Annotated in this window: 98 protein-coding genes, 1 pseudogene and 1 other annotated feature; of the genes and pseudogenes, 85 read left to right on the top strand and 14 right to left on the bottom strand. The window is 39.6% G+C overall.

Annotated elements, in window-relative coordinates; all coding sequences use genetic code 11:
* Positions 1–496 (top strand): IS3 family transposase (locus ADH02_RS09010; RefSeq protein WP_048781588.1); only part of this gene is annotated, 496 nt, incomplete at its 5' end.
* Between the two features lie 54 nt (positions 497–550).
* On the opposite strand, the gene ADH02_RS09005 is transcribed toward ADH02_RS09010, so the two are convergent.
* The gene (locus ADH02_RS09005; RefSeq protein ID WP_048784325.1) at positions 551–1,210 is read right to left on the bottom strand and encodes a type 1 glutamine amidotransferase; all 660 of its coding nucleotides are present in this window, start codon (positions 1,208–1,210) and stop codon (positions 551–553) included.
* Positions 1,207–2,550, bottom strand: a complete 1,344-nt coding sequence (locus tag ADH02_RS09000) for a Mur ligase family protein (RefSeq protein ID WP_048784323.1) — start codon at positions 2,548–2,550, stop codon at positions 1,207–1,209. The genes ADH02_RS09005 and ADH02_RS09000 overlap by 4 nt, the downstream gene beginning before the upstream one ends.
* A 195-nt stretch (positions 2,551–2,745) precedes the next feature.
* On the opposite strand from ADH02_RS09000, the gene ADH02_RS08995 reads away from it, so the two are divergent.
* The 14 genes from ADH02_RS08995 (at position 2,746) to ADH02_RS08930 (ending at position 14,902) form a co-directional block, all read left to right on the top strand.
* Positions 2,746–3,324, top strand: a complete 579-nt coding sequence (locus ADH02_RS08995) for a thymidine kinase (protein WP_048711092.1) — start codon at positions 2,746–2,748, stop codon at positions 3,322–3,324.
* A 21-nt stretch (positions 3,325–3,345) separates the two neighbouring features.
* Positions 3,346–4,425 carry a peptide chain release factor 1 gene (prfA, locus tag ADH02_RS08990; RefSeq protein ID WP_005604871.1) on the top strand — a complete coding sequence of 360 codons (1,080 nt, stop codon included), beginning with the start codon at positions 3,346–3,348 and terminating at the stop codon, positions 4,423–4,425.
* Positions 4,412–5,287, top strand: coding sequence for a peptide chain release factor N(5)-glutamine methyltransferase (gene prmC / locus ADH02_RS08985; protein WP_048784319.1), 876 nt, complete (start codon positions 4,412–4,414; stop codon positions 5,285–5,287). Before prfA ends, prmC begins: the two co-directional genes overlap by 14 nt.
* The gene (locus ADH02_RS08980; protein WP_048784316.1) at positions 5,287–6,297 is read left to right on the top strand and encodes an L-threonylcarbamoyladenylate synthase; all 1,011 of its coding nucleotides are present in this window, start codon (positions 5,287–5,289) and stop codon (positions 6,295–6,297) included. The genes prmC and ADH02_RS08980 overlap by 1 nt, the downstream gene beginning before the upstream one ends.
* A 74-nt stretch (positions 6,298–6,371) precedes the next feature.
* Positions 6,372–7,604 carry a serine hydroxymethyltransferase gene (gene glyA, locus ADH02_RS08975; protein ID WP_048784314.1) on the top strand — a complete coding sequence of 411 codons (1,233 nt, stop codon included), beginning with the start codon at positions 6,372–6,374 and terminating at the stop codon, positions 7,602–7,604.
* Between the two features lie 130 nt (positions 7,605–7,734).
* A complete protein-coding gene (gene upp / locus ADH02_RS08970; RefSeq protein WP_048784310.1) occupies positions 7,735–8,370 on the top strand; it encodes a uracil phosphoribosyltransferase in 636 nt (211 codons plus the stop codon).
* Positions 8,371–8,507: 137 nt separating this feature from the next.
* Positions 8,508–9,221, top strand: coding sequence for a F0F1 ATP synthase subunit A (gene atpB, locus ADH02_RS08965; RefSeq protein WP_048784308.1), 714 nt, complete (start codon positions 8,508–8,510; stop codon positions 9,219–9,221).
* Positions 9,222–9,245: 24 nt separating this feature from the next.
* Complete coding sequence (gene atpE, locus ADH02_RS08960; RefSeq protein WP_048711085.1) at positions 9,246–9,461, top strand: F0F1 ATP synthase subunit C; 216 nt, start codon at positions 9,246–9,248, stop codon at positions 9,459–9,461.
* A gap of 40 nt (positions 9,462–9,501) precedes the next feature.
* Positions 9,502–10,008, top strand: a complete 507-nt coding sequence (gene atpF / locus ADH02_RS08955) for a F0F1 ATP synthase subunit B (protein ID WP_048784306.1) — start codon at positions 9,502–9,504, stop codon at positions 10,006–10,008.
* On the top strand, positions 10,008–10,550 hold the full coding sequence (gene atpH / locus ADH02_RS08950; protein ID WP_048784305.1) for an ATP synthase F1 subunit delta: 543 nt from the start codon (positions 10,008–10,010) through the stop codon (positions 10,548–10,550). The genes atpF and atpH overlap by 1 nt, the downstream gene beginning before the upstream one ends.
* Before the next feature lie 10 nt (positions 10,551–10,560).
* Positions 10,561–12,069 carry a F0F1 ATP synthase subunit alpha gene (atpA, locus tag ADH02_RS08945; protein ID WP_048784302.1) on the top strand — a complete coding sequence of 503 codons (1,509 nt, stop codon included), beginning with the start codon at positions 10,561–10,563 and terminating at the stop codon, positions 12,067–12,069.
* Positions 12,070–12,093: 24 nt separating this feature from the next.
* Positions 12,094–13,026 (top strand): F0F1 ATP synthase subunit gamma, encoded by a 933-nt coding sequence (locus tag ADH02_RS08940; protein ID WP_048784300.1) that lies wholly within the window; start codon positions 12,094–12,096, stop codon positions 13,024–13,026.
* Between the two features lie 23 nt (positions 13,027–13,049).
* Positions 13,050–14,474, top strand: a complete 1,425-nt coding sequence (gene atpD, locus ADH02_RS08935) for a F0F1 ATP synthase subunit beta (RefSeq protein ID WP_048784298.1) — start codon at positions 13,050–13,052, stop codon at positions 14,472–14,474.
* 2 nt (positions 14,475–14,476) lie between these two features.
* Complete coding sequence (locus ADH02_RS08930) at positions 14,477–14,902, top strand: F0F1 ATP synthase subunit epsilon (protein WP_048711079.1); 426 nt, start codon at positions 14,477–14,479, stop codon at positions 14,900–14,902.
* A gap of 77 nt (positions 14,903–14,979) precedes the next feature.
* On the opposite strand, the gene ADH02_RS08925 is transcribed toward ADH02_RS08930, so the two are convergent.
* Genes ADH02_RS08925 through ADH02_RS08910 form a run of 4 tightly spaced genes read right to left on the bottom strand, consistent with a single transcriptional unit; the run spans position 14,980 to position 17,222 of the window.
* The gene (locus ADH02_RS08925; protein ID WP_048784296.1) at positions 14,980–15,471 is read right to left on the bottom strand and encodes a TlpA family protein disulfide reductase; all 492 of its coding nucleotides are present in this window, start codon (positions 15,469–15,471) and stop codon (positions 14,980–14,982) included.
* Between the two features lie 18 nt (positions 15,472–15,489).
* Positions 15,490–15,915: a pyridoxamine 5'-phosphate oxidase family protein gene (locus tag ADH02_RS08920; protein ID WP_048711156.1), complete on the bottom strand. Its 426-nt coding sequence runs from the start codon at positions 15,913–15,915 to the stop codon at positions 15,490–15,492.
* Positions 15,916–15,961: 46 nt separating this feature from the next.
* On the bottom strand, positions 15,962–16,438 hold the full coding sequence (locus ADH02_RS08915) for a glutathione peroxidase (protein ID WP_048784293.1): 477 nt from the start codon (positions 16,436–16,438) through the stop codon (positions 15,962–15,964).
* Positions 16,439–16,454: 16 nt separating this feature from the next.
* Positions 16,455–17,222, bottom strand: coding sequence for a Cof-type HAD-IIB family hydrolase (locus ADH02_RS08910; RefSeq protein WP_048784290.1), 768 nt, complete (start codon positions 17,220–17,222; stop codon positions 16,455–16,457).
* Between the two features lie 153 nt (positions 17,223–17,375).
* On the opposite strand from ADH02_RS08910, the gene secG reads away from it, so the two are divergent.
* The 16 genes from secG to ADH02_RS08830 all read left to right on the top strand — a co-directional run bounded on the left by secG (position 17,376) and on the right by ADH02_RS08830 (position 33,925).
* The gene (gene secG / locus ADH02_RS08905; protein ID WP_048711153.1) at positions 17,376–17,606 is read left to right on the top strand and encodes a preprotein translocase subunit SecG; all 231 of its coding nucleotides are present in this window, start codon (positions 17,376–17,378) and stop codon (positions 17,604–17,606) included.
* Positions 17,607–17,679: 73 nt separating this feature from the next.
* On the top strand, positions 17,680–18,408 hold the full coding sequence (locus tag ADH02_RS08900) for an alpha/beta hydrolase (RefSeq protein WP_048784289.1): 729 nt from the start codon (positions 17,680–17,682) through the stop codon (positions 18,406–18,408).
* A 4-nt stretch (positions 18,409–18,412) separates the two neighbouring features.
* Positions 18,413–20,707 carry a ribonuclease R gene (gene rnr / locus ADH02_RS08895; protein WP_048784287.1) on the top strand — a complete coding sequence of 765 codons (2,295 nt, stop codon included), beginning with the start codon at positions 18,413–18,415 and terminating at the stop codon, positions 20,705–20,707.
* Positions 20,708–20,718: 11 nt separating this feature from the next.
* Entirely contained in the window at positions 20,719–21,183 is a 465-nt protein-coding gene (smpB, locus tag ADH02_RS08890; protein ID WP_048784285.1) for an SsrA-binding protein SmpB, read from the top strand.
* A gap of 162 nt (positions 21,184–21,345) precedes the next feature.
* Positions 21,346–22,629, top strand: a complete 1,284-nt coding sequence (locus ADH02_RS08885; RefSeq protein WP_048784283.1) for an ABC transporter permease — start codon at positions 21,346–21,348, stop codon at positions 22,627–22,629.
* 11 nt (positions 22,630–22,640) lie between these two features.
* On the top strand, positions 22,641–23,285 hold the full coding sequence (locus ADH02_RS08880; protein WP_048784282.1) for an ABC transporter ATP-binding protein: 645 nt from the start codon (positions 22,641–22,643) through the stop codon (positions 23,283–23,285).
* Positions 23,286–24,662: an ABC transporter permease gene (locus tag ADH02_RS08875; protein ID WP_048784280.1), complete on the top strand. Its 1,377-nt coding sequence runs from the start codon at positions 23,286–23,288 to the stop codon at positions 24,660–24,662.
* Between the two features lie 63 nt (positions 24,663–24,725).
* Positions 24,726–25,382, top strand: coding sequence for a response regulator transcription factor (locus ADH02_RS08870; protein ID WP_048784277.1), 657 nt, complete (start codon positions 24,726–24,728; stop codon positions 25,380–25,382).
* On the top strand, positions 25,379–26,710 hold the full coding sequence (locus tag ADH02_RS08865) for a sensor histidine kinase (RefSeq protein ID WP_048784276.1): 1,332 nt from the start codon (positions 25,379–25,381) through the stop codon (positions 26,708–26,710). Before ADH02_RS08870 ends, ADH02_RS08865 begins: the two co-directional genes overlap by 4 nt.
* Before the next feature lie 191 nt (positions 26,711–26,901).
* Positions 26,902–28,551 carry a phosphoenolpyruvate carboxykinase (ATP) gene (locus ADH02_RS08860; RefSeq protein ID WP_048784275.1) on the top strand — a complete coding sequence of 550 codons (1,650 nt, stop codon included), beginning with the start codon at positions 26,902–26,904 and terminating at the stop codon, positions 28,549–28,551.
* 18 nt (positions 28,552–28,569) lie between these two features.
* A complete protein-coding gene (locus ADH02_RS08855; RefSeq protein WP_048784274.1) occupies positions 28,570–29,961 on the top strand; it encodes an oxaloacetate decarboxylase subunit alpha in 1,392 nt (463 codons plus the stop codon).
* Positions 29,962–29,971: 10 nt separating this feature from the next.
* On the top strand, positions 29,972–30,289 hold the full coding sequence (locus ADH02_RS08850) for an OadG family protein (protein WP_048712918.1): 318 nt from the start codon (positions 29,972–29,974) through the stop codon (positions 30,287–30,289).
* Positions 30,290–30,664, top strand: a complete 375-nt coding sequence (locus tag ADH02_RS08845) for a biotin/lipoyl-containing protein (RefSeq protein ID WP_048784272.1) — start codon at positions 30,290–30,292, stop codon at positions 30,662–30,664.
* A 13-nt stretch (positions 30,665–30,677) separates the two neighbouring features.
* Entirely contained in the window at positions 30,678–31,805 is a 1,128-nt protein-coding gene (locus ADH02_RS08840; RefSeq protein WP_048784270.1) for a sodium ion-translocating decarboxylase subunit beta, read from the top strand.
* Positions 31,806–31,889: 84 nt separating this feature from the next.
* A complete protein-coding gene (locus ADH02_RS08835) occupies positions 31,890–33,248 on the top strand; it encodes a DEAD/DEAH box helicase family protein (protein ID WP_048784268.1) in 1,359 nt (452 codons plus the stop codon).
* Positions 33,249–33,397: 149 nt separating this feature from the next.
* Complete coding sequence (locus ADH02_RS08830; protein WP_204372761.1) at positions 33,398–33,925, top strand: ComF family protein; 528 nt, start codon at positions 33,398–33,400, stop codon at positions 33,923–33,925.
* Between the two features lie 103 nt (positions 33,926–34,028).
* On the opposite strand, the gene ADH02_RS08825 is transcribed toward ADH02_RS08830, so the two are convergent.
* Positions 34,029–35,123 carry a glycerol dehydrogenase gene (locus ADH02_RS08825; RefSeq protein ID WP_048784265.1) on the bottom strand — a complete coding sequence of 365 codons (1,095 nt, stop codon included), beginning with the start codon at positions 35,121–35,123 and terminating at the stop codon, positions 34,029–34,031.
* 410 nt (positions 35,124–35,533) lie between these two features.
* Here ADH02_RS08825 and hpf point away from each other — a divergent pair, with 410 nt between their 5' ends.
* The 12 genes from hpf (at position 35,534) to ADH02_RS08765 (ending at position 49,094) form a co-directional block, all read left to right on the top strand.
* Entirely contained in the window at positions 35,534–36,076 is a 543-nt protein-coding gene (hpf, locus tag ADH02_RS08820) for a ribosome hibernation-promoting factor, HPF/YfiA family (RefSeq protein ID WP_048784263.1), read from the top strand.
* Between the two features lie 315 nt (positions 36,077–36,391).
* Positions 36,392–38,824, top strand: a complete 2,433-nt coding sequence (gene secA / locus ADH02_RS08815) for a preprotein translocase subunit SecA (RefSeq protein WP_048784261.1) — start codon at positions 36,392–36,394, stop codon at positions 38,822–38,824.
* 66 nt (positions 38,825–38,890) lie between these two features.
* A protein-coding gene (gene prfB / locus ADH02_RS08810; protein WP_192831715.1) for a peptide chain release factor 2 occupies positions 38,891–40,013 on the top strand; the annotation gives its coding sequence in 2 pieces (ribosomal slippage) (positions 38,891–38,962 and positions 38,964–40,013; 1,122 coding nt in all).
* Positions 40,014–40,630: 617 nt separating this feature from the next.
* Complete coding sequence (gene ftsE, locus ADH02_RS08805; protein ID WP_048784257.1) at positions 40,631–41,317, top strand: cell division ATP-binding protein FtsE; 687 nt, start codon at positions 40,631–40,633, stop codon at positions 41,315–41,317.
* Complete coding sequence (gene ftsX / locus ADH02_RS08800; protein WP_048784255.1) at positions 41,307–42,194, top strand: permease-like cell division protein FtsX; 888 nt, start codon at positions 41,307–41,309, stop codon at positions 42,192–42,194. The genes ftsE and ftsX overlap by 11 nt, the downstream gene beginning before the upstream one ends.
* A 101-nt stretch (positions 42,195–42,295) precedes the next feature.
* Positions 42,296–42,637 (top strand): MazG nucleotide pyrophosphohydrolase domain-containing protein, encoded by a 342-nt coding sequence (locus ADH02_RS08795; RefSeq protein ID WP_048784254.1) that lies wholly within the window; start codon positions 42,296–42,298, stop codon positions 42,635–42,637.
* Positions 42,638–42,673: 36 nt separating this feature from the next.
* Positions 42,674–42,877 (top strand) — a binding site (T-box leader).
* 50 nt (positions 42,878–42,927) lie between these two features.
* Positions 42,928–44,376 carry a proline--tRNA ligase gene (gene proS, locus ADH02_RS08790; protein ID WP_048784252.1) on the top strand — a complete coding sequence of 483 codons (1,449 nt, stop codon included), beginning with the start codon at positions 42,928–42,930 and terminating at the stop codon, positions 44,374–44,376.
* 34 nt (positions 44,377–44,410) lie between these two features.
* The gene (locus tag ADH02_RS08785) at positions 44,411–45,895 is read left to right on the top strand and encodes a UDP-glucose--hexose-1-phosphate uridylyltransferase (protein ID WP_048784250.1); all 1,485 of its coding nucleotides are present in this window, start codon (positions 44,411–44,413) and stop codon (positions 45,893–45,895) included.
* Positions 45,896–45,913: 18 nt separating this feature from the next.
* A complete protein-coding gene (gene tsaB / locus ADH02_RS08780) occupies positions 45,914–46,645 on the top strand; it encodes a tRNA (adenosine(37)-N6)-threonylcarbamoyltransferase complex dimerization subunit type 1 TsaB (protein WP_048784248.1) in 732 nt (243 codons plus the stop codon).
* Positions 46,629–47,711, top strand: a complete 1,083-nt coding sequence (rimI, locus tag ADH02_RS08775) for a ribosomal protein S18-alanine N-acetyltransferase (protein WP_048784246.1) — start codon at positions 46,629–46,631, stop codon at positions 47,709–47,711. The genes tsaB and rimI overlap by 17 nt, the downstream gene beginning before the upstream one ends.
* 10 nt (positions 47,712–47,721) lie before the next feature.
* Entirely contained in the window at positions 47,722–48,741 is a 1,020-nt protein-coding gene (gene tsaD / locus ADH02_RS08770; RefSeq protein WP_048713519.1) for a tRNA (adenosine(37)-N6)-threonylcarbamoyltransferase complex transferase subunit TsaD, read from the top strand.
* A 107-nt stretch (positions 48,742–48,848) separates the two neighbouring features.
* Entirely contained in the window at positions 48,849–49,094 is a 246-nt protein-coding gene (locus ADH02_RS08765) for a type B 50S ribosomal protein L31 (protein ID WP_048713517.1), read from the top strand.
* Between the two features lie 546 nt (positions 49,095–49,640).
* Here the strand turns inward: ADH02_RS08765 and ADH02_RS08755 are convergent.
* Positions 49,641–50,498: a DUF368 domain-containing protein gene (locus tag ADH02_RS08755; RefSeq protein WP_048784242.1), complete on the bottom strand. Its 858-nt coding sequence runs from the start codon at positions 50,496–50,498 to the stop codon at positions 49,641–49,643.
* A gap of 192 nt (positions 50,499–50,690) precedes the next feature.
* Here ADH02_RS08755 and ADH02_RS08750 point away from each other — a divergent pair, with 192 nt between their 5' ends.
* From ADH02_RS08750 to ADH02_RS08710, 9 genes are all read left to right on the top strand, one after another.
* On the top strand, positions 50,691–51,566 hold the full coding sequence (locus ADH02_RS08750) for a DegV family protein (RefSeq protein ID WP_048784241.1): 876 nt from the start codon (positions 50,691–50,693) through the stop codon (positions 51,564–51,566).
* A 47-nt stretch (positions 51,567–51,613) separates the two neighbouring features.
* Positions 51,614–52,159 carry a TetR/AcrR family transcriptional regulator C-terminal domain-containing protein gene (locus ADH02_RS08745; protein ID WP_048784239.1) on the top strand — a complete coding sequence of 182 codons (546 nt, stop codon included), beginning with the start codon at positions 51,614–51,616 and terminating at the stop codon, positions 52,157–52,159.
* A 137-nt stretch (positions 52,160–52,296) separates the two neighbouring features.
* Positions 52,297–54,069 (top strand): oleate hydratase, encoded by a 1,773-nt coding sequence (locus ADH02_RS08740; protein ID WP_048784237.1) that lies wholly within the window; start codon positions 52,297–52,299, stop codon positions 54,067–54,069.
* Between the two features lie 63 nt (positions 54,070–54,132).
* Positions 54,133–55,230 (top strand): competence protein CoiA, encoded by a 1,098-nt coding sequence (locus ADH02_RS08735; RefSeq protein ID WP_048784235.1) that lies wholly within the window; start codon positions 54,133–54,135, stop codon positions 55,228–55,230.
* A gap of 206 nt (positions 55,231–55,436) precedes the next feature.
* Positions 55,437–56,210, top strand: a complete 774-nt coding sequence (gene udp / locus ADH02_RS08730; protein WP_048784234.1) for a uridine phosphorylase — start codon at positions 55,437–55,439, stop codon at positions 56,208–56,210.
* A 14-nt stretch (positions 56,211–56,224) separates the two neighbouring features.
* Positions 56,225–56,896: a deoxyribose-phosphate aldolase gene (gene deoC / locus ADH02_RS08725; protein WP_048784232.1), complete on the top strand. Its 672-nt coding sequence runs from the start codon at positions 56,225–56,227 to the stop codon at positions 56,894–56,896.
* Between the two features lie 300 nt (positions 56,897–57,196).
* A complete protein-coding gene (gene rpoB / locus ADH02_RS08720) occupies positions 57,197–60,847 on the top strand; it encodes a DNA-directed RNA polymerase subunit beta (protein ID WP_152903916.1) in 3,651 nt (1,216 codons plus the stop codon).
* A 51-nt stretch (positions 60,848–60,898) separates the two neighbouring features.
* A complete protein-coding gene (rpoC, locus tag ADH02_RS08715; RefSeq protein WP_239681755.1) occupies positions 60,899–64,543 on the top strand; it encodes a DNA-directed RNA polymerase subunit beta' in 3,645 nt (1,214 codons plus the stop codon).
* Between the two features lie 528 nt (positions 64,544–65,071).
* A complete protein-coding gene (locus tag ADH02_RS08710; protein WP_048784227.1) occupies positions 65,072–66,151 on the top strand; it encodes a hypothetical protein in 1,080 nt (359 codons plus the stop codon).
* 152 nt (positions 66,152–66,303) lie between these two features.
* On the opposite strand, the gene ADH02_RS08705 is transcribed toward ADH02_RS08710, so the two are convergent.
* Positions 66,304–66,939 carry a YigZ family protein gene (locus ADH02_RS08705; protein WP_048784225.1) on the bottom strand — a complete coding sequence of 212 codons (636 nt, stop codon included), beginning with the start codon at positions 66,937–66,939 and terminating at the stop codon, positions 66,304–66,306.
* Between the two features lie 113 nt (positions 66,940–67,052).
* On the opposite strand from ADH02_RS08705, the gene ADH02_RS08700 reads away from it, so the two are divergent.
* The 11 genes from ADH02_RS08700 (at position 67,053) to ADH02_RS08650 (ending at position 79,702) form a co-directional block, all read left to right on the top strand.
* Positions 67,053–67,283 carry a DUF1146 family protein gene (locus tag ADH02_RS08700; protein ID WP_048784223.1) on the top strand — a complete coding sequence of 77 codons (231 nt, stop codon included), beginning with the start codon at positions 67,053–67,055 and terminating at the stop codon, positions 67,281–67,283.
* Positions 67,284–67,312: 29 nt separating this feature from the next.
* Entirely contained in the window at positions 67,313–68,629 is a 1,317-nt protein-coding gene (gene murA / locus ADH02_RS08695) for a UDP-N-acetylglucosamine 1-carboxyvinyltransferase (RefSeq protein ID WP_048784222.1), read from the top strand.
* Between the two features lie 813 nt (positions 68,630–69,442).
* Complete coding sequence (locus ADH02_RS08690; RefSeq protein WP_053091415.1) at positions 69,443–71,605, top strand: transglycosylase domain-containing protein; 2,163 nt, start codon at positions 69,443–69,445, stop codon at positions 71,603–71,605.
* A 78-nt stretch (positions 71,606–71,683) separates the two neighbouring features.
* Positions 71,684–72,028: a YlbF family regulator gene (locus ADH02_RS08685; protein WP_048784220.1), complete on the top strand. Its 345-nt coding sequence runs from the start codon at positions 71,684–71,686 to the stop codon at positions 72,026–72,028.
* Positions 72,029–72,138: 110 nt separating this feature from the next.
* The gene (locus tag ADH02_RS08680; protein ID WP_048784218.1) at positions 72,139–73,308 is read left to right on the top strand and encodes a metallophosphoesterase family protein; all 1,170 of its coding nucleotides are present in this window, start codon (positions 72,139–72,141) and stop codon (positions 73,306–73,308) included.
* Positions 73,308–75,752, top strand: a complete 2,445-nt coding sequence (locus ADH02_RS08675) for an ATP-binding protein (protein WP_048784216.1) — start codon at positions 73,308–73,310, stop codon at positions 75,750–75,752. Before ADH02_RS08680 ends, ADH02_RS08675 begins: the two co-directional genes overlap by 1 nt.
* Positions 75,753–75,755: 3 nt before the next feature.
* Positions 75,756–76,712, top strand: coding sequence for a 3'-5' exoribonuclease YhaM family protein (locus tag ADH02_RS08670; protein WP_048784214.1), 957 nt, complete (start codon positions 75,756–75,758; stop codon positions 76,710–76,712).
* A 60-nt stretch (positions 76,713–76,772) separates the two neighbouring features.
* Positions 76,773–77,321 (top strand): GNAT family N-acetyltransferase, encoded by a 549-nt coding sequence (locus tag ADH02_RS08665; RefSeq protein WP_048784212.1) that lies wholly within the window; start codon positions 76,773–76,775, stop codon positions 77,319–77,321.
* Between the two features lie 11 nt (positions 77,322–77,332).
* Positions 77,333–77,779, top strand: a complete 447-nt coding sequence (locus ADH02_RS08660) for an HIT family protein (RefSeq protein WP_048784210.1) — start codon at positions 77,333–77,335, stop codon at positions 77,777–77,779.
* Between the two features lie 124 nt (positions 77,780–77,903).
* Positions 77,904–79,271: an FAD-dependent oxidoreductase gene (locus ADH02_RS08655; protein WP_048784208.1), complete on the top strand. Its 1,368-nt coding sequence runs from the start codon at positions 77,904–77,906 to the stop codon at positions 79,269–79,271.
* Between the two features lie 8 nt (positions 79,272–79,279).
* Positions 79,280–79,702 carry an RrF2 family transcriptional regulator gene (locus ADH02_RS08650; protein ID WP_048784206.1) on the top strand — a complete coding sequence of 141 codons (423 nt, stop codon included), beginning with the start codon at positions 79,280–79,282 and terminating at the stop codon, positions 79,700–79,702.
* Between the two features lie 477 nt (positions 79,703–80,179).
* Here ADH02_RS08650 and ADH02_RS08645 read toward each other — a convergent pair whose 3' ends face one another.
* From ADH02_RS08645 to ADH02_RS08625, 5 genes are all read right to left on the bottom strand, one after another.
* Positions 80,180–80,911 carry an amino acid ABC transporter ATP-binding protein gene (locus tag ADH02_RS08645; RefSeq protein WP_048784205.1) on the bottom strand — a complete coding sequence of 244 codons (732 nt, stop codon included), beginning with the start codon at positions 80,909–80,911 and terminating at the stop codon, positions 80,180–80,182.
* Entirely contained in the window at positions 80,911–82,347 is a 1,437-nt protein-coding gene (locus tag ADH02_RS08640) for an amino acid ABC transporter substrate-binding protein/permease (RefSeq protein ID WP_048784203.1), read from the bottom strand. The genes ADH02_RS08645 and ADH02_RS08640 overlap by 1 nt, the downstream gene beginning before the upstream one ends.
* Before the next feature lie 159 nt (positions 82,348–82,506).
* The gene (locus ADH02_RS08635) at positions 82,507–83,379 is read right to left on the bottom strand and encodes a Cof-type HAD-IIB family hydrolase (RefSeq protein WP_048784193.1); all 873 of its coding nucleotides are present in this window, start codon (positions 83,377–83,379) and stop codon (positions 82,507–82,509) included.
* Between the two features lie 12 nt (positions 83,380–83,391).
* Positions 83,392–83,724 carry a YtxH domain-containing protein gene (locus ADH02_RS08630; RefSeq protein WP_048784191.1) on the bottom strand — a complete coding sequence of 111 codons (333 nt, stop codon included), beginning with the start codon at positions 83,722–83,724 and terminating at the stop codon, positions 83,392–83,394.
* A 3-nt stretch (positions 83,725–83,727) separates the two neighbouring features.
* A complete protein-coding gene (locus ADH02_RS08625; RefSeq protein ID WP_048711312.1) occupies positions 83,728–84,150 on the bottom strand; it encodes an HIT family protein in 423 nt (140 codons plus the stop codon).
* 211 nt (positions 84,151–84,361) lie between these two features.
* Here ADH02_RS08625 and ADH02_RS08620 point away from each other — a divergent pair, with 211 nt between their 5' ends.
* From ADH02_RS08620 to pknB, 22 genes and pseudogenes are all read left to right on the top strand, one after another.
* A complete protein-coding gene (locus tag ADH02_RS08620; protein ID WP_048784185.1) occupies positions 84,362–85,102 on the top strand; it encodes an ABC transporter ATP-binding protein in 741 nt (246 codons plus the stop codon).
* Complete coding sequence (locus ADH02_RS08615) at positions 85,095–86,327, top strand: ABC transporter permease (RefSeq protein WP_048784183.1); 1,233 nt, start codon at positions 85,095–85,097, stop codon at positions 86,325–86,327. The genes ADH02_RS08620 and ADH02_RS08615 overlap by 8 nt, the downstream gene beginning before the upstream one ends.
* Before the next feature lie 110 nt (positions 86,328–86,437).
* Complete coding sequence (locus ADH02_RS08610; protein ID WP_048784182.1) at positions 86,438–87,241, top strand: phosphotransferase family protein; 804 nt, start codon at positions 86,438–86,440, stop codon at positions 87,239–87,241.
* 14 nt (positions 87,242–87,255) lie between these two features.
* Positions 87,256–87,924 carry a tRNA (guanosine(46)-N7)-methyltransferase TrmB gene (gene trmB, locus ADH02_RS08605; protein WP_048784181.1) on the top strand — a complete coding sequence of 223 codons (669 nt, stop codon included), beginning with the start codon at positions 87,256–87,258 and terminating at the stop codon, positions 87,922–87,924.
* A 22-nt stretch (positions 87,925–87,946) separates the two neighbouring features.
* Entirely contained in the window at positions 87,947–88,273 is a 327-nt protein-coding gene (locus ADH02_RS08600) for a PepSY domain-containing protein (RefSeq protein WP_048710056.1), read from the top strand.
* A gap of 77 nt (positions 88,274–88,350) precedes the next feature.
* Positions 88,351–89,436, top strand: a complete 1,086-nt coding sequence (gene pepA / locus ADH02_RS08595; protein ID WP_048784180.1) for a glutamyl aminopeptidase — start codon at positions 88,351–88,353, stop codon at positions 89,434–89,436.
* A 19-nt stretch (positions 89,437–89,455) separates the two neighbouring features.
* Positions 89,456–90,082 (top strand): YtpR family tRNA-binding protein, encoded by a 627-nt coding sequence (gene ytpR / locus ADH02_RS08590; protein WP_048784178.1) that lies wholly within the window; start codon positions 89,456–89,458, stop codon positions 90,080–90,082.
* A gap of 16 nt (positions 90,083–90,098) precedes the next feature.
* The gene (locus ADH02_RS08585) at positions 90,099–90,905 is read left to right on the top strand and encodes a hypothetical protein (RefSeq protein ID WP_048784177.1); all 807 of its coding nucleotides are present in this window, start codon (positions 90,099–90,101) and stop codon (positions 90,903–90,905) included.
* A 20-nt stretch (positions 90,906–90,925) separates the two neighbouring features.
* Positions 90,926–92,257, top strand: a complete 1,332-nt coding sequence (gene murC / locus ADH02_RS08580; RefSeq protein ID WP_048784175.1) for a UDP-N-acetylmuramate--L-alanine ligase — start codon at positions 90,926–90,928, stop codon at positions 92,255–92,257.
* A 140-nt stretch (positions 92,258–92,397) separates the two neighbouring features.
* A complete protein-coding gene (gene polA / locus ADH02_RS08575) occupies positions 92,398–95,052 on the top strand; it encodes a DNA polymerase I (RefSeq protein ID WP_048784172.1) in 2,655 nt (884 codons plus the stop codon).
* A gap of 187 nt (positions 95,053–95,239) precedes the next feature.
* Complete coding sequence (gene typA / locus ADH02_RS08570) at positions 95,240–97,087, top strand: translational GTPase TypA (protein WP_048784170.1); 1,848 nt, start codon at positions 95,240–95,242, stop codon at positions 97,085–97,087.
* Between the two features lie 208 nt (positions 97,088–97,295).
* A complete protein-coding gene (locus tag ADH02_RS08565; protein WP_048784168.1) occupies positions 97,296–98,027 on the top strand; it encodes an alpha/beta hydrolase in 732 nt (243 codons plus the stop codon).
* A gap of 93 nt (positions 98,028–98,120) precedes the next feature.
* Positions 98,121–99,104, top strand: coding sequence for a Gfo/Idh/MocA family protein (locus ADH02_RS08560; protein ID WP_048784166.1), 984 nt, complete (start codon positions 98,121–98,123; stop codon positions 99,102–99,104).
* A pseudogene (locus ADH02_RS08555) lies at positions 99,101–99,747 on the top strand (HD domain-containing protein). The gene ADH02_RS08560 and the pseudogene ADH02_RS08555 overlap by 4 nt, the downstream one beginning before the upstream one ends.
* A gap of 94 nt (positions 99,748–99,841) precedes the next feature.
* Entirely contained in the window at positions 99,842–101,209 is a 1,368-nt protein-coding gene (locus tag ADH02_RS08550; protein ID WP_048784164.1) for an MATE family efflux transporter, read from the top strand.
* 198 nt (positions 101,210–101,407) lie between these two features.
* Positions 101,408–102,043 (top strand): guanylate kinase, encoded by a 636-nt coding sequence (gene gmk / locus ADH02_RS08545; RefSeq protein WP_048784163.1) that lies wholly within the window; start codon positions 101,408–101,410, stop codon positions 102,041–102,043.
* A 17-nt stretch (positions 102,044–102,060) separates the two neighbouring features.
* Positions 102,061–102,276 (top strand): DNA-directed RNA polymerase subunit omega, encoded by a 216-nt coding sequence (gene rpoZ, locus ADH02_RS08540; RefSeq protein ID WP_048712313.1) that lies wholly within the window; start codon positions 102,061–102,063, stop codon positions 102,274–102,276.
* A gap of 129 nt (positions 102,277–102,405) precedes the next feature.
* Complete coding sequence (priA, locus tag ADH02_RS08535) at positions 102,406–104,811, top strand: primosomal protein N' (protein WP_048784162.1); 2,406 nt, start codon at positions 102,406–102,408, stop codon at positions 104,809–104,811.
* Positions 104,812–104,820: 9 nt separating this feature from the next.
* The gene (fmt, locus tag ADH02_RS08530; protein ID WP_048784160.1) at positions 104,821–105,777 is read left to right on the top strand and encodes a methionyl-tRNA formyltransferase; all 957 of its coding nucleotides are present in this window, start codon (positions 104,821–104,823) and stop codon (positions 105,775–105,777) included.
* Positions 105,770–107,092, top strand: coding sequence for a 16S rRNA (cytosine(967)-C(5))-methyltransferase RsmB (gene rsmB, locus ADH02_RS08525; RefSeq protein WP_048784159.1), 1,323 nt, complete (start codon positions 105,770–105,772; stop codon positions 107,090–107,092). Before fmt ends, rsmB begins: the two co-directional genes overlap by 8 nt.
* Positions 107,093–107,113: 21 nt before the next feature.
* Positions 107,114–107,863: a Stp1/IreP family PP2C-type Ser/Thr phosphatase gene (locus ADH02_RS08520; RefSeq protein ID WP_048711075.1), complete on the top strand. Its 750-nt coding sequence runs from the start codon at positions 107,114–107,116 to the stop codon at positions 107,861–107,863.
* Positions 107,860–109,839 (top strand): Stk1 family PASTA domain-containing Ser/Thr kinase, encoded by a 1,980-nt coding sequence (pknB, locus tag ADH02_RS08515; protein WP_048784156.1) that lies wholly within the window; start codon positions 107,860–107,862, stop codon positions 109,837–109,839. The genes ADH02_RS08520 and pknB overlap by 4 nt, the downstream gene beginning before the upstream one ends.
* Positions 109,840–110,112: the final 273 nt, after the last annotated feature.

Here is a 110,112-nt window from a genome sequence, read left to right as displayed (position 1 = left end):
AAAACCGATGGAAAAGTGCTATACAGACATTACAGAGTTTTCTATTCCAACAAGTAATCAAAAACTATATTTATCACCAATTTTAGATGGTTATAACAGCGAGATTATAGCGTATACTCTATCGTCTTCGCCAAATTTAAAACAAGTAAAGGATATGTTAGAACAAGCTTTTAGAGAAGAAGAATACAAGAATACTATTCTCCACAGTGATCAGGGGTGGCAATACCAGCATGAGTTTTATCATAGTTTTTTAGAAGATAAGGGCATTCAGCCATCTATGTCTCGCAAGGGTAATAGTACTGACAATGGCATGATGGAATCTTTCTTTGGCATTCTTAAATCAGAAATGTTTTATGGCTATGAGCAGACATTTAAGTCTATAAAGGAACTTGAGGGGGCAATCGTCGACTATATTGATTATTACAACAACAAACGAATCAAAGTAAAATTAAAAGGACTTAGTCCTGTACAATACAGAACTAAATCCTTTGCTTAAATTAATTGTCTAACTTTTTGGGGTCAGTACATTTTGTTACACGGGTCTTTTCGTTTATGCATTTTTTGAACGTTGACGCTCAGCCGCTGTTTCGATAATACGATCAGCTAAATGTTGGTTTCTCACTAAGATAGGGCCATGGAAGTATGAGCAGAATACATTTTTATAATGACATCCTTCGACATGATCTTCTTCGTTATTTCCATATCCTTTAACGACTTTTCCAAGTGGTTTCATGTTTTTACCCAGATACGTTCTACCAATATGGTTTTCGTATCCTAAATACGTTTCACCAAATTCTTCATTGACGATTTCAACATCACCGATTAAACGATTTGGGAATTGTCCGTTTGTACATACGTCAATGGCGCTAATACCGTTGAGACGTTCGCCGCTTGCATTCACGTAGTAGCGACCAAGTAATTGGAAGCCCCCACAAATCGCAACGACAACACCATTATCTTCGATATATTGGATAAGGGCATCTTTTTTCTTTTGAAGGTCTTTTGCAACGACTGTTTGCTCGTAGTCTTGACCACCGCCAAACATTACGATATCAAAGTCGTCTGGGTTAAAATCTTCTTCTAAACTAATTAAAGTTGTTTCTACTTCGTACCCTAATTTTTTCGCACGGTGTTGCAACATGAGTAAGTTCCCATTATCACCATACGTATTCATTAAGTTTCCATATAAATGACAGATTCTTAATTTCATCCGTTCATCCCTTCCTTAAGGTATCCTTCTTTAGCAAAGTCTTTACGTAAGTCGAGTAGAGCAGTATAAGTTGCTAGTACATTGACTTTATTCGTTGGAGCTTTGCGAATCCAATCGATTAATTCCGCATTTGTTTTAAAGACTTTGATATTTTCAAAACCGGCAACTTCCATACGAACGCCGAGGTCTTCAACACGGATACCACTAATGGCTGTATCGACAGCGTTCAAGGCATGTAGTCCTTCAAAATCGCCATCCCAAATCCAGCTGACATCTTGACCATCGGCAGGGTTATCGTTTAAGAGAACCCCTAAACTAAATGGTTCTTTTTCGTAGCTTAAGAGTTGAACGATTTGGTTAAATCCAACAGGGTTTTTGATTAAGTTTAACATCACGTCTTTATCTTCAACGGTGAATGTTTCTTGACGACCAAATACGCGTTGAGCTTTAGAGAAACCTTCTTGGATTTCTTCAGTAGAGAGGCCAAAGAATTTTGCTGCAGAGTAGGCTGCTAACGCATTGTAAATATTGTAAAGTCCAGCAATTGGAATTGAGAATGTTGTACCGTCAATGTCAAATGAAGAACCTGTTAAAGATAATTCATTTAATGCAGTGACTGCATATTTCAATTCAGGACGTTTGAAGTCGCATTTTGGACAATAGTATTTACCAAGGTTGCTGTAAGTAATGCTCTTATAATGCAAGATTGATTGGCAATGTGGGCAAAGAACACCATCAGTATTGTAGTGCGCCATCATTTCGCTATCTTCAGTATGGTTGAATCCGAAATACTCACGTGGATTTGGAGTATCAACACTATTAAAAATAGGAGCGTCGCCATTTGCTAAAATTGTAGCACTTGGTGCAAAAGCAGCACCTTCCAGCATTAATTGGTATGTTGTATAAATTTCACCAAAACGATCCATTTGATCACGGAAAATATTCGTGAATACAAAAAGTTTTGGTTCGATATATGGAGTAATGTGACGAATCGTTGCTTCATCCACTTCAAGAACGGCAATATTCTTTTCGCCAGCTTTTGCAGAGTGATTTAAAAACGTCGAAACAATCCCTTGAGTTAAGTTAGCTCCAGTAGGGTTTGTTAAAATGTTTGGATATTTTTGTTTTAATAATTGAACGATGAGGGAAGTCGTTAATGTTTTCCCATTTGTTCCGCTGACGATAATAACATCGTAGTTTTCAGCTAATGATTTTAAAATGTTTGGATCGATAGCATGTGCCACTTTCCCTGGCATGCTACTACCGCCTTTTGTAAAAGTCTTCAGAGCCCAGCGAGTAAATCTACCAGCTCCTAATGCAACTTGTGTTCTAAGATTCAATTTAGACGATCCTTTCCGTTAATATACTCCACTATTGTAGCATATTTTCATGAAAAGTGGTTTATAAAAACGTTTTTAAAATTTTATTAAAATAGTTTGTGAAAAATACCTTAAAATAACGGTTTTTCTTTGCACAAAGGTACCCGTTTATCGTAAGATATTAAAGGTATAGTTTAGCAATTTGGAGGGATAATTGTGGCACAATTGTTTTTTAAATATGGTGCAATGAATAGTGGTAAATCAATCGAAATTTTAAAGGTTGCACATAATTATGAAGAACAAGACAAACCGGTTTTATTATTTACGAGTGCAATTGATGATCGTGATCAAGTAGGGTATGTATCGAGTCGTATTGGTGTTAGACGAGAAGCTATTCCAATCTTTGATGATACTCCAATTTACGAAATCGTCGAAGGGCAAGCGGTGAAACCTTATTGTATTTTGATTGATGAATCTCAATTCTTATCAAAACAACACATTCTTGAACTCGCTCGAATTGTTGATGAATTAAATATTCCAGTAATGGCATTTGGATTGAAGAATGATTTCCAAAACGAATTATTCGAAGGCTCTAAATACTTATTACTCTATGCTGATAAAATCGAAGAAATTAAAACGATTTGTTGGTATTGTCATAAAAAAGCAAGTATGAATATGCGCGTAGTCGATGGTGTCCCAGTGTATACGGGAGAACAAATTCAAATTGGAGGCAATGATGCCTATTATCCAGTTTGCCGTTATCACTATAACCATCCTGGTGAAGAACGCTTATAAGAGAAGATAAAGGAGAAAAGTATGTTCGATCAATTAGATAGTTTTATTATTCGCTATGATGAACTTTCGGAGTTACTAAGTGACCCAGAAGTTATTGGCGATACAAAACGCTTCATGGAATTAACAAAAGAAGAAGCAAACTTACGACCAAAAGTAGAGACGTTCAAACGTTATCAACAAGTGGTAGAAGAAATTAGCGACACAGAGGAAATGCTTGGTGAAAGCTTAGATGCTGAAATGGCAGAAATGGCAAAAGAAGAATTAAGCTCCCTCAAAAAAGAAAAAGTAGAATTAGAAGATAAAATCAAATTCTTACTATTACCAGAAGATCCAAATGATGGCAAAAACATCATCATGGAAATCCGCGGGGCTGCAGGTGGAGATGAAGCGGCATTATTCGCTGGAGACTTACTAACAATGTATCAAAAATACGCAGAGTCACAAGGCTGGCGTGTAGAAGTGATGGATGCCAACGTAACAGGTATCGGTGGTTACAAAGAAGTTATTTTAATGATTACAGGGGATAATGTATTCTCTAAATTAAAATATGAATCTGGTGCGCACCGTGTACAACGTGTTCCATCAACTGAATCTCAAGGACGTGTGCATACTTCAACAGCTACAGTCGTAGTAATGCCTGAAGCCGAAGAAGTAGAAATTGAATTAGAAGATAAAGATATTCGTGTGGATATTTACCATGCATCAGGTGCCGGTGGACAGCACGTTAACAAGACTGCATCTGCCGTACGTTTAACTCACTTGCCAACAGGAATTGTTGTTGCTATGCAAGATGAACGTTCACAATTGAAAAACCGTGAGAAAGCGATGAAAGTATTGCGTGCGCGTGTATACGACAAGATTTCTCAAGAAGCGCAATCTGAATATGATGCAAACCGTAAGTCTGCAGTAGGTACAGGGGACCGTTCTGAACGTATTCGTACGTACAACTTCCCACAAAACCGTGTTACAGACCACCGTATTGGTTTAACACTTCAAAAGTTAGATCAAGTGTTAGCTGGAAAAATTGATGAAATTGTCGATGCTTTAATTCTTTATGATCACACAGAAAAATTGGAGCAATTAAATAATGGAAACAACTAATCCAACAAACCAAGAAGTCCTCGTTAGGGCTTCTTGGTTTTTAGAAGAAAAACAACCTAAATTAGGAAGCGAAGAATGCCAACATCTTGTAAGAGAATTAATGCTATTCAAGAATCAATGGACTCTGTCGCAATTTTTGTTAAATTTACGACAAGAGGCTACAGTGACTTTTGAAGACTTAGAACCTGAGTTACTACGCTTAAGTGAGTTTGAACCCTTGCAGCAAATTACAGGAGTTGCAGAATTTCTAGGGGAAGAATTTATGGTCACAAAGGACACTTTAATTCCTCGCCCAGAAACAGAAGAGTTAGTTTTAAAAGTACAGTCATTTCTTGAACAGTGCCCTGTTGGAAACGTACTAGAAATTGGCGTCGGAACAGGATGCATTATTTTAAGTTTGGAGAGACTAGTAGGCCGACATCAATATATGGGGTGCGATATTTCAGAAGAAGCACTCGTTGTCGCTCAAAAGAATCGAGAGAAGTTTAATCTTCAAATTGAATTGATTTATAGCGATGTGTACAGCAACGTACCACATGAAAAGTTTGAGTGTATTATTAGTAATCCACCGTATATTGCATTTTCAGAAGAAGCATTAATGGATGAATCGGTGCGACTTTATGAGCCAACTCAGGCATTGTTTGCAGAAAATGAGGGACTTGCGATTTACGAAAAGATTGCTAACCGATTAGAAGAGTTTTTAACAGACAGTGGACAAGCTTTTTTTGAAATTGGATTTAACCAAGGGTCTAGCGTGCAACGAATTTTTAGTTCAGCTTGTCCAAATCGAAAAGTAACGATTCATAAAGATATTGCAGGTATGGACCGAATGATTATTGTGAGTGGAAAGGAGGCGCAGTAATGGAAACACAAATTTTTACAAAAGAGAACTTAGATATTGCAGCTAAAGCTTTGCAACAAGGAGAAATTGTTTCTTTCCCAACGGAAACGGTGTATGGATTAGGAGCAATCGCAACAAGCCAAGAAGCGGTGTTAAAAGTCTTTGAAGCCAAAGGACGTCCAAGTGATAATCCACTGATTGTTCATATTAGTGACATCCAGCAGATGATTTCTACTGTAGAAGAAGTTCCTGAAATTGCGCTGACCTTAGCGAAGGCTTTTTGGCCAGGACCACTGACGATGATTCTAAAGGCAAAACCAGGAATTTATGCTCCAGCCTTATCCGCTGGACTGCCAACGGTGTCATTTCGTATGCCAAATCATCCATTAACACTAGAGTTAATCTCAAAAGTGGGAATTCCTCTTGTGGGACCGAGTGCGAACCTTTCGACGAAGCCAAGTCCAACGAAAGTAGAACATGTATTTGAAGATATGAATGGTCGTATTCGAGGAATCGTTGACGGTGGTTCATCTACTGTTGGTGTAGAGTCGACGGTGATTGATTTAACCAATGATGAAGGCCCAGTGATTTTAAGACCGGGTGTCATTACAAAAGAACAAATTGAAGCGGTCATTGGGCCTATTCAATCTACAGTCAAAACGACAGCAGGAGAGCGAGAAGTACCCAAATCTCCTGGTATGAAATATCGTCATTACGCACCAAAAACACCAGTGTTTGTTGTTGACGGAACGGTTGAAGCTTTTGAAGAGACTATCCATAAATACAAAGTACAAGGAAAAACAGTGGGTGTGATGGCTCAAAACGCTATTGTAGATGCCTTTGAGAATAAAGTTGAAGGTACTTACAAGATGGGGACGAGCGTGGACGATATGAACCGTGCGTTATTTGATGCACTGCGTACATTAGACCACTTAAAATTAGATGTTATTTTAGCTGAGTCTGCTCCAGAAGTAGGAGTAGGAATCGCTTATATGAACCGTTTGAAAAAGGCGGCATCCACCGCACTTTAAGAGAACTCATAGCTTTTCTACAAAACGTGATAATGTGATAAAATAGAGAGGTAAGAATAGAAAGGGGTAGTTGAATGAGTCAATTTACAGAAGATAAAATCATCTTTGAGACGATCGAAAAAGAACTTCATCGTCAGCAACAAGGGATTGAATTAATTGCATCAGAAAACTTCGTGTCTGAAGGAGTTTTGCGTGCACAAGGAAGTATTCTAACGAATAAATATGCAGAAGGGTATCCAGGTCGTCGTTATTATGGCGGATGTGAGTACGTGGATGTTATCGAACAATTAGCGATTGATCGCGTAAAAGAATTGTTTGGTGCTGAATATGCCAATGTGCAACCGCACTCAGGTTCTCAAGCAAACATGGCAGCATATCGTTCCTTAGTGAAGAAAGGCGATAAGATTTTAGGGATGGACTTAAACCATGGTGGTCACTTGACTCACGGTATGGGAGTCAACTTCTCTGGACAAGATTATCAGTTTGTTTCTTATGGAGTAAATCCAGAAACAGAAACAATCGATTACGATGAATTAGAACGTATCGCTAAAGAAGAAAAACCACAATTAATAGTGGCTGGTGCTTCAGCGTATCCACGTGAAATTGACTTCAAACGTATTAGTGAAATCGCTAAAGAAGTTGGAGCTTACTTTATGGTGGATATGGCTCATATCGCTGGTTTAGTCGCTAAAGGGGCTCATCAAAATCCAGTTCCTTATGCCGATGTTGTAACATCAACAACACATAAAACATTGCGTGGACCACGTGGCGGTTTAATCTTAGCAAAAGAAGAATTTGGCAAGAAATTAAACAGTGCAATCTTCCCTGGAATCCAAGGCGGACCACTAGAACACGTGATTGCGGGTAAAGCAGTTGCATTCCATGAAGCTCTTCAACCAGCATTTGGTGAGTATATCGAGCAAGTCGTGAAGAATGCTAAAGCAATGGCGGAGGTGTTCGAAGGAACAGCCATTCGTGCGATTTCAGGTGGTACAGATAACCATCTATTATTACTCGATATTAAAGAAACTGGATTAAACGGAAAAGAAGCGCAAGAATTACTCGACACTGTTGGAATTACAGTGAATAAAAACGCCATTCCATTTGATACATTACCACCTGTTAAAACAAGTGGAATTCGTGTCGGAACGGCTGCTATTACAACTCGTGGCTTTGATGAAGCAGCTGCGAAGAAAGTAGCAGAGTTAATCCTTACAACATTAACAAATCCTGAAAATGAAGAAGTATTAAATAGTGTCCGTCAAGAAGTGAAACAATTGACTGAGACTTTCAAACTATACGCGTAACGAAGTAAATGTAAAGGTTTGTTTCAGATTATGAAAATAATAATAAGTTTTCAAACTGAGACTAGATATTTACCTGATTTTTAGGTAAAATAATAGAAGTGACACTAATGTATTGGAAGGAGAATGACAAATGGGAAAATTTCACGTACTTGATCATCCGTTAATTCAACATAAATTAACAATGATTCGTCAAAAAGATTGTGGAACAAAGGTTTTCCGCGAAGTTGTAAACGAAATTTCAATGCTAATGGCTTATGAGGTTTCTAGAGATCTGCCTCTTGAAGATGTAGAAATCGAAACCCCACTTGTTAAAACAACATTGAAAACATTAGCTGGTAAAAAAGTTGCTATCATTCCGATTCTGCGTGCAGGACTAGGAATGGTTGATGGAATTCTCGAATTAATCCCAGCAGCCAAAATAGGGCATGTTGGTATGTATCGTGACCATGACACATTGCAACCTGTTGAGTATTTCGTGAAGTTGCCTTCAGATATTTCTGAAAGACAATTGTTTGTCGTTGATCCTATGTTAGCAACTGGGGGATCTGCAGTAGCTGCTATTGACGCACTATTGAAGCGCGGTGCACAACCAAGCTCGATTAAGTTTTGCTGTCTAGTAGCCGCTCCAGAGGGTGTAGAAGTTCTACGTAAAGCCCACCCAGATATCGACATCTACGCAGCTGCGTTAGATGAACGATTAAACGAACATGGATACATTCTTCCAGGATTAGGGGATGCTGGAGATCGTTTATTCGGAACCAAATAATAAATTTATATAGTCAACGCTTTTGCGATAGACTATTGCCACCAAATCTGACAATAATCACCGTACTGAGCGTAAGTCTCAAAGTATAGAATTATTGTCAGTTTTTTATTTGGTGTAAAGGAGGGGAAAAAAGAAACATGGAAGCAACGCCAAAAGTGGTTGAGATTTTTGGATTGTCGTTTTCAGTTCCGATTTTGATTTCATGTGGGGTTAGTGTTTTACTAATCGCATTATTTACAATTTTTGCCTCAAGGAAGGTTTCGATGAAGCCTGGAAAGTTGCAAAATGCACTAGAAGCCCTTATGGACTTCACAAAGGGTATTGTAAACAGTGCAGTTGATGAGAAAACAGCACAAACGTATTATTTATACATTTTCTCTCTGTTTTCTTTTGTACTAGTCGCTAATATGGTTGGGCTAATCATCTTTATTCACTATGAAGATCACAGCTATTTTGCTAGTCCAACAGCTAGCCCGATAGTATGTTTAGCCTTAGCGCTAATGACAACATTAATCGCGCATTATTCTGGTGTACAGAAGATGGGACTCAAAGGATATATTCAACATTCTTACTTAAGTCCGATGTCGATAATGCTCCCAATCAAATTGATTGAAGAGTTTACGAACACAATTACGTTGGCGTTCCGTCTTTACGGAAATATATATGCCGGCGAAGTGTTATTAGGATTGATTGTGATGTTCTCATCTGCAGCAGGACTAATAACATATATTCTTGCAATTCCGCTTGGAGTAGTATGGCAAGGATTTTCTGTGGTAATTGGAGCTATTCAAGCGTACGTATTCTGTACGTTGACAATGGTTTACATCTCACACAAAGTAATGAAACATTAATTTTTAAGAAATGAGGAATTTATAATGACAGAATTAGCAGCAGCAATCGCAGTAGCAGGAGCAGCTTTAGCAGCAGCATTTGGTAACCAAGCAGTTATCGTAAAAACAATTGAATCAATGACACGCCAACCAGAAATGAGCAATGAATTACGTTCAACAATGTTCATCGGGGTTGCCTTAATCGAAGCGATGCCAATCTTCGCCGTATTAATCGCTCTTATCCTTGTATTCGTTAAATAATCCAATAAGTGGAATTATTGTCGTAAAGGAGGGGTGAGAGATGTTTGAAGTAATGTTATCAGGTAATGTCAGTACAGTTTTAGGCGATACTTTAGTCGTATTAATTTCAATGACGTTGTTACTATTCTTGGTGAAATTCTTTGCTTGGGATAAAGTGAATGCCATGTTAGAAGCGCGTCGTGAAAAAATTGCTAAAGATTTAGATGAAGCCGCTGAGAAAAGAAAATCAGCTGAAGAAATCCAAGCCAATGCGAATGAAATTATTCATAACGCAGAGAAAAAAGGTGGAGAAATCTTAGATAACGCTCGTGAAGCAGCTTCAAAAACGCAAGATGAAATGATTAAAGAAGGTAAAGATGTGGTCTCTCGCATGAAAGCAGATGGGCAACGTGAAGTGGATTCTATGAAACAACGTGCCATCGCGCAAGTGCAAGATGATATTGTCGACCTATCAGTTCAACTTGCTAGTCAAATTCTTGAACAAGAAGTGACAAAAGAAAAACATCAAGAAGTCATTGAAGCCTTCATTAAGGGGTTGGAAAAATAATGGTTAAATATCATAAAGATATCGTTAAAGAAGCCAGCCATTTCTATGCAAAGGCAAAATTCGAAGGACACTTAGAACAAGTGACAAAAGAACTTCAAGCTATTTTAGATGGAATTCAAAATACTTCGACATTCAGACAGATGATGCATTTAGAGCATGTCTCTTATGATAAAAAATTATCTGTGTTAGAATCTGCATTTGGACATTTATCAAAAGAAACACAAGAGTACTTAGCAACATTCCCGTCTGAGGATGGTTCGATGAATATTGTAGAAGCACTCGAAGCGTTCTTAGATATTTACAATGCCAATAAATTAGAGATTGTTTCTGCGATTCCTTTAACGGAGGATCAGATTGATCGTATTGCAACAGCGTTCCAAAATAAAACACATAAAGAATTTGATTCTTGGGTGAATACCGTAGATCCTTCAGTGATTGGTGGCGTTCAGTTGAAGACAAAAGAATATTTGTTAGATGGAACGATTGCAAACAAACTAAAACAATTCAAAGAGAAAATTAGCCAAACAGGATTAAAGAGGTGAGATGGCATAAATGGAAATGAGTAATATTACAGCGAGAATTCGTGACCAAATCGCTTCTTTTGAAACGAAAGAACAAATTGAAGAAATCGGTGAGGTTTCCTTCATCGGGGACGGAATTGCTCGTGTCATCGGTCTTACAAATGTAATGGCTGGAGAATTAGTAGAATTTGAAAACGGCGCCTACGGGATGGCTCAAAACTTAGAAAAAAACGATGTCGGTGTCATCATCTTCGGAGGATATGAAAATATCCATGAAGGAGAACCTGTGAAACGTACAGGACGTATCCTTGATGTTCCAGTAGGAGATGCATTGATTGGTCGTGTTGTAGATGCGTTAGGTCGTCCAATTGACGGTCTTGGTGCCATCGAAACAACGAAAAAACGTCCAGTAGAAAATGAAGCACCTGGCGTTATGCAACGTCAAAGTGTAAAACAATCATTACCTACAGGATTAAAAGTAGTTGATGCCTTAGTTCCAATCGGTAAAGGACAACGTGAGTTAATTATCGGTGACCGTAAAACTGGTAAAACAAGTATTGCTGTCGATGCAATTTTGAACCAAAAAGGTAAAAATACATTATGTATTTATGTCGCTATTGGTCAAAAAGAATCTACGGTTAAAGCTCTTGTTGAAACATTAAAACGTTACGGAGCAATGGAATATACAACGGTTGTATCAGCGAGTGCTTCTCAACCAGCACCGATGCTTTATATTGCACCATATGCAGGTACTGCAATGGGTGAAGAGTGGATGTATCAAGGACGCGATGTCTTAATCGTGTACGATGATTTATCGAAACAAGCTGCGGCATATCGTGAAATTTCCCTATTACTTCGTCGTCCGCCAGGTCGTGAAGCTTATCCAGGGGATGTATTCTACTTGCACTCACGTTTACTAGAACGTGCAGCGAAACTAAGCGATGAATTAGGCGCAGGGTCATTAACAGCCTTACCAATCATCGAAACACAAGCCGGAGATATTTCTGCATATATCCCAACAAACGTAATCTCTATTACAGATGGACAAATCTTCTTAGAGAGTGACTTGTTCTACTCAGGGGTACGCCCTGGTTTATCTGCCGGATTATCTGTATCACGTGTTGGGGGTTCTGCCCAAATTAAAGCGATGAAGAAAGTTTCTGGTACATTACGTATCGACTTAGCAAGTTACCGTGAGTTAGAAGCCTTCACACAATTTGGTTCTGACTTAGATGCGGCAACTCAACAAAAATTAAATCGTGGTAAACGTACGGTTGAAGTCTTGAAACAAGATGTTCACCAACCATTACCAATCGAGTATCAAGTATCGATTTTATTTGCTTTAACACATGGTTTATTAGATGCGATTCCAATCGACCGTATTAAATCATTTGAAAAAGCGTTATATCAACATTTAGAAAGCGAACATAGAGATTTATTGAATGAAATCCGCGATCAACATGTGATTTCGGATGAGGAGAAATTCTACAAAGTGATTGAGAGTTTCAAACAAATTCATTTATTTGAACGTGTTCAATAAGCGTAGAAAGGAGAGGTGACCTGAATGACGGCTTCCTTAAATGATTTAAAGAAGAGAATTGTTTCAACAAAGAAAACAAGTCAAATCACTAGCGCCATGCAGATGGTCTCTGCAGCAAAATTAGCCAAATCAGAGCAAGCAGTGCGTCACTATCAAGACTACGCTCAAAAAATCCGTGAAGTTGTAACTCACTTACTATACGCAAATCACAATAAAGAAGAGATTGTCGATGAAACATCAGAGGATGGAGAAGTAGTAACTTCTTTTATCGACTATCACGACTTATTAATTGAACGTCCGGTTAAAAAGACTGGATACTTAGTGATTTCATCTGATCAAGGACTTGCTGGGAGTTACAACTCTTCCATTTTCCAATCAACAAGAGAAATGTTAGAGTTAGACCACCAATCTAAAGATGAATATGTCATCTTAACCATTGGGGATGCTGCAAGTCGCTTCTTCAAGAAGATGGGAGTGGATGTGCGTCTAGAAATTAACGACGTATCCGATATTCCAACCTTTGAAGAAGTAAGAAAGATTGTGTCAAGTGCGGTCCAAATGTTCCGTGACGGCGAATTTGATGAGTTTTACGTTTGCTATAATCACCATGTAAACGCGCTTTTATCAAACTACCGTGTTGAAAAAATGTTACCAATTATCGACTTGGATGCTGAAGAAGCAAAAGAGTACGAATTGGACTATATTTTCGAACCAAACAAGGAAATTATTATGGATATCTTGCTTCCACAATATGCGGAATCGCTTATTTACGGAGCCATTATCGATGCCAAATCTGCAGAACATGCCTCACGTATGACTGCCATGAGAAGTGCGACTGATAATGCTAAAGATTTAATTAGTAACTTAACACAAGATTTGAACCAGAGACGACAAGCACAAATTACACAAGAAATTACAGAAATTGTCGGTGGAGCAGCCGCTCTGGAAGAACATTAGGATTTTAGAAGGAGGAAAATGGATTGAGAACTGGAAAGATTTTACAAGTTGTAGGGCCAGTTGTAGACGTGGTATTTCCTTTAGAAGAAGGCGTTCCAGATATTCATAATGCATTACAAGTTATGAAAACAGCCAATGATGGTAGCGAAAAAACTGTTACTTTGGAAACTGCTGTAGAATTAGGGGACGGTGCGGTTCGTACAATCGCCATGGAATCTACAGATGGTTTGCAACGTGGTATGAAAGTGGTGGACTTAGGACGCACAATTAGCGTTCCGGTAGGGCCTGAAACATTAGGTCGTGTCTTCAACGTCCTTGGAGATACAATCGACTTGAAGGAACCATTCCCAGCAGATTTCACAAGACATGAAATCCATAAACCAGCACCAAAATTTGAAGAATTAAACAGTCAATACGAAATTCTACAAACAGGGATTAAAGTAATTGACCTTTTAGCACCATATCTTAAAGGTGGTAAAATTGGTTTGTTCGGTGGTGCCGGTGTAGGGAAAACCGTATTAATTCAAGAATTGATTCATAATATCGCTGAAGAACTTGGTGGTATTTCAGTATTTACAGGGGTAGGGGAACGTACTCGTGAAGGGAACGACCTTTACCATGAAATGCAAGAGTCTGGGGTATCTGCTAAAACAGCGATGGTGTTTGGACAAATGAACGAACCACCAGGAGCTCGTATGCGTGTAGCACTTACAGGTTTAACAATTGCGGAATACTTCCGTGATATGGAAAAACAAGACGTGCTTTTATTCATCGATAACATTTATCGTTTCACACAAGCAGGTTCAGAAGTATCAGCGTTACTTGGACGTATGCCTTCTGCCGTAGGGTATCAACCAACACTTGCAACTGAAATGGGTCAATTACAAGAACGTATCAGTTCAACTAAAGACGGATCTATTACATCTATTCAAGCGATTTACGTGCCAGCCGATGACTATACTGACCCGGCTCCAGCAACAACATTCGCCCACTTAGATGCAACTACAAACTTAGAGCGTCGTTTAACAGAACAAGGGATTTATCCAGCGGTGGATCCACTTGCTTCAACTTCAAGTGCCCTAACTCCAGAAATCGTTGGGGAAGAACACTATGAAGTAGCGATGAAAGTACAACAAATGCTTCAACGTTATCGTGAATTACAAGACATCATTGCCATCTTAGGGATTGATGAATTGTCAGATAGCGAAAAAGTTATTGTAAACCGTGCAAGAAGAATTCAATTCTTCTTATCACAAAACTTCCACGTTGCCGAAGCATTTACAGGACAACCTGGTTCATACGTTCCAATCAAAGATACAGTTCGTGGATTTAAAGGAATTATTGATGGTTTATATGATGATATTCCAGAAGATATGTTCCGTAACGTAGGACCAATCGAAGACGTGATTAAAAAAGCTAAAGCAGCAGGGTTTTATGGAGGAAACTAAAGATGGCTGAACATGAATTACTGGTCGTTGTCACAACACCAGAAGGAAAAGTGTATAACCATCGTTCCTATTCTGTGAGTGCCGATGCAGTCGATGGCGGAATCACCATACTACCGCATCATGCTCCAATCATGCTTCCTTTAAAAATCGGTGCACTTCGAGTGAAACGATTCTTAGAGGATTCACCAACTGATTATATTGCAATCGGTGGTGGAGTTATGGAAGTGCGGGATAATGTCGTAACGATTATTGCCAACGTGGCTGAGCGTGCAAGAGACATTGACGTGACTCGTGCAGAGCAAGCTAAAGATAAAGCGGAAAAAGTACTTAGTGACGAATCTCGTTCGAAGAGTGATGTTGAACGTGCGAAAATCGCTTTAAGCAAGGCAATCAACCGTATTGGTGTTTCTAAACATAGAAGAAAATAAATAAGAGAGGATGCAACGTCCTCTCTTTTATTGTTGTAACGAAAAAAACTAGCAGAGAATTCTGCTAGTTTTTTATTTTATAAGATTTCTTTGATGTAAGTTTCGAGTTCTTCTTGAGTCAGAACACCGGCCGTTTTTTTAACAATCTTTCCATCTTTATCGACAAAGATTAGGGTTGGAATTTCTGTAATCTCATGATACTTTTGGAAGCTTGAATCAACATCTGAGTAATAGTTGAGGGATAAAGAATGCTCTTTTAAGTATTTCTTTCCGTTCTCAATCGGTTCTTTCTGACTGATCATCGCTACACCAACAAATTCAACTTTGTCTGCATATTTTTCTTTTAATGTATTTAAAATTGGAAGCTCTTGTTGGCAATCTGGACACCAACTTGCCCATGCATAATAGACGGTTGGTTTTCCGTTAAAGTCTTTTTCTGTTAATTTCTTTCCGCTTGCGTCTTGGAATACGACGTTTGCATCAGCAGGTTTGTTACTTGATGGTAATAAATAAAATGTCGCTAAGCCAACAACAAAAAGAGCTGCAAGAGCCAATAAAAGTTTTTTCATAAAATCCTCTTTCTATTTTTATTCGTGAATATCAAACACGTATTTGTGGCCTTGTGTAAGGCTATGGTAGAATCCTTTACCGTCATATAAGTGGAATACTTGTACTCCAGCAATATCTTCTTCGTTAGGGTAAACATCTTTTACGAATGGGTTATCTTTAAGCACTTCTTCAAGACGTTCACGACCAATTTCTTTTACAACACCTTCGATACGAATTACTTGGATTAAGTAGTCTTCGCTTTTCATAGCAGTAATGGCAACTTTTTGGTTATTTTGTAGTTGTTTGTAGAAGTTTGTTTTTGGACTTGTCATAAAGAACACGCCTTTTTCGTTTGCAACACCAATATGGATATGACGTGCATGAGGTTGGTTGTTCTCATCAGCAGTCGCAATAACAGCTACATTCATTTCTTCTAAAATACGTAAAATTTCATTGACTTCCATGGTGATTTCTCCTAACTGTTTTCTTTTTATTTTATCACAGATTGTTTTATGAAAGAAGACTTGCGATTTCGTCTCGGATTTGTTCAGGCGTTGTAGTAGGGGCGAAACGTTTTAAAATTGTTCCATCTTTCGCTACGAGGAATTTTGTAAAGTTCCATTTAACTTTTTCGCCGAAAAGACCAGCCGTCTCCTTCTTTAATAAATCAAATAATGGATGAGTTTCAGGACCATTTACCTTAACCTTACCAAACATTGGGAAAGTTGTATTGTACGTCAATTGGCAGTGAGAGAGTGCTTGTTCAGCTGTGAGTGGCTCTTGTCCTGCAAATTGGTTACAAGGGAAACCAAGAACGGTGAATCCTTTGTCCTTGAACTCTAAATAGAGTTTTTCTAAACCTTCAAATTGTGGAGCTAGACCGCAACCACTGGCCGTATTCACGATCAGTAGTAATTGTCCTTTATAGTCCTCTAGAGTGGTAACCTCTCCACTGACTGTAGGGACTTCGATTTCATAAATTGACATCCGTTTTCCTTCTTTCTTAAATAAGGCCGTAGTGTTTTAGTCCATTAACAATGCCGTTATCTGTATTGTTGGTCGTAATAAATTCTGCAATCTCTTTAAGGACCGGAAGCGCGTTTCCCATTGCCACAGGATGCGTTACTGCTTGAAGCATCTCGATATCGTTTGGACCGTCTCCGAATGCGTAAGTTTCAGCATCTTCTTGGTTTAAGTGCTCTAAGAAGCGTTTGATCCCTTCTGCTTTTGAATTTCCTTTTGAAATCACATCGACTGAGTACGGCGTGTTTCGTAGGAAATCAAGATTTGGAAATGCAACTTTATATTTTTCTTCTGCTGGTGGAAGAGAAATAAAGAGCATCATGTTAATTGGATTTTCTTTATAAAAATCTGCGTTTAGAGCAGGGGGATTAGAGTGGATAAATCCGTAAGCATCTCTAGCACCTTCGGAGGATTCTACTAAGTAAAATTTTTTGTCGTTATAGGCCGTTAACCCATATCCATCTTCTTTTACCATTTGATGGAATCTTTCTACTGTTTCAGTTGGAATTTCTGAAGAATAAACACGCTCTCCTTGATAAAGAACGACTTGACCGTTCATAAAAATTCCTGAGTGGATATTGGCACTCTCCATAATATCGCGCGTCTCAGCAGGTGACCGTCCTGTTGCGATAAAGGGTTCATACCCATTGTCCTTTAATGTTTGAATAGCCTCTGCTGTAGCTTTATCGACTTTGGATTCGCCGTTTAAGAGAGTTCCATCCAAATCAAAAAATACAAAACCTTTCATTTTGTCACTCCATTCATTGTGTCTTTTTTTATTATACCATGTTTTCAATGTTTTTAATTGTAGTTCGAATTCATAGCATTTTGCGTGAAAGAGTAGCATTATCGTAGCTTTTATGTTAAAATTGAAAAGAATTTTAGTTAAGGAGGGAATCCTTTGTACAGTTTAATTTTATCACTGATGGTTGTGGTATGCGTATTATTAATTATTGTTGTTGCAATGCAACCTTCAAAAACAAATGCTGCGAATTTAACAGGTGGAGCAGAACAATTATTCGGTAAACAAAAGGCACGTGGTTTTGAGGCATTCTTAATTCGCGTAACAGTTGTTTTAGGAACAATCTTCATGTTATTAGCATTTGCATTAGCATACATTTCATCAAAATAATAAATTTAAGTACAATTGTTCGGACAGCCAACCAATTGTACTTTTTTATTTGTCAGATTAGAGGAGTAATATTATGGAAGCACTATGGTTAAGAAAAGAAAGCAATACAAGAGCGGTGATTTTATTTCATGCTTATACAGGAACGCCTGCCGATGTGAGAATGCTTGCGCAGTTTTTACATCGTCATGATTATGCAGTTTATGTTCCAGTATTTTCTGGCCATGGAACTCCAGATGTGGAAGATATTTTGGCAAGTTCTCCCGAGGCTTGGTATGAAGATGCAAAACGTGCTGTCGACTTTGTTCGAGGAGAAGGATTTCACACGGTGGCTGCATTCGGATTATCGATGGGAGGTATTATGGCGACAAAATTAGCAACCGAACATCTTGTTGAATATGCAGGGACTTTTTGTTCGCCAGTATCTTCTGGGAATCCTCAGTTGCCAGGACTGTTTCAAAGTTTTATGATGTATGCGAAGGCGTCATATAGAAATGTAGGACGACCATTTGATGAAGCTGAAATGAAGGAAAAAGCACAAAAACAATTAGCACACATTCAATCATTTTCAAGTGACGTTGCTTCACATTTAGATGAAGTAACAGGAAGTTTTTATATTGCACAAGGGGAACAAGATACACTTGTCGATCCAGAGTCTTCTCTTGAATTAAAAGAGGGCCTCATTAACGCACAAGTGGAGTTACATTGGTATGAAGAAGCAGGGCACGTGATTACAGTTAGTCCTGTTAGAAAGGAATTCCAAGAGACTGTTCTCTCTTTTCTAAATCAACAAGAATGGAGGTAAAGAAATGAGACAATCATTAGAAGAAATCTTAATGGCTTTCTTTATGGAACATGAATCCGAAAGTTTTTTTGTTCAAGAAATTAGTGAGCATTTCGGATTTACTGCTTCAAAGGACTTTAAGATTTTAGTGAAACAATTAGCTGACCTCGAAGATTCTGGGAAAATTGTATTAACACGACAAGGTAAATTTGGATTCAATCAAAAAAATCGTACGTTAGAAGGAACATTCCGATTAAACGATAAAGGATTTGGTTTTGTCACAGTTGAAGAAGGCAAACCAGATATTTTTATCCCAAGAACGGATGTCCATGGCGCTATGGATGGAGATACGGTTGCGATTCGTATCGTACAAGAAGAAAATCCTTATAACGATAAAGCCGCAAGCGGAACAATCGTGAAAATCATAGAACGCGCTGTGAAGCAAGTGGTGGGGATTTATACACGTTACCCATCGAAGATTATGATGCAAACAGGCTATTGTGGCGAAATTGCATTAAAAGATTCTAAATTAAAGAAAACGAAATGTTATGTGACTAGAAAGGGATTAAACCCAGTTGACGGAACCGTCGTGATTGCCGAAGTCGATAGTTATGAAACAGAGCGTCACGAACTCGTCTTGAAGGCGCATATCGTTAAAGAAATCGGCTATAAAGACGCTGTCGGCATGGATATTTTAATGATTTTACATCAATTAAAAATCCCAACAGTATTCCCAGACTCTGTTATAGAGGAAGCAAACCGTGTGAGTGAAACGATCTCACCGGAAGAAATCGAAGGGCGTGTTGATTTACGCCAAGAATTAACCGTGACAATTGACGGAGCAGACGCCAAAGATTTAGATGATGCGGTCGCTCTTGTGAAACGCGAAGATGGAACCTTTGTCTTAACGGTATCCATCGCCGACGTTTCTTATTATGTAACGGAAAATTCTGAAATGGATAAGGAAGCATTTGAACGCGGAACGAGTGTGTATTTAACAGACCGTGTGGTTCCAATGTTACCGCAACGATTATCAAACGGAATCTGCTCGCTACATCCATATGAAGAGCGATTAACGTTAACAGCACGCATGGAAATTGACCATAGCGGAACAATTTATCAGCACGAGATTTTCCCAAGTGTGATTCAATCGAACGAGCGATTAACTTATGATGAAGTGAATGTATTATTCAATACGAATGAAGCTTCTGAAAAAATCACTCCAGAGATTGCAGAAATGCTTTGGAATATGAAGGAATTACATACGATTCTTGAGCGTAGACGAATGGAACGTGGAGCGATTGACTTTGATACACAAGAAGCAAAAATTCTTGTGGATGAAAAAGGCGCACCAACAGAAATTGTACTACGTGAACGTGGCGTAGCAGAGCGACTCATTGAGTCCTTTATGCTTGCGGCTAATGAAACAGTGGCGCATCATTATGAACAATTGAAGGTGCCGTTCATTTACCGTGTCCACGAAAATCCAGATAGCGAAAAACTCCAACGTTTCTTAGAGTTTATTACCGCATTTGGAATTACGATTAAAGGGAAGAACGATTCGATAACACCGAAGAAATTGCAAAAGGCATTGAATGAAGTACGCGGTGAGCCGTATGAAGCAGTGGTATCGACGATGATGCTACGTTCGATGAAACAAGCTAAATACGATATCACGCCAACAGGACACTATGGACTGGCAGCCGAAGACTATACGCACTTCACTTCGCCAATTCGTCGTTATCCAGACTTAATCGTTCATCGTATGATCCGTCATTACGGAAAACGTCCAGGTCATTTATCGAAGAAAGAAGAAACACTTCTTGAAGATAAGTTGCAACAAATTGCAGATCAATCATCTCGTATGGAACGACTTGCAGTACAGGCGGAACGCGATGTGAACGCATTGAAGAAAGCTGAATATATGCAAGATAAGGTTGGCGAGGAATTCGATGGTATCGTAAGCTCTGTAACAAAATTCGGAATGTTTGTTGAGTTAGCAAATACCGTAGAAGGATTAATTCATATTTCTCACTTGAAACAAGACTACTTTAACTTTATTGAAAGCCACATGATTTTACTTGGCGAACGTACGGGAGTAAGTTACCGTATTGGCGACCGAGTTCGTGTGAAATGCGTGAAAGTAGATGTGGAAGCTAGAGAAGTCGATTTCCTACTCGTAGAAGATGCAAAATTGGCCAAAACTGAACGTCCAAGAAAAGGCGAACGCTTTGATGATAAGTCTTTTAAGAAGGGCAAAAAATCAAAAGGACGCCAACGCTTTAAAAAAGCCATTAAAACGAAAAAGAAAAGACGCTAGGAGGTTCGTGAATGCCTAAAGGAACGAACGATAAAGTGCTCGCACAAAATCGAAAAGCGAATCATGACTATACCATTCTTGAAACGATTGAAGCTGGGATGGTTTTAACCGGAACAGAAATCAAATCGGTTCGTCAAGCGCGTATTAATTTAAAAGATGGATATGTGAGCTTGAAGCAAGGAGAAGCTTTTCTTGTAGGAGTTCATATTAGTCCGTTTGAACAAGGGACGCTTTTCAATCATGATCCATTAAGAACGAGAAAATTATTGCTTCATAAAAAGCAAATTAACAATTTGTTGGAGCAAGTAAAGCAAGCCGGAAATACAGTAGTGCCGCTAAAGGTCTATATTAAAAATGGCGTTGCCAAGTTATTAATCGGAGTTGCGAAAGGGAAGAAAAATTACGATAAACGTGATGCCTTAAAGCAAAAGGATATGAAACGCGAAATCGATCGTGCAATGAAAGAAAGATATTAAAGAGGAAGGCTGGACAAATTGTCCAGCCTTTTTTGCATGCAAAAAATATTTCATTACCATATATGGTAATGAAATTTTTCAAAAAAGAAATTCGTTTCATATTTGTTTCATATTGGAAGTGCAAACTAACAGTACAGAATAGGAAAGGAAGTGGGAGAGCACATGGATTGGAAAAAGAGAGCGGGTGCGTATCTTGTTCGCAAGAAGATTCGTACAGGAATATTATTTTTCATCATGATGCTAATTACAGCAGCTGTCTTGGCGGTCCTCTCGATGCAAGAAAGTACAGGGAAGGTTCAAGAAAAACTTTTGGATTTATCGAATTCGGGATTTCAAATTGAGTCCCTCTTGCAAGACGGAAACATTGAACAAAAGAAGATGTCTCAAGTGAAACAAGTCGAAGGAGTAAAGGATGCGCAGTATGAAATGGACGGCATCGGACAACTCGAAGACGCAAAGGCTGTTGAGAGAGAACAAGCGGTCCAACTTGACCAAGGGAAAATGGGGGAGCTCGTGAGTTATCACGGCGTCACTTCAAGTAGTCAGGAGTTAAATTTTGCTAGCGGTGCGCTAAATCTCAAAGAAGGGCGTACGTTAACCAAAGACGATTCAGGAAAAGTACTCGTGCATGAAGAGCTTGCAAAAGAAAACAATTGGACAGTTGGAGACAAAATTAAATTGAAGAATTTCCAAAACGAGGGTACTACTGCAAGTGGTAAAGAAGTAACCGTCGAAATCGTTGGAATCTTCAACGGAAAGTTATCGGAGCAATCAACAGGATTGACGAGTGACTTAACAGAAAATCGTATCTATATGGATTATAAAACGAGTCAAATATTGATTGGAAAAGATGAATCGAATGCAATTCTTCATCGTGCGATTTTTACGGTAAAAGATCCATCAAAATTAGATGAAGTAATCGACAAAGTTAAAGAACTTCCTCTCAAGTGGGATGGGATGCAACTTTCTAAAAATGAACAAGTATTTGAGCAAGTAGCAGGGCCTATTCAAAATTTTAGATCGCTCATGACATTGTTGACGAGTTCTGTATTTGTATTAGCAGTTATTGTTTTATTTTTAATTTTATTATTTACATTAAGAGAAAGAATTCATGAGTTCGGGATTTTGATGTCGGTCGGAATTTCAAGAAAAGAAATTATCGCGCAAATCTTATTAGAACTCTACACGGTAGCGGCAACGAGCTCCATCTTCGCTCTTATGTTGGGCAGCTTTGTAGCCAAGCAATTTTACACGGGGCTCTTAACCTCGGATGAGATTCCCCCTCAAGTGAAATCATTATTTGAATCGAGCTTGCCGGAGTTCAGTCTAATGCAAGGACTGCTAACGATTGGAGTCGTACTGATTATTATTGCATTAGCCGTTCTATTTAGTACCGCAGTCATCTTAATGAAGAAACCGAAGAAAATTTTAAGTCAAATGAACTAAGGAGTGTTTTTATGTCAGTATTATCATTAGAAACTATTTATTATCGATACGAGGATTCTCAAAAATATGTGTTGAATGATTTGAATGCCACTTTTGAAGAAGGAAAATTCTATGCGGTTGTTGGAAAATCAGGAGCAGGGAAATCGACTTTCTTATCGCTGTTAGCTGGATTAGATAGTCCAACGAAAGGAAAAGTTTGTTTCAATGGGCAAGATATTGCGCAAGGGTCATACAGTGAACACCGCCGTGATCATATTTGCTTAGTATTCCAAAACTATAATTTAATCGATTATTTAACACCGCTTGAAAATGTAAGACTCGTAAATGGAAAAGCAACTAAAGATATCCTATTGAAATTAGGATTAGAGGAAGAATTAATTCATCGTAATGTATTGAAGCTATCAGGTGGGCAACAACAACGGGTTGCAATTGCTAGAGCACTTGTTTCAAAGGCGCCAATTATTTTAGCGGATGAACCAACCGGAAACCTTGATGAAGGAACAGCCGCAGAAATTATCGATATCTTAAAAATGGCAGCACATGAAAGTGGAAAATGTGTCATCGTAGTGACTCACAGCCCGCAAGTAGCCGCTGCGAGTGATGAAGTCTTGGAATTAGAAGATGGAAAACTAAAGAAAGTAAGAGGTGGAAAATAGATGAGTATCCTACAAAATGCTTGGGCATATGTCTCAAGAAAAAAGTTTAAAACCTTAATTATTTTCTTTATTTTATTCAGTATGGCAACAGTGGCTCTTAGTAGCTTAGCCGTAAAACACGCAACGGATACCGCTGCAAAAGAAACGTTTAAGTCGATTAATTCTTCGTTCTCGATGCAAATCGACCGCAGACATAATCAAGGGACTGCTCGTGGGGGCGGGAACTTGAAAGGAAAAGATATTCAAGCGATTGAAGGAATCGAAGGCGTTCAAAAGGCAGTGAAGCGAATGGAAGTCGTAGCGGACCTTGTGGATCAAGAATTGATTCCAGCAAAAGGAGTTCGTCTTGACGCCGCTCGTCAGCAACGTTTCGGGAAAGCTGCTCAGGTAACAGGGATTAATGATTCTAGCATGGATGAACGATTCGCGGCGCAGACTTTCACGCTAACAGAAGGGCGCCATATTAAGGATGACGATACAAATGTGGCGTTAGTACACGAAGACTTTGCTAAGAAAAATAATTTAAAAGTCGGCGACAAGTTCAAGTTAAAATCAAACATTTATGATGCAGATAACGAGAAGCACGCGAATAACCAAACCGAAGTGACAATTGTTGGTTTGTTCGGAGGTAAAAATAAAGGTGGAGTCACAGCGCCTCAAGAATTATATGAAAATACGATTTTAACGGACTTAAAGACAAGTGCATTAATGTATGGCTATACAGATACGAATGCCATTTACCTGGATGCTACGTTCCTTGTAGGTGGTCAATATGACATCGATAAGGTGATGGAACAAGCGAAGAAATTGGGAATTGACTGGAAGGCCTATACGCTCATTAAGAGCAGCCAAAACTACCCAACGCTTCAAAAATCAATTAACTTAGTATATGGCTTAACAGACAAACTATTCCTTGGAAGCCTAATCTTCTCAGCGATTATTTTAGTGCTCGTCCTATTCTTATGGACAAACAGCCGCCGAAGAGAAATCGGTGTCCGCTTGGCACTTGGAATGACGAACAAAACGATTATTGCGCAAATGCTGTGCGAAGTAGGAATGGTCAGCATTGCTAGCTTTATCGCTGCGATTCTTGCAGGGGGACCTGTCAGCGAATGGGTTGGAAAACTCATCTTAGGTCAAGTGAATAGTAGCCTTGGAACGCAACTGGCAAATGAAGCGAAATCAGCAAACCTTGGTGGTGGAGCTGCAGTGGACGGCTTCAATAAGACATTGACAGAATTATCGGTGACAGTATCCAATATGGATAAAGCAACAGTTGTAGGTCTTGGACTCGTCGTTGTTGTTATTGCAGTTCTCTTAGGCAGTGCGTTTATTTTACAAAAATCTCCGAAGAGTTTATTGCAAGATACGGAATAAAAATGCAAGGGTCTAGTCGCTAGACCGATTGATTGATATAATAGCAAAAAAGAGGTGATGTTTTTGAATTTATTAATCGTTGAAGACGAAGGAGCGATTCGCGAAGGCGTTCGTGAATATTTAACAGAGCAAGGCTTCCATGTGTTTGAAGCAGAAGATGGAGTAGAAGCGCTTGAAGTATTTGAAAAAGAGTCGATTGATTTAATCTTACTCGATATTATGATGCCTCGAAAAAATGGCTTTGAAGTGTTAGAAGAGGTGCGTAAAACTAGTAAAGTTCCTATTCTGATGCTAACGGCCCTTCATGACGAAGAAACACAAGTGAGAACGTTCGAGCTACTCGTCGATGGATTTATTCAAAAACCATTCTCCCTCGTCGTTTTGCATAAGCAGATTGAAGCCGTATTGAAGCGTCATTACGGAGAAATGGATGTGTGGAACTATGAGAATACGAGTGTGAATTTTACCAGTTTTGAAGCTAGAGTAAATGGGCAGATTGTGGAAGTAACTGCAAAAGAACTGGCAATTTTGAAACTACTCGTAGAACATCACGGACAAGTATTGAGTCGCGCTCAAATATTAGATCATGTGTGGGCAGAGCATGAAGATCCACCGTTTGACCGTGTTGTGGATGTTTATATCAAGCAATTGCGAAAAAAATTATTGTTGGATTGTATCGTGACGGTTAAAAATGTCGGATACAAGTTGGAGTTAAGATGAGAAAATTAAAACTGTTTCCTAAGATTTTTATTTATACATTGAGCATTCTAGGTACGCTAGTCGCCATCGCGCATCTGTTTTTATACTTTGCCTTTCCGCACTTTTATTTGCAGGAACGTCAGCAAGAATTAAGCCAAAAAGCAGATGTGTTAGTGGAAAGTTTATCCAAAGTCGATGAACAAGAGGCTGCGTCTGCCTTGCAACTGTATGCTAAAAACGAAGGGATTACAGCTTACTTAAGAAAAGAATCGAACGGGGAGAACTTACAGCTAGGAAGCGAGTTAGCCATTGATGAAAATAGTGATCAGAACTCGGTCATTATCGAGGATAGACAAGTCACTACAAAAGACGGCAAACAAATGCAACTGCAGGTCGTGACGACAACCGAATCGGTGAAACAGGCAACCAAGGTTACATTCCGTTATTTGCCATTATCGCTCGCCATTTCGATCTTTACAGCAGTCATTTTCTCGTATATTTATGCTAGAAAATTATCGAAACCTCTGATGCAAATGTCCAGGGTAACCAAGAAGATGATGGAATTAGATAGAGATGCCAAATTTGTAAATCCAAGAGCCGATGAAATTGGGCAGATGGAGATGCAAATTAATGAGTTATACGAGCATCTACTATCTGTCATCGATGAACTGGAAGAGAAGAATCAGAAGATGATTCAGTTGGAAAAAACAAAGGTGGATTTCTTGCGAAGCGCTTCTCACGAGTTGAAGACGCCATTAGCAGGCCTGCGTATTTTATTAGAGAATATGAGCCTCAATGTTGGTAAATATAAGGACCGTGATAAGTACTTGGAAGAGTCGATTGCCAAAGTCGACCAGATGTCTGTACTCGTTCAGGAAATTCTGGCGCTGTCTAAATTACAAGAAGAAACTCTAACAAAAGAAGAAATAGCATTAGACAAAGTTCTTCCAGAGTGGAATCGAGAATTCCAGTTATTATTACAAGAAAAAGGACTAGTGCTTGAAGAAAGCATCGAACCGTTTACGATTGAAGCGAGTCCAATCGCCTTTCGAAACGTATGGAATAACTTATTGATGAATGCCATTAAACACTCATCAAAAGAAGGCGTCATTCGAGTGGAATTAAAGGATCAAGATTTAACGATTGAAAATCCATGTGTTCCACTAACGAAAGAACAAATTGAAACGGCATTTTCACTCTTACCATCTTCAAAAGGAACGACTGGCGGAGGAAATGGAGTAGGACTCTATAGTGTTCATCAGTTGCTCGAACGTGAACAAATTGAACACCGCTTCTTTGCAACAGCAGAAGGAATGTGTTTTGAAATGAATTTTAAAGATAAAGCTTAAAAGAATGGGTTACCACATGCGGTAACCCGTTCTTTTTTTGTTTGGGAGCGATTCGCTACTTTTGGACGAGATTCCAACAATTAAAAGAAAAAAATGGAGAAATTAGCAAAAAAAATCACAAAAAACGCTTACATTTAAAGCGTTTTCGTGTATAATTAAGTTATCAATAAAAAGATAGGAAGGTTGATATTATGGCAACAATTGATCGTTTCGCTACAGACACTATACGCAAGAGCAATCCGCATCTTTCGCAATTGAAGGCAACTATTGAACCAGCTTTTTATTCGAACAATGCGACTGAAATTCCGACTCTGGCAGAGGCGTATGAATTAGCGTCACATGCACCTAATACAACAGTGTTAGATGCGTTCGTTGCAAACGCAAAGGATTTAGGGTTACCGGAGGATGCACATATTCTTACGGTTGTTGATGGGAGCGTTGTAGGACGTACTGCAAAAGCTCGTCGAATTTTGGGTAATAATCCAGCAGAAGATGCAAAGATTATTCCAATCATTCGTGAAGAGATTTATAACAGTTCGTTCAAACCGTTTATTAAGGGTACAGCCGTTGTAGGTCTTGATGAAGACTTTATGGTGAAGGCGCATATCACAATGCCTAAAGAACACATTAACAACTTGTACTCATGGTTATTGAACTTCCAAATTTTCAATGACCAATATAAGAGACGTTATGATGCGTCTAAACAATATGACGAAAATGATATTTTCATTTTCTTCGACCCAACTTGGAGACATCCTGATTACCCAGATGGATTAGCATTTTTTGATACAAAACATAACTGTGCTGCAATTTTAGGAATGAGTTATTTTGGGGAAATCAAGAAAGGAACGTTAACATTAGCATGGGCAACTGCCGCTCGTAACAACTACGTTTCTTGCCACGGTGGTTTGAAGATTTTCCGTAAAGAAGGCGATTCTTACGTTGCAAGCTTCTTCGGATTATCTGGATCAGGTAAGTCTACATTAACACACGCAAAACATGACGATAAATACGACATTGAAGTATTACACGACGATGCATTTGTGATTTCGGTAGAAGATGGTTCATCTGTAGCTTTGGAACCTTCTTACTTCGACAAAACAAATGACTATCCAGCAGGTCACAGAGAACAAGATTACTTTGTAACGGTTCAAAACTGTGGTGTGACTCTGGATGAAAACGGCCGTAAAGTATTAGTAACAGAAGATATTCGTAACGGTAACGGACGTACCATTAAATCTCGTTATTCAACACCAAACCGTGTTGATAAGATTCAAGAACCAATTCAATCTATTTTCTGGATCATGAAAGATGATGCACTACCACCATTAGTGAAAATCACAGATCCACGTTTAGCATCTATTTTAGGATGTACATTAATGACAAAACGTTCTACTGCTGAAAATACAGGAGCTGGGGCAAACTTAGATGCGCTCGTTATCGAACCATATGCAAATCCATTCCGTGTATATCCATTAGTAGAAGACTACGAAAAATTCAAAGCTTTATTTGATAAAGGAGTAGATTGCTACATTATCAATACAGGAGACTACCTAGGTAAGAAAGTGACAAAAGAAGTTTCTCTTGGCGTCATCGAAACTGTAGTCGATGGTAAAGCACACTTCGAATTATTCGGTGGACTTCCAGGAATGGAATACTTACCAGTAGAAGGATATGAAGTGCCTGACATGAATGGCGAATACGCTGAATTAATTCGTGATCGTATGCAATTCCGTCTAGACTACTTGAAAGCATTTAATGATGCAAATCCAGAACATCAAATTCCTCAAGATGCCCTTGAAAGCATCAAGACAATCGAACGCTTTATCGACGTATTATAGTGGAAGGAGTGTTCGGTGATGACTAGAAAAATAGGAATTACAGATACAATCTTACGGGATGCCCATCAATCTTTGATGGCAACCCGTATGCGAATTGAAGATATGCTCCCTGTTTTAGATCAATTAGACGAAGCAGGATTTGCCTCTTTGGAATGTTGGGGTGGAGCAACGTTTGATGCATGTATTCGTTTCTTAGACGAAGACCCATGGGACAGACTTCGCACCTTGAAAAAACATTTAAAGAAAACACCGCTTCAAATGTTGTTACGTGGACAAAATATTTTAGGATATCGTCACTATGCCGATGATGTTGTCGAAAAATTTGTCGAAAAATCAGCAGAAAACGGGATTGATATTTTCAGAATTTTCGATGCGTTAAATGACGTTCGTAACTTGGAAGCTTCACTAAATGCTGTGAAGAAGACAGGTAAAGAAGCACAAATGACAATTTGCTACACGATTAGTGATGCGCATACGATTGACTATTACAAAGAACTAGCAGCAAAAATGCAAGAAATGGGTGCCGATTCTATCTGTGTGAAAGACATGGCTGGAATTTTGACGCCAGCTCGTGGTATTGAGCTTGTTCGTGCATTAAAAGAAGTGATTACAGTTCCAATCGTCGTGCATACACACTGCACAAGCGGTATTGCGCAACTAACATACCAAGCAGTTATTGAAGCTGGTGCGGACCGCATCGACACAGCCCTTTCACCACTTAGTGAAGGGACAAGCCAACCACCTACGGAATCATTAGTCATCGCTCTTCGCGAACTAGGCTATGACATCTCCGTTGATTTGGCAAAATTAGAACCAGTTGCAGACCACTTCCGAGTAATTAAAGATAAATACATTAAAGATGGAACATTAAATCCAAAAATGTTAACACCAGACCCACGTGCGCTTTTATATCAAGTGCCTGGTGGAATGTTATCGAATATGTATTCTCAATTAACGCAAGCGGGTGCAACAGATAAATACGAAGAAGTATTAAAAGAAGTGCCTAAAGTAAGAGCAGACCTTGGATATCCACCACTCGTAACTCCAATGAGCCAAATGGTGGGAACACAAGCAACGATGAACGTTCTTACAGGCCAACGCTACAAAGTGGTTTCAAACGAAGTGAAATCTTACTTACTTGGTTCTTATGGACAATCACCAGTACCAATTCAAGAAAGCTTCAGAAGATCCATCATTGGTGACCAAGAAGTCATCAGCGATCGACCAGCAAACCACTTGCCACCAGAATTCGAAACACTCAAAGCAGAACTTGGAGATTTAGCAAGAAGTGACGAAGATGTTTTAACTTACGCACTCTTCCCTAAAGTCGGCAAAGAATTCTTGCTCAAGAAGAATGGGCAATGGCAAAAACCATCTGAAATCGTGAAGATTTTTGCGACTGTAAAGTGAGGAGAGAGTTATGCAACTAAGTTTATTAGAAATCCTATGGATCACAATCGTTTCAATGGGAATTGTATTTGTGATGTTGACGATTCTAATGTTCCTCATGCAAGGAAGCTCTAAAGTTATCCAAATCCTGGAAGCAAAGAGCCATCCAACAGCTGGAGTTGTAGGAAAACCAGTTGAGGTGAAACCTGAAGCTCCAACAAATGATGGAACACTATTTGAAACGAATAAACTTGCTCGAGTTGCCGCACTGGTCGCTTTAACACAAGCGAGTGCGGATGTTCCGGACAAGCACTTTGAAATTGTATCGATTGAAAAGAAGGTGGACTAAATGAAAAAATACGAAGTAGAAGTGAATGGCGAAACATTTATCGTCTCACTAAAAGAAATTTCAAATGAAGAAGCAGCACAAAAATTAGCAGCAGCTCCAACTCCAGCACCTAGCGCGCCAGTGGAAGAAAAGAAAGCTGCGCCAGCACCTGCTCCAACAGGGGACGGTGAAGTGGTGCCTGCTCCAATGGCAGGGATTGTATTATCGGTCAATAAAAATGTCGGTGATGCAGTGAAAAAAGGAGATGTACTTGTGATTTTAGAAGCCATGAAGATGGAAAATGAAATCCTTGCTCCGGCTGATGGTGTTGTGAAAGCAATTCATGTATCAAGTAATGAATCTGTCGAATCGAACCAACCACTCTTAACGATTTAGGAGGCGATGGTTTATGGAAGTCATTCAACAGTTGATTGAAACGAGTGGGCTCTATAACTTAACAATCCAAAATATCATTATGTTAATTATTGCCTGCGTGTTTCTATATCTAGGGATTAAACGAGGGTATGAGCCATATTTAATGGTTCCGATTGCGTTCGGGATGCTCCTTGTAAACTTACCATTAGCAGGGTTGATGGATGCTCCTACTGAAAATGGACCTGGTGGACTCTTGTATTACTTATATCAAGGAACAAACCTTGGTATTTATCCACCGATGATTTTCCTTTGCTTAGGGGCTTCAACAGACTTTGGACCGTTACTTGCAAATCCAAAGACCATCTTGCTTGGTGGGGCAGCTCAATTCGGTATTTTCGTCGCATTCTTCCTTTCAGTAATGTGGGGAATGACACCGCAAGAAGCTGCTTCAGTAGGGATTATCGGGGGTGCGGATGGACCAACCGCCTTGTTCTTAACGACAAGACTTGCACCGCACTTATTACCAGCAATCGCCCTAGCAGCGTACTCATACATGGCGCTTGTGCCAATTATTCAACCGCCAATTATTCGTGCGCTCACAACGAAGAAAGAACGTCTCGTGAAGATGACAGAAAACCGTAAAGTGAGTGAAACGGAAAAAATTCTTTTCCCAATCATCGTTACAATTTTTGTCAGCTTATTAGTACCAAGTGCAACACCGTTAGTAGGATGCTTAATGCTCGGTAACTTAATTAAAGAAATTAAGGTAGTTCCAAACATTACAAAAGTTCTACAAAATGCGATGATGTACGGAGTAACCATTATTTTAGGGTTAACAGTAGGGGCGAAAGCAACAGGGGAATTATTCTTATCTGTATCTACTCTTAAAATTACTTTATTAGGATTAATCGCGTTTGCTGGAGGAACAGCAGCTGGGGTTCTAATGGGTAAATTGATGTACAAATTATCAGGCGGTAAAATCAACCCAATGATCGGTGCTGCAGGGGTATCTGCTGTACCAATGGCCGCTCGTGTTGTACAAAAAGAAGGACAAAGAGAAGACCCAAGTAACTACTTATTAATGCACGCAATGGGACCAAACGTAGCCGGAGTTATCGGTAGTGCGATTGCTGCAGGGGTATTACTCGCATTCTTCTCATAATAGAAGCACTCCTTTCAAACAAAAATCAGAAGAAGAGAAATCTTCTTCTGATTTTTTTGCGTAGTTAGGGGTGAGGTGAGTGGGATGGAAGGAGCGGTTGGACGTATTCAAGCGGTCTATCAATCGATGCTAAAAGAGCATGAAGTTTCTACTAGAGCTGTGCTAGATGTTGGGATTACCGTGAAGAACGGGAAGAAAGAGTGCCAGTTTTGTGGGAATATGGATCCGTTGGAATTTGCAAAGGGACCTTGCCTAAATTGTGAAGGCGGTGAATGTTGGTATTGCTTGAAGTGTATAGGGATGGGAAAGGTGAAGGCTTGTAGCGTGGTGATTGCGACTCCTGAAGAAGAGCAGCCTTTTCCGAAAAGAACAGAAGCATTAGCGCATTATAAACATACTTTGAGTTCCAAACAGGCACAACTCTCTTTGGAGTGCCTGGATGTCGTAAAGCACACAGGATTCCGTGAGCACCTACTCTGGGCCGTGACAGGTTCTGGAAAAACGGAGATGATTTTTGCGAGCATCGAATGGATGTTACAACAAGGAAAACGAGTCGCCATTGCAGCACCAAGAATTGATGTTTGTGTGGAATTGGCACCGCGTTTGAAGGAAGCTTTCCCGACAGTTGAGCAAAACGTCCTTCACTCGCAATCCGAAGAAGGCTACAAGCGAGTGCCACTGACGATTGCGACGACGCACCAGATGCTAAGATTCTACCGCGCATTTGATTTGGTCGTGATTGATGAGACGGACTCATTTCCTTATCGGGATAATGAGTTACTGATTCGGGCGGTTCATCGTGCGGTGAAAGAGGACGGTTGCCTGATGTATTTAACGGCGACCCCGTCCCAGACGCTGGAAAAACGACTGAAGCGAAAAGAGTTGTCGGTATCCTTATTGCCAGAGCGATATCATAAGAAACCACTAGTGGTACCGATGATGAGTTTTATCGGGGATTTGGACAAAAGATTGAAAAAGAAGAAAGTGCCAAAACCTGTGCAGCGTTTTATAGAGGAACATGTTAGAGTAGGGAAACGATTTTTGCTATTCGTTCCACGAATTACACTTCTAGGTCCGATAGAAGCAGCACTAAGACGACAGTTCCCAAATGCGAAATTCGAGACGGTTAGTTCTAAAGAACTGTATCGGCAAGAAAGAATCGCGAAGATGAGAGTAGGAAAGCTCGATTTTCTAGTGACAACAACGATTCTTGAACGAGGAGTGACTTTTCCAGGCGTCGATGTTTGTGTCGTCAATGCGCACGAAGAGGAGTTCTCAAGAGAAGTACTTGTGCAGATTGCAGGACGCGTTGGCCGGACCGCAGAATGCCCAACAGGAGAAGTTGTATATTTTCATAATGGGAAAACAAAGGCGATGGTCCAGGCAATCACGGAAATCGAAGACTTAAATCGACAAGCGCTTCTTGGGAGGGAAGGTAAATGAAATGTTTATGGTGCGGGGAAGAAGTTGAAAGAGCGGAGCCGATACTATCGTTTTTACTAGGCGCAAACAGAAAGTGTATCTGCGTTAATTGTGAGCATCCGTTTATGGAATTAAAACAGCATCCAACTTGCCTAGAGTGCGGGAGGTTGATGACGAAAGTGGAAGTTTGCCCAGATTGTCAAAAATGGCATCAAGTAAAAGAAGCGGTATTCCTAAAGAATATAGCCTTATATGCTTATGACGAGGCGGGGCGGAAGTTTATGGAGTTATTCAAATTTGTGGGAGATACAAGAGTGATGACGTTGGTGATAAAGGAATTAAGACAAGAGTTGCTTAAGTATCAGAAGAGGGGCTTTGTTCTTTGTCCATTGCCGTCATCCAGTGCGAGTCTAAGAAAAAGAGAATTCGAGACGATTCCAACTTTACTGAAACAGTGTCGTGTTCCTACCGTTTCGCTTTTAGAACATATCGGCAGTGGGAAGAAGCAATCTGAGAAGACAAGACAGGAGCGTTTACAACTAAAACAACCTTTTAAGATAAGAGAGGGACTCGTGATTCCAAGGAAGGTTTTGCTAGTGGATGATGTTTATACGACAGGCGCAACTTTACATCTTGCCGCAAAAGCATTAACGGAAATGGGTGTTGAAGAAGTGGAGTCTATGACGTTATTTAGATAAAAAGTGTATCATGCATGATACGTATCATTTATGATACAAAACAAATCGATAAAAAAGCCCAAGCAGAAATCTGCTTGGGCTATTTGAATTGATTTAGTTATTTTTAAAATCTTGTAGTGACATATTGGTCAAGCGCGAGAAGGGCATTTGCCACATCTTCGGCAGTATAGTCAACAACCATTTGGTGGATGGTTTCGCCTTCTTGTGTTGCAAGGGCTCCAATCTTGAGTAAGTCTTCATATGGCACAGAATCCAATTTTACTTCTTTCAGCGTTGTTGGTAATCCAAGTGCTTTGTAGAAAGTAATGTATTTATCGAGTTCTTCTTTTGGACGATTTTCTAATAACAGTTGTGTCAATGTACCGTAAGCTACTTTTTCCCCATGAGTAAGAGTATGGATGTCTCCGTGAATCGCTGTGAATCCGTTATGGATGGCGTGAGCTGCAGCTAAACCAGCCGATTCAAACCCGATTCCACTGAGGAGCGTGTTTGCTTCTACCACAGCTTCTAAAGCAGGAGTAACTACTTTGGCGTTTGCTGCGGCTACGGCTTGTAGACCATTTTCGAATAAAGTACTTTCGCAGACACGAGCGATGGCTTCTGCAGCAATCGTTGGCACTTGACCGACCATTGTGCTTCCTTGTGCTTCAATGACTGCACGAGCCTCAACCCAAGTAGCTAGCGCATCGGCAATTCCTGAGATTAATAAACGAACAGGAGCATTGGCAATGACTTTTGTATCCACTAATACTAATTCTGGGTTTTTCTTATAGAAACGATAGCGTTCAAACACGCCTTCTGCTGAATAAATAACAGAGAGGGCAGAAGTTGGAGCATCAGTTGAAGCAATTGTTGGTAAAATCGCTACCGGACAATTAGAATCATCCGCAATCGCTTTGGCTGTATCGATTGATTTACCACCACCTAAGCCGATGACCACGTTTAGTTGATGTTCCTTCACGACTTCAGCAACGCGGCGAACTTCGTCATTGGTTGCTTCACCATGGAAGATTTCACGATGAACAAACGCACCGGCTTTCACGAGGTTTTCTTCAAGGTCTTTACCGACTAAATCATAAACGATAGGGTCGCAAAGAAGGAGAAGACGAACCCCAAGGGCCAACACGTGAGAAAGACCAGTTTTAAGAACATCTTTCCCCTGAACATAACGAGACGGACTAGCAAATACTTTTTCCATAATCATAACTCCTTTATAATTTGTTTACTATTTCACTATATCGTTGAAAACGATTTCTGTCAATGGAGATTCTGTGTTGTTTTAACTAGGAATCTAAGACTTTCTAGAAAAGGGACAATTATTACTGGGGATGAGGAGATTTTTGGGATAGGGGATTCTTGTTGGGAATGATTCTAATCTTCAATGGTGTATGATTTTTCATCTTATGAAAACAAAATATCTCCAAAGAAAAGTCCTCAAAAATACCGTTTTTCCTTAACAATTCTTAATGAAAGAATTCTTGAAAACGGTTGTAAAACCCCTGTGCATGCTTTATAATAAAACTATAGAAATCAAACGAAGCAATTCCTAAGAGTGGTCCTTAGGGTATTTCTTCAAATCTGGTTTTCCAGATGAAAGGGGAGAGTATTATGTTTAAATATAATATCCGTGGAGAAAATATTGAGGTCACAGAAGCGATTCGTCAATACGCTGAAAAGAAAATTAGCAAATTAGAAAAATACTTTACTGACGTTGCTAATGCGACTGTATATGTCAACTTGAAAGTCTACGCTGAAAAGACTGCAAAAGTTGAGGTTACGATCCCACTTCCTTATTTAGTTCTACGTGCCGAGGAAACTTCAATTGATTTATATGGAAGTATTGACTTGGTAGTCGATAAACTTGAAAGACAAGTTCGTAAACATAAAACAAAAATCAATCGTAAATCTCGCGAAAAAGGATTCGATGTTGTGTTACCACCACTTCCAGAAGCGCCTGAAGAGGAGGAAACAGGATTAGAAATCGTTCGTACAAAACGAATTGATTTGAAGCCAATGGATAGCGAAGAAGCTGTTCTTCAAATGAACATGTTAGGACATAACTTCTTTATCTACCAAGATGCTGAAACGAACGAAACAAACATTGTTTATCGTCGTAAAGATGGAAAATATGGTTTGATTGAAACAAATTAATAAAATTTTAGGTGGCTTGAAAAAGCCACCTTTTTTGTTGTGAACAGAAATGGTGCTGATTTTCGCGACAAAAAACGGAGTTAAAGCATAAATAACTTTCCGTTTGGATAGGAAATTGGGTTTCTTTGACGTAAAATTGTAAAAAAAACGGGTGACTTTGAAAAAAGTCGCCTTTTTTTGCTTTCCTAATTAGCTAAACAATGGTAAAATAAATAAGATGCAATAGGTGTGGCCACCTATTTGTAGTATTTTTATGAGATTTAAAATGTTCACCGATTTAAAAATAGTGGTGAAAAGAAAAAAGGAGTTAATTAAATGGCAAATTTTTTGAGACAGTTAGTTGAAAATGATAAGCGTGAATTACGTCGTTTAGGAAAACTAGCGGATAAAGTAATTGCGTTAGAATCTCAAATGGCTGCATTAGAAGATGCTGATTTTCCAGTAAAAACAGAAGAATATAAAGCAAGATATGCTCAAGGAGAGTCTCTGGATGCACTTCTTCCTGAAGCATTCGCGTTAGTACGTGAAGGGGCTAAACGTGTATTAGGCTTATTCCCATATAAAGTTCAAATCATGGGTGGGATTACACTTCATGATGGTAACATTGCGGAAATGCGTACTGGTGAAGGTAAAACTTTAACAGCGACAATGCCTGTATACTTAAACGCATTATCAGGTGACGGTGTTCACGTAGTTACCGTTAACGAATACTTAGCAACTCGTGACGCGCGCGAAATGGGTGAGTTATACAACTTCTTAGGACTAACTGTAGGGTTAAACTTAACAGGAATGTCTTCAGAAGAAAAACGTGCAGCATATGCAGCAGACATCACATATAGCACAAACAGTGAATTAGGATTTGACTACTTACGTGATAACATGGTGGTTTACAAATCACAAATGGTACAACGTCCATTGAACTACGCAGTTGTCGATGAAACAGACTCAATCTTAATCGACGAAGCGCGTACTCCGTTGATTATTTCAGGACAAGCTGAAAAATCAACAGTGTTATACCAACGTGCAGATATGTTTGTTAAAGGATTAAAAGAGGAAGAAGATTACACAATCGACTTAACTTCTAAAACAATCTCATTAACAGATGAAGGGATAAACAAAGCTGAACAAACATTCCGCTTACCAAACCTTTATGACGTGGATAACTCAGCGCTTGTTCACCATATCGACCAAGCGTTACGTGCGAACTACATTATGTTACGCGACATCGACTATGTGGTGGATGAAGGTAAAGTTAAAATCGTTGATGGATTTACTGGACGTATCATGGAAGGTCGTCGTTACTCAGATGGTCTTCACCAAGCGATTGAAGCTAAAGAAGGCGTTGAAGTTGAAAACGAGTCTAAGACAATGGCGACAATCACTTACCAAAACTACTTCCGTATGTATCGTAAATTGTCAGGGATGACAGGTACTGCGAAGACTGAAGAAGAAGAATTCAGAGAAATCTACAACATGAACGTTATTGCGATTCCAACAAACCGTCCTGTACAACGTATCGATGGTCACGATTTAATCTACCCATCATTACGTAGTAAATTCCGTGCGGTGGTTCAAGATATCAAACAACGTCATGAAGCAGGTCAACCAATCCTTGTCGGTACGGTTGCCGTTGAAACAAGTGAATTGCTATCTAACTTACTACGCGCAGAAGGGATTCCGCACGAAGTATTAAATGCGAAAAACCACTTTAAAGAAGCAGAAATTATCATGTCAGCAGGTCAACGTGGTGCTGTAACAATCGCGACAAACATGGCTGGACGTGGTACTGACATCAAGCTTGGTAAAGGCGTGAAAGAACTTGGTGGACTTTGCGTTATTGGTACAGAACGTCACGAAAGCCGTCGTATCGATAACCAATTACGTGGACGTAGTGGACGTCAAGGGGATCCAGGTGCAACGCAATTCTACCTATCATTAGAAGATGATTTGATGAAACGTTTCGGTGGAGAAAAAATGCAAGCAATCTGGGAACGTCTAAATATAACAGATGAGGGCGACGATAACTTCATCCAAAGCAAGATGTTAACAAGACAAGTAGAATCTTCACAAAAACGTGTTGAAGGGAACAACTACGATACTCGTAAAAGCGTCCTAGAGTACGATGAGGTTATGCGTGAACAACGTGAAATCATCTACTCACAACGTCTACAAATTATTAACGAAGAAAAATCACTTGAAAAAGTAACGAAAGGTATGATCCGTCGTACAATTCACCGCGTTGTGGAAAGTCATACATTGACAGATCAAAAAGATTGGAACTTAGAAGGAATTGTGGACTTTGCTCACAACTCAATCTGTGCTCCAGATGAACTTTCAATTAGCGATTTAGAAGGCAAAACAGCTGCTGAAATCGAAGGAATCTTAAACGAAAAAGCAATGGAAATCTACAAGGAAAAACAAGAGCAATTGAATGGCGACAATCAAATGCTTGAGTTCGAAAAAGTAGTTATCCTACGCGTGGTTGACCGTAAGTGGACAGATCACATCGATGATATGGACCAATTACGTCAAAGCGTTGGTTTACGTGGATACGCTCAAATCGATCCATTAACTGAGTACCAAACAGAAGGTTACGAACGATTCCAACAAATGATTGCTGCAATCGACTATGATGTAACACGTATCTTGATGAAATCTCAAATTCGTCAAAACTTACAACGTGAACAAGTACAAGGAGTTCGTAGTGTAGTGGCTACAGGTCATGACAGAATTTCTGAAGAAGATTGAGAAAAAGCTTAATAACAAAGGGAGACGGCGAAGCATTTCGCCGTTTTCTTTTAGAAAGAGGTCAGTATGGAAATTAGTGAAATTAGAAATGCGCTTGAAGCCATGAACGAACAAATCATCAGTTATAGGAGGTCTCTTTGACTTAGATCGCTTAGAAGAAGATATCGCAGCCTATGAGCAAGAGATGTCTGAACCATCATTTTGGGATGATAGCGAAAAAGCGAATCAAGTCATTCAAAAGAATAATGAATTAAAGGCTATCTATGATACTTTCCATAAAATGGAATTATCATTGGAAGAAACTAGTTTGTTATTTGAAATGTATAAAGAAGAGCCGGATGACGAAGTGCATGGAGAAATCGTTGAAGCGATTGGGGCTCTAGAGAAGGACTTGCAACAGTACGAATTAAGTATGTTACTAAACGGTCCTCATGATAAGAACAGTGCGATTTTAGAAATCCATCCAGGTGCTGGGGGTACGGAATCGCAAGACTGGGGAAGCATGCTACTGCGTATGTATATGCGTTGGGCTGAAAAACATGGCTACCGAGTTGAAACAGTGGACTATCAAGACGGGGACGAAGCAGGGATTAAATCTGTAACCTTGTCGATTGAAGGGTTAAATGCATACGGGTATTTACGTTCTGAAAAAGGCGTGCATCGTCTCGTTCGTATTTCTCCGTTTGACGCGGCTGGGAAACGTCATACGTCATTCTGTTCAGTGGATGTTGTTCCGCAAATGGACGGAGATATTGATATTGAAATTAACCCAGATGATTTGAAAATCGACGTGTACCGTGCAAGTGGTGCCGGTGGACAACATATTAATAAGACGTCTTCTGCGGTGCGTATTACTCATATTCCAACGGGAATTGTGACGCAGAGTCAGGCGCAACGTTCTCAATTTAAAAACAGAGACCAAGCGATGGCGATGTTGAAGGCAAAATTATTCCAATTAGAAGAAGAGAAGAAGGCGGCAGAATTGGCGGCAATCCGTGGTGAGCAAAAAGATATCGCCTGGGGTTCTCAAATTCGTAACTATGTGTTCCATCCATATTCAATGGTAAAAGATTTACGTTCTGGATATGAGACTGGAAACATTGGAGCAGTTATGGACGGAGATTTGGATCCGTTTATGGATGCGTACTTAAAATGGACGCTTGAGGGAGCGAAAACAACTGAAGAATAATAGTAGGAAACACCTAGTGAGAGCTAGGTGTTTTACTATTGCAAGGCAAATTGTTTTAAGTTCATTTTAATTATCTGTATTATTATGGGATGAAACTTCCGTTATAACGCAGGAGAAAAGCTTATTAATATAGGCACAGTGGTTTATTGACTTTCTTTTCATCACTCGTGATTCAAGAAAGTCTAATAAACTGTGTGGGGGAGAGACGACGAAGCGGAATAACCTCACACTGTGAGGTTATTCCTGGCTTCTGTCTCTCTCCCTCGTATCCTGAGTAGTTGAACTCGGAAAAGCAGAAACGGCGTCCACTTCCCGGAGTCGTCCGCAGAACGTTTCACGTTCTTTACGTCGCTCCGGTCCAGTGGTCCGTTTCTAACCGCTTTTCCTCGTATCCTGAAGTTGAACTCGGGCTCACAGGGCCAACGTCCATTTCAACAAACATCCGCACGACTTGTTCCAAGTCCCTTGCGGTGTTTGTTTCCAATGATTCGTCCCTGAGCGTTCGCCCTCGTATCCTGATTTTAATATTTCTGTAATCTTATGTGAAGGGGTTGTAATATTCGGGTGCTATAATAGGGAGGATTAAAATATCGAAGGATTAGAAAGCTGGTGAGTTTATGATTGAAATGATGAATGTAACTAAGAAATATAATAAAGGAATCACTGCTATTAATAATTTATCTATCCAAATTAATGATGGAGAGTTCGTTTATGTAGTAGGGCCTTCTGGTGCAGGTAAATCAACTTTCATTAAAATGATGTATCGCGAAGAAAAAGCGACAAAAGGTAGAATTCGTATAGGTAAATATGATTTGATGAAAATTAAAGATCGTCAAATTCCGTTCCTACGCCGTTATGTAGGAGTTGTCTTCCAAGACTTTAAACTTTTACAAAATAAAACAGTATACGAAAACGTAGCATATGCTATGGAGGTAATTGAAAAATCTCCTCGTGAAATCAAACGCCGTGTACAAGAGGTTTTAGAGTTAGTAAATCTAAAACACTGTGTCGATAATTTCCCAAATGAATTATCTGGTGGGGAACAACAACGTGTAGCGATTGCCCGTGCAATCGTAAATACACCGGGTATCCTTATTGCCGATGAGCCAACAGGGAACCTTGACCCAGATACTTCTATGGAAATCATGGATATCCTTGAGCGTATCAATGAACAAGGAACAACAATCGTAATGGCAACACACAATAGCCAAATCGTTAACGAGAAAAAGCATCGTGTAATTGCGATTGAGAATGGTCAAATTGTACGTGACCAAGAACAGGGGGAATACGGATATGAAGATTAGAACGATGGGTCGTCATATACGTGACGCCTTCAAGAGTCTTTTCAGAAATGGATTGATGACATTTGGTGCTATTTCTGCAGTTTCAATGATCTTATTAATCGTTGGGGTGTTCGTATCACTACTATTCAACGTTAATAAAATCGGTTCAGATATTGAAAATGACGTAAACGTACGTGTGTTTATTGATTTGGCAGCTGACCAAACAAAAACAGATGAATTAGAAGCAAAAATTAAAGCCTTAGATGGCGTTGAGTCTGTTACTTTCCGTTCTAACGACGAAGAGTTAGAAGACGTAATAAAGAACTTTGGGGAAGAGTTATCATTATTTAAAAATGATGAAAACCCACTTCGTAATGCGTTCGACGTAAAAGCAGTGGAACCACAAAAAACAAGTGCCATTGCAAAAGAAATCGAAGGTATGGATTACGTAGCACGTGTTCGTTACGGGGAAGCTCGTGCGGATAACTTATTCCGAATTGTTGCTACAGCGCGTAATATCGGTGCGGTTGTGATTTTAGGACTATTAGCATTAGCAATGTTCTTAATTTCAAATTCAATTCGTGCAACGATTTACGCACGTAGAACAGAAATTCAAATCATGCGCCTTGTAGGGGCGACAAAAGCTTACATTCGTTGGCCATTCTTCTTAGAAGGCGGTATGATTGGATTAATCGGTTCAATTATTCCAATTGGATTAGTATGGCCAGTATACCTATGGGTGTATAAAGGTGGTTCAGATTTCTTCTCTGGGTCAAGCTTTAGCCTACTCGATCCAAATCCATTCTTGATTTATGTATCAGCAGGAATGGTTGCCATCGGTGTTCTTATCGGTGCGTTTGGTTCAGTTCTTTCAATGAGAAAGTTCTTGAAAAAATAGATAATAAATATGGAAAAGGTGCTGTTTGGCGCCTTTTCTTTATGTCTATAAACAAATTATGTATAATAGCAATATTGGTTATTTTATTGGAGCGTGATTAGATGTCAGGATTAACCGTAAGACTATATGAAGAGTATTTAGCAGATGTTTATAAAAATCGAAAAGCCGACCAAGGGCTCTTTATTAAACTAGTAGAAGAAATTGGAGAAGTGGCAGAGCAAATTAGTATTCGAGATGGCCGAAAAGAAGGAGCTACAGAAGAAGTACATGCTGAACTTGGAAAAGAACTTGCAGATGTCATCCATTATACGGTTGCAATTGCTGCAGTAAATGGCATCGATTTAGAAAAAGTCATCTTGGAAAAAGACCTCAGTGCCGCGATTAAATATAACCATACAACGAACTTAACGGAGTTTCTGCAAAAGACAGCAAAATACGACTAGTTTACAGCAAGAAAACACTTGCTTTCCACCCTTGTTTAGAGTACGATAGGACATGGAAAAGTAAGTGAAATGATGGGTACAGAAAGTTCTGATTGCTGAGAAAGAACCCCCGCTCTTTAACTGAACCTACCAAATAGGTGATTATGAAAATAATCCGGTGAAATCATCGTTATCAATGTTAAAGAGACATTTACAACGTAAGTGTAATTAAGGTGGTACCGCGAGTCATTCGTCCTTTTTAGGGGAGTGGCTTTTTTTATTTCACAAAAAACGAAGAAGGAGTCAAGCAGATGGCAGAAAAAACAAACTTACAAAGAGAAGATTTCTCTAAATGGTATATTCAAACCATTCAAAAAGCAGATTTAATGGATTATTCACCAGTGCGTGGATGTATGATTTTTAAACCAGACGGATATGAAATCTGGGAACATATTCAAGAGGAATTCAACCGTCGTTTCAAAGAAGAAGGCATTCGTAATGCGTACTTCCCAATGTTAATTCCAGAAAGCTTCTTCACAAAAGAAGCAGACCATATTGAAGGGTTCGCTCCTGAATTACCATGGGTGACAGAAGCAGCTGGTGAAAAATTAGAAGAACGTTTAGCGCTTCGTCCAACAAGTGAAACAATGATTGGAACAGCTTTTTCAAACTGGATCAATTCATACCGTGATCTTCCATATGAAATCAACCAATGGGCAAACGTATTCCGTTGGGAAAAGAAAACTTTACCATTCTTACGTACTTCAGAGTTCTTATGGCAAGAAGGACATACAGCGCACGCAGATGAAGAAGATGCACGTCGCCGTACAATGAGAATGTTAGATATCTACAAAGAAGTTGTAGAAGGCGTATTAGCAGTGCCAGTTTACGAAGGACAAAAAACTCCTTCTGAACGTTTCGCAGGCGCGGTAGATACTTATTCAATCGAAGCGATGATGAAAGACGGTAAAGCCGTTCAAGCGGGAACTTCTCACTACATGGGAACAAAATTCGCTGAAGCGTTCGACATCAAGTATTTAACAAAAGAAAACGAACACGTACATGCGCATACAACTTCATGGGGAGTATCGACTCGTTTAATCGGTTCATTAATCATGACTCACGGTGACGAACAAGGATTAGTATTACCTCCAAAAGTAGCTCCAACACAAGTAGTCTTAATTCCAGTTGGACCATGGAAGAAAAATCCAGCTATCTTAGAAAAATTAGAAGAGCTTCAAAAAGAATTGAAAGCCGCTGGATTACGCGTGAAGATTGACGACACTGATAACTCACCAGGATTCAAATTCAATGAGTGGGAATTACGTGGCGTTCCAATGCGTATCGAATGCGGACCTCGCGATTTAGAAAACAATCAAGTGATGACAAAAATGCGTGATTTAGATGAAAAAGTAGCAGTTGGATTCGATGGATTAGTAGACACAATTTTAGCTGAATTAGATAAAATGCAAGTTCGTCTGTTAGAAACAGCTCGTGCAATGCGTGCTTCTAACGAATATACAAACATTGATACTTTAGATGAGTTGAAAGCTCATATCGAATCTAAACGTGAAGCTGGCGAAGTACCTGGTTGGGTATTAGTTGGTTGGGATGGAACAGAAGAAAGCGAAGCGAAAATCAAAGAAGAAACTGGCTTCACAACTCGTAACATTCCATTTAACGCTCCAGTGAAAAAAGAAAAATGTATCGTAACTGGTAAACCAGCCGTTCATACGGTTTGGATTGCTCGTGCATATTAATCGATTAGGAACTAGTTGGTAGGAGGACAAGATTATGAAAATCAATAAGGCCATTCAAGAATTTGTAGATAGTGCGATTGCTTCAGGGTATGTTTCAAAAGAAGATCGTTACTATTTATTAAATCGCGTGCTTTATTTAGTGGGAGAAGAATCTTTTGAAAGTTCGAAAGAGGTGGAGCAACCTTCTTTATTAGATGCGATGGCAAACTTAGTGGAAGCTGCCGTTGAAAGTGGGAAGATTGAAAACGACTCTGAAGAACGTGACTGGTTGGAGCAAGAGTTAATGAACCTTGTGATTCCAAAGCCTTCTGAATTGAACCGTTTATTCTGGGATAAATACGAAGAAGGTCCTAAAGTAGCGACCGATGCGTTTTACAAAATCGCACTCGATCTAAACTTAATCAAGGTGAAAGATATCGCTAAAAATATTTCCTTTAATGGGGAAACAGAGTATGGTGATTTAGAAATCACGATTAACTTATCGAAACCAGAAAAAACAAAAGATGAAATTATCAAAGCAGCGCAATCGAAGGATTTCAATTATCCTGCCAACCGTCTTTGCTTTGAAAACGTGGGCTACCATGGTCGTATCAACTGGCCAGGTCGCGCTAACCACCGTATTGTCGGAATGGAACTTGGCGGAGAGTCTTGGGGGTATCACTATTCTCCATATGCATATTATTCTGAGCATGCCATCTTTTTGTCTGAAATCTTAGAACCAATGAAAGTGGACGAGGGAGCGTTTAGCCGACTCCTTGAAATCGTGACACAATTCCCGCATTATTTTGTAGGGTCAAACGCAGGACTTCCAATTGTTGGAGGATCGATTTTAAGCCATAACCACTATCAAGGAGGACGTTACGTATTCCCGATGAACCGTGCTAAAGTCTTAGAAACTGGAATTTCTAAGAAGTTTGACACTGTTGAAATCGAACGTCTTTACTGGCCGCTTTCTGCGCTTCGTCTTCGTGGGAATAACCGTGAGGAAGTATTTGAAGTGGCAGTCGATGTCCTAAAAGCATGGGAAAACTACGAAAACAAAGATCTTGAAATCTTACGTGAATCAAACGGTGAACCGCATAATGCGATTACGCCAATCGTGCGCCGTCAAGGAGATGCGTATGAGTTTGATTTAGTATTACGTAACAACCGTACAACAGAGGAGTTCCCTGATGGAATTTTCCACCCACATGCGGATGTACAACATATAAAAAAAGAAAATATCGGTTTAATTGAAGTAATGGGGCTTGCGATTTTACCACCACGTCTAGAACGTGAACTTCGCGAAGTGAGAGACTATCTCGTTGGAGAAAGAAGTCTTGAAGCAGTTGCAGAAATTCACCAAGAATGGGCGAAAGAATTAAAAGCACAAGCACCAATCAAAGAAACTGTAGACGCATTTTTACAAAAAGCGGTTAGTGCAAAATTCTGCCGCGTGTTAGAATATGCAGGCGTCTTTAAACAAACAAAAGAAGGCCAAGAAGCATTCAGCGCCTTCATGCATGAATTTACGAAATAGTTAGAAAGGAAGTGCCGTATGACAATCCTCGCACTAGATACATCGAATAAGACATTATCGGTCGCTGTAGAACTGACAGACGGTACCATTATTGAACAAACGATTGAGAACACGTTGCAACATAGTGTTCTCCTCATGCCAACCATCGAAGCTGTTTTTAAAGAAGCCGGCATTACAGCAAAAGACTTAACAAAGGTCGTTGTTGCTGAAGGGCCTGGTTCTTATACAGGTCTTCGAATTGGCGTTACCGTTGCAAAAACACTTGCGAAGAGTCTGGGGATTCCACTTGTGGGAGTCTCCAGTCTCGACGTCTTTTTACCGAACCTTGCTTCTAAAGTGGAAGTGGGAGAAGTCGTTGTGCCGTTTTTTGATGCTAGACGTGGAAATATTTTCGCAGTAGGTTACAAAAAGACTGATGAAGGCTTTGAAAAGGTAATCGGGGAACAACATATTTCATGGGATGATTTCTTGAAAGTGTTACCGGAACATGCAGCGGGAGTGACTTTTGTAGGACAATTACAGTCGATTACAAAAGAAGCAATCGTAGAAAAAGGAGCGAGTGAGGCGAAGTGGCTTGAAGCAAGTGATGCTATCCCTCACGCAACATCGCTTATCGAATTAGGAAGAAATAAGGAAGCTGTTGACGCGGACGTCTTCGTCCCAATGTACTTGAAACTGGCAGAAGCAGAAGAAAATTGGCAAGCTGAGCATCCTTTAGAAAAGGGGTCAGTGTATGTGGAACGAGTTTAAAGAACGCTTCATGCAGTGGTTTGAAAAAATCAAAGCGGTGTTTTTAGAAGAAGCGCAACAGATGGATCCGATTCGCGACCAGTTTGAGAACTTTGAAAAAAGAGTGATTCTTGGAAATGGTGCGCAGGCTAAAATCAGAATCGGTCTTTCAGAAGATGCCACTCGCATTTTTGAAGTAGAAAAAGCGGCCTATGACGGAGAGTCTCCATGGGCAAAGGACGTTCTTGAAAAAGACGTCGCACATAATCCAGCTGCCATTTATATTGTGCTGGAAGTGGAAGAGGAAATCGTCGGTTTCATCGGAGCAAGAACGACAGAGGGAACGGATTTACATATTACGAATGTTGCTGTACTACACGATTATCGCTTCTTGAATGTCGCAACTTTATTATTGAAAGCATTAGAAAAAATCGCCCGCGCGCTCGACAAGAAAGAAATTACGCTCGAAGCCCGCGTGTCGAATACAAAAGCTATTAAGCTCTATCGCAAAAATGGTTACGAAGTTGTTGGTACAAAGGAAAATTACTACACTCCTGAAAATGAAGATGCTGTGGAAATGCTCTATGCATTACCGCCAAAAACGCCGTCTTCATTCCATTCGTCAGAGTATTCATTTACAAGATTACATCCAGCTGATTTAGCGATGGCAGAGGCATTAGTCGCATTAGTGCAAGAAAATTACGAGCATCCAAATAATTGGAGTGCCGAGAGTTTCCTTGCCGATTTAGAAAATCCAACAAACGCGTATTACGGAGTATGGATGCAACGCAAACTAGTTGGATTCCTTGGAGTCCAAAGCGTGTTGGACGAAGCAACCATTACGAATATCGTGATTGCGAAAGACTATCAAGGTAAAGGCCTCGCGCAACGTTTATGGCAAATGGCCTTATACGATTTGAAGCAAAAAGACGTGAAAGTTGTTTTCCTAGAAGTGCGTGAAAGCAACAAGCGCGCTCAATATTTATATGAAATTCTAGGGTTCGAAGCCTTCCACACGAGAAGTGATTATTACAGTGACCCAGTTGAAGATGCGATTGAATATCGCTTAGAAATTGAACAAAGATAGGAGGAGCAATATGAAAGAAACATTGATTCTAGCAATTGAAAGTAGTTGTGATGAGACAAGTGCAGCTGTGATTCAAAACGGGAACACCATCCTTTCCAATATTGTAGCCTCTCAAATTAAAAGTCATATGCGTTTTGGCGGGGTTGTGCCAGAGATTGCCAGCCGCCATCACGTAGAACAAATTACACAAGTCATCGACGAAGCACTTGCAAAAGCAGGAAAAACGTTGGATGACATGGACGCCATCGCGGTGACGTATGGTCCAGGACTTGTAGGAGCTCTTCTCATTGGGATTTCTGCAGCGAAAGCTTTAGCGCTTGCGAGTGGAAAACCACTGATTGCAGTGAACCACATGGCAGGGCACATTTACGCGAACCAACTTGTGGAACCTTTGCAATTTCCACTAATGGCGCTTGTCGTAAGTGGTGGACATACAGAACTTGTATATATGCCAGAAGATGGCGAGTTCCAAATCATCGGAGAAACAAGAGATGATGCAGCAGGGGAAGCGTACGATAAGATTGGTCGTATTCTGAACTTGCCATATCCTGGTGGAAAGAAGATGGATGAACTAGCTCATCTTGGAACGGATACTTATGACTTCCCACGCGCGATGATTCATGAAGACCATTTTGATTTCAGTTTTAGTGGATTGAAATCGGCGGTCATCAATCGTGTGCATAACGCGAAGCAAAAAGGCGAAGAGATTGTCCCTGAAGATTTAGCCGCAAGTTTCCAAGCCAGTGTCGTAGAAGTACTTGTCGAAAAAACAAGACGCGCGCTTGAAGCCTATCCTGTAAAACAATTCGTGTTAGCAGGAGGAGTGGCAGCTAATAAGGGTCTTCGTACAGCGATGACGCAGATGATGGAAGAACACTACCCAGCAGTCACATTTTCCATCCCGCCATTATCACTTTGCGGGGATAATGCGGCTATGATTGGTGCTGCAGCCTATACAAAATACATGCAAAAAGACTTTGCAAATATGGATTTAAACGCAATTCCCGGACTTGAATTAGGGGATGAATAAAACTATTGCAAATTCAATTTGAGCATGTTATTATATTCGTGTTGCATTATGCATGCGAAAATAAATAACTCTGGATTAGCAAATAATTCAGGGCAGGAGGAATAGAAATGAAACAAGGAATTCACCCAGAATATCGTCCAGTAGTTTTCATGGATACAACTACAGGATTCAAATTCTTATCAGGTTCAACAAAGACTTCAAGTGAAACAGTTGTATGGGAAGACGGAAACGAATACCCATTACTACGTGTGGAAATCACTTCTGATTCTCACCCATTCTACACAGGTCGTCAAAAATTCACTCAAGCAGACGGACGTGTGGATCGTTTCAACAAAAAATACGGTCTCAAATAAGAACTTTACAAACTCTCTCACTTCGAGAGAGTTTTTTTGTGCGTAAAATTCAGTAATAACCGCCAAGGGCGGCGATTATGGTATGAACAGGAGAAGTTTGAAAAAGAGAATTCTTATTATCAGCCATTGTTTATTGAAACAAAATAGCGGGATACCGGAGAAAGCCTTGGAGTCTTTCTCCTTCGAAGCCTCAAACAAGCCGTAATGGATAAAATCCATAACGGCTTTTAATTCGCATTCGATATGATTCTCCGCTATGGTTTCAATAAATGTCTGATAAGCGAATTCTCTTTTTAATGTTTTTGTGCAATACCATAATCGCCTTCTTGGCATAAAACTCTACTCGAGGGAGAGTTTATAAAATTCTATTTGGGGCAAAGGGCAAGGGAGAAGGGATGAAGTTCGTGCGGTTCATATGGGGAGTTGATGTAACAATTATGTTACGTAACAAAAATGTTACATCATGGAGTGAGAGTGGAAATTAACAAATATGTTAATTTTAGGCATAAAAAAACAGCCTTGCGAGAAGCAAAGCTGTTTGAAATGTTATTTATAAGTGTCTTCAAGTTTTGCCATGAATGCGCCGAGCCATGTACCGAATCCTAACATTACAACGCAAGCAAGGTATTGAACGATGTCAAATCCAGCGTAGTTTGTTGGGATAATCATTACAGTTGAAGCAAGCACGATTCCGAAAATGAAGTGGAATAATTGTGGGTAAGCTTTCTTAAAGATGTAGTGTACAAGTTTTGAGAAGAGCGCTAATGTTACTAATCCACCTAAAGCGATTGGAAGAATCACGCTCATGTCTAATGTTTTGAAACCATCTGACATTTGTTTGTACATTCCCATATATACGATGAAGTTTGATGGGCTAAGTCCAGGAACGATAATTCCTAAGGCAATTAATCCACCAGCAATCATCCAAGTGAAGAAGTTTGCTTCCACGCTACCGCCGATTGCATTTTCACCTAAGTAAAGGAGTAAGCATCCGCCGACAAATGAAGCAATCAGAATGATAATATCGCGTGTTGAGCGACCTTCTTTTCCGGCTTCTTTCCAAAGAGCAGGGATTGTTCCGACGATACATCCGATGAAGAACCAAAGGATGATTGTTTCAAAGTTACCAAGTAAGTAACTTACGCCAAATGATAAGATAACGATACCTGCAAGAGCACCGATTCCGACTGGTAAGAAGAATAATACGTTCTTCTTGAAGTCTTTTGTGACGTTTGCAAGGAAAGCAATCATGCGTTCATAAAGTCCGAAGATAGCAGCAAGTGCACCACCGCTGACACCTGGAAGGATAAATCCTGACCCGATGAACATTCCTTTAATGAATCGTAAGAACCAGTCATTTTTCTTTTGTTTATCTAATTGATGTTGAGTTGATCTTTGTTCCATAGTACCTCCAATAAATAATTCTGTCTTCTATTATACTGTAATTTGAAGGATGAGCAAGTAATGTTAAGTCTCTTAAGGAAAACTTTCCATTCATTGCGTGTTAAACGCTTTTTTGTTATACTTGAAGGGTGAAAGTTTATAGTTTTTATGACTTAAACAATCTAAATTTTCAAACTGAAAGGAGTTGAATGGATGAAAATTGCTGTAGTTACAGATAGCACGGCTTACTTAACAAAAGAAGAATATGCCGAATATGGTATTTACGTATTGCCGATGTCTGTTATTTTCGGACAAGAAACTTATCGAGAAGAGATTGATATTACTGCTGAAGAATTTTATGCAAAAGTAAAAAGTTCTCCAGTCTTTCCAACAAGTACACAACCAGCTGTAGGGGAAACATACGAATTATTCCACGAACTTGCAAAAGATTATGACGCTATTATTCCTATTACTATTTCTAGTGGAATTAGTGGAACTTACCAAACATGTGTGGCTGTTGCCGAAGATATGAAAGACGAAATAGCCATTTATCCAATCGATTCAGAGATTAGTTGTGCACCACAAGCGCGTGCAGTAAAACTAGCCGCTATCATGGCGAAGTCTGGAGAATATTCACCAGAAGAAATCGTTGAAACGGTTCAACGTTTAGTAGATCGTACGACAGCTTACTTTATCGTTGATGATTTAAGCAACTTGCAACGTGGTGGACGTTTATCAGCAGGGGCTGCTTTAGTCGGTTCTATGTTGAAAATTAAGCCAATCTTGACATTCGTTGATAAGAAAATCGTTCCTTTTGAAAAGATTCGTACACAACAAAAAGCGATGAAACGAATTGAACAATTATTCGCAGACGAAACAGGAACAACTGATGGTGAAGGCTATGAATTAGTCATCATCCATGCAAATGCTCCAGAAGCTGGTGAAGCTTGGAGACAAAAAATGCAAGAACAATATCCTAAATTACGTACTTCATTATCGTATTTTGGACCTGTAGTAGGAACTCATCTTGGTGAAGGTGCCTTAGGGTTCTCATGGGATATCGTACAAGAAAAGAATTTAGAAAAATAAAGAGTGGGGGAACCCGCTCTTTTTCTTCATGAAACAGAGGGATACAAATGACACTTGTTGTAAAAAAGATGTTAGCCAACACGCTTAAAGAACTAATGAATGAAAAACCGCTGACGAAGATTACTGTACAGGATTTAACGAAGAGATGCGGGATTAGTCGTCAAACGTTTTATAATCATTTCCATGATATTTATGAATTGGTCGAATGGATTTATTTAAATGAGGCGCATATCACGCTTGGTGAGAATATTTCTTATGAGAATTGGCAAGACGCCCTGGAGGCACTATTCCAATATATGGATGACAATCGCAACTTTGTCCTTAACACGTATCGTTCTGTCAGTAAAGAAAATGTCGAGCGACTCTTGCAACGGGAAGTGGAGCGTTTCTTGACGGATTTGATTTTCAATGAAATTGATGTCAGTGGCGCTGAAGCAGAGCAGGTACAATTCTCGATTGAGTTTTATACGTATGCACTCGTTGGTGTAGGGCTTGATTGGATTAGTCGTCAAATGCCTGGCACGGCTAAAGAACTCGTTGAAAAAATCGAACAAGTCATGATTGGAACGATTGTAGCTCGAATTTCTCAGTAAAAAACTTTACAATTCCATCCCAGTGTCCAAAGTTTGGACATTGGGATTTTTTTGTCTATGGTGCTTTTGGTGAAACGGGAGTAGAGTAATGCATGTAAAGAACAAAACCTGATTTTCAGGAACTAGGAGGAATTACTATGTATCATTCAAATGGGAATTACGAAGCATTTGCTCGCCCTAAAAAACCACAAGGCGTTGACCAAAAATCAGCTTACTTAGTTGGTTCAGGACTTGCATCCTTATCAGCAGCTGCTTTCTTAATTAGAGACGGTCAAATGAAAGGAGAAAACATTCATATTTTAGAAGAACTTCCACTTGCAGGAGGAAGCTTAGACGGAATCTTAAATCCAACACGCGGATTCATTATTCGTGGAGGACGTGAAATGGAAGATCACTTCGAATGTTTATGGGATTTATTCAGATCAATCCCTTCACTAGAAGTCGAAGATGCCTCTGTGTTAGATGAGTTCTACTGGCTTAATAAAGAAGACCCTAACTTCTCACATTGCCGTGTAATTGAAAACAAAGGACAACAAATCCCAGATGATGGCCAATTCACTTTAAGCGATAAATCAAGCGAAGAAATGGTGAAATTATATATGACATCTGAATCTGAATTACAAGGGCTAAAAATTACCGATGTATTCAGTGAAGAATTCTTCGAATCAAACTTCTGGACTTACTGGGCTAGTATGTTTGCTTTTGAAAAATGGCATTCAGCCATTGAAATGCGCCGTTACATCTTACGTTTCATTCACCATATCGATGGTCTACCTGACTTATCTGCATTGAAATTTACGAAATACAACCAATACGAATCACTCGTTTTACCACTCGTGAACTACTTGAAAAAACATAATGTTCAATTCGAATACGATACAGTCGTTAAAAATGTGATTGTTGAACATGTTGGAAGTGACATGATTGCCAAAGAACTTGTGTTAGAAGTAGGTGGTGTTTTAGAAACACGCAATTTAACAGAAAACGACTTAGTATTCGTGACAAACGGTAGTATTACTGCTGCAACAACATACGGGGATAACAATACTCCAGCTCCAATTTCAAAAGAATTAGGTGGATCTTGGAGCTTATGGAAAAACTTAGCCAAACAAGATGAACGCTTCGGACATCCAGAAGTATTCTGTGAAAACTTGCCAGACCAAAGCTGGTTCGTTTCAGCTACAACAACTGTAAAAGACAAACGAATCGCTGAGTACATTCAAAAAATCTCAAAACGTGATCCTTATGCTGGAAAAGTCGTGACAGGAGGAATCGTAACAGTTCGCGACTCAAACTGGATGATGAGCTATACATTAAACCGTCAACCACACTTTAAAGCACAAAGTAAAGATGAATTAGTCGTATGGATTTACGGATTATATTCAGGAATCAAAGGTAACTATGTGGAAAAACCAATCGAAGAATGTACAGGGATTGAAATCGCTGAAGAATGGTTATACCACATGGGTGTTCCAGAAGAATTGATTCATGAATTTGCTAGCGAAGGATGCAACACTGTTCCTTGCTACATGCCTTATATCACAAGCTACTTCATGGCTCGTAAAGATGGCGACCGTCCACTCGTTGTTCCAAATGGCTCTAAAAATATTGCCTTCATTGGTAACTTCGCTGAAACTCCTCGCGATACAGTGTTCACAACAGAATATTCTGTTCGTACAGCGATGGAAGCTGTATATACATTGCTTGATGTCGATCGTGGTGTGCCAGAAGTGTTCGCTTCAGCTTACGATTTACGCGTTCTTACAAAATCAACAAACCGCTTGATGGATGGTAAGAAATTAGCCGATGTGAAAGTTCCGTTCTTAGTGAAATTATTTGAAAAACGTGCTGCGAAGAAAATCAAAGGTACGATGATTGAAGAACTTCTCAAAGACGCAAACTTAATCTAATGAATGAAACCTCTCTAAGTCTATTAGAGAGGTTTTTTCGTATCTTTTGTTGAGGTGATAGATATGAATATCGTTAGAACGAAAACGGGAGAATTGATTCATGCCACACAAATTAAAGAAGATGAAGTTTATTTTTGCCCGGAATGTGGGGAAGAAGTAACGAAGAAGGTTTCCAGAAATGGAGTGGTGTTCTTTTCGCACATCCCAAAGAAACATAGGCTGGAAGAAACAATCGCTCATCAAGAAGGAAAGCATCTATTGCTAGAGAGTTTGAAAAGTCATGGCTTTCATGCAGAACTCGAGCCGTATGTGTCGTCTATTGAACAGATTCCAGATATTGTCGTGACAGAAGGAGAGCGTGCGTGGTGTATCGAATATCAATGCAGTGTCATTCCTACAGAAGAGATAGTGGAACGGACGAGACATCTGGGAGAGGCTGGCATGTCTGTCGATTGGATATTAGGGGAGAATTATGAGACTCAACATAAACTGACGGACACCTTTAGTTACTTAATGAAATATCATCCACAACTCGGCAATTTTCTTATTTTCTTTGTGAATGGAGAGATGATTTTTCATACGCAAATCAAGGTGAAACCTCGCTCGCAGCAGATGACGTTTCAAGTCGTACGAGTGTCGCTTTTACAGTTTTCATGGAAAAAGTGGAGAAAGATGGTCGAGGATTCTGTTCCAGTAAAAGCCCATCTAAAACCTGTTAATGCGATAGAATGGACGCCAAGAGATACGATGCTCTTTAAGAAATTAGCGTCGCCACTGACGAGGTCATTTCTGGTAAAGTTATATCGATGCAGACAGACGCTTGAAGACTTGCCGAGCCGCTTCTTGACCTTTCCGATTTACACAGAGACGTTTAAGGTGCCCAACCTTGTGTGGAAGGGGCATGCGTGGATTCTGTTGGAACAAATGGCCTTTAAGGGAGACGTTGAAATGATGGACTTTGTAAGGAGAGTAGAAGAAGTATGGCGACCACTGATGCGTCCTGTTCCAAATCCCCAAAGCCAGATTGAGGCGTGCCTCTGGGAGCTATTAGATGAGCTTTTGGCCGATAAAAAAATAAGGCTAGGGTATCCAAAATCAAAAATGAACCGTTTGCAAAGCAAGGGTGATTTTGGTAAAATATTAGTGAGTGTAGAGGGATGAATAGGCAAATAGAGATAATTATGGTAACTGTATATCCAATTATTTTAATCCTTTCAACTATACTTGCACAAGGCATTTATAGGCATAATTATTTGATGAAGATTTGTCATCATCCTCCTATCTGGGGCTGTGGAAAAACCATGGCCCCTTCCTAGTTTGCTAGGGCAATATCAGGGCACGTATTGTGCAAGGAAAGGAAGTTTTACATGAAATATTCAGAAGAAGGATTACAATATCATATCCACACACGTAAAGGCGATGTAGGTCGATATGTAATTTTACCAGGGGACCCAAAACGTTGCGCGAAAATTGCAGAACATTTTGAAGATGCAAAACTAGTGGCTGATAACCGCGAGTATGTGACATACACAGGATACTTAGATGGAGAAAAAGTTAGTGTGACATCAACAGGGATTGGTGGCCCGTCTGCTGCAATCGCGCTTGAAGAATTAGTGCGCAGTGGGGCAGATACTTTTGTCCGTGTTGGAACATGTGGCGGAATTGATATCGACGTTAAAGGTGGCGATATCGTCATTGCAACAGGTGCGATCCGTACAGAAGGAACAACACGTGAGTACGCGCCAATCGAATTCCCAGCGATTGCAAACTATGATGTAGTAACGGCACTTTTAAATGCTGGTAAGAGCTTAGGCTACACAACACATGCAGGGGTTGTTCAATGTAAAGATTCATTTTACGGACAACATGAGCCACAAGTGATGCCAGTAAGCTATGACTTACAAAATAAATGGGAAGCTTGGAAACGTCTTGGCGTGAAGGCTTCTGAAATGGAATCAGCAGCGTTATTCGTAGTGGCTAGCCATTTAGGAGTTCGCGTTGGATCTACTTTCCTAGTAGTAGGGAACCAAGAGCGTGAAGCAGCAGGGTTATCAAACCCAATCGTTCACGATACAGAAGCAGCGATTAAAGTGGCTGTTGAAGCACTTCGTAACTTAATTAAAGAAGACCGCGCTAAATAAGAAAGAGGGATTTTATGGAAATCAAAGAGATTTTAAAAACAGTAGACCATACTTTATTGTTACCAGCATCTACTTGGAGTGAAATTAAAGAGATTTTGGATGATGCGATGAAATACAAAACAGCGTCAGCATGTATCCCAGCTTCTTTTGTCAAACGTGCGAGCGAATACGTGAATGGTAAATTAGCTATCTGTACCGTTATCGGATTCCCGAACGGCTATAGCACAACAGCGACAAAAGTCTTCGAGACAAAAGATGCGATCCAAAATGGTGCAAGCGAAATCGATATGGTGATTAATATCGGTGATGTGAAAGATGGACGCTTCGATGTTGTGGAAGATGAAATTCGTCAAATCCATGAAGCTTGTGGCGGTCATATCTTAAAAGTAATTATCGAAACAGCGCTTCTTACAGAAGAAGAAATCATCAAGATGTGTGAAGTTGTGACTAAAGCAGGAGCTGAATTCATTAAGACATCAACAGGTTTCTCAACTGCAGGTGCAACATTTGAGCACGTAGCATTGATGAAGAAACACGTTGGCGAAGGCGTTCTTGTGAAAGCTGCCGGTGGAATTTCTAGCATTGAAGATGCCGAAAAATTCATCGAATTAGGAGCAAGTCGTCTTGGAACAAGTCGGATTGTGAAAATCGTGAAGAATCAATCCGTAGAAGAGGGCACATATTAACCTCGAAAAACCAGATAAAATCTAAATTTTCCAAGTGTTGTCGACCTTGACGGCACTTGGGATTTTGTGTATAATAATATAACGCAATAAGTGTGGATTTTAATCGGTGTGAGGGGTTGAAATATTGTCCAATTCCTTACAAATAAAGGCTTAAAACAAAAGAATTTGCATTTTTCACAAATGACAGCAAACAATTCTTTTGGTTTTTTTTGTTTAAAAATCGACCGAAATCTTCATTTGTTACGAACTTTTAATAAATGTCATTAAAATGTAACATTTATCAATACTAAATTTATAGGGGTGGAAGAGTTGGCACATCATGATGTGAAATACGGTAGACACCGTGTGCGTAGAAGCTATGCACGAATCAGTGAAGTATTAGAATTACCTAATCTGATTGAAATCCAAACAGATTCTTACCAATGGTTCCTAGATGAAGGTATCCGCGAAATGTTCAAGGATATTTCTCCAATCGAAGACCACACTGGTAACTTGTCATTGGAATTCTTAGATTACGAATTACATGCTCCAAAATATAACATACAAGAAGCTAGAAACCACGACGCAAATTACGCGGCTCCAATTTACGTGAAAATGCGTTTAGTGAACAAAGAAACTGGCGAAGTAAAAGACCAAGAAGTATTCTTCGGTGACTTCCCATTAATGACTGAAATGGGTACATTTATCATTAATGGTGCAGAACGTGTAATTGTATCTCAATTAGTTCGTTCTCCTGGTGCTTATTTCCATGACAGACCTGACAAAAACGGTAAACAATTATATGGTTCAACATTAATTCCAAACCGTGGTGCATGGTTAGAGTACGAAACAGACTCAAAAGACATTTCTTATGTACGTATCGACCGTACTCGTAAAATCCCATTAACGGTATTAGTTCGTGCGTTAGGTTTCGGTTCAGATGACCTTATCCAAGAAATCTTCGGGGATAGCGAAACATTACGTTTAACATTAGATAAAGATGTTCATAAACGTATGGATGAATCTCGTACAGAAGAAGCATTAAAAGATATTTATGACCGTCTACGTCCTGGTGAACCAAAAACAGCTGAAAGTTCACGTAACTTATTAACAGCTCGTTTCTTCGACCCACGCCGCTATGATTTAGCAGCAGTTGGACGCTACAAAGTCAACAAAAAATTAAATCTTAAAACTCGTTTATTACACCAAACAATTGCTGAGAACTTAGTAGATTCTGAAACAGGCGAAATCGTTGTTGAAAAAGGAACTGTTCTTGAACGCGACGTAATGGAAAAAGTAGTAGAAGTACTTGAAAAAGGTGCGAACTTATTTACTTTACATCCATCAGAAGACGGTGTAATCAAAGACCCTGTAACAATTCAAACAGTAGAAGTTTACTCACCAGTTGATCCAGAACGCGTGATTAAAGTGATCGGTAACGGAAACGTGCCAGAAGACGTGAAACACGTAACTGCAAGCGACATTATCGCAACAATCAGCTACTTCTTAAACCTTTACGAAGGAATCGGAACAACAGACGACATCGACCACTTAGGAAACCGTCGTATCCGTTCAGTAGGGGAATTATTACAAAACCAATTCCGTATCGGTTTATCTCGTATGGAACGTGTGGTTCGCGAACGTATGTCTATTCAAGACACTGCAACAGTGACACCACAACAATTAGTAAATATTCGTCCTGTTGTTGCGGCAATTAAAGAGTTCTTCGGATCTTCTCAATTATCACAATTCATGGACCAAACAAACCCATTAGGAGAGTTAACACACAAACGCCGTCTATCAGCGTTAGGACCTGGTGGTTTGACTCGTGACCGTGCCGGATATGAAGTTCGTGACGTTCACTATTCTCACTATGGCCGTATGTGTCCTATCGAAACTCCTGAGGGACCAAACATCGGGTTGATCAACAGCTTATCAACATATGCGAAGATCAACAAATATGGTTTCATCGAAACTCCATACCGTCGTGTAGACTGGAACACTCACAAAGTTACAGATAAAATCGACTACTTAACAGCTGACGAAGAAGATAGCTTCGTAGTAGCGCAAGCAAACTCTCCATTAAATGAAGACGGAAGCTTCGTGAACGATGTTGTTATGGCGCGTTACGTATCTGAAAACTTAGAAGTGCCAGTAGACCGCGTGGACTACATGGACGTTTCTCCAAAACAAGTAGTTGCAGTTGCGACAGCATGTATCCCATTCTTAGAAAACGACGACTCAAACCGTGCGTTGATGGGTGCGAACATGCAACGTCAAGCTGTTCCATTGTTAAATCCAAAAGCACCATTCATCGGTACAGGTATGGAATACGTATCTGCGCATGACTCAGGGGTTGCCTTGTTATGTAAACGTGATGGTGTTGTCGAATTCGTTGATGCTAAAGAAGTACGTGTACGTACAGCTGATGGCTCATTAGATACTTACCAAATCACTAAGTTCCACGGATCAAACGCGGGTATGTGTTACAACCAACGTCCAATCGTGGCACAAGGGGATAAAGTGGTTAAAGGCGAAATCCTAGCAGATGGACCTTCTATGGAAAAAGGTGAATTAGCATTAGGACAAAACGTTCTAGTAGCGTTCATGACTTGGGAAGGTTACAACTACGAGGATGCGGTTATCATGAGTGAACGTTTAGTGAAAGATGATGTGTATACATCAATTCACATCGACGACTACGATTCAGAAGCTCGTGATACAAAACTTGGACCTGAAGAAATTACTCGTGAAATTCCAAACGTTGGGGAAGACGCATTGAAGAACCTTGACGCTGACGGAATTATCCGTATCGGTGCCGAAGTTAAAGATGGCGACATCTTAGTCGGTAAAGTAACTCCTAAAGGGTTAACAGAACAATCACCAGAAGAACGTTTATTACACGCAATCTTCGGTGAAAAAGCTCGTGAAGTTCGTGACACGTCTCTACGTGTACCTCATGGCGGTGGCGGTATTGTCCGCGATGTACGTGTGTTCACACGTGCAGCAGGTGATGAATTAGCACCTGGCGTAAACAAATTAGTTCGTGTATATATTGTACAAAAACGTAAAATCAATGAAGGGGATAAGATGGCCGGACGTCACGGTAATAAAGGGGTTGTTTCCCGTATTATGCCGGAAGAAGATATGCCATTCTTACCAGATGGAACACCAGTTGACATCATGTTAAACCCATTAGGGGTACCTTCACGTATGAACATCGGACAAGTGTTAGAGTTACACTTAGGTATGGCTGCTCGTGAATTAGGTATTTACATCGCAACACCAGTATTCGATGGTGCGCAAGATGAAGACGTATGGGGAACTGTTGCAGAAGCGGGTATGGCTCGTGATGCGAAAACAATTCTATATGATGGACGTACAGGTGAACCATTCGATAACCGTGTGTCAGTAGGGGTTATGTACATGATCAAACTTGCCCACATGGTTGACGACAAACTTCACGCTCGTTCAATTGGACCATACTCACTCGTTACACAACAACCTCTTGGAGGTAAAGCGCAATTTGGTGGACAACGTTTTGGGGAAATGGAAGTATGGGCACTAGAAGCTTATGGTGCTGCTTATACATTACAAGAAATCCTAACGTACAAATCAGATGACGTTGTTGGTCGTGTGAAGACTTACGAATCAATCGTTAAAGGTCAACAAATTTCACGTCCAGGAGTTCCAGAATCATTCCGTGTATTAGTAAAAGAATTACAAGCTTTAGGTCTTGATATGAAAGTACTTGACGCACAAGATGAAGAAATCAAACTTGAAGATATGGACGAAGATGAAGGCATTCGTTTCAGTGACGTTGAAAGAACAAATGATAGACGTGCTCAATTAGATGAGTATTCTGATCGTGCAGCTGAATTATCAGCAGCAGAAGAAGCAGCTGACGCAGCTGAAGAAGATGCAGCCGATGTAGAAGACGTTGAAGACAATTTTGATACTGACGAAGAGTAATAGAACTATTGGAATCGTAGGGCAATTCCAAAAGAAAGGGAGGTAGGCCCCTTGATAGATGTAAATAATTTTGAAAGTATGCAGATTGGGTTAGCTTCTCCGGAGAAAATCCGTGAGTGGTCACATGGTGAAGTTACAAAACCAGAAACAATCAACTACCGTACTTTAAAACCAGAACGCGATGGTTTATTCTGCGAGAAAATCTTTGGTCCAACAAAAGACTTAGAATGTTCTTGTGGTAAATTAAAGAAAATCAACAACAAAGGGAAAGTCTGCGATCGTTGTGGCGTTGAAGTAACGCGCTCAAAAGTTCGTCGTGAACGTATGGGACACATCGAATTAGCAGCTCCAGTATCACACGTGTGGTACTTCAAAGGCATTCCAAGCCGCATGGGACTTGTGTTAGACATGAGTCCACGTGCGTTGGAAGAAGTCATTTATTTTGCAAGCTACGTTGTTATCGACGCTGGCGACACAACATTAATGCACAAACAATTATTAACTGAACGCGAATACCGTGAAAAACGTGCAGAGTTCGGAACTCGTTTCCACGCTGCAATGGGTGCGGAAGCCGTTCAAGAGTTATTAAACAACGTTGACTTAGACGCTGAAATCGCTGAATTAAAAGAAGAGTTGAAAACAGCTCAAGGTCAAAAACGTACTCGTGCAATCCGTCGTTTAGACATTTTAGATGCCTTCAAAGAATCAGGAAACAAACCTGGTTGGATGGTAATGGATGTTATTCCAGTTATCCCACCAGATTTACGTCCAATGGTTCAATTAGAAGGTGGACGTTTTGCAACAAGTGACTTGAACGATTTATATCGTCGTGTGATTAACCGTAATAACCGTCTAAAACGTTTATTAGAATTAAACGCACCTCGTATCATCGTTCAAAACGAAAAACGTATGTTACAAGAAGCAGTGGATGCTTTAATCGATAATGGTCGTCGTGGCCGTCCAGTTACTGGACCAGGTAACCGTCCATTGAAATCATTAAGCCACATGCTTAAAGGGAAACAAGGTCGTTTCCGTCAAAACCTACTTGGTAAACGTGTAGACTACTCTGGACGTTCTGTAATCGTAGTAGGACCAAACTTGAAGATGTACCAATGTGGTCTTCCTAAAGAAATGGCGATTGAATTATTCAAACCTTTCGTAATGAAAGAATTAGTTGAACGTGAAATCGCTGGAAACATCAAGAGCGCTAAACGTAAAATTGAACGTTTAGATGACGATATTTGGGGAATCCTTGAAGAAGTAATTCGTGAACACCCAGTTCTATTGAACCGTGCACCTACACTTCACAGATTGGGGATTCAAGCGTTCGAACCAACTCTAGTAGAAGGTCGTGCCATCCGTCTTCACCCATTAGTGTGTGAAGCCTACAATGCCGACTTCGACGGAGACCAAATGGCGGTTCACGTGCCACTATCTCAAGAAGCTCAAGCTGAAGCTCGCTTATTAATGTTAGCGGCTCAAAACATCCTAAACCCTAAAGATGGTAAACCAGTAGTAACACCATCTCAAGACATGGTTTTAGGGAACTATTACTTAACAATGGAACAAGAAGGCCGTGTTGGTGAAGGTATGTTCTTCAAAGACATGGACGAAGCAATCTTGGCTTACAACAATGGATACGTTCATTTACACAGCCGAATTGCGATTCCTGCAAGCTCACTTCCACATAAACCATTTACAGATTGGCAAAAAGAGAGAATGATGGTCACAACAGTTGGTAAATTATTATTCAACGAAATCATGCCAAACGAATTCCCTTACTTAAATGAGCCAACAATGGAAAACTTAGAAGTGGCTACACCAGATAAATACTTCTTAGAACCAGGAGCAAACATTAAAGAAGAAATCGCTAAACGCGAAATCGTTTCTCCATTCAAGAAGAAAAACTTAGGTCAAATCATCGCCGAAGTGTTCAAACGATTCCATATCACTGAAACTTCAATGATGTTAGACCGTATGAAAGACTTAGGATATAAATTCTCAACTCGTGCTGGTTTAACAGTAGGGATTGCAGATATTTCAGTTGCGGATAACAAGAAAGAAATTCTTGAAGAAGCACATAAACAAGTCGATAACATCTCTAAATTATTCCGTCGTGGTTTAATTACAGATGATGAACGTTATGAACGTGTTATCGAAACATGGAACAAAGCGAAAGATGATATTCAAAAAGCGTTAATTCGCACATTAGGTTCTCGTAACCCAATCTTCATGATGAGTGACTCAGGAGCCCGTGGTAACATCTCTAACTTTACTCAGCTTGCTGGTATGCGTGGTCTTATGGCCGCTCCTAACGGTAAGATCATGGAATTACCGGTAACATCAAATTTCCGTGAAGGGTTAACCGTTATGGAAATGTTCTTGTCTACTCACGGTGCTCGTAAAGGGATGACCGATACGGCCTTGAAGACAGCCGACTCAGGTTACTTAACTCGTCGTTTAGTAGACGTTGCGCAAGATGTGATCATTCGTGAAACAGACTGCGGAAGCGATCGTGGTTTAACAATTACTGCGATTAAAGAAGGAAATGAAGTCATTGAAACACTTGAAGAACGTATGTTAGGACGTTACGCACAACGTTCAGTGAAACATCCTGAAACAGGTGAAGTGTTAGTAGCACGCAATGAAATCATTACTGAAGATATTGCTCGTAAGATTGTTGAAGCTGGAATTGAAGAAATTACAATTCGTTCAGCCTTCACATGTGATACAAAACATGGTGTATGTAAATACTGTTACGGACGTAACTTAGCTACAGGTTCAGAAGTTGAAGTTGGGGAAGCAGTTGGTACAATTGCCGCTCAATCAATCGGGGAACCTGGTACACAGTTAACAATGCGTACGTTCCATACCGGTGGGGTTGCCGGAGACGATATTACTCAAGGTTTACCTCGTATTCAAGAAATCTTCGAAGCGCGTAATCCTAAAGGGGTTGCGACAATCAGTGAAGTAGCGGGTGAAGTCGTTTCTATCGAAGAAAATGCTGGAAGCCGTACTAAAGAAATTACAATTAAAGGCTCTACAGATACTCGTTCTTACACAGTTCCATTTACAGCTCGTCTAAAAGTGGAAGAAGGACAAATCATCGATCGTGGTGCTCCATTAACTGAAGGTTCTATCGATCCTAAAGAATTATTACGTGTTCGTGACGTATTATCAGTTGAAAACTACTTATTACGTGAAGTACAAAAAGTATACCGTATGCAAGGGGTAGAAATCGGCGATAAACACGTTGAGGTAATGGTTCGTCAAATGTTACGTAAAGTTCGCGTAATGGATCCAGGTTCAACAGAAATCCTTCCAGGAACATTACTTGATATTGCAGACTTTACAGAACGTAACCGCTCTGCAATCATGAACGGTGAAGTACCTGCGACAGCTCGTCCTGTATTACTAGGTATTACAAAAGCTTCATTAGAAACAAACAGCTTCTTGTCTGCTGCATCATTCCAAGAAACAACTCGTGTCTTGACAGATGCTTCTATCCGCGGCAAGAAAGACCACTTACTAGGATTGAAAGAAAATGTTATCATCGGTAAGATCATCCCTGCTGGTACAGGTATGGCTCGTTACCGCAATATGGAAACAAGTACTTCAGAACCAGTATTACCAGTGGAACAAACAGAAGTTGTCATTGTTGAATCAACACCTTCTGAAGAAGACACAAATGAATAATCTGTGACTTTCAGGCACCCTGTAGCGAAAGCTATGGGGTGTTTTTTCTTGGGAACTTCATAAAACCTTCTCTTAGAATCAATGAGTCCGGGTTATAATAGGCGAAACTTAAGAGGTGAAGTAGTTTGGGAATTTGAAATGCTTGTTAATGGACAACAAGTGAACGTAAAGATTTCAAACGACACAGGAAAAATTACTGAAATCGATCGCTAATTAAATATTGTTTATAAGATACTCCGTCAAGGATTGTTCATTCAATGCTTGAGGGGGTATTTTTATGCTTAAAATTACAAGAAAGAGCCCGAAAATAGATTAAGAAAAGTTTAAGGTTTTTGAAAAGCTGAAAAAATTCAACACTAAAAAAACGAATTAATTCATTGAATAGTGGGAAAAATGAGTCGCAAGTGGAATTAAATCATTTAAAAACATCAAATATATAATATTTTAAATAAAAACTAAAACCGCTATCAAATTTATGTAAAAGGTAGTATAATATAAATGAATAAAAGAAAGATTGGGGTAGTGTATATGAGTCAGGAATTGTACCAAAGTATACCGTTGCTATTTAAGCTCGTAAAAAAGCAAACAGAACTCAAAAATGCTGCCTTTGCTTTTCAGAATAAACGAGGAGCAGTGAAGTTTTTCTTTTTAATTGAACGTGATGAACAGCAAGATTTACGTTTATTATTCTTCAAAAACGAAGAAGAACTTGTTCGTTATAGACTCTCAGAACGACTGGTAACCATGTCGGATGAGGTAGTCGGAGAGGAACGGACCGAAGCGTTTTGGTTTAGAAAAGGCATCGAAATTCAGTTTTCAAAACGTGCGGATTTCGATGAAGAGGAAATCGAATACTTGAAGCAAAAGGGTTATCCTGTGAAAGGTGCCAGAGAATTGCCAATGATTTCGAGTTTCAATGAACCGTTTGATTTATTCGCAGACTTAAAGAAGTCAGAAGTTCAGTTTGTGCTACGTGTGAGTGATATTCTCTTGCAAGAGGGCAACTGGAAGGAGCTTTTGAAGGCTGCTAGTATTCTCGACCAAGAAGACGCGGATTGCTATGCTGTTCTCGAATATAATCAAAAAACAAAGGCTGTAAAGTCGCTTGATATTACGCGTAAGGAAATCAGCTTCGATAAGATTGCTGAATTGAAGCCATTTTTTCAAGTGAAACCTGAACCCATTGCGGTCAGTGATTTCTCGCTTTTACGTGCAAAGAAGGCGATTCAAGGCATCTTATCAGAAAGTTTTGAAATCCAGTTGACATTGTCGCCAATTGCGGCCATGGGATTTTATAAGACAGGTGCGTTTATGCTGGCGATTGCCGATGAGCGTGAAATCATCTTCTTACAGGAAACAGATTTAGATACAAAAGCGATTCAGAATTATATTTTAGAACTCATTATGATGATGGAGGCTGTGCCGCTTCGCTTTATTACAAGTGGACCATTTGCCCTGAGACTCTCGAATATGGTCGATCAGCTCTTAAAACGACTTGGAACGGATATTGTTATCTTGGATGAACTGCCAACGATGAACCGTTATTCAAGCCTTGCGAAAATGGATCTTCTATTATCGCAAAATGATATTGATAATCTTCTCTTTTAAGTGAAACGTTGAGACCCGTGCCCTTAACGTTTCCGCTAGTGTAGGAATTGGAAGGGGGAGAAGCTAAATACTCTCACAGCTTCTCTGTCCATCCATCCTCGAATGTAAAACATAAGAAAAAGAGGTCTATTCATTCGAATAGACCTCTTATTTTACTCAACTGGATATTCTGTATACATTTCTCCAAGGCTCTCAAACTCCACTTGATTTTGTAAGAGTTCAATAATGGCTTCTTGGAAAGCTTCGACCTCTTGAACAGGAAGGCTGCAGGTGAATTGAACATTATCGAGGAAGATTTTATCAACGATGGGGATGTTTTGCGTCTGACAATAATATTCCACTTTTCCGACATGTGCGTAATCAAAGGTTAGGGCAAGTTGATTTTCGAGTCGGCATTCGACGATTCCGATGGCTTTCAACCCTTCGCTTACAGCCCCAGAATACGCACGAACAAGTCCACCAGCGCCAAGCTTTGTTCCACCAAAGTAACGCGTCACTACAACCGCGACATCCTTTAATTCATTTTTCTTAAGTACTTCTAGCATTGGAACGCCTGCAGTACCACTTGGCTCACCGTCATCCATCGCGCGCTGCACTTGGTCGTTTTCCCCAATGAGAAAAGCAGAGCAGTTATGCGTTGCCTTCCAATGTTCTTTTTTGATAGCTTGGATAAATTCAAGCGCTTGTTCTTCATCTGTTACTCGCTGAAAATGCGCAATAAAACGGGACCCCTTAATCTCGATTTCATTCATCCCAGACTCTTTAGTCGTTTTATATCTCTCTAACATTCTTTCCCCTCACTTTGGTATTAGTATAGCATAAAGTCGTAAGTATCTCCTGCTTTTTTTTAATGGTCAAATATGGTAGTATAGTAAGGCAGTATATGACTGGAGGAGTAGGTATGATTCAAGTAACATTAATCATTCGAATCACATTGGTTCTTGCTTTTATCATGCTAAGCTATTGGGCGTTGCAAGGCATTCAAATCGAGAAAATTCTTCGAAAAGGCCGCGTTCAAGAAGCCCGTATCCTCTTTTTACTCATCGCTATTTGGATGGGAGCTAGTATAGCTAAAGTCATATTCGATTTATCAGATTATTTAAATCAGTACATTCAATTGATAATACAGTAGATGGATAGAGAGTTTTTGGAGGTTATTTAATGGATAAGATGATCGTGCGCGGTGGCGATACACGTCTTCAGGGAACAGTAAAAGTAGAAGGAGCTAAAAACGCGGTATTACCAATTTTAGCAGCAAGTATTTTAGCAGATAAAGGCGTTACTCATTTAACAAATGTACCGAACTTATCAGACGTACATATGATGTTAAACGTATTAGGAAGCTTAAACGTCTTAAGTACATTTGACGAAGAAGAAAAGGCCATTACTTTAAATGCCACAAAAGATATCACAACAACTGCAGCATTCGAATACGTAAGTAAAATGCGTGCGTCAATCGTTGTAATGGGACCATTATTAGCACGTTTTGGACATGCGCGTGTAGCGATGCCTGGTGGATGTGCTATCGGAAGTCGTCCGATTGACCTTCACTTAAAAGGATTCGAAGCAATGGGTGCGACAATCGTTCAAACAGAAGGATATATCGAAGCACATGCAGATGAACTTCATGGAGCTCGTATTTACTTAGATTTCCCATCTGTTGGAGCTACTCAAAACATTATGATGGCTGCGACTTTAGCAAAAGGAACAACATACCTTGAAAACGTAGCGCGTGAACCAGAAATCGTCGACTTAGCAAACATCTTAAACAAAATGGGTGCGAAAATTGTCGGTGCCGGAACAGAAAACATGCGTATTGAAGGGGTAGAACGTTTGGATGGAACGATTCACTCAATTATCTCAGACCGTATCGAAGCTGGTACATTCATGGTAGCCGCTGCCGTTACAAAAGGCGACGTGTTTATCGAAGATGCGATTGCAGAACACAACCAACCATTAATTTCTAAATTAGGCGAAATGGGTGTTCAATTTATCGAAGAAGAAGACGGAATTCGTGTCATCGGTCCAGATGAGTTGAAACCAACGGACGTGAAGACTTTACCTCACCCAGGTTTCCCAACAGATATGCAAGCGCAAATGACGATTGCACAATTATTGGCCACTGGTACAAGCACAATGACGGAAACAGTATTCGAGAACCGTTTCAACCACTTAGAAGAAATGCGTCGTATGGGTGCACAATTCCGTATTGACTCACATACAGCTGTGATGAGTGGTGCGTCAGTATTATCAGGTGCTGAAGTACGTGCGACAGACTTACGTGCTGCGGCTGCGTTAATCATCGCTGGAATGGTCGCAAAAGGATATACACGTGTGACAGACTTACAATTCTTAGATCGTGGATATTATGAGTTCCATCAAAAATTACGTGCATTAGGCGCAACGATTGAACGTGTGGAAGAACCAGACGGACAACCATTTACTCACGAAGACTTAGAACGACTTTTTGCAGTTTAACAAAGAATTACGAAAGAGAGGGCAACCTCTCTTTTTTTTGCGCATAAAAAACAAAGGAACTCCACTTTTCGTTGATACAACAATAAGAACAAGCAATATTACTTTTAACTAATATAAGTTATACCTTATATTAGTTAAACCTTATAACGTGCATTTTTATTGTTGTATCAAGAATAATTAAAGATTATTCGTAAAAAATTAAAGTGCAGTTGAAAACGTAAATGATGACTAGAAACTTACAGATTCTATAATTACAGTAATGTGACTTTGCATTAAAATGAGGGAGAAAGACAGAAATGCCATAGATACATTTGTATCTATGGCATTTCGTTTTCTTTCCCCCACAAAGTTGAATAGGTATGAGCAAACTGGTTACAGTGCGGCTCATACCATTCAACCACTGTGCTTAGCGGGCGTAGGAATTTTATTCCGTACTTAAAGCACTTTATAAAGTTAGACACAGTAGATGATTGAATTAAGCTTCATCACTCGTGATTCGCTTAATCCTAATCATCCTTTTGCGGGGGTAAGACTACAAAGCAAACAGGACTCACACTGTGAGTCCTGTTTTGACTTTGGTCTTACTCCCTTTGAGGATTTAAAGGTGAGAGACTTTTAAGGCTCGAACCGGTGCAACGTTACCGTAATTATGAAGATATCTGTAAGGTTTCAAAGGAATCATTTACGCCTTACTGTCTCTTTATTGTTATTTCTATTTATCCTTTAATTTTTCGTAAAGGTGTGCAGTTTTTATGTGGTTTTAGAGGGTTTTATGGTACAGTATAATAGACTCAATTTAAAAGGAGGATTGTAATGAACGAAGAATTTAACAATCAGAATCATGACGAAGAAAATCTCGAAGTTGAACAAGACACTAAACTCGAGCACCGTCATACTGAAGAACCCAAAAAACAATCCATTATAAAGAGTATTTGGAATCATAAAATCATGATGGCGATTCGTCGCTTTTGGAGAAAATTTCATGTAACGAAGCTACTTCTAGCGATGATGCTAACGGTAGTAACACTATTTACGGGATTTTTAGTTTATTCCGCAAAGACAACCGATGTGAGTGGCTTACGTGCTGGGATGGTCCAGGTGACGGAAGTATATGACCGCAATAACCAAGAAGCCGGCGTACTGAACATCAATAAAGGGGAATTTTTAACGATAGACCAGATTTCTCCGAATATGATTAACGCGCTTGTTTCCACAGAGGATAAACGTTTCTATGACCACCATGGATTCGATCCGATGGGGCTGCTTCGTGCGACTTTTGGCCTGTTAATGAACCGTGGCCGAGTGACGGGTGGAGGAAGTACCATTACGCAACAATTAGCAAAGAATGCGTTCTTAACTCAGGAACAATCGTTTATGCGAAAAGCAAAAGAGCTCTTCTTGAGTTTCGAGTTGGAGAAGAAATATTCCAAAGACCAAATTTTGGAGATGTATTTAAATAATGCCTATTTCGGAAATGGGGCGTACGGAATTGAAAATGCGTCGCTTCGTTACTTCGGAAAGAGCGCAAAGGATTTAACCATCAGTGAAGCTGCTGTCCTTACAGGAAGCTTAAAAGCACCGAATGTGTATAATCCGATTGACGATATGGAATCGACGGTGAAACGCCGTGCGACTGTCTTACAGTTGATGGTCGATAATGGCAAAATCACGCAAGAAGAAGCCGATAAAGCTGCTGCTGAAGTGATTACTGTGACAGATACGTATGAAGCAAATGCTCGATATAAATATCCATACTATTTCGATGCGGTTATTAATGAAATCACAACGAAATACGGAATCAGCGAAGAAGACTTGCTGAACAAAGGGTATAAAATCTACACAGGGCTGGACCAAAATATGCAAGCAGATTTAGAAGAAACCTTCTCAAACAGTTGGTTATTCCCGAAAGCATCTGACGGTACGGTTGCCCAAGCCGCTTCAATTGCCATGGATCCTCAAACTGGGGATGTCCTTGCGACGGTGGGTGGACGTACTAACGAGAAACACACTTTCCGTGGATTTAACCGTGCAACACAGCTTCAGGCACAGCCAGGGTCAACGTTTAAACCATTAGCCGTATATACTCCGGCTCTTGAAGAAGGGTATCAACCTAATTCTGTTCTAGTGGACGAGAAACGTTCGTATGGTTCAGATAAATATACGCCTGAGAACTGGAATAAACAGTATCAAGGAACTGTGACAATGACGGAAGCCTTGAACCAAAGTTGGAATGCTCCTGCTGTATGGTTACTTGATAAAATCGGATTGAAGAAAGGAATCGAGAAGGTTCATCAGTTCGGAATCGAAACAGATCCAGGAGATGAGTACTTAGGGATTGCCCTTGGAGGACTTACAAAAGGAGTTTCTCCAGAGCAAATGGCCTCTGCTTATACAGCTTTTGCCAATAAAGGCGTTCGTGTTCAACCACGTTTTGTGACGAAAATTGTGGACGCAAACGGGAAAGTCGTTGTAGACAATACAGCCGTGAAGGAAAACCGTGTAACAACGGAAGAAGTCGCTAAGAAGATGACAAGTATGCTGTTAACCGTGTACGGTTCAGAAGGTCTTGGCGCACCATTTTCACCAGCTGGTAAGACGATTGCCGGTAAGACAGGGACAACCGAAGCCATCAATAATGACAATGGTTCTCGTGACCAATGGATGATCGGATATACTCCAGACGTTGTTGTCGCTACTTGGATGGGATATGACCAATCAGGGAACTATTCTTTATCAGCATCTAGCCGTGAAGGGGTAGGACCGCTCTTTAAACTAGAGATGGAAGGATTGCTTCAATTTACCGCAAACACACCGTTTAATGTGGAAGCCGTGAAGACGAAACAAAATAATCAAAACAACAATTCGAATAACGGTATCGATCAATTTATCAAAGATGCTCAAAAAGCGGGCGAACAAGTTTGGAATCAAATCCAAGAATGGGGTAAAAATCTCTGGGATAAATTCAGAAATCGATAATGCGAACGTACGTACGTATTGATAGTTTAACCATGCAAAATATGGTATAATAAAAGAGTATTTTAAGGAGGAAGAAACATGAGTAATATTTATGATACAGCCAATCAATTAGAACGCGACTTACGCGAATTACAAGAATTCAAAACAGTAAAGGAAAGCTTCGAAGCAATTTATGCGGATGAAACAGCGAAAGCGTTATTCGATGAATTCCGTACAGTGAATATCGAGTTACAACAAAAACAATTCTCAGGACAAGAGATCACTGAAGAAGATATTCAAAAAGCACAAGAATTAGGACAAAAAGTGTCTGAAAATGAACACATTAAAGCGTTAATGGAAGCTGAGCAACGTTTGAATACGATTATGCAAGACATTAACCGTATCATCACAAATCCATTACAAGAACTTTATAGATCAAAATAATTAATTTTAAACGGTTTTATTAAGAATCGATCCAAAGCATATTTTCTTTGAACGCACAACAGACGGTTCAGGAAAATATGCTTTTTTTGAAGAAAAGAAAGGAGCAACGTATGGTGAAATTCATCCACGCAGCCGACGTCCATCTAGGGGTTACGTACGCAGGTGTCGGGAAGACCCATAAAGATATCGCAAGAGAGCTAAAGCAGGCGGCATTTGATGCTTTTGAAAGAGTCATCGATACAGCGATTGAAGAAGAAGTCGATGCACTGGTGTTGGCAGGGGACTTGCTGGATAGTTCTCGTGCCTTCGTCAAAGAAAAATTGTTCTTGCAGAGTCAGTTGAATCGCTTAGCACCATTTGGAATTCCTGTCGTTGTAGCGCTTGGAAATCATGATGCGGGCACTTCATACGTTTCTGGGGAGCATATTTATACTTTTGGGAGTGCCGTTGAAACAATTGAAGTGGAGACGAGAAACGGGGAACGTGTCGCCTTTAGTGGGTTTAGTTATGAGGTTCCAGTTGTAGCTACCAGAAAAGTTCAAGAGTATCCGGTGAAGAGTGCCAACTGTGATATTCATATTGGAGTGCTACATGGAGAGCTTACGACTGCACAAGGTCGCTATGCACCATTTTCGATTCCTGAACTAAGAGAAAAAGGCTATGACTATTGGGCTCTTGGGCATATTCATACTTGCCAAGAAGTGTCTAGCCAGCCATGTGCGTGGTATAGCGGTACCACTCAAGGAGCGGACCGTAAAGAGAGTGGGCCAAAGGGAGCGTTACTTGTTGAAATTACTTCAGGGAATGCTTCAGAGGTTCAGTTTATTGAAACGAGTATGATGGATTGGACGGAAGTAGAACTTGCTATCAGCGAGACCGCTCGTTTAGAAACTTTACCGTATCTCATCGTAGAGGCACTACCAAATCCTGCGAAACGTAGTCTTGTGACGCTGCATTTACAAACGCAAGAATCGCTGTATTCAAGAGAAGATTTAAAACAACTCACAGAAGTTGTGAATGGATTATTAGAAGAAAACCGAAGCCTTGTAACAGTGATGAGTATTCGCGAACAAGTCACAAAACCGCTTCGTGGCGCTTCTGGAATTTCTCTTGTGGGAGATGTGGATGCGACTCTCTTTTCTGAAATGGAAATTGCAAAAAGCGGATTCTCGAATCAGTTAATGAGCGAATTCCTACAAAAGGAAGATGTCCAACACGAGATTCATGAACGTGCGATGCGTCTATTAGAAGCTCGCTTTTCGGGAAGGGAGGAAGGTTAATGTATATTTCAAAAATTGAGATTGATCATTTTGGGAAATGGGAACATGAGACCTTTACTTTCCATCCGAACTTACAAGTCGTTCAAGGTTTGAACGAATCTGGAAAGACGACCCTTCGACGTTTTATCGAGCAAATGCTTTTTGATTTTAAACAGAAGAAAAATGGCGTTTATCCATATCAACCGCTCCATACGAATACGCGTGGTGGATGCATGTGGATTGAAGATGAAGGACTAGGAGCCTTGATTATCGAGCGCAGCGCTGTGGGTTCTCAGAGGAAACTCGTTCTAAAGAGTGCAGAAACTGGACAAGAGCTGCCCGAAACGATGCTGGACCGAGTTCTTCATGAGTTGACGATGAATGAGTACCATTCACTCTTTGGATTCAATGAAGAGGAATTGCAAAATAATGCGTTTGGAAGCGAAGAGGAAATCCATCGCTTCTTGTATAGCTTAAGTGTCATGGGGCATAAGGGTGCTTATGAGGAGAGTCAGAAGTTACTTGCAGAGGCGAATAAGTTGTTTCGTCCACAAGCTAAAAAATTGGAACTCAACGAGCGAATGGACCGACTCGAAGGTTTAACGAATCAATTATCTCAAACCAAAGGCGAAAATGCCCTTTATGAAGGCTATGTGAGTACTATCAAAGAGCTTCAAAAGGAAGAAGAGAAATTATCTGTAAAATTGCAAGAGACAGAATCTAGACTAGATGTCTTAGAAAATAAGTTCGCTCATTTTGATGCCTTAGAAGAATTCCGTGCAATGGAAGGACTACATGAGTTTCCAAAAGAGTACGACCATAGTAAGGCCGTAGAAACGAATAATACTTTGCGTTCCTTTGAAAAAGAACTCGAACGTACAAAAATCGAGTTAGAGCAGGCAAAAGCAGAAGCAGAGGCACTTGGAGAACCGGCAGAGGATTCGACTCTTGAAGCACTGTACGCGAAAGCTCAAGGTGCAGCAGCAGTTGAAGAACGTGCCTTTGAATTGGAACGTGAGTTGAAGACACATCCAGGGAATATCGGAGTTCAAAGTGAACATGCCAAACCATTTACAGATGCTGAATTAGCAGAATTAGATGCCCTTCAAGGTGAAAAAGAACATGTAGGTCAATTTCAAACAGGAGTCCTTATTGGGCTAGTAGGAATCATTGCCATTACCGTAGTTGGATTTTTAACGAATCAGGTAGCGCTAGGCGTTGGGATTGCTGCAGTTCTAGGAATTGGCGGAGGGTTCTTCTTACACAAAACAGGGAAGTTACAATCTCCAAAAAATAGTGCAGTAGACGAACACGTTCAACAGCTTCTATCTCGAAAAGGAATTGAAGTAACTCCAGAAGAAGCAAGGAGATTTGTGCGAAGAAATGAAGGACGAAGTGTCAATGATTTCTTACAAAAGAAAGCTCAGTTCGTTCAATTGGAACAAAGACTTGCAGCCTTTAAAGAGGAGAGCAAAGACTTCTGGGCCAAAGAACAAATCACACCTCCTGCTACTGTGGAGCAACAGCTACGCGTTATCCGTGAGACTTGGATGGCTTCGCAAAAACGAGTGGCAAAATTAGAGCAACTTCAAGAGAGTATCTTAAAGAAAAAACGCCATTTAGCGCAATTGGAACAAGATGCAACAGAAGTACGTGAAGAATTACAAGAAGCGATTTCCCCACTAGGAATCACAACTGTAGAAGAGTTTAGAACTCAGTTACCAACACTGGACAATCGTGTAGCGTTAGCGCAAAAGAGAGCGTATATCGAAAAACAAGTAACTATTTTTACGAATGAAGAAAAAGAAAGCTTGCAACGACAAACGCTTGAAGAGGAAATTCAAGACGAGTCCTTCACGAAGGCGCAGCTAGAAAGTAAACGGAAAGAAGTACGTGACCAATTGGCAAGTACAAAAACAAAGGCAGAACTGCTGGAAGAAGATGACAATGCGGAATCTCTTCAACTGGAAGCAGACTTTGAACGCTTCGAGGTACAAGAGTCTATCAAGGATTGGGCGACGCAAGTGTATGCAGCTAAATGGATTTTGAAGCAACTTGAAGAAAAAGTTCCAACGAGAGTACCGTTGATTTTAGACGAGGCGAGTCGTATCTTTAGTCGACTCACGATGGGGCAATATACGAAAATCCTCTTAACGGATACGCAGGCGAAGGTGCAGCAGGCAAATGGCCAATGGATAGAAGCTTTCTATCTGTCAAAAGGGGCATTGGATCAACTGTATGTCGCGATTCGTTTTGCCTTTATTTTCCAATTAGCGAAGAAGATGAAAATTCCAGTGCTAATCGATGATGGATTCGTCAATTTTGATAGAGAACGCCTATCGATTATGTTAGAATTAATGGAAGAGCTATCACGCGTAACACAAGTTTTTTACTTTACAACGGAAGTTCCGCTTCAGTTACCAAAAGAAAATGTGCTGAAGTTAGGGGAAAGAGAAAGAAGGTAAATCATGACAAAAAAATTATATGAATACAATGTGGACGAGAGTTTCGAAATCTGCCTATTGATTAAATCTGCAGATGTACGTATGGCAAAAAATGGTAATCCGTTTATCGCCTTCACATTCCAGGATCAATCAGGTCAAATGGACGGGAAATATTGGTCTGCCACTTCAGACGATATTGCAAAATACGTACCAGGAAAAGTTGTAGTTGTAAACGGAAAACGCGAAATGTACAATAATTCGCCACAAGTGAAAATTGTCAGCCTTCGACTTACTGACGCTTCAAAAGGAGAGCCAACATCTGCGAGCCATTTCGTAGAACACGCTCCAATGACGAAGGAAGAAATGGAAGAAGAAGTAAACCAAATTATGTTCGATATCACAAATCCATATTTGCGTCGTATCGTCCATAATATCTTGAAGAAATATCAAGAAGCCTTCTTCGAGTTTCCTGCAGCGAAACGTCATCACCATGCATTTGTGGGTGGATTAAGTTTCCATACGGTTTCGATGCTACGCCTTGCTAAGGCCATCGCAACACAATATACACAAATCAACCGTTCGTTATTATATTCGGGTGTGATTTTACATGATATTGGAAAAACGATGGAATTAACAGGAGCAATCGGCACGGAGTACACACTAAAAGGGAACTTACTAGGGCACATCGTGATCATGGACGAAGAGATTACAAAAGCCTGTGAAGAACTCGGTATCGATGAAAACCAAGAAGATGTGCTTTTATTAAAACATCTCATTCTAGCTCACCACGGCAAACTCGAATATGGTTCACCAGTACGTCCGCAATTATTAGAAGCAGAAGTATTACACCATATCGACTTGTTAGATGCGACGATTACAATGATGTCGAATGCACTCGATAAGACTGAACCAGGCGCATTCTCAGAGCGCGTATTCGGTTTAGATAACCGCTCGTTTTATAAACCAACGATTCAACAATAAATCACATGGTTAATGAAGCCTTTTGGACTCCGTTTTAGCCATTGATTGAGGAGGGAAACGATGAATCCAATAGGAACGAAACCAATTCAGACAAAACGATTACTGCTCAGACCTTTTCAAGTAGAAGATGCACCAGCGATGTTTAAAAACTGGTCGAGCGATGCAGAAGTGACGAAATACTTGACGTGGCCTCCACATGAATCTGTCGAAACAACGAAGAAGAGTCTTAAGCGTTGGGTAGACGGTTACCAAAATCCATTTCAATTTAAGTGGGCAATCGTATTTGACAATGAAGTTGTTGGTAGTATCGATGTTGTGCATTTGGAAGAAAAGCTAGATGCTGTGGAGATTGGTTATGCGCTTAGTCGCAAATGCTGGGGAAAAGGAATTATGACAGAAGCGCTCGTAGCAGTGAGTCGCTATCTTTTAGAAGAAGCGGGTTGTAATAGAGTGGCTGCACGTCACGATGTGAATAATCCAGCCAGCGGAAAAGTGATGCAAAAAGCTGGAATGACTTATGAAGGCACGCTGCGACAATATGGCAAGAATAATCAAGGTATCTGTGATATGGCATATTATTCCATCATTAAAGCAGATAGATTGAAGTAGGAGTTAAGTACATGTGTTTGATTTGTGATCGGATAGAATTAATTAAGCAAGGTAAAAATCCGCATTTTGTAAAAGAACTTGAAACGGGTTATGTGGTAATAGGAGACGGACAGTATTTTAAAGGGTACACATTGTTCCTAGCCAAAGAACACGTAACGGAATTGCATCAAATGGAGTATGAAACAAAAATAAAATTTCTAGAAGAAATGAGTATTGTTCAAGAGGCCGTGGCAAAAGCGTTTCAAGCTGAGAAAATGAATATCGAATTGTTAGGAAATGGTGATGCACATGTACATTGGCATCTGTTTCCAAGAAAAGCAGGTGATATGAAAGGATATGGCCATAATGGAAGAGGACCCGTCTGGTGGGTTCCTTGGGAAGAAATGTCATCCGAAGAATATCAACCAAAAGAGAGTGATCTGCTTCAATTAGTAAATCATTTTAAAGAGTATTTATAAATAGGACAAGAAGACATCTACAAAAGTAGGTGTCTTTTTTCGTGAGCAGTTAATTTTGTGATTATGCATTCGTGAGATATACTCTAAATGTAATTAAAAATATTACAGTTAGAAAGGTGATTTTATGACAACAACAGTAAAAAATATCATTATTGGTTTCGGTAAAGCCGGAAAAACATTAGCAGGATACTTAGGAAGTATCGGAGAAGATACGATTTTAATTGAAAAATCAAAAGAAATGTATGGTGGAACATGTATTAATGTCGGCTGTATTCCTTCTAAAAAATTAGCGACAAAAGCACTTCGTAAACAATATTCAAACGAAGACGCTAGCAGCTACTATACAAAGAGTGTTCAAGAAAAGAAAGCTTTAATTGCGGCTTTAAACACAGCAAACTACAATAAAGTAGATTCAGTTGAAAAAACACAAATTATCGACGGAACTGCACGTTTTGTAGATGACCATACAGTAGCTGTAGATACTGCAGAAGGAGAAAAACTCTTCAAAGCAGATCGTATTTTCATTAATACAGGAGCAACTCCATTCGTACCACCAGTAGAAGGGTTAACAATCGGTGGAGCAATTCACACAAGCGAAACAATCATGAACTTAGAAGAATATCCAGAAAGCCTTGTAATTATTGGTAGTGGATTTATCGGATTAGAGTTCGCTGCAACTTACGCTCAATTCGGTACAAAAGTAACAGTAATCGATGTGATTGATGCATTCCTTCCTCGTGAAGACGAAGATGTAGCACAAGCTGTGAAAGAACAATTAGAAGCTTTAGGCGTTACTTTCAACTTAGGCGTTCAATTAAAAGCCGTTCATCAAGAAGGCGGTAAAGCAGTGGTAGAAGCTACTACAGGAGAAGGTGCACCAGTTGCCTTTACAGCAGATGCAGTCTTAGTTGCGACAGGTCGTCGTGCAAACGTACAAGGTCTTGATTTAGACAAAGCTGGCGTGGAATTAACAGAACGTGGCGCAATCAAAGTCAATGAATTCTTACAAACAAATGTGCCTCATATCTTCGCAATGGGCGATGTCAACGGCGGACCACAATTCACATTCGTTTCATTAGATGATTTCCGTATCGTGAAACGTTTCTTAGCTGGGGACACAACATATTCAACAAAACAACGTGCGAAATTCCCAACAGCAACATTCATTAACCCACCTTTAGCAAGCGTTGGTTTAAATGAAAAACAAGCCAAAGAAGCAGGTATCGAAGTCAAAGTAGCGAAACTTCCTGCAATGGCAATTCCAAAAGCTAAAATCTTAGGAAACCAAGTTGGATTCTACAAAGTATTAGTGGACGCTTCAACAAACCAAATCGTTGGTGCAACATTATTTGCAGAAGAAGCACATGAAGTGATTAACATTATCGCAACTGCAATGAACGCGAACTTACCTTACACAGTTCTTCGCGATCAAATCTTCACTCACCCAACAATGGCAGAAGCTTTAAACGACGTATTCGGCTTAATTAAGTAGGGATTATTATGGGAAATGACTTTATCGTAATGATTCACTGCCTTACGTACCTGGCAATTCATCACGAAAATCGTTATTCAAGCAAAGACCTCGCGTTTAACGCTTGTAGCAACCCGGCGATTGTTCGAAAATTGATGAGCCAAGCGGTGAAGAAAGGCTGGGTGTCAACCACTGCGGGAAAACAAGGTGGCTACCAGTGGCAAGGAAATCCAAAAGAAGTTCGCCTTGGAGAAATTTTTTTATTAGTATCTGAGGATGAACGTTTGGAAAAAGCCTTCAAAGAAGCAGCCGACCCAACCTGCCTTGTCAGCACCCGAATGGGAAGCGTTATGGGCAAATTGCAAGAAGAACAAATCCAACAACAAATTAATTTCTATAACAAACGCACCATCCAAGACATGATTGATGGTGTCCAAACTGAATGTCACTAAAAAAGACCGAGCATCCGCTCGGTCTTTTTAAGTAATCATTATAATGTATACATTATAATGATTTTTTGTTTTCCTCGGAGTGGAGGAGGTTTTCTTATTGAAGAACCTTGAAGTGTTTGAACCACAAAACACCAAAAACTTTATAAAGATGATTAAAATACCTGATCTACACAAATGTGCTGGATTTTTAGCAACATAAATGCAAGATAGAAGAAACAATGCTTCATCAAACAACGAAGAAGATAGACGAGTCTTTTTGTTTATTGAAAGAATAGTGGGGAATAGCTTTGAAGCTTCAACGGTGCAAGACCAAGGCTTGCACCGTTGCCCCACTATGACTCTTTCAATAAAAAACAAAAAGACGCAAGTCTATCTTTTTCCTTTTGAAGAGCACCAATTAAGTATTATTTCTTCTAGCGCATATTTATCGCACAAAAAAACTCCCAGCACCAATTGGTACCAGGAGCAGTATTGATTTTAATGTAAGACTTTGTTTAAGAAGTTTTGAGTACGTTCGTTTTGTGGGTTACCAAACACTTCTTCAGGAGTTCCTTCTTCGATGATATAACCACCATCCATGAAGATAACGCGATCGCTAACCTCACGCGCAAATCCCATCTCGTGTGTTACCACAACCATCGTCATCCCTTCTTTAGCTAGGTTTTGCATTACTTCTAATACATCCCCAACCATCTCAGGGTCTAACGCTGAAGTTGGTTCATCGAATAATAACATTTTTGGTTTCATTGCAAGCGCGCGAGCAATAGCCACACGTTGTTTTTGACCACCTGAAAGAGATTTAGGAGAGACATCTGCTTTATCTGCAAGACCAACCATGCCAAGGAGTTCCATCGCATGTTCAGTTGCAGCTTCTTTTGTCTCACGACCTAATTCTACTGGTGCAAGAATGATATTTTCTAGAACGCTTAGGTGAGGGAAGAGGTTGAAGTGTTGGAACACCATTCCGATTTCCTCACGAACTTTATTTAAGTTTGTTTTCTTGTCTGTTAAATCATAGCCGTCGATAATGATATGACCACTGTTGATTTTCTCAAGACGGTTTAAGCAACGTAAGAAAGTTGATTTACCAGAACCAGAAGGCCCGATAATACAAACTACTTCGCCTTCCTCAATAGAAAGGTCGATGGATTTTAATACTTCTAAGTCGCCATATTTCTTTTGAATTTTTTGAACTTCGATAATAGCCATTATTTTAAATTCCTTTCTAAGTGAGCTGAAAGTTTCGTTAATAGAACGATCACGATTAAGTACATCACGCCGACGATTAACCACATTTGACTTGATTGTAAGTTACGAGCGATGATGACTTTACCTGTTTGCGTTAATTCGGCAATACCGATAATTGAAAGGATAGATGTATCTTTCAATGTGATCACGAATTGGTTGATGAATGAAGGAACCATAATTCGAATCGCTTGCGGTAAGATAACTTTTTGCATGCTCTTAGAATATGGAAGACCTAAACTCATGCAGGCTTCGTATTGTCCTTTATCAACCGCTTGAATACCCCCACGGATAATTTCAGCGATGTAAGCCGATGCGTTCAAGCTAAGGGTAATCACACCCGCTACGAACGGTTGCATTGTAATATTGAATGCTTGTGGAATTCCAAAGTAAATGAAGAACGTTAATACGATTAGTGGAACACCACGGATGATGTCAATGTAAAAACCTGCGATTGCTTGTACGATATTGTTTTGGCTAGTTTTCATTAAACCGAAGATAATACCGATTAAACTTGCGAAGATTAAAGCAACAACTGTTAATACGATTGTGTTCCATAAACCAGTTGCAAGAGTTTTCCAGTTTGTTTTAATTAACCCTAGAATGCTTGTTGCTTCTGTGTTTTCGCTAGCGTTTGTTGTGTATTTGTTGATGATTTCATCATACTTACCACTTTCTTTTAGTTTTTTTAAACCGTTATTGAAAGCAGTAATTAATTCTGCGTTTTCACCTTTATTAACAGCAACACCATATTCTGTTTTATTTTCGTTATGGTCTGTCATTTTTAAAGGCAAGTTGTTTGATGTGATTGAGTAGGCAAGTACTGGATAGTCTTCGAATAACGCATCACTGTTTCCTACCATTACATCTTGGTACATACTTGATGAATCTTCAAAAGTTGTAACGGTAAAGCCGTATTTGTTCTTGATAGATTCAGCGTAAGTGGCACCTTGTGTTCCTAATTTAACGGCAACTTTTTTACCTTTTAAATCAGAAAGAGATGTGATTTCAGAGTTTTTAGAAACTCCCATCCCGATTCCGCTGTCATAGTAACTATTTGTGAAGTCGAATTTTTGTTTACGTTCATCTGTAATTCCCATACCAGCCATCACAGCGTCTACTTGACCAGATTCTAATGCTTGTACGGCAGCGTTGAAGCCGAGTGGTTTGAATTCTACTTCGAAGCCTTCAGCCTCTGCGATACTCTTCATTAATTCAATATCAATTCCGACGTATTCACCATTTGTATCTTGGTATTCAAATGGAGCAAATGTAATATCTGTTGCGATTACATATTTTTTAGTCTCTGCTTTAACAGAACTTGTCGGAGAAACGAGGGATAGAAGAGTCATCAATAGAGTGACTAGAACAGCTCCCAAGCTCAAATTTTTTATGTTCATACATATTCCTCCAAATCTACCTTACGTATAAGGTTTTTCCATTATATGGAAGATTTTCTGAAAATGCAAAATTCTAGTCTCATCTCATGTTACATTTTCTGACATGATTTTCTGAGAATAAAAAACTCCCTTCTCTAATGAAAGAGAAGAGAGTGATGCTTATTTTTCTTGTTCGAGGACACGCCAAATCGCTTTTGCCACACCGCCGTTAACATTTGTATCTGTCACAAAATCAGCAACGGCTTTAACTTCGTCTGGAGCATTTCCCATTGCAACACCAATTCCTGCGTCGCGAATCATCGAAACGTCATTGAAGTTATCACCAATTGCGAAAGTTTGCTTCATCGATAAGCCAAGTGTTTCGGCATAGTGAGCAACCGCAATGCCTTTTTGAGCGTCCTTATGGTTGATTTCCAAATCCGTATAAAATGCGGAAGTGACCACAAGGTTCGGATGCGCTTGATCGATATGCTCACGAACGGGTTTGAAATAAGTAGGCCCATCATCGTGAGAGACGATAATCTTGAAGACCTTAATATCTGGAATCGATAGCACTTCTTCAGCAGTCGTCACATCGGTTGCTTCTAGAAGGATTTTGAGCTGTCTAATTTCTTCTTTCAATTGTTCAGGCGATAGATTATTTCTTTCGGCCTTTTTTCGTTCAATGACTTTGTTGATAAAGAGAGCATAATTCTTTCTAAAGTTCCCTTCAGAAGTCACGAGCTGCCAGTCCAAGTCAATCGAATCGAAGTAGTCCAGTAAGGTGTAGACTGTTTCATGAGGAATGGTGACTTCCCAGATAATGTCATGATTTTTATCAAAAATTTGAGCGCCATTCATCGCAATGACAGGAAGATGTAATTCTGCTTGTTCGAGTGCGAAATTGGCTTGAAGATAATCGCGTCCAGTACAAACGATAAAGTGTTTCCCCTGTTTTTGGACTTTTCGAATCGCTTGAATGTTATTTTTATGAACCTCTACATGGTTTGTAAGTAGAGTACCATCCATATCCGATGCAAATAATTTAATCATAGAGCAAAACCTCTATTTCATTTCTTTAAGATGTGTTTGCAATGTTTGAATTTTATCTTGAATACGTCTGAAGCGTGGTTTGTTTTCTAATTGGAATTTTGCGACTTCTTCTTGAATAGAGTTCACAACTTCCATTGTTTGTGGAACAATCACTTCTTGGATTTCTTTAATGCCTCTTTCAAGAGTGGATTTACCAGTGTTAATCACTGTAACATCCTGAGTCACTTCTTGAATTTGTTTTGCTAAGATTTCACGATTTTCTTTACCGCTTCTTGGGTTGTTTAGTAGGGCAACGGCTCCACCGATCACACTACCGAAAATAAAACCTTTTAGAAATTTACTCATTGATTATGCCTCCATTTGTTCGCGAATTGATTGCGCGATTTCTGCTAATACTTCTGAACTTGGATTTGTTGGTTCCCATTTTAATCCGAAGCCATCTTCTTTTGTATAGCGTGGGATTAAGTGGATATGAGAGTGGAAGACGCTTTGGTATGCCAACTCTCCGTTATTACTTAAAATGTTTAAACCTTTAATGTCTGGGTTTGACGCTTGAACGGCACGTGCGATTTTTGGAATACGTGCAAAAACTGCGCTTGCTAAGTCTTCGTCATATTCGAAGATATTGGCAACGTGTTTTTTAGGAACGACCAGTGTGTGCCCTGGTGTTACTTGCGAAATGTCAAGGAACGCAAGTACTACGTCATCTTCATACACGATATGTGCTGGAATTTCTTTATTAATAATTTTATCAAAAATGCAATCTGTCATGGTGTTTCCTCCTTGAGTTCGTACCTCTATGGTATCAAAAAATGCTGTAAAATGAAAGGCTTTCAGGACGGAGAGCTGTTATTTAGTTCTTAGAGGCGAAATTGCTCAAGGGTTCTATACTTGAATAAGAAAAGTGCACTTATTCCGCGTCCTTTCACACTTTTTTTGCTTTATGGTATAATGAGGAGAATAGTTAGATAGGAGAATCTATATGTCACTACAATTAAACAATGTAACTGCAGGATATACAAAAGTTCCTGTCATTACAGACATCACTTTTGATGTAAATCCAGGCGAGATTTGCGGCCTAATCGGTTTGAATGGTGCCGGTAAGAGTACGACAATTAAAACGATTATTGGGCAACTTACCCCTTTTAGCGGAAGAGTAGAAGTAGAGAAACTAAGTATTCTCGAAAACCAACGGGGCTACCGTCAGTCGATTGCGGTCATTCCAGAAAGTCCAGTTCTTTACGAAGAATTGACGTTTAGAGAGCATATTGAATTTGTGGCTCGTTCGTATAATCAAATGAACGAAGAGACAATGGCTCATGCAATGGAGCTTGTGGAAGCTTTCCGCTTAACGAAGCAATTGGATTGGTTCCCAGCATATTTCTCAAAAGGAATGAAGCAAAAAGTACTCATCGTCTGCGCGTTAATGCTAGACGTGCCCGTCTATGTGGTCGATGAACCATTTTTAGGACTCGATCCACTAGGGATTCGTACTTTACTTCAAGTCTTGAAAGAAAAGAAAGAAAAGGGTGCAGCGATTTTAATGTCGACTCACGTATTAGATACGGCTGAGAAGTATTGTGATCGTTTCATCGTGTTACACGAAGGAAAAGTAATTGCACAAGGCGATATCGAAGGCTTACGCGCAACTTCGAATATTGAAGAAACTTCTCTTGAGGAAATTTACTTTGCATTAACGACAGGGGACGATGCCCATGAATAGTGCAACAATTTTTGAGGCTCGCGTAAGAAAATATCAAAAGAAAAGCATGAAGTATATTCGCTATATGCTGAATGACCATTTCTTGATTGTCTTATTTTTCTTATTTGGCTTTATCATGGTGCAATACTCGAGTTGGATTCAAACGATTCGTGTATTGGAATGGCCTTTACTAGGGTTACTTGCAGTTCTACTAGCGAGTGTTCCATTCTTTGGCGGAGTAGCAACGTTGCTCGAACCAGCCGATGGAATATTTTTATCGGTAGTGGGGCAAGACTTTAAGGCGTACTTACAAAAAGCGATTCGTCGTAGTTGGGCGCTTCCGCTACTTGTGATGTTGGCTTCAACAGGAATTGTCTTTCCAATCGTGGCACAAGCCTTTGGAACGAATATGAGTATGTTCGTAAAGCTATTCCTCTTACAAGTGCTCTTTAAAGATTTATTATTCCGTTGTACGAAATATGCTTACCGCGGAGTGCTCCATTTTACATGGATAGAAAAACTCGGAATTTATGTAATTGCAGTAGTGAACTTCTTCGGAATGTTTTTATGGATTTCTGAAGCTTGGTCATTTGTTTTATTAGTGATTCCAATTCTTCTGAGTGTTTTTATCGAGTACTATTATGGAAAAGCGGCCTTTGTCTATCGATTCGATTCTATGATTGAGTCGGAATTAGAAAGACAACAACGAATTTATCGCCTATATGCATTGTTTGTGGATGTGCCAATGGTGCATAAACCACAAGCGCATCGCCGTTCATATTTAGATGGCGTATTGAAGGTACTTGTTGGAAAAAATCCAAGTGGTCATCGCTATTTAGTGAGTCGTACGGTCGTTCGTACGAGTCAATATATGAGTTTATTATTACAACTGGCAGTTGTCAGCTTTGTAGTTGCATTATTTTCTCAAGAGTATTATTGGAACTTTATCGTCAATGCGTTACTTGTGATGCTATTAGGATTCCAACTCGTTGGGGTTATCCAAAGTGCCAACACGCAAAATAGTCATTTTGCCTCTTTAGTGGATAGCAACACTCGTCTTAAGGATAATTTATCAGTCCTCATGATGACGATGGTCGCATCCGGTGTTGTACTGGGCATTTCTTCAGTGATAGGTATGCGTGAAATGATTGGATTAGTAGGGATTATTTTCTATCCGATTTTCGGTGTATTCTTTACACAATTTTATTTGCGTTATCGATTCCTTAAGAAGAGAAGAAAAATTTAAGTTTGTAGGCTACTAAGTAGCGCACAAACTTGACTCAAATGGTATAAAACCATAAAATAAAAGAATAGATTTATTAAAGGAAACAGAATTTGTCGTTAGGGATGGAATAGATGGAATATAACATGGACACAGGATGGGATCTCCATCCAATTGGTGGGGACACCGGTCAAGCGTACATGGGTGTAAAAGACCATGAACGTGTATTTCTAAAGAGAAACGCTTCACCGTTTTTAGCGGTGCTATCGGGTGAAGGTATCACTCCTAAGTTAATATGGACCAAACGTGCGGGTAATGGTGATGTCATTACAGCTCAAGAATGGTTGTCTGGAAGATCCCTCACTAAGGAAGAAATGGGGTCCGTCGAAGTCATTGAGCTGTTAAAACAAATTCATCAATCCCCAAATCTTTTACAAATGTTGCAACAAATTCAAGGTGAAGAGTATAGCACTCAAAAATTCATCGATGAATATTTAAATAATTTACAGTCAGGATTACAAACCCACCGTTTCTTAAATGAAGTTTTGAATTACTTAATTGAAACGATTCCGCTTGTGAGCGAAGTTGGGAAAACAGTTTGTCACGGAGATTTAGACCGTCGTAACTTTATGTTATCAGAAGACGAGAAGCTCTACCTTGTCGACTGGGAAATGGTTCGCCTTGCCGATCCAGTTTCTGATTTGACGATGATCTTGACGCAATACATTCCTGTTCATCAATGGGGTGAATGGCTTGATATGTATGGCTTACAACTGTCTACAAATATTTATCAACGAATTGAATGGTATGCTCTCATGAATTGCTTGAATTACATTAAGAAAACGCACTTCGAGGGACGTTACCTTGAAATGAATGAGAAAATTCTTTTGGTGAAGTCGATTTACAATAATCGTATCGGAAAGCCAACAGAAGAATAGACAGGAGTTAGACTTTGAGATTAAGAAATAAACCTTGGGCAAAAGATGCACTAGCTGCTCACCCAGAAATGGTCATCCAAGATCCAGCGCAATGGAAGGGAAGATGGCATGAACGTTTTGGCAATAACAATCCAATCCATATCGAGATTGGTTCTGGGAAAGGTCAATTCGTGAGCGGCATGGCTCGTCAAAACCCAAACATTAACTATATTGGAATTGAAATTCAAGAAAGCGTCCTTGTAGTCGCACTTGAAAAAGCTCTTGCAGCAGATGTTCCAAACTTACAATTATTACATGTGAACGGTGGACAAGTAACAGACTACTTCGAAGATGGAGAGGTCGCACAAATTTACTTGAACTTCTCAGATCCATGGCCAAAGAAACGTCATGCAAAACGTCGCTTGACTCATGAAAGTTTCTTAGTTGGATACGAAAAAGTATTACCACCATTTGGAGAATTACACTTCAAGACAGATAACCGAGGATTGTTTGAATACAGCCTTGCTTCATTCTCACAATTTGGACTTGTGTTAAAACAAGTTTGGTTAGATTTACATCAAGTGGAATTTCCAGGAAATGTGATGACAGAATACGAAGAGAAATTCTCAGCAAAAGGTCATCCAATTTATCGTGTGGAAGTGATTTTCCCACAGGATAGAAAAGCTTTTAAACAACCTGAATAACAAATAAAGGAGCCTGATTCATATGGAATCAAAAAATAGTTTCAAAGGTGCAAGTTTTCTACTAGCAGCGGGTGCTGTTATTGGAGCATGGGTCACTTCAAAATGGTTTGAACGCAGAAATGTCAATGGAGATGTTATTGTTCAAAATGTACGTAAATTATTTCAAGTAGTAGGTACTATCGAAGGCTCTTGGATTGAGATGGAACCTGTATTCGTGGATAGCCCTGAGTTTTATGGGGAAGTTTATTATGGCGGGGTTACTCGTAAAGAAGATAATGAACTAGTCCAATACGAATTTTATGCAGATGCAAAAACAGGAGCCGTTATTGATTTATACAAAATTGGATAATTAAAGAAAGCTGGAGGACCTCCAGCTTTTGGCGCGTTTATAAGATGTTTTATAGAAGTAGGAAAGAAGAGGATACAATGGAAGCTCATACAGAACAATTAATCAAAACGTTAACAGAAATGAAAGGGACAAGTGGACACGAAGGGCGTATTCGTGAATTCATGAGAAACGAATTAACACCTTTAGTGGACCGCATTGAACAAGATGGTCTTGGCGGTATTTTTGGGGTTCGTGATAGCAAAGAAGAAGATGCACCACGCATTATGATTGCAGCGCACATGGACGAAGTTGGTTTCATGGTAACAAACATCACTCCAAACGGAATGTTCAAAGTAAGTCCTTTAGGTGGATGGAACCCATATGTGGTTTCAGCACAACGTTTTACATTATTAACTCGTAATGGAGACTATCCAATTATTTCATCTTCAATTCCACCACATTTATTACGCGCGGCTGGTGGTCAACAACCAGCTGTGAAAGTAACCGACATTTTATTCGATGCTGGATTTACTTCACGTGAAGAAGCGCTTGAATATGGCTGCCGTCCTGGCGATACAATCGTTCCAGATGTAGAAACCATTTGGACTGCCAATAAGAAACGCATGATTTCTAAATCATGGGATAACCGTTATGGATGTACAGTCGTTCTTGAAGCATTGAAAGCTGTTAAAGATGAAACTTTACCAAATACATTAATCGCTGGAGCAAACGTGCAAGAAGAAGTTGGATTACGTGGAACTGGTCCAAGTGTGACAAAATTCAATCCTGATTTATTCTTTGCAGTAGACTGCTCAGCAGCAGATGATATTAATGGTTCAAAAGAAACGTTTGGACACCTAGACCAAGGATTCTTATTACGTATTTTAGACCCAGGTATGGTGACTCTTCCTCGTATGAAAGAATTCCTAGAAGACACTGCGTTAACTCATAACATTCCGTTCCAATACTTTGTTTCTCAAGGTGGAACAGATGCTGGTAAAGCACACTTAATGAATCAAGGGGTTCCTAGTGCGGTAATCGGGGTTTGTGCTCGTTATATTCATACACACCAAACAATGTTCTCAATTAAAGACTACGAAGCAGCACGTGAAATGGTTATCCAAACAATCCGTGCATTAGACCGTAGCACAGTGAACACTATTTTAGACGGAAGAACAAATTAAGAGTAAAGAGGTACAATATATGTGGTTAAGTTTTTATAACAAAAAGGGTATCGGCGATACGTTATTATTAACAAGTGGAACTGCAAACCGCTACGACGTCGACTATGAGAAAAAAGGAGATGTGACTCAAGTCTTTGTTCGTGAGTCGAAAGAAGTTCTAGGCTATAATATAGAAAAGATTTCTGAAGTGATTTCATTTGAAGAAGATGGACAACAAATCCTAACTCCCAAGCAACAAGAAGTTGTCAAAGGATTGATTGAAAAAGCTGGGTTTGATGTTTCAACTTTAGATTTAACACCAGAAGATGCACTTGTAGTTGGATACGTTGAAAGTTGCGTAGATCATGAAGATTCTGACCACTTACATGTGACAATGACACGAGTAAGTGACTCTGAAGTGTTACAAATCGTCTGCGGAGCACCGAACGTGAAAGCAGGACAAAAAGTGGTTGTTGCTAAACCTGGTACAGTAATGCCAAGTGGCGCTATCATTTGGGCTGGAGAATTACGCGGAGTAGCTAGTCACGGAATGCTTTGCTCAGCACGTGAATTAGGTTTAGAAAACGCACCAGCGAAAAAAGGAATCTTAGTATTAGATGATGCGACTCCAGTAGGAACGCCATTTAAAACATTAAACTTACAATAAAGGAGGATACGGAGTCATGAATGAACCATTTAACGAGAAAAACGATTCATTCGCATCGCTTCAATCAAGACGTGAAAAGTCTACTTTTCCGAATTACTTGAAGCAAGGTCAAACTTTTGAAGATCAAGTCGTTGAAGAAATGACGCGAGTTGATGCCACAAGAAAAGATGAGACTCCACAAGAATCCTTACCTTTTGATGAGCGACCTGATGCAGCACTCTTACAACCAATTGAAAAAGAGGAACATCAATTACCCGCGCAATTCCGTTCATTTAAGGAAAAAGCGACGGAAGGTCATCAAAAATATAAACCGCGTGTGGATTGGACTTCTTATTTAAATACGAATCAACGCAAACCTTTTAAACCAAGTACGGTACCTTCGAGTACTAGAGGTTTAGAACAAGAGGAAACACCAAAAGTTTCTTATCGCGAATTAGAAAATGAGTTATTGCCAAATAGTACGGACTTGATTCTATTCGAGAAGGAAGAAGCTTTATTGGTATCCGTCGAGGAACAAGAAGATACAATCGAAAAACGTTTGAAAGAGTACAATGGCACCTCTTATGAGAAACCAGTACAAAGCCAAGTTTTCGCAACAAAGGGCTATGTTCCTGCCTTTAAACGCAAACAAGAATCAGATGTTGAAGTCGTGCAAGAATCCTTGTTAGAAGGCTTGCCGGAGACAAAAGTTGAAAGACGAAAAGCACCGGAAAAACCACTAACAGGAAAACAAAGACGCGCAATGAAAAAATCGTTATCGATGATTATGGAACAGGAGCAACATGAACGTCAGTTGCCATATGTTCATCCAAAAAAACAGTAGTAGAAAAGCGAGGAGAAAAAATGGATAAAAGTAAGATTTATCACTTTACGGGAATAAAAGGATCAGGAATGAGCGCATTAGCCTTAGTATTACATGGGGAAGGCTATAAAGTGCAAGGGTCAGACTTAGAACAATACTTCTTCACTCAAAAAGGATTAGAGGAAGCTGGAATTACATTATTACCATTCAGCGCTGACAATATTAAAGAAGGACAAATTGTGATTGCTGGGAATGCTTTTCCAGATAGCCATGAAGAATTAGTTTCTGCGCGTGAAAAAGGCGTGGAAGTCATTCGTTATCACAAATTCTTAGGCGAATTGTTAAAAGGCTATAAGAGTGTTGCCATTACTGGTTCGCACGGTAAAACAAGTACAACAGGGTTGCTATCTCACGTATTAAGTGGAATGGAACCAACAAGCTATCTTATCGGTGATGGAACTGGTAAAGGGATTGAAAATTCAGAGTACTTCGTTTTAGAAGCTTGTGAATATAAACGTCACTTTATGGCGTACCGTCCAGACTATGCCATCATGACCAATATCGACTTTGACCATCCTGATTACTATACAGATATCGAAGATGTTCAAAGTGCCTTTGAAGCATTTGGTAAACAAGTGAAAAAAGGAATCATCGCTTGCGGGGATGATGAGAGATTACGTACCTTAGATGCGATTGTACCTGTTACTTATTACGGTGTTGGTGAAAACAATGATGTGATTGCTAAAAATATCCGTAAAGAAAAAGGCGGAAGCTACTTTGATGCGTATATTAAAGGCGAATTATATGGTCATTTCTATATTCCAACATATGGAGACCACAACATCCTTAATGCATTAGCGATTATCGCATTCTACTACTTAAACGATTTAGATCGTAATGAATTAGCTGAACAATTCAGCACTTTCGGTGGAGTGAAACGTCGCTTCTCTGAAAAAGTAATTAACGGCGTTACTATCATCGATGACTACGCTCACCACCCATCTGAAATTCGTGCAACATTAGATGCGGCACGTCAAAAATATCCAGATAAAGAAGTGGTGGCGGTCTTCCAACCACATACATTCACTCGTACAATCGCGCTTTTAGAAGAGTTTGCGGCAGTGTTATCACTTGCGGACCACGTATACTTATGTGATATTTTCGCATCTGTTCGTGAAGAAGCAGGGGATGTTTCTATCGAAGACTTAGCAAAACTTGTTAAAGGTGGCGCGAAAGTATTACCTCTTGATAATGTATCTCCATTATTAAACTATAAAGACGCAGTAATCGTGTTTATGGGAGCAGGGGACGTTCAAAAATATGAGTTTGCGTATGAAAAACTCCTATCAAATACTTCTCCAACACAAAACTAAATGTTGATGGATTCAGGCCTGGCAGTTGCCAGGCCTTTTTGTATGCATCTTAGTATTGAAGGCGAAGGGATACCGCTCTTTTTAGTGTTCATAGGATTGTTTATTTGTTACACTGGTAATGACAAATTAGGAGGCATATTATGGCGAAACCAAAATTATTATTAGTAGACGGAAGCAGTTTAGCATTCCGCGCATTTTTCTCAATTTTAGATTTAAATCGTTTTAAAAATTCGAATGGCTTACATACGAATGCACTCTATTCATTTCACCGTATGTTTAAGTCCATTTTAGACTCTGAAAAACCGACGCATGTACTCGTTGCATGGGATGCTGGGAAGACGACTTTCCGTACTGAAATGTATGCAGATTATAAAGGAGGTCGTTCGAAAACTCCTGGTGAATTCATCGAACAAATGCCTTACTTTAATGTGCTCTTAGATGCATGGGGAATTCCTCATTACCGTCTGAACCAATACGAAGCCGATGATATAATCGGTACTCTTGCCAAACAAGGGGAAGCAGCAGGATATGAAGTCGTAGTTCTTTCAGGAGATAAGGACTTGATTCAGCTTGCGGACAAAAATATTACTGTAAAAATTACAACAAAAGGTGTGACAGAACTGGTTGAGTACACTCCTGAAGTGATTTTTGAAAAATACGGATTGACGCCTGAACAAATTATCGACATGAAGGGGTTAATGGGAGATTCTTCCGATAACTATCCTGGTGTTACAAAAGTCGGTGAAAAAACAGCCGTGAAACTTCTTCAAGAATTTGGCAGCGTCGAAGGAATCTACGAACATGTCGATGAAATGAAGAAGAGCAAGTTGAAAGAAAACTTAATTAACGACAAAGAGCTAGCCTTCTTAAGTAAGAAACTGGCGCGCATCAATGTGGAGTCTCCACTTGAAATCACGCTAGACGATACACTTCGTAAGGAACAAGATGTAGATGCGTTGATGGCATTTTACAAAGAAATGAACTTCAATTCTTTCCAATCAGACCTATTAAACTCTGGTGCTGCGACAGTAGAAGAAGCACCAAAAGCCCAGCGCCCAAACGTCAAACGTGTGTCCGAGATTACGGAAGATATGCTTAAAGGTGCAACAAGTGTGCATTTTGAGACACTTGAAGCCAATTATCATGTGGCAGATGTGATTGCCGTTGCCTTCGGAAATGAAAAAGAAGTCTTTGTGACTGATTTAAATACGGCCGTTGCTTCAGAAGCTTTCAAGAAATGGCTCGCGTATGCATCAATCGAAAAACATTTATTTGATACAAAAGCAGCAAAAGTACTCTCACATCGTTTCGGTCTTGTGTTAGCAGGTGCAAAATATGATGTGTCCCTTCTTGCGTATTTAGTGGACACAAATGATATCGTGAAAGAAATTAGTGACGTGGCTCGCCGTGTCGATGTGACGATTCTTGCTAGTGACGAAGCTGTCTATGGAAAAGGCGTAAAAATCCAAATTCCTGAAAATCAAGAAGTTTGGAATCAGCACTTAGCAGCGAAAGTCTACACGATTGCGGTGGCGCCTGAAAAACTATTGAAGCGCCTCGAAGAAAATGAACAAACACATCTTTATTGGGAAATGGAATTGCCAGTGAGCGACATTTTAGCGCGTATGGAAATTCAAGGGATTCGTGTCGATAAAGAACGTTTAGTTGAGATGGGTGTGGAATTTGAAGCGCGTCTAAAAGAAATCGAACAAGAAATTTATGTACTTGCTGGGGAAGAGTTTAATATCAATTCGACTAAACAACTCGGTGTCATCTTATTTGAAAAAATGGGCTTACCAGTCATCAAGAAAACGAAGACTGGCTATTCAACAGCGGTAGATGTTTTGGAGAAATTGGCGCACCAAGCTCCAATCGTGGAATTGATTTTAGAATACCGTCAATTAGCCAAATTAAATTCAACGTATGTAGAAGGTCTGCAAGCTTATATTCAAGAAGACGGCAAGATTCATACGCGTTTTGTCCAAAACTTAACGCAAACAGGTCGTCTAAGCTCGGTGGATCCAAACTTACAAAATATTCCAATTCGTACACAAGAGGGACGTCGTATTCGTTACGCGTTCTTACCAGAGCATGACGATTGGAAGATTCTCTCAAGCGACTATTCGCAAATTGAATTGCGTGTGTTAGCGCATATTGCTGGCGATAAACATATGATTGAAGCGTTCAAAAATAACGTCGACATTCATACCAATACGGCAATGCGCGTGTTTGGTATTACAAACCCAGACGATGTAACGAGTGAAATGCGTCGCCAAGCTAAAGCCGTAAACTTTGGTATTGTTTATGGAATTAGTGATTACGGATTATCGCAAAACTTGAATATCTCCCGTAAAAGAGCCAAAGAATTTATCGACCGTTATTTGGAAGAGTTCCAAGGGGTAAAAGACTTTATGGAATCTGTTGTGAAAGAAGCGCGTGAGAAAGATTATGTGGAAACGTTATTCCACCGTCGTCGCTACTTGCCGGATATTCATTCAAGTAACTTTAATTTACGCTCATTTGCCGAACGTACAGCGATGAACTCACCAATCCAAGGAAGTGCCGCTGATATTTTGAAGATGGCGATGATTGAATTGGACCGTGAAATGAGAGAACGTAAATTCAAAGCAAACGTATTATTGCAAGTGCACGATGAGTTGATTTTCGAAGTGCCACAAGAGGAACTAGAAAGCCTTCAAAGCTTAGTAGAAGAAGTCATGGAAAATGCCGTGAGCTTGAAAGTTCCACTACGAGCCGATAGCAATGTCGGTGACAACTGGTTTGAAGCAAAATAACTAAAAATAGAATGGGCATCTCTTCTTATCGATGTAAGTTAGGGATGTCCATTATGTTTTATCTTTTGAGTTTATAGCGTTTTTGTAGTATACTTTTTGAGTTAAGAGAAGAAGTTTAGGTGATGGAAGGGCTCTTTTAGCGTTCAGATTCCATCACTTTCATTTTGTCAATCAATGGAGGAAATACATGAAATTAAGAAATGATATTCGCAATATTGCTATTATCGCCCACGTTGACCACGGTAAAACAACACTTGTGGATGAATTATTAAAACAATCAGATACATTAGATGCACGTACAGAATTATCAGAACGTGCCATGGACTCAAACGATATCGAACGTGAACGCGGAATTACAATTTTAGCGAAAAATACAGCCGTTCAATATAAAGGAACTCGTATCAATATCATGGATACACCAGGACACGCGGACTTCGGTGGAGAAGTAGAACGTATCATGAAAATGGTAGACGGTGTAGTTCTTGTAGTGGATGCGTATGAAGGGACAATGCCTCAAACTCGTTTCGTATTGAAAAAAGCATTAGAACAACATTTAACACCAATCGTTGTTGTAAACAAAATCGACCGTGATGCTGCTCGTCCAGAAGAAGTAGTCGATGAAGTGTTAGAATTATTCATCGAATTAGGTGCCGATGATGATCAATTAGAATTCCCAGTAGTTTATGCTTCAGCATTAAACGGAACTTCAAGTTTATCAGATAACCCAGCGGACCAAGAAAAAACAATGGATTACTTATTCGATACAATTATCGAACATATCCCAGCACCAGTAGATAACTCAGATGAACCATTACAATTCCAAGTATCATTATTAGACTATAATGACTACGTTGGACGTATCGGTATCGGACGTGTCTTCCGTGGAACAATCAAAGTTGGGGACCAAGTAACCTTATTAAAATTAGACGGTACAAAGAAAAACTTCCGTGTTACTAAATTATTTGGTTTCTTCGGATTAAATCGTTTAGAAATTAACGAAGCAAAAGCAGGGGACTTAATCGCTGTATCTGGTATGGAAGATATCTTCGTTGGAGAAACAGTAACTCCAGTAGATACACATGAAAGCTTACCAGTATTACACATTGACGAACCAACATTACAAATGACATTCTTGACGAACAACTCACCATTTGCAGGACGTGAAGGTAAATTTGTAACAGCACGTAAGATTGAAGAACGTCTAATGCGTGAATTACACACAGACGTATCTCTTAAAGTTGAACCAACTGATTCACCAGATGCATGGATCGTATCAGGACGTGGGGAATTACACTTATCAATTCTTATCGAAAACATGCGTCGTGAAGGATACGAATTACAAGTATCTCGTCCAGAAGTAATCATCAAAGAAATCGATGGCGTGAAATGTGAACCATTTGAACGTGTACAAATCGATACTCCTGAAGAATACATGGGTTCAATTATCGAATCATTAAGTAACCGTAAAGGTGAAATGCAAGATATGCAACACAATGATAACGGACAAGTTCGTATTGTCTTCTTAGTTCCAGCTCGTGGATTATTAGGATATACAACTGAATTCTTATCAATGACACGTGGTTACGGAATCATGAACCACACATTCGATCAATACTTACCATACATTCCAACAAGCATCGGCGGACGTCGTAATGGGGCACTTGTTTCAACAGATACAGGTAAAGCAACAACATACGGAATTATGGGTGTTGAAGAACGTGGTGTAATTTTCACTGAACCAGGTACTGAAATTTATGAAGGAATGATTGTTGGAGAACACTCTCGTGAAAATGACTTAGCGGTTAATATTACGAAAGCAAAACAACAAACAAATATTCGTTCAGCTACGAAAGACCAAACTTCAGTGATTAAGACTCCTAAGAAATTATCTCTTGAAGAGTCATTAGAATTCTTATCAGACGATGAATACTGCGAAATTACTCCAGAAACAATTCGTTTAAGAAAACAAATTCTAAATAAAGGCGAACGTGAAAAAGCAAATAAACGTAAAAAACAAGCCGAAGCAGAAAATTAATCTGAATAGCAAAAGGTGGATGCATTGCATCCACTTTTTTTGTTGTTTTTATTGATTTAATTTAACTCGAACAACTTGCTCATGAAAGTTCCGGTTTTAAAAGTTAAGTGATACCGTATACGGTATCACTTGTATTAGGTGTATTGTGTTTTTATGTACAGTTGTAGTATCCTATAGTGGTAAGGTTTATAGAGAGAAGAGATGACAGATGACAAAACAAAGAAAAATCATGTACGGAGTTTTTGGGGTACTTTTCGCATTTATTTTATTGGCCCTGGGATTGATTCAAATGTTTACGTATCGAGCGACTCCTGAGGCACAAAAAACTTGGAATATTGCTGCGTTTGAACAGAAAAACAACTGGACTCATTTTGAGGTGACTGGCGAAAAGAAAGGAACGCTTTTATTTTATACGGGTGCATTAGTTGAACCGCAAGCTTATGCAAAATTAGCTGATGGACTCGCTAAAGAAGGAATCGAAGTGTACATTATTTCCTCTCAGTTAAATTTACCGGTATTGGATAATGGAACGATGGCCACTATCGTAAAAGAAGAGCACTTGGATAAAGTGTTTGTCGGAGGGCATTCTCTAGGTGGAGTTGTTTCGACGGTTGAAGCGAAAAAATTGAACGAGACGGGTCAAGTAGCAGGGTTAATTTTACTAGCAAGTTATCCAGATCAGAGTACGGATATCAGTGAAACACAAATTCCTGTTTTATCCATTACGGCTTCGAACGATAAAATTTTGAAACAAGAGAAATATGAAGATGCCAAATCTCGGTTACCAGAGTCTACACTCTATAAAGTCATTGAAGGTGGGAATCATAGTGGATTTGGACTTTATGGTCAGCAAAATGGAGATGGTGAGGCGACAATGAGTGCCGAAGAGCAACAAAAACAACTCATTCAATTGATTAAACAATTCATCGTAACACATTAAGCTAGGCTTCGGTCTAGCTTTTTTATACGCTAGAGTTGAGTTTTCACACCTCGGCAGGTATCATGAAAGTAACGAATTTTGGAGGTAGAGTGTATGCAACAAAAAGTAACAAAGAACTGGGTCACTATCGGAACTGGCGTTATTGCGAATGAATTAGCCGTAGCAATGGAATCTTTAAATGGAAAACTCTATGGTGTGGCCAATCGCACCTATGCGAATGCCGTGAAATTTGCCCAAAAATATGGTATTGAAAAAGTATACGATGCAATTGATGATGTATTTATAGATCCTGCAGTGGATATTATTTATATTTCAACACCACACAACACTCATATTCACTATCTTAGAAAAGCATTAGCCGCTGGAAAACACGTATTATGTGAAAAGGCGATTACGCTAAACAGTGAAGAGTTGGAAGAAGCGTTGCAACTTGCTAAAGAAAATAATGTAATTTTGGCTGAAGCGATGACACTTTACCATATGCCAGTCTATAAACAATTAAGAAAAGCTGCTGAAAACTTAGGTGAGCTTCGCATGATTCAAATGAACTTTGGTAGCTATAAAGATTATGATATGACGAATCGTTTCTTCAATCGCAATCTAGCAGGAGGGGCATTGCTTGATATCGGTGTATATGCCTTGTCTTGCATTCGTTATTTCATGAGTGAGGCGCCAAGTTCGATGGTTTCTCAAGTGAAATTAGCGCCAACGGGTGTGGATGAACAAGCTGGAATCGTTTTGACGAATGATGCTGGAGAAATGGCAACTGTCACGATGACGCTACATGCTAAACAACCAAAACGCGGAGTCATTGCTTACGACAAAGGGTATATTGAGATTGTAGATTATCCTCGAGCACATAAAGCAACGATTACTTATACAGAAGATGGACACGTTGAAACTTTTGAAGATGAATTGGGATTAGATGCCTTAGCTTATGAAGTGCTAGATATGGAGTCAACGATTAATTCAGGAGTAGACAAAATGCATCTTGAATATACGGTCGATGTGATGAAAATTATGACAGAATTACGTCGTGAATGGGGAATCAAGTATCCAGAGGAAGAGGAAGCATGAAGCAACAAGAACAATTAAAACGAATGGAACAGTATGCCAAAAGAGTGCTTAGTGCAGATACAACAGGGCACGATTGGTCGCATATTGAACGCGTCGTCAATACGACAAAGACGATTGCGAAGGCGGAAGGAGCAGACTTATTTATTTGTGAAGCTGCAGCGCTACTCCATGATGTTATCGATGATAAAATTGTCAACGATCCCGCAACCGCGTTGAAGGAATTGAAAGGATTTCTAATTTCTATTGAAGTGACTCCTGAACAAGTTGAAGCTATTGAGTCGATTATTACGAGAATGTCGTTTAAGAATCATAAGGAACAACAAGAACTTTCTCTTGAAGGAAAAGTAGTGCAAGATGCGGATCGATTAGATGCCATTGGTGCTATCGGGATTGCTAGAGTGATGTGTTACTCTGGAAGTACTGGAAGACCAATCCACAAACCAGAAATGAAGCCACGTGAAAACTTAACGCCTGAAGAATATAGAAACGGTGAATCGACAGCTATTATGCATTTCTATGAAAAATTACTGAAGTTAAAAGATTTGATGAATACCAATATGGTAATGAATTGGCAAAAGGGCGACATGAATTTTTAGAACTGTACTTAGAGCAATTTTATGCCGAATGGGATGGGAAACGATAGACAATAAGCGACAAAATTTTTTGTCGCTTATTTGTTTTGTAAGAGAAACAGGTGTAAAATAGTAACTACATTTTAAAGTGAGAGGATTGGTTGCGTGGAAGTTGAGCAACAACTTACGAATAAAGAACTTCGAAAAAATATATTTGTGATTGTATGGCCGGTATTTGTGGAAGTACTTCTTGGTGCACTCTTTGGAATGGTTGATATGATGATGGTGGGTAAAATCCCAGGGGATACTGCTGCAGCTGTTTCTGCAGTTGGGATGACAAACCAACCAATGTTTCTAGGACTAAGTTTGATTCAGGCATTAAATGTCGGCGGAACTGCGATTATTGCCCGATATTTTGGAGCAAAAAAATACAATCGTATGGGAAGCATCCTTAAGCATGTAATGATTCTTGCGATGGTTTTCTGTGTGACGCCAACAGCAATATTGATGCTGATTTTCGCACCGGAAATCTTATCTTTACTTGGGGGAGATGCGACAGTTATTAATGTCGGTGTGGACTACTTTAGAATTGTCACAATTGGATTTATCTTCCAATCACTATCGTTTACTGTAACAGCAGCTCTTCGAGGAATTGGTGAAACGAAAATACCGATGAAGAATAATATTATAGCCAATAGCTGTAATGTTTTAGGAAATGCCATTTTAATCTACGGGATGTTTGGCTTTCCGGCATTAGGCGTTACAGGGGCAGCAATTGCTACAGCTGCATCGAATTTAATCGCGATGGTGTTAAATGTACGTTATATTTTGTCAGGAAAAAGTATTCTAAAACTCGATTTTAAGGAAAAATTTGAATTTAGGGCGGAAGTGATGCGCGATTTAGTACGTATCGGAATTCCAACAGCATTAGAACAAATGGCATTACGTTTTGGCGTTATCATGTTCTTGAAGATCGTTTCAGGACTGGGAAATAATGTTTATGCGGCTCACCAAATTGCTTTGAATGTACTTTCTCTATCATATTCTCCAGCTCAAGCTTTCGGGATTACTGCTTCGTCACTGATGGGGCAATCGCTTGGAGCTAAAAATGAAAAGTTGGCAGAGCGCTATACCAAGATGTGCCAGCGCATCGGCTTAATTTTAGCGATTATGATGTCTGTTTCTATTTATTTTGGAGCGACACTGCTTGCAGGAATGTATACGGATAACGTAGAAATTATTCAGAATACCATTATTGCATTATCAATCGTTGCGTTCGTTCAACCATTCCAAAGCCATCAACTAATTACTTCTGGAGCCTTACGTGGGGCAGGAGATACAGTATGGCCACTCATTGCTATTTTTATTGGATCATGTGTGATTCGATTAAGTTTAGGATATGTATTTGTAAACTTCTTCGGATGGGGACTTGCTGGCGCATGGTATGCGGTCTTTATCGACCAATTTATCAGGGATATGATCATTCTCCTTCGATTTAGAAGCGGCCGATGGAAAAACATCCGAATTGCATAAAGCTAGGGCTGGAATTTTCCAGCCTTTTTGTTTTGCGTATAAATTGTGTGAAGCAGTTTACTGAAATGATGGAAAATCAAAAGAAAACGTATGGAGATTGATTTTTTATTGATTTTCTATTATTTTTGATTGGTGGAATAACGGTGTTTGTGATACTATAGTAGAAAGATGTAAAGAGATTGGAGTTTTCAAACGATTATGGCAAGAAAAGGTTTATTAATCGTTTTATCTGGACCTTCAGGTGTCGGTAAAGGAACAGTACGCGCAGCAATTTTTGCAAAAGACAATCAAGAATTTGTGTACTCAGTATCCGCAACGACTCGTAAGCCAAGACCAGGTGAAGTGGATGGAAAAGATTATTTCTTCAAATCAAGAGAAGAATTTGAAGAGATGATTGCGAATAAAAAATTATTAGAATACGCAGAGTACGTAGGGAATTACTATGGAACGCCTTTAGATTATGTGCAAGAAACATTAGATAAAGGAAAAGATGTATTCTTAGAAATTGAAGTTCAAGGAGCGCTTCAAGTACGTGAAGCAATGCCAGATGGGGTGTTTATTTTCTTAACACCACCTGATTTACGTGAACTAGAATCTCGCATCGTAAACCGTGGAACTGATTCTGACGAAGTGATTAAGAGCCGTATGAAAGTGGCGAGAGAAGAACTTGGTTTGATGAAGTATTATGATTACGCTGTTATCAATGACAAAGTAGAAAATGCGGTTCAACAAATCGAAGCAATTATTCAAACAGAACATTTACGCATCCAAAGAAACTTGGAAAGCATTGAAAAGTTTGAAGATGAATTAGAAGAAATTTTAGAAGAAAAGTAGAAAGAGGGAAGACCATTATGATGTTATATCCATCAATCGATAAATTATTGAAAAAAATCGATTCAAAATATTCATTAGTTATTTTATCAAGCAAACGTGCACATGAGTTACACCACCATGAACCACCAATGTTAGAACACTACGAATCACATAAAAATGTAGGTCGTGCTTTGGAAGAAGTTGTTGCTGGTGACTTAACAATTCGTGAAGACAGCAAACCTGAACACGTATAATCAAATTTATAGTCAAGGGAAACTCCCTTGGCTTTTTTGTTTTCGTAGTTTTGAAGTGTAGAGCAAGCGACAACAAATTAAAGTGCATTATGGTATAATGAGTAGTAAAACTATTTTGGAGGTGAGAAGATGTATGCAAAAGTAATCGTTGACGTTCCAGTCATTCAAGTGAATCGACCATTTGATTATCATGTCCCAGAAAATTTACAAGAGAGTATTGAAGTAGGGATGCGTGTTGCAGTTCCGTTTGGTGGACGTAGTATTTCTGGATTCGTACTAGCATTTAGTGACGAAGTAGATTTTGACGGAGAAGTAAAAGATATTTTGCATTTAATGGATTTAGATCCCGTCTTATCACCAGAGATGATAGAGCTTGGAGCGTATTTATCGAAGAAGGTTCATGCCTTCCTTATTCAATGTTATCAAACGATGCTTCCAGCAATGTTAAAATCCAATTATGAAAAACGATTCGTATTAGTGAATCCGAAAGACTATGAAGATGTGTTTCGAGAAATTTTCCATTACGAAAATACATTGCAATACACGGATGACCTGCCTCAGGAACATGTAAAACGACTAATGAAGTTGAAGAAAGAAGGGGCTGTGGTTATCGAGACGGTTGTCAAAGACCGCGCGAAGGTAAAAACAGAAGACTGGATTCGATTGAATTATGTAATGCAAGAGTATGAGGAGTTTATTCCAACAATCTCTGCGCGTGCGAAGAAGAAAGTAGCACTCTTAAAGACGCTCGCTTCAATGGAAGTGATGGAAATTGAAAAGAGACGTTTCTTAGAAGATACTGATTTTACTACAGCTGATTTAAAATTTGCAGTCGAACGCAATTGGATTTCGATTGTTCAAAAAGAAGTGAACCGTGATCCTTACAAAGGAAGAGTCTTCAAAAAGAGCGCGCCATTCCAGTTAAACTCTGAACAACAAGTGGCGTTTGACCGAGTGAAAGCCGAATCTATCGATACAGACACGTCAAAAGTGTACTTGTTAGAAGGTGTAACTGGTTCTGGGAAAACAGAAGTGTACTTACAATGGATTGGGGAAGTGATTGAAAAAGGAAAGAGCGCGATGATGCTCGTTCCAGAAATTGCATTGACTCCTCAAATGGTTGACCGATTTAAGTCGCGCTTTGGAGACCGAGTAGCGGTACTTCATAGTGGACTGAGTGTCGGTGAAAAATACGATGAATGGCGTAAGATTAAGAATAAAGAAGCAGACATTGTGGTGGGTGCACGTTCTTCAGTCTTTGCTCCATTAGAGAATATCGGAATTATTATTTTAGACGAAGAACATGAAGCGACGTATAAACAAGATGAGTCTCCAAGATACCACGCTCGCGATGTCGCGATTTGGCGTGGGGAATATCATCACTGCCCAGTGGTGTTAGGAAGTGCGACTCCAAGTCTTGAGTCTCGTGCTCGTGCACAAAAGGGAGTCTATACACTCCTACGATTAACGAAGCGTGCACAGGCGCAACTTTTGCCAGAAGTTCATTTGATTGATATGAGAACGGAATTCGTTCATCAAAAAGGATCGTTTTCGAAGACGTTATTAGATGCTGTCGAAAAACGATTAGAACGAGGAGAGCAAAGTGTGTTGCTTTTAAACCGTCGCGGATATTCTTCTTTTGTACTTTGTCGTGATTGTGGAACGGTATTGGAATGTCCGAATTGCGATATTTCATTGACGCTTCATATGGATACAAGAAGTATGAAATGTCACTATTGTGGTCATGAAGAACATATTCCTAATTTCTGTCCTAAATGTCATAGCCGACAAATTCGTTATTTTGGAACAGGAACGCAGAAGGTGCAAGAAGAATTGCAGGAAGTGTTCCCAGACGCTCGAATTGTGCGTATGGACGTGGATACGACAAGACGCAAAGGGCAACATGAAGCTATCTTGAAGCAGTTCGAAAATCAAGAAGCCGATATTTTAATTGGAACGCAGATGATTGCGAAAGGTCTAGATTATCCAAACGTAACGCTCGTTGGAGTGATTAATGCGGATACGGCGTTGAATATTCCTGATTTTAGAAGTTCGGAAAAAACATTCCAACTACTGACTCAAGTATCAGGGCGTGCAGGTCGTGGGGATAAGCCGGGTGAAGTATTTATCCAAACTTATAACCCAACTCACTACGCGATTCAATTAGCGCAAGGTCATCAGTATGAACGATTCTTTGAAACGGAAATGCGGATGCGTCATATGGCCAACTATCCGCCGTACTTCTTTACAACGATGATTACATTCTCGAGTGAAGATGAAGGGGTGGCGTTGAAGAAAGCCGTCGAAGTGCATAAGGCGTTGAAGGCAAATGTATCGCCAAATGCAGTGGTGTTAGGACCGACTGCTAAATCGATCGCGCGAATGAATAATCGTTATTATTTCCAAATTATTGTGAAGTACAAAAACGAACCGCAATTGCAAGAGTTCTTAGAACAATTGATGATGGAAACACAAGAAGTCGGTTCGAAGAAATTGCTTATGACGATTGATATGGAACCACAACATTTCTTATAGAGGTGAAAAATGAAGAAAGTTATTTTTATGGGAACGCCTGAGTTTTCAACAGGTGTTTTGAAACGATTAATTGAAGATGAAACAGTTGAAGTCATTGCCGTTGTCACACAACCAGACCGTGCAGTTGGACGTAAGAAAATCATTACACCAACTCCTGTAAAGGTCGTGGCATTGGAGCATGATATTCCTGTTTACCAACCAGAAAAATTAAGTGGGTCGCAGGAATTGGAAGAGTTGATGCAACTAGATGCAGATTTAATTGTAACGGTAGCTTATGGTCAATTCTTACCAACTAAGTTTTTAAACTTCCCTCGTTTTGGTGCGGTGAACGTTCACGCGTCATTATTACCAAAATATCGTGGTGGAGCGCCAATCCATTATGCAATTATGAACGGGGACAAAGAAACTGGCGTAACAATTATGCGAATGGTTGCCAAAATGGATGCGGGTGCGATTATTTCACAACGCGCCATTCCAATTACTGGCGAAGACGATGTGGCTAGTATGTTTGAAAAACTAAGCGTCGTTGGAGCGGATTTACTAATCGAAACATTACCAGCGTTATTTGCTGGAACAATTACTGAAGTAGAACAAGATGAAGCGCTTGTATCGTTCTCTCCAAATATTTCCAGAGAGCAAGAGCAAATTGACTGGAATAAAACAGCGACGGAAGTGGATTGTTTCGTACGTGGCTTACGTCCATGGCCAACTTCATTTACGATTTTAAACGGAAATCGTGTGAAGATGTGGGGAGTAGCTTTAACGGATAAACAAACTACTAAAGCACCAGGTAGCTTATTTGTAGAAGGCGGATGTCTATATGTGGCTTGTGGTGGCGGGACTGTTCTTGAGATTACACGTCTTCAACCGGCAGGAAAAGCACAAATGGATGCGAAGGCATTTATGAATGGATTTTCAGAATGGTTGAAGGATGATGCGATTTTTGAGGGATTAAACCATGAGTAATGTACGTGACATTTGCGTAGAATTATTAACGAATGTAGAAAAGAATCAAGCATACTCGACAGTCGCGTTTCAAAATGTGTTACAAAAACATAAATTGGATGCAAGAGATAGAGGACTATTAACGGAATTATTCTACGGAACCATTCAACGTAAATTAACATTAGACTTCTATTTAAAACCATTTATCGAGAAACAAAAGAAGATGGAATTATGGGTGCTAAGTCTCCTACGAATGACTGTATACCAAATGGCGTATTTAGAGCGAGTGCCTGATCATGCAGCTATTTTTGAAGCCGTTCAAATCGCGAAGAAACGTGGCCATCAAGGGATTGCGAAATTCGTCAATGGTGTTCTTAGAAACGTTCAACGGGGAGGATTCGATGGAGTTTCTTCTATTAAAGATGAACGTGAACGTTTAAGTGTCGAATATAGTATGCCACGCTGGATTGTGGATTTATTATTTGAACAATATGGGGAAGAGGCTAGAGAAATTTTCCCAAGTTTAAATATTGCTCCTCACTTAAGTGCGCGTATTCAAAATCCAGAGATGTCGGTTGAAGAAGCTAAAACTCTTCTTCAAGAAGAAGGTGTGACGGTTCAAGAAAGCAAATTGTCACCGAGAGCAGTGATTGTTGAAGAAGGAGATTTACTACAATCGAAAGCTTTCAAAGATGGAATGGTTACCGTTCAAGATGAGTCTTCTTCATTAGTGGCTCAAGTAGGGGGCTTACATCCTGGAGATAAAGTGCTCGATACTTGTGCAGCTCCTGGAGGAAAAACCACTCATTTTGCAAGTTACTTAGTAGCCAAAGAGGGCGGACTTGTAGAAGCGTTGGACTTACATGAGAATAAATTACGTAAGATTCATCAAAACGCAAAACGTTTAGGAGTAGAAGACAGAATTCATACTCATGCACTCGATGCTAGAAAAGTTGGCGAACTATTTAAAGAAGAAAGCTTTGACGCGGTATTTGTAGATGCACCATGCTCTGGATTGGGCTTGATGCGTCGTAAACCAGATATAAAATACACAAAAAATAGTGAAGATTTAACAAAATTAACAAAAATACAGTTGGAAATTTTGTCTGCAATTGCTACAATGGTAAAGAAAGGTGGAAAACTCATCTATTCAACTTGTACAATTAACAAGGGTGAAAATGAAGAAGTAGTCCATAACTTTTTACGAGAACATCCGGAGTTTGAATTACAACCAATCGAAGAGTTTGGTTGTACAAAGGAAAATCCGATGCTTACGATTTTACCGCATGAATATCATACAGATGGATTTTTCATCGCGAGAATGGTAAGAAAATAAATTCGCAACAGGAGGAAAAATATGGAGATAGCCATCAAAAGTGACGTCGGACAAAGACGTACTTTAAATGAAGATGCTGCCGGATATTTTTTGAATACTCAAAACGTGCCGATGATTGTTGTGTGTGACGGAATCGGCGGGCATAATGCTGGGGATGTAGCAAGTGCTATGGCATTATCGCATTTGGGAAAACGTTGGGAAGAAGAAAGTATTACGGATACAGAAGCCGCTTATCAATGGCTCGTTAAAAATATTCAGGCCGAAAATGATCGTATTTTCCAAAAAGCGAATCAATATCGTGAGCTAGATGGAATGGGAACAACAATTGTGGTTGCCGTAGTGATCGGTTCTGAATTGTTAATTGCAAATGTCGGTGATAGCCGTGCTTATTTGTATCGCAATTTTCAAATGAAACAATTGACAGAAGATCATACACTCGTACAAGAGCTGTTAAAATCTGGAGAGATTTCTGAAGAGGAAGCCAAAAGCCACCCTCAACGAAATATTGTAACGCAGTCTTTAGGGATTACACTGAATGTCCAGATTGATTTTGTAAGAGTGAGTCTAAAAAATGGAGACACGATTTTCCTTTGTTCAGATGGATTATCGAATATGGTTGAAGATCAATATATTAAAGAAATTCTAGGGAATTATTCAGATGTAACAACGCAAGCGAATAAAGCGGTCGATGCTGCAAATGAAGCGGGCGGTCGCGATAACATTACAGTTGCGATTGCAAAATATACTGCCAGGGAGGAGGTAGAAGAATGATTGCACCAGGAAAAACAGTTGGTGGTCGCTATAAAATCAAGTCTCATATAGGGACAGGTGGAATGGCCACTGTATATTTAGCACAAGATTTAATTCTAGAAAGACCCGTGGCAGTAAAAGTGTTGCGCTTAGACTTTCATACAAATGAAGCTGCGATGAGACGTTTCCAACGAGAAGCGCAATCAGCAACACAATTAGTCCATCCAAATATTGTAAGTGTATATGATGTTGGAGAAGAAGACGGAACAAATTACATTGTAATGGAATACGTTGAAGGAACGGATTTGAAAGAGTACATTCGCGAGAGAGGACCTCTTCCACCACGTGAAGCCGTTCGTATTATGACACAAATCGTTTCGGCGATTGAGCTCGCTCACCAAAATCGAATCATTCACCGCGATATCAAACCTCAAAACATCTTAATTGATAGAGAAGGTAATGTGAAGATTACAGACTTTGGGATTGCGATTGCACTTTCTGAAACGTCATTAACACAAACGAATACATTGCTTGGTTCTGTTCATTATTTATCTCCTGAACAAGCAAGAGGTGGAATGGCAACGATTCGCAGTGATATTTATGCACTCGGTATCGTATTGTATGAGTTATTAGTAGGTGAAGTTCCTTTTGAAGGAGAATCAGCAGTTTCAATCGCGTTGAAACATTTCCAAGAGCCGCTTCCTCGAATTTCACAGATGTTACCAACCGTGCCGCAAAGTTTAGAAAATGTGGTGTTGAAGGCGACCGCGAAAGAACCTCTTGATCGTTACAGCAGTTGCTACGAAATGTTGGAAGATTTACAAACATGCTTAAATCCAGAACGTTTACACGAGCCAATGTTTAAACCGACTGCTTTCAGTCAGGAAACAAAGGTGTTGCAACCAATTACGACAGGACCAATCCCTCGTAAGGTACCAGCAACAAGTAAGGAAGTTCCTGAAATTCAATTTGACGAAGAGAAGAAAGTTGTTCAAGAGGAACCTAAAAAGAAGAAGAAAAAGAAATGGCCATGGATCTTATTGCTACTATTTATCATCATTAGTGCTGGAACTATCTATGCATTTATTCAAACTTCTCCAAAAGACGTTAAAGTTCCAGATGTAACGAATCTTACTGAAGCAGATGCAAAAGTAAAATTAGCAGATGCGAACCTCGAAGTGTCAGATGTGCAAAAAGTGAAGTCGGACACTGTCGAAGCAGGAAAAGTTGTAGAGACGAACCCTAAGGCAGGAAGTTCTGTAAAAGAAAAATCTAAAGTCGTATTAAAAGTAAGTGCTGGTAAAGACACCGTTGAAGTTGGAGATTATACCGGCAAGACTTTCGATGAAGCTAAAGCAGCCTTGCAAAAACTAGGAATTGCAGTAGAGAAGAAAGAAAGTTATTCAGATACTGTAGAGTCTGGTAAGGTAATAGAACAAAGTGTTGCTAAAGGTGAAAAAGTAGTCGCCAAAGATACAAAAATGGTTTTAACCGTATCTAAAGGAAAAGAGCCAGTAACGTTAATCAACTTAAAAGGATATTCACGTTCGGGAGTTGAAGACTACGCGAAAGAACATGGCTTGAAGTTACAAATTTCAGAAGAAAATAGTAATGAAACAGCAGATACTGTTATTAAACAATCACCAGCAGAAGGCACAGCTCTTAAAAAAGGTGATACATTAACAGTTGTCATCTCAAAAGGAAAAGGAGAACGAGTAGTATCTCGACAATTCACGATTCCTTATGAAGCGAAGAAAACAAATAATAACAACAATAATAATGCGAACTCAGGGTCAAATACCCAGGGAGCAAAACAAAATACAGTTGAAATCTTTATTCAAGATGCAAACAATAATATGAATACTGCGTATCGTACTTTCAAGATTTCTGAAACCACAAGTGTAACTATTGATTTTACGTTTAACAATCAAGTTCCAAGTGGTAAATACATCATTAAAAGAGATGGTGTAGCAATCGATACAGGAGTCGTACAATAGAGTATATATGAGAGTCTAGGTTCATGTAACCTAGGCTCTTTTTTGAATTTTTAGAGAAGAATAAAATATCAAAAAAATTCTTAGTCATTTCAGTTGAAATTGGTTATCAGTTATGATAAATTAATATCACTGTTGAGCGAACGTTCGCTTATAAAACAGTTTCAAAAAAACTTTGAAAAAGTTCAATGAAATCTGTTGACAGTAAAAATGTCCTATGATAGGATATAGAAGTTGTTGCAAAACAACGATTGACCTTTGAAAACTGAACAAAGA

Origin of the sequence: Streptococcus sp. 263_SSPC, from assembly GCF_001071995.1 — a bacterium.
Taxonomy (GTDB): domain Bacteria; phylum Bacillota; class Bacilli; order Lactobacillales; family Aerococcaceae; genus Granulicatella.
The sequence above is the reverse complement of the archived record's forward strand: the minus strand, read 5'-3'. Positions and strand labels throughout refer to the sequence as shown.

Bases quoted from the DNA above. Each gene is read 5' to 3' on its own strand.
- ADH02_RS09005 (WP_048784325.1), bottom strand. From the start codon at position 1,210: ATGAAATTAAGAATCTGTCATTTATATGGAAACTTAATGAATACGTAT.
- prfA (WP_005604871.1), top strand. From the start codon at position 3,346: ATGTTCGATCAATTAGATAGTTTTATTATTCGCTATGATGAACTTTCG.
- prmC (WP_048784319.1), top strand. From the start codon at position 4,412: ATGGAAACAACTAATCCAACAAACCAAGAAGTCCTCGTTAGGGCTTCT.
- ADH02_RS08980 (WP_048784316.1), top strand. From the start codon at position 5,287: ATGGAAACACAAATTTTTACAAAAGAGAACTTAGATATTGCAGCTAAA.
- glyA (WP_048784314.1), top strand. From the start codon at position 6,372: ATGAGTCAATTTACAGAAGATAAAATCATCTTTGAGACGATCGAAAAA.
- upp (WP_048784310.1), top strand. From the start codon at position 7,735: ATGGGAAAATTTCACGTACTTGATCATCCGTTAATTCAACATAAATTA.
- atpB (WP_048784308.1), top strand. From the start codon at position 8,508: ATGGAAGCAACGCCAAAAGTGGTTGAGATTTTTGGATTGTCGTTTTCA.
- atpE (WP_048711085.1), top strand. From the start codon at position 9,246: ATGACAGAATTAGCAGCAGCAATCGCAGTAGCAGGAGCAGCTTTAGCA.
- atpF (WP_048784306.1), top strand. From the start codon at position 9,502: ATGTTTGAAGTAATGTTATCAGGTAATGTCAGTACAGTTTTAGGCGAT.
- atpH (WP_048784305.1), top strand. From the start codon at position 10,008: ATGGTTAAATATCATAAAGATATCGTTAAAGAAGCCAGCCATTTCTAT.
- atpA (WP_048784302.1), top strand. From the start codon at position 10,561: ATGGAAATGAGTAATATTACAGCGAGAATTCGTGACCAAATCGCTTCT.
- ADH02_RS08940 (WP_048784300.1), top strand. From the start codon at position 12,094: ATGACGGCTTCCTTAAATGATTTAAAGAAGAGAATTGTTTCAACAAAG.
- ADH02_RS08930 (WP_048711079.1), top strand. From the start codon at position 14,477: ATGGCTGAACATGAATTACTGGTCGTTGTCACAACACCAGAAGGAAAA.
- ADH02_RS08925 (WP_048784296.1), bottom strand. From the start codon at position 15,471: ATGAAAAAACTTTTATTGGCTCTTGCAGCTCTTTTTGTTGTTGGCTTA.
- ADH02_RS08920 (WP_048711156.1), bottom strand. From the start codon at position 15,915: ATGGAAGTCAATGAAATTTTACGTATTTTAGAAGAAATGAATGTAGCT.
- ADH02_RS08915 (WP_048784293.1), bottom strand. From the start codon at position 16,438: ATGTCAATTTATGAAATCGAAGTCCCTACAGTCAGTGGAGAGGTTACC.
- ADH02_RS08910 (WP_048784290.1), bottom strand. From the start codon at position 17,222: ATGAAAGGTTTTGTATTTTTTGATTTGGATGGAACTCTCTTAAACGGC.
- ADH02_RS08900 (WP_048784289.1), top strand. From the start codon at position 17,680: ATGGAAGCACTATGGTTAAGAAAAGAAAGCAATACAAGAGCGGTGATT.
- rnr (WP_048784287.1), top strand. From the start codon at position 18,413: ATGAGACAATCATTAGAAGAAATCTTAATGGCTTTCTTTATGGAACAT.
- smpB (WP_048784285.1), top strand. From the start codon at position 20,719: ATGCCTAAAGGAACGAACGATAAAGTGCTCGCACAAAATCGAAAAGCG.
- ADH02_RS08885 (WP_048784283.1), top strand. From the start codon at position 21,346: ATGGATTGGAAAAAGAGAGCGGGTGCGTATCTTGTTCGCAAGAAGATT.
- ADH02_RS08880 (WP_048784282.1), top strand. From the start codon at position 22,641: ATGTCAGTATTATCATTAGAAACTATTTATTATCGATACGAGGATTCT.
- ADH02_RS08875 (WP_048784280.1), top strand. From the start codon at position 23,286: ATGAGTATCCTACAAAATGCTTGGGCATATGTCTCAAGAAAAAAGTTT.
- ADH02_RS08865 (WP_048784276.1), top strand. From the start codon at position 25,379: ATGAGAAAATTAAAACTGTTTCCTAAGATTTTTATTTATACATTGAGC.
- ADH02_RS08860 (WP_048784275.1), top strand. From the start codon at position 26,902: ATGGCAACAATTGATCGTTTCGCTACAGACACTATACGCAAGAGCAAT.
- ADH02_RS08855 (WP_048784274.1), top strand. From the start codon at position 28,570: ATGACTAGAAAAATAGGAATTACAGATACAATCTTACGGGATGCCCAT.
- ADH02_RS08850 (WP_048712918.1), top strand. From the start codon at position 29,972: ATGCAACTAAGTTTATTAGAAATCCTATGGATCACAATCGTTTCAATG.
- ADH02_RS08845 (WP_048784272.1), top strand. From the start codon at position 30,290: ATGAAAAAATACGAAGTAGAAGTGAATGGCGAAACATTTATCGTCTCA.
- ADH02_RS08840 (WP_048784270.1), top strand. From the start codon at position 30,678: ATGGAAGTCATTCAACAGTTGATTGAAACGAGTGGGCTCTATAACTTA.
- ADH02_RS08835 (WP_048784268.1), top strand. From the start codon at position 31,890: ATGGAAGGAGCGGTTGGACGTATTCAAGCGGTCTATCAATCGATGCTA.
- ADH02_RS08830 (WP_204372761.1), top strand. From the start codon at position 33,398: ATGACGAAAGTGGAAGTTTGCCCAGATTGTCAAAAATGGCATCAAGTA.
- ADH02_RS08825 (WP_048784265.1), bottom strand. From the start codon at position 35,123: ATGGAAAAAGTATTTGCTAGTCCGTCTCGTTATGTTCAGGGGAAAGAT.
- hpf (WP_048784263.1), top strand. From the start codon at position 35,534: ATGTTTAAATATAATATCCGTGGAGAAAATATTGAGGTCACAGAAGCG.
- secA (WP_048784261.1), top strand. From the start codon at position 36,392: ATGGCAAATTTTTTGAGACAGTTAGTTGAAAATGATAAGCGTGAATTA.
- ftsE (WP_048784257.1), top strand. From the start codon at position 40,631: ATGATTGAAATGATGAATGTAACTAAGAAATATAATAAAGGAATCACT.
- ftsX (WP_048784255.1), top strand. From the start codon at position 41,307: ATGAAGATTAGAACGATGGGTCGTCATATACGTGACGCCTTCAAGAGT.
- ADH02_RS08795 (WP_048784254.1), top strand. From the start codon at position 42,296: ATGTCAGGATTAACCGTAAGACTATATGAAGAGTATTTAGCAGATGTT.
- proS (WP_048784252.1), top strand. From the start codon at position 42,928: ATGGCAGAAAAAACAAACTTACAAAGAGAAGATTTCTCTAAATGGTAT.
- ADH02_RS08785 (WP_048784250.1), top strand. From the start codon at position 44,411: ATGAAAATCAATAAGGCCATTCAAGAATTTGTAGATAGTGCGATTGCT.
- tsaB (WP_048784248.1), top strand. From the start codon at position 45,914: ATGACAATCCTCGCACTAGATACATCGAATAAGACATTATCGGTCGCT.
- rimI (WP_048784246.1), top strand. From the start codon at position 46,629: ATGTGGAACGAGTTTAAAGAACGCTTCATGCAGTGGTTTGAAAAAATC.
- tsaD (WP_048713519.1), top strand. From the start codon at position 47,722: ATGAAAGAAACATTGATTCTAGCAATTGAAAGTAGTTGTGATGAGACA.
- ADH02_RS08765 (WP_048713517.1), top strand. From the start codon at position 48,849: ATGAAACAAGGAATTCACCCAGAATATCGTCCAGTAGTTTTCATGGAT.
- ADH02_RS08755 (WP_048784242.1), bottom strand. From the start codon at position 50,498: ATGGAACAAAGATCAACTCAACATCAATTAGATAAACAAAAGAAAAAT.
- ADH02_RS08750 (WP_048784241.1), top strand. From the start codon at position 50,691: ATGAAAATTGCTGTAGTTACAGATAGCACGGCTTACTTAACAAAAGAA.
- ADH02_RS08745 (WP_048784239.1), top strand. From the start codon at position 51,614: ATGACACTTGTTGTAAAAAAGATGTTAGCCAACACGCTTAAAGAACTA.
- ADH02_RS08740 (WP_048784237.1), top strand. From the start codon at position 52,297: ATGTATCATTCAAATGGGAATTACGAAGCATTTGCTCGCCCTAAAAAA.
- ADH02_RS08735 (WP_048784235.1), top strand. From the start codon at position 54,133: ATGAATATCGTTAGAACGAAAACGGGAGAATTGATTCATGCCACACAA.
- udp (WP_048784234.1), top strand. From the start codon at position 55,437: ATGAAATATTCAGAAGAAGGATTACAATATCATATCCACACACGTAAA.
- deoC (WP_048784232.1), top strand. From the start codon at position 56,225: ATGGAAATCAAAGAGATTTTAAAAACAGTAGACCATACTTTATTGTTA.
- ADH02_RS08710 (WP_048784227.1), top strand. From the start codon at position 65,072: ATGAGTCAGGAATTGTACCAAAGTATACCGTTGCTATTTAAGCTCGTA.
- ADH02_RS08705 (WP_048784225.1), bottom strand. From the start codon at position 66,939: ATGTTAGAGAGATATAAAACGACTAAAGAGTCTGGGATGAATGAAATC.
- ADH02_RS08700 (WP_048784223.1), top strand. From the start codon at position 67,053: ATGATTCAAGTAACATTAATCATTCGAATCACATTGGTTCTTGCTTTT.
- murA (WP_048784222.1), top strand. From the start codon at position 67,313: ATGGATAAGATGATCGTGCGCGGTGGCGATACACGTCTTCAGGGAACA.
- ADH02_RS08690 (WP_053091415.1), top strand. From the start codon at position 69,443: ATGAACGAAGAATTTAACAATCAGAATCATGACGAAGAAAATCTCGAA.
- ADH02_RS08685 (WP_048784220.1), top strand. From the start codon at position 71,684: ATGAGTAATATTTATGATACAGCCAATCAATTAGAACGCGACTTACGC.
- ADH02_RS08680 (WP_048784218.1), top strand. From the start codon at position 72,139: ATGGTGAAATTCATCCACGCAGCCGACGTCCATCTAGGGGTTACGTAC.
- ADH02_RS08675 (WP_048784216.1), top strand. From the start codon at position 73,308: ATGTATATTTCAAAAATTGAGATTGATCATTTTGGGAAATGGGAACAT.
- ADH02_RS08670 (WP_048784214.1), top strand. From the start codon at position 75,756: ATGACAAAAAAATTATATGAATACAATGTGGACGAGAGTTTCGAAATC.
- ADH02_RS08665 (WP_048784212.1), top strand. From the start codon at position 76,773: ATGAATCCAATAGGAACGAAACCAATTCAGACAAAACGATTACTGCTC.
- ADH02_RS08660 (WP_048784210.1), top strand. From the start codon at position 77,333: ATGTGTTTGATTTGTGATCGGATAGAATTAATTAAGCAAGGTAAAAAT.
- ADH02_RS08655 (WP_048784208.1), top strand. From the start codon at position 77,904: ATGACAACAACAGTAAAAAATATCATTATTGGTTTCGGTAAAGCCGGA.
- ADH02_RS08650 (WP_048784206.1), top strand. From the start codon at position 79,280: ATGGGAAATGACTTTATCGTAATGATTCACTGCCTTACGTACCTGGCA.
- ADH02_RS08645 (WP_048784205.1), bottom strand. From the start codon at position 80,911: ATGGCTATTATCGAAGTTCAAAAAATTCAAAAGAAATATGGCGACTTA.
- ADH02_RS08640 (WP_048784203.1), bottom strand. From the start codon at position 82,347: ATGAACATAAAAAATTTGAGCTTGGGAGCTGTTCTAGTCACTCTATTG.
- ADH02_RS08635 (WP_048784193.1), bottom strand. From the start codon at position 83,379: ATGATTAAATTATTTGCATCGGATATGGATGGTACTCTACTTACAAAC.
- ADH02_RS08630 (WP_048784191.1), bottom strand. From the start codon at position 83,724: ATGAGTAAATTTCTAAAAGGTTTTATTTTCGGTAGTGTGATCGGTGGA.
- ADH02_RS08625 (WP_048711312.1), bottom strand. From the start codon at position 84,150: ATGACAGATTGCATTTTTGATAAAATTATTAATAAAGAAATTCCAGCA.
- ADH02_RS08620 (WP_048784185.1), top strand. From the start codon at position 84,362: ATGTCACTACAATTAAACAATGTAACTGCAGGATATACAAAAGTTCCT.
- ADH02_RS08615 (WP_048784183.1), top strand. From the start codon at position 85,095: ATGAATAGTGCAACAATTTTTGAGGCTCGCGTAAGAAAATATCAAAAG.
- ADH02_RS08610 (WP_048784182.1), top strand. From the start codon at position 86,438: ATGGAATATAACATGGACACAGGATGGGATCTCCATCCAATTGGTGGG.
- ADH02_RS08600 (WP_048710056.1), top strand. From the start codon at position 87,947: ATGGAATCAAAAAATAGTTTCAAAGGTGCAAGTTTTCTACTAGCAGCG.
- pepA (WP_048784180.1), top strand. From the start codon at position 88,351: ATGGAAGCTCATACAGAACAATTAATCAAAACGTTAACAGAAATGAAA.
- ytpR (WP_048784178.1), top strand. From the start codon at position 89,456: ATGTGGTTAAGTTTTTATAACAAAAAGGGTATCGGCGATACGTTATTA.
- ADH02_RS08585 (WP_048784177.1), top strand. From the start codon at position 90,099: ATGAATGAACCATTTAACGAGAAAAACGATTCATTCGCATCGCTTCAA.
- murC (WP_048784175.1), top strand. From the start codon at position 90,926: ATGGATAAAAGTAAGATTTATCACTTTACGGGAATAAAAGGATCAGGA.
- polA (WP_048784172.1), top strand. From the start codon at position 92,398: ATGGCGAAACCAAAATTATTATTAGTAGACGGAAGCAGTTTAGCATTC.
- typA (WP_048784170.1), top strand. From the start codon at position 95,240: ATGAAATTAAGAAATGATATTCGCAATATTGCTATTATCGCCCACGTT.
- ADH02_RS08565 (WP_048784168.1), top strand. From the start codon at position 97,296: ATGACAAAACAAAGAAAAATCATGTACGGAGTTTTTGGGGTACTTTTC.
- ADH02_RS08560 (WP_048784166.1), top strand. From the start codon at position 98,121: ATGCAACAAAAAGTAACAAAGAACTGGGTCACTATCGGAACTGGCGTT.
- gmk (WP_048784163.1), top strand. From the start codon at position 101,408: ATGGCAAGAAAAGGTTTATTAATCGTTTTATCTGGACCTTCAGGTGTC.
- rpoZ (WP_048712313.1), top strand. From the start codon at position 102,061: ATGATGTTATATCCATCAATCGATAAATTATTGAAAAAAATCGATTCA.
- priA (WP_048784162.1), top strand. From the start codon at position 102,406: ATGTATGCAAAAGTAATCGTTGACGTTCCAGTCATTCAAGTGAATCGA.
- fmt (WP_048784160.1), top strand. From the start codon at position 104,821: ATGAAGAAAGTTATTTTTATGGGAACGCCTGAGTTTTCAACAGGTGTT.
- rsmB (WP_048784159.1), top strand. From the start codon at position 105,770: ATGAGTAATGTACGTGACATTTGCGTAGAATTATTAACGAATGTAGAA.
- ADH02_RS08520 (WP_048711075.1), top strand. From the start codon at position 107,114: ATGGAGATAGCCATCAAAAGTGACGTCGGACAAAGACGTACTTTAAAT.
- pknB (WP_048784156.1), top strand. From the start codon at position 107,860: ATGATTGCACCAGGAAAAACAGTTGGTGGTCGCTATAAAATCAAGTCT.